This window comes from Streptomyces sp. WMMC500 (genome assembly GCF_027497195.1).
Lineage (GTDB): Bacteria > Actinomycetota > Actinomycetes > Streptomycetales > Streptomycetaceae > Streptomyces.
The window spans coordinates 5298087-5413429 of sequence record NZ_CP114905.1; the positions used below are offsets into that span (position 1 = coordinate 5298087).

96 protein-coding genes and 5 pseudogenes (1 of these 101 only partly in view) are annotated in these 115343 nt (G+C 70.7%); 42 read left to right on the forward strand and 59 right to left on the reverse strand.

The window, feature by feature from the left end; all coding sequences use genetic code 11:
* The 11 genes from O7599_RS22885 to O7599_RS22935 form a co-directional block, all read right to left on the reverse strand.
* Positions 1-305, reverse strand: partial view of a bifunctional DNA primase/polymerase gene (locus O7599_RS22885; RefSeq protein WP_281617478.1) — the 5' portion only. Its footprint begins 592 nt before the window's first position; 305 of the gene's 897 nt are visible here — the first part of the coding sequence; its start codon is at positions 303-305; the stop codon falls past the left edge of the window.
* Positions 306-392: 87 nt separating this feature from the next.
* Positions 393-836, reverse strand: coding sequence for a single-stranded DNA-binding protein (gene ssb / locus O7599_RS22890; RefSeq protein ID WP_281617479.1), 444 nt, complete (start codon positions 834-836; stop codon positions 393-395).
* Positions 837-904: 68 nt separating this feature from the next.
* A complete protein-coding gene (locus tag O7599_RS22895) occupies positions 905-1825 on the reverse strand; it encodes a hypothetical protein (RefSeq protein ID WP_281617480.1) in 921 nt (306 codons plus the stop codon).
* 14 nt (positions 1826-1839) lie between these two features.
* Complete coding sequence (locus O7599_RS22900) at positions 1840-2310, reverse strand: hypothetical protein (RefSeq protein WP_281617481.1); 471 nt, start codon at positions 2308-2310, stop codon at positions 1840-1842.
* A 13-nt stretch (positions 2311-2323) separates the two neighbouring features.
* On the reverse strand, positions 2324-2518 hold the full coding sequence (locus tag O7599_RS22905; RefSeq protein ID WP_281617482.1) for a hypothetical protein: 195 nt from the start codon (positions 2516-2518) through the stop codon (positions 2324-2326).
* Positions 2515-2790 (reverse strand): hypothetical protein, encoded by a 276-nt coding sequence (locus tag O7599_RS22910; protein ID WP_281617483.1) that lies wholly within the window; start codon positions 2788-2790, stop codon positions 2515-2517. Before O7599_RS22910 ends, O7599_RS22905 begins: the two co-directional genes overlap by 4 nt.
* A 141-nt stretch (positions 2791-2931) precedes the next feature.
* The gene (locus tag O7599_RS22915) at positions 2932-5163 is read right to left on the reverse strand and encodes a cell division protein FtsK (RefSeq protein WP_281617484.1); all 2232 of its coding nucleotides are present in this window, start codon (positions 5161-5163) and stop codon (positions 2932-2934) included.
* 227 nt (positions 5164-5390) lie between these two features.
* Complete coding sequence (locus tag O7599_RS22920; RefSeq protein ID WP_281617485.1) at positions 5391-5756, reverse strand: RRQRL motif-containing zinc-binding protein; 366 nt, start codon at positions 5754-5756, stop codon at positions 5391-5393.
* Positions 5753-6691, reverse strand: coding sequence for a DUF2637 domain-containing protein (locus tag O7599_RS22925; protein WP_281617486.1), 939 nt, complete (start codon positions 6689-6691; stop codon positions 5753-5755). Before O7599_RS22925 ends, O7599_RS22920 begins: the two co-directional genes overlap by 4 nt.
* Positions 6688-6978, reverse strand: a complete 291-nt coding sequence (locus O7599_RS22930; RefSeq protein ID WP_281617487.1) for a hypothetical protein — start codon at positions 6976-6978, stop codon at positions 6688-6690. Before O7599_RS22930 ends, O7599_RS22925 begins: the two co-directional genes overlap by 4 nt.
* Positions 6979-7142: 164 nt before the next feature.
* Complete coding sequence (locus O7599_RS22935) at positions 7143-7595, reverse strand: hypothetical protein (protein ID WP_281617488.1); 453 nt, start codon at positions 7593-7595, stop codon at positions 7143-7145.
* A gap of 339 nt (positions 7596-7934) precedes the next feature.
* On the opposite strand from O7599_RS22935, the gene O7599_RS22940 reads away from it, so the two are divergent.
* Positions 7935-8318, forward strand: coding sequence for a GntR family transcriptional regulator (locus O7599_RS22940; protein ID WP_281617489.1), 384 nt, complete (start codon positions 7935-7937; stop codon positions 8316-8318).
* A gap of 216 nt (positions 8319-8534) precedes the next feature.
* Here the strand turns inward: O7599_RS22940 and O7599_RS22945 are convergent, their stop codons facing one another.
* The 6 genes from O7599_RS22945 to O7599_RS22970 all read right to left on the reverse strand — a co-directional run bounded on the left by O7599_RS22945 (position 8535) and on the right by O7599_RS22970 (position 15153).
* Positions 8535-9113: a flavoprotein gene (locus O7599_RS22945; protein WP_348652560.1), complete on the reverse strand. Its 579-nt coding sequence runs from the start codon at positions 9111-9113 to the stop codon at positions 8535-8537.
* The gene (locus tag O7599_RS22950; protein WP_281617491.1) at positions 9095-10330 is read right to left on the reverse strand and encodes a helix-turn-helix domain-containing protein; all 1236 of its coding nucleotides are present in this window, start codon (positions 10328-10330) and stop codon (positions 9095-9097) included. The genes O7599_RS22945 and O7599_RS22950 overlap by 19 nt, the downstream gene beginning before the upstream one ends.
* A 244-nt stretch (positions 10331-10574) precedes the next feature.
* Positions 10575-11156: a hypothetical protein gene (locus O7599_RS22955; RefSeq protein WP_281617492.1), complete on the reverse strand. Its 582-nt coding sequence runs from the start codon at positions 11154-11156 to the stop codon at positions 10575-10577.
* A 389-nt stretch (positions 11157-11545) separates the two neighbouring features.
* Positions 11546-12313: a TIGR04255 family protein gene (locus tag O7599_RS22960; protein ID WP_281617493.1), complete on the reverse strand. Its 768-nt coding sequence runs from the start codon at positions 12311-12313 to the stop codon at positions 11546-11548.
* Positions 12314-13025: 712 nt separating this feature from the next.
* Entirely contained in the window at positions 13026-14237 is a 1212-nt protein-coding gene (locus O7599_RS22965; protein ID WP_281617494.1) for a cytochrome P450, read from the reverse strand.
* Positions 14238-14370: 133 nt separating this feature from the next.
* Positions 14371-15153 carry an alpha/beta hydrolase gene (locus O7599_RS22970; RefSeq protein WP_281617495.1) on the reverse strand — a complete coding sequence of 261 codons (783 nt, stop codon included), beginning with the start codon at positions 15151-15153 and terminating at the stop codon, positions 14371-14373.
* Positions 15154-16883: 1730 nt separating this feature from the next.
* Here O7599_RS22970 and O7599_RS22975 point away from each other — a divergent pair.
* Positions 16884-18107, forward strand: a complete 1224-nt coding sequence (locus O7599_RS22975; protein ID WP_281617496.1) for a molybdopterin-dependent oxidoreductase — start codon at positions 16884-16886, stop codon at positions 18105-18107.
* Positions 18104-18622, forward strand: a complete 519-nt coding sequence (locus tag O7599_RS22980; RefSeq protein ID WP_281617497.1) for a hypothetical protein — start codon at positions 18104-18106, stop codon at positions 18620-18622. The genes O7599_RS22975 and O7599_RS22980 overlap by 4 nt, the downstream gene beginning before the upstream one ends.
* A gap of 1034 nt (positions 18623-19656) precedes the next feature.
* Here the strand turns inward: O7599_RS22980 and O7599_RS22985 are convergent.
* Positions 19657-20145 carry a peroxiredoxin family protein gene (locus tag O7599_RS22985; RefSeq protein WP_281617498.1) on the reverse strand — a complete coding sequence of 163 codons (489 nt, stop codon included), beginning with the start codon at positions 20143-20145 and terminating at the stop codon, positions 19657-19659.
* 102 nt (positions 20146-20247) lie between these two features.
* On the opposite strand from O7599_RS22985, the gene O7599_RS22990 reads away from it, so the two are divergent.
* From O7599_RS22990 to O7599_RS23000, 3 genes are all read left to right on the forward strand, one after another.
* Positions 20248-20871 (forward strand): TetR/AcrR family transcriptional regulator, encoded by a 624-nt coding sequence (locus O7599_RS22990; RefSeq protein ID WP_281617499.1) that lies wholly within the window; start codon positions 20248-20250, stop codon positions 20869-20871.
* A 223-nt stretch (positions 20872-21094) separates the two neighbouring features.
* Positions 21095-23407, forward strand: a complete 2313-nt coding sequence (locus O7599_RS22995) for a helix-turn-helix domain-containing protein (RefSeq protein ID WP_281617500.1) — start codon at positions 21095-21097, stop codon at positions 23405-23407.
* 214 nt (positions 23408-23621) lie between these two features.
* Entirely contained in the window at positions 23622-24425 is an 804-nt protein-coding gene (locus tag O7599_RS23000; protein ID WP_281617501.1) for a nuclear transport factor 2 family protein, read from the forward strand.
* A 266-nt stretch (positions 24426-24691) separates the two neighbouring features.
* Here O7599_RS23000 and O7599_RS23005 read toward each other — a convergent pair whose 3' ends face one another.
* Positions 24692-26026, reverse strand: coding sequence for a tetratricopeptide repeat protein (locus O7599_RS23005; protein ID WP_281617502.1), 1335 nt, complete (start codon positions 26024-26026; stop codon positions 24692-24694).
* Between the two features lie 201 nt (positions 26027-26227).
* On the reverse strand, positions 26228-27427 hold the full coding sequence (locus O7599_RS23010) for a DMT family transporter (protein ID WP_281617503.1): 1200 nt from the start codon (positions 27425-27427) through the stop codon (positions 26228-26230).
* A gap of 272 nt (positions 27428-27699) precedes the next feature.
* Between O7599_RS23010 and O7599_RS23015 the strand changes: the two genes are divergently transcribed.
* Positions 27700-28830: a glycoside hydrolase family 19 protein gene (locus tag O7599_RS23015; RefSeq protein ID WP_281617504.1), complete on the forward strand. Its 1131-nt coding sequence runs from the start codon at positions 27700-27702 to the stop codon at positions 28828-28830.
* A gap of 251 nt (positions 28831-29081) precedes the next feature.
* Here O7599_RS23015 and O7599_RS23020 read toward each other — a convergent pair whose 3' ends face one another.
* Positions 29082-30026, reverse strand: a complete 945-nt coding sequence (locus tag O7599_RS23020; RefSeq protein ID WP_281617505.1) for a hypothetical protein — start codon at positions 30024-30026, stop codon at positions 29082-29084.
* 922 nt (positions 30027-30948) lie between these two features.
* On the opposite strand from O7599_RS23020, the gene O7599_RS23025 reads away from it, so the two are divergent.
* The 6 genes from O7599_RS23025 (at position 30949) to O7599_RS23050 (ending at position 40093) form a co-directional block, all read left to right on the forward strand.
* Positions 30949-32313, forward strand: coding sequence for an MFS transporter (locus O7599_RS23025; RefSeq protein ID WP_281617506.1), 1365 nt, complete (start codon positions 30949-30951; stop codon positions 32311-32313).
* 10 nt (positions 32314-32323) lie between these two features.
* Positions 32324-33268: a pyridoxamine 5'-phosphate oxidase family protein gene (locus O7599_RS23030; protein WP_281617507.1), complete on the forward strand. Its 945-nt coding sequence runs from the start codon at positions 32324-32326 to the stop codon at positions 33266-33268.
* 108 nt (positions 33269-33376) lie between these two features.
* Positions 33377-34864 (forward strand): FAD-binding oxidoreductase, encoded by a 1488-nt coding sequence (locus O7599_RS23035; RefSeq protein ID WP_281617508.1) that lies wholly within the window; start codon positions 33377-33379, stop codon positions 34862-34864.
* A gap of 1488 nt (positions 34865-36352) precedes the next feature.
* Positions 36353-36688 (forward strand): hypothetical protein, encoded by a 336-nt coding sequence (locus O7599_RS23040; RefSeq protein ID WP_281617509.1) that lies wholly within the window; start codon positions 36353-36355, stop codon positions 36686-36688.
* 491 nt (positions 36689-37179) lie between these two features.
* Positions 37180-38382 carry a DUF418 domain-containing protein gene (locus O7599_RS23045; protein WP_281617510.1) on the forward strand — a complete coding sequence of 401 codons (1203 nt, stop codon included), beginning with the start codon at positions 37180-37182 and terminating at the stop codon, positions 38380-38382.
* A gap of 214 nt (positions 38383-38596) precedes the next feature.
* Entirely contained in the window at positions 38597-40093 is a 1497-nt protein-coding gene (locus O7599_RS23050; RefSeq protein ID WP_281617511.1) for an RICIN domain-containing protein, read from the forward strand.
* A gap of 481 nt (positions 40094-40574) precedes the next feature.
* Here the strand turns inward: O7599_RS23050 and O7599_RS23055 are convergent, their stop codons facing one another.
* The 4 genes from O7599_RS23055 to O7599_RS23070 are packed head-to-tail and all read right to left on the reverse strand — an operon-like array spanning position 40575 to position 45653.
* Entirely contained in the window at positions 40575-42251 is a 1677-nt protein-coding gene (locus O7599_RS23055; protein ID WP_281617512.1) for an alpha-L-arabinofuranosidase C-terminal domain-containing protein, read from the reverse strand.
* Positions 42248-43180 carry a carbohydrate ABC transporter permease gene (locus O7599_RS23060; RefSeq protein WP_281617513.1) on the reverse strand — a complete coding sequence of 311 codons (933 nt, stop codon included), beginning with the start codon at positions 43178-43180 and terminating at the stop codon, positions 42248-42250. Before O7599_RS23060 ends, O7599_RS23055 begins: the two co-directional genes overlap by 4 nt.
* Positions 43177-44166, reverse strand: a complete 990-nt coding sequence (locus O7599_RS23065) for a sugar ABC transporter permease (RefSeq protein ID WP_281617514.1) — start codon at positions 44164-44166, stop codon at positions 43177-43179. The genes O7599_RS23060 and O7599_RS23065 overlap by 4 nt, the downstream gene beginning before the upstream one ends.
* The gene (locus O7599_RS23070) at positions 44163-45653 is read right to left on the reverse strand and encodes an extracellular solute-binding protein (RefSeq protein WP_281617515.1); all 1491 of its coding nucleotides are present in this window, start codon (positions 45651-45653) and stop codon (positions 44163-44165) included. Before O7599_RS23070 ends, O7599_RS23065 begins: the two co-directional genes overlap by 4 nt.
* 198 nt (positions 45654-45851) lie before the next feature.
* Between O7599_RS23070 and O7599_RS23075 the strand changes: the two genes are divergently transcribed.
* Positions 45852-46862: a LacI family DNA-binding transcriptional regulator gene (locus tag O7599_RS23075; protein WP_281617516.1), complete on the forward strand. Its 1011-nt coding sequence runs from the start codon at positions 45852-45854 to the stop codon at positions 46860-46862.
* Between the two features lie 126 nt (positions 46863-46988).
* On the opposite strand, the gene O7599_RS23080 is transcribed toward O7599_RS23075, so the two are convergent.
* Positions 46989-48434, reverse strand: a complete 1446-nt coding sequence (locus O7599_RS23080; protein WP_281617517.1) for a sulfatase-like hydrolase/transferase — start codon at positions 48432-48434, stop codon at positions 46989-46991.
* A gap of 570 nt (positions 48435-49004) precedes the next feature.
* Between O7599_RS23080 and O7599_RS23085 the strand changes: the two genes are divergently transcribed.
* Together O7599_RS23085 and O7599_RS23090 are read left to right on the forward strand one after the other, a co-directional pair.
* Entirely contained in the window at positions 49005-49868 is an 864-nt protein-coding gene (locus O7599_RS23085) for a hypothetical protein (RefSeq protein ID WP_281617518.1), read from the forward strand.
* Between the two features lie 606 nt (positions 49869-50474).
* The gene (locus O7599_RS23090; protein ID WP_281617519.1) at positions 50475-51479 is read left to right on the forward strand and encodes a hypothetical protein; all 1005 of its coding nucleotides are present in this window, start codon (positions 50475-50477) and stop codon (positions 51477-51479) included.
* Positions 51480-51961: 482 nt separating this feature from the next.
* Here O7599_RS23090 and O7599_RS23095 read toward each other — a convergent pair whose 3' ends face one another.
* Positions 51962-53566: a glycosyl hydrolase gene (locus O7599_RS23095; RefSeq protein WP_281617520.1), complete on the reverse strand. Its 1605-nt coding sequence runs from the start codon at positions 53564-53566 to the stop codon at positions 51962-51964.
* Positions 53567-54091: 525 nt separating this feature from the next.
* Here O7599_RS23095 and O7599_RS23100 point away from each other — a divergent pair.
* Complete coding sequence (locus O7599_RS23100) at positions 54092-54466, forward strand: DUF4913 domain-containing protein (protein ID WP_281623480.1); 375 nt, start codon at positions 54092-54094, stop codon at positions 54464-54466.
* A gap of 78 nt (positions 54467-54544) precedes the next feature.
* Here the strand turns inward: O7599_RS23100 and O7599_RS23105 are convergent, their stop codons facing one another.
* On the reverse strand, positions 54545-56086 hold the full coding sequence (locus O7599_RS23105) for an RICIN domain-containing protein (RefSeq protein ID WP_281617521.1): 1542 nt from the start codon (positions 56084-56086) through the stop codon (positions 54545-54547).
* Positions 56087-56432: 346 nt separating this feature from the next.
* A complete protein-coding gene (locus tag O7599_RS23110; RefSeq protein ID WP_281617522.1) occupies positions 56433-57482 on the reverse strand; it encodes an aldo/keto reductase in 1050 nt (349 codons plus the stop codon).
* A gap of 146 nt (positions 57483-57628) precedes the next feature.
* On the opposite strand from O7599_RS23110, the gene O7599_RS23115 reads away from it, so the two are divergent.
* Both O7599_RS23115 and O7599_RS23120 read left to right on the forward strand, forming a co-directional pair.
* Positions 57629-58204: a TetR/AcrR family transcriptional regulator gene (locus O7599_RS23115; protein ID WP_281617523.1), complete on the forward strand. Its 576-nt coding sequence runs from the start codon at positions 57629-57631 to the stop codon at positions 58202-58204.
* A gap of 243 nt (positions 58205-58447) precedes the next feature.
* Positions 58448-61576 (forward strand): BTAD domain-containing putative transcriptional regulator, encoded by a 3129-nt coding sequence (locus O7599_RS23120; RefSeq protein ID WP_281617524.1) that lies wholly within the window; start codon positions 58448-58450, stop codon positions 61574-61576.
* Positions 61577-61718: 142 nt separating this feature from the next.
* On the opposite strand, the gene O7599_RS23125 is transcribed toward O7599_RS23120, so the two are convergent.
* The 6 genes from O7599_RS23125 to O7599_RS23150 form a co-directional block, all read right to left on the reverse strand.
* Complete coding sequence (locus O7599_RS23125) at positions 61719-63179, reverse strand: ATP/GTP-binding protein (protein WP_281617525.1); 1461 nt, start codon at positions 63177-63179, stop codon at positions 61719-61721.
* A gap of 32 nt (positions 63180-63211) precedes the next feature.
* On the reverse strand, positions 63212-64708 hold the full coding sequence (locus O7599_RS23130; protein ID WP_281617526.1) for an SCO6880 family protein: 1497 nt from the start codon (positions 64706-64708) through the stop codon (positions 63212-63214).
* On the reverse strand, positions 64695-65966 hold the full coding sequence (locus tag O7599_RS23135) for a hypothetical protein (RefSeq protein WP_281617527.1): 1272 nt from the start codon (positions 65964-65966) through the stop codon (positions 64695-64697). The genes O7599_RS23130 and O7599_RS23135 overlap by 14 nt, the downstream gene beginning before the upstream one ends.
* Complete coding sequence (locus O7599_RS23140) at positions 65966-66724, reverse strand: hypothetical protein (RefSeq protein ID WP_281617528.1); 759 nt, start codon at positions 66722-66724, stop codon at positions 65966-65968. Before O7599_RS23140 ends, O7599_RS23135 begins: the two co-directional genes overlap by 1 nt.
* 93 nt (positions 66725-66817) lie before the next feature.
* Positions 66818-67150: a hypothetical protein gene (locus tag O7599_RS23145; RefSeq protein ID WP_281617529.1), complete on the reverse strand. Its 333-nt coding sequence runs from the start codon at positions 67148-67150 to the stop codon at positions 66818-66820.
* Between the two features lie 12 nt (positions 67151-67162).
* Entirely contained in the window at positions 67163-67681 is a 519-nt protein-coding gene (locus tag O7599_RS23150; protein ID WP_281617530.1) for a DUF6668 family protein, read from the reverse strand.
* A 206-nt stretch (positions 67682-67887) separates the two neighbouring features.
* Between O7599_RS23150 and O7599_RS23155 the strand changes: the two genes are divergently transcribed.
* The 3 genes from O7599_RS23155 to O7599_RS23165 are packed head-to-tail and all read left to right on the forward strand — an operon-like array spanning position 67888 to position 70631.
* On the forward strand, positions 67888-68943 hold the full coding sequence (locus O7599_RS23155; RefSeq protein WP_281617531.1) for an NlpC/P60 family protein: 1056 nt from the start codon (positions 67888-67890) through the stop codon (positions 68941-68943).
* Positions 68940-69599 carry a hypothetical protein gene (locus tag O7599_RS23160; RefSeq protein WP_281617532.1) on the forward strand — a complete coding sequence of 220 codons (660 nt, stop codon included), beginning with the start codon at positions 68940-68942 and terminating at the stop codon, positions 69597-69599. The genes O7599_RS23155 and O7599_RS23160 overlap by 4 nt, the downstream gene beginning before the upstream one ends.
* 60 nt (positions 69600-69659) lie before the next feature.
* A complete protein-coding gene (locus O7599_RS23165; protein WP_281617533.1) occupies positions 69660-70631 on the forward strand; it encodes a hypothetical protein in 972 nt (323 codons plus the stop codon).
* 22 nt (positions 70632-70653) lie between these two features.
* Here O7599_RS23165 and O7599_RS23170 read toward each other — a convergent pair whose 3' ends face one another.
* From O7599_RS23170 to O7599_RS23180, 3 genes are all read right to left on the reverse strand, one after another.
* Positions 70654-71241, reverse strand: a complete 588-nt coding sequence (locus O7599_RS23170) for a sigma-70 family RNA polymerase sigma factor (protein WP_281617534.1) — start codon at positions 71239-71241, stop codon at positions 70654-70656.
* A gap of 242 nt (positions 71242-71483) precedes the next feature.
* Positions 71484-72425 carry a hypothetical protein gene (locus O7599_RS23175; protein WP_281617535.1) on the reverse strand — a complete coding sequence of 314 codons (942 nt, stop codon included), beginning with the start codon at positions 72423-72425 and terminating at the stop codon, positions 71484-71486.
* A 50-nt stretch (positions 72426-72475) separates the two neighbouring features.
* Entirely contained in the window at positions 72476-73279 is an 804-nt protein-coding gene (locus O7599_RS23180) for a transglycosylase SLT domain-containing protein (protein ID WP_281617536.1), read from the reverse strand.
* Positions 73280-73487: 208 nt separating this feature from the next.
* On the opposite strand from O7599_RS23180, the gene O7599_RS23185 reads away from it, so the two are divergent.
* The 8 genes from O7599_RS23185 to O7599_RS23220 all read left to right on the forward strand — a co-directional run bounded on the left by O7599_RS23185 (position 73488) and on the right by O7599_RS23220 (position 81993).
* Positions 73488-74216 carry a DUF6668 family protein gene (locus O7599_RS23185; RefSeq protein ID WP_281617537.1) on the forward strand — a complete coding sequence of 243 codons (729 nt, stop codon included), beginning with the start codon at positions 73488-73490 and terminating at the stop codon, positions 74214-74216.
* On the forward strand, positions 74213-74551 hold the full coding sequence (locus O7599_RS23190; RefSeq protein ID WP_281617538.1) for a hypothetical protein: 339 nt from the start codon (positions 74213-74215) through the stop codon (positions 74549-74551). Before O7599_RS23185 ends, O7599_RS23190 begins: the two co-directional genes overlap by 4 nt.
* A 41-nt stretch (positions 74552-74592) precedes the next feature.
* On the forward strand, positions 74593-74925 hold the full coding sequence (locus tag O7599_RS23195; protein ID WP_281617539.1) for a hypothetical protein: 333 nt from the start codon (positions 74593-74595) through the stop codon (positions 74923-74925).
* A 27-nt stretch (positions 74926-74952) separates the two neighbouring features.
* Positions 74953-75741 (forward strand): hypothetical protein, encoded by a 789-nt coding sequence (locus O7599_RS23200; RefSeq protein ID WP_281617540.1) that lies wholly within the window; start codon positions 74953-74955, stop codon positions 75739-75741.
* Position 75742: 1 nt separating this feature from the next.
* A complete protein-coding gene (locus tag O7599_RS23205) occupies positions 75743-77044 on the forward strand; it encodes a hypothetical protein (protein WP_281617541.1) in 1302 nt (433 codons plus the stop codon).
* A 61-nt stretch (positions 77045-77105) separates the two neighbouring features.
* Entirely contained in the window at positions 77106-78602 is a 1497-nt protein-coding gene (locus O7599_RS23210; RefSeq protein ID WP_281617542.1) for an SCO6880 family protein, read from the forward strand.
* Between the two features lie 14 nt (positions 78603-78616).
* Positions 78617-80146 carry an ATP/GTP-binding protein gene (locus O7599_RS23215; protein WP_281623481.1) on the forward strand — a complete coding sequence of 510 codons (1530 nt, stop codon included), beginning with the start codon at positions 78617-78619 and terminating at the stop codon, positions 80144-80146.
* A 41-nt stretch (positions 80147-80187) separates the two neighbouring features.
* Complete coding sequence (locus O7599_RS23220; RefSeq protein WP_281623482.1) at positions 80188-81993, forward strand: type IV secretory system conjugative DNA transfer family protein; 1806 nt, start codon at positions 80188-80190, stop codon at positions 81991-81993.
* A 6-nt stretch (positions 81994-81999) separates the two neighbouring features.
* On the opposite strand, the gene O7599_RS23225 is transcribed toward O7599_RS23220, so the two are convergent.
* The 7 genes from O7599_RS23225 to O7599_RS23255 form a co-directional block, all read right to left on the reverse strand.
* Positions 82000-82662 carry a DUF998 domain-containing protein gene (locus tag O7599_RS23225; RefSeq protein WP_281617543.1) on the reverse strand — a complete coding sequence of 221 codons (663 nt, stop codon included), beginning with the start codon at positions 82660-82662 and terminating at the stop codon, positions 82000-82002.
* 23 nt (positions 82663-82685) lie between these two features.
* Positions 82686-83150 carry a hotdog domain-containing protein gene (locus O7599_RS23230; protein WP_281617544.1) on the reverse strand — a complete coding sequence of 155 codons (465 nt, stop codon included), beginning with the start codon at positions 83148-83150 and terminating at the stop codon, positions 82686-82688.
* Positions 83147-84940: a prolyl oligopeptidase family serine peptidase gene (locus tag O7599_RS23235; protein ID WP_281617545.1), complete on the reverse strand. Its 1794-nt coding sequence runs from the start codon at positions 84938-84940 to the stop codon at positions 83147-83149. The genes O7599_RS23230 and O7599_RS23235 overlap by 4 nt, the downstream gene beginning before the upstream one ends.
* A gap of 106 nt (positions 84941-85046) precedes the next feature.
* Positions 85047-86300 carry a hypothetical protein gene (locus O7599_RS23240; protein WP_281617546.1) on the reverse strand — a complete coding sequence of 418 codons (1254 nt, stop codon included), beginning with the start codon at positions 86298-86300 and terminating at the stop codon, positions 85047-85049.
* Complete coding sequence (locus O7599_RS23245; protein WP_281617547.1) at positions 86300-86959, reverse strand: hypothetical protein; 660 nt, start codon at positions 86957-86959, stop codon at positions 86300-86302. The genes O7599_RS23240 and O7599_RS23245 overlap by 1 nt, the downstream gene beginning before the upstream one ends.
* A gap of 179 nt (positions 86960-87138) precedes the next feature.
* A complete protein-coding gene (locus tag O7599_RS23250) occupies positions 87139-90120 on the reverse strand; it encodes an AfsR/SARP family transcriptional regulator (RefSeq protein WP_281617548.1) in 2982 nt (993 codons plus the stop codon).
* Between the two features lie 462 nt (positions 90121-90582).
* On the reverse strand, positions 90583-91095 hold the full coding sequence (locus O7599_RS23255; protein ID WP_281617549.1) for a cupin domain-containing protein: 513 nt from the start codon (positions 91093-91095) through the stop codon (positions 90583-90585).
* Positions 91096-91849: 754 nt separating this feature from the next.
* Here O7599_RS23255 and O7599_RS23260 point away from each other — a divergent pair.
* Together O7599_RS23260 and O7599_RS23265 are read left to right on the forward strand one after the other, a co-directional pair.
* Positions 91850-92506, forward strand: a complete 657-nt coding sequence (locus tag O7599_RS23260) for a sigma-70 family RNA polymerase sigma factor (protein ID WP_281617550.1) — start codon at positions 91850-91852, stop codon at positions 92504-92506.
* Positions 92503-92733: a zf-HC2 domain-containing protein gene (locus O7599_RS23265; RefSeq protein ID WP_281617551.1), complete on the forward strand. Its 231-nt coding sequence runs from the start codon at positions 92503-92505 to the stop codon at positions 92731-92733. Before O7599_RS23260 ends, O7599_RS23265 begins: the two co-directional genes overlap by 4 nt.
* Before the next feature lie 76 nt (positions 92734-92809).
* On the opposite strand, the gene O7599_RS23270 is transcribed toward O7599_RS23265, so the two are convergent.
* Both O7599_RS23270 and O7599_RS23275 read right to left on the reverse strand, forming a co-directional pair.
* Positions 92810-93907, reverse strand: coding sequence for a hypothetical protein (locus O7599_RS23270; protein ID WP_281617552.1), 1098 nt, complete (start codon positions 93905-93907; stop codon positions 92810-92812).
* 215 nt (positions 93908-94122) lie between these two features.
* Positions 94123-94986, reverse strand: a complete 864-nt coding sequence (locus tag O7599_RS23275) for an SDR family oxidoreductase (protein WP_281617553.1) — start codon at positions 94984-94986, stop codon at positions 94123-94125.
* 291 nt (positions 94987-95277) lie between these two features.
* Here O7599_RS23275 and O7599_RS23280 point away from each other — a divergent pair, with 291 nt between their 5' ends.
* Entirely contained in the window at positions 95278-96297 is a 1020-nt protein-coding gene (locus O7599_RS23280; RefSeq protein ID WP_281617554.1) for a helix-turn-helix transcriptional regulator, read from the forward strand.
* 48 nt (positions 96298-96345) lie between these two features.
* On the opposite strand, the gene O7599_RS23285 is transcribed toward O7599_RS23280, so the two are convergent.
* Positions 96346-97566, reverse strand: coding sequence for a DMT family transporter (locus O7599_RS23285; protein WP_281617555.1), 1221 nt, complete (start codon positions 97564-97566; stop codon positions 96346-96348).
* 422 nt (positions 97567-97988) lie between these two features.
* Here O7599_RS23285 and O7599_RS23290 point away from each other — a divergent pair, with 422 nt between their 5' ends.
* From O7599_RS23290 to O7599_RS23300, 3 genes are all read left to right on the forward strand, one after another.
* Positions 97989-98144: a hypothetical protein gene (locus O7599_RS23290; RefSeq protein ID WP_281617556.1), complete on the forward strand. Its 156-nt coding sequence runs from the start codon at positions 97989-97991 to the stop codon at positions 98142-98144.
* 573 nt (positions 98145-98717) lie between these two features.
* The gene (locus O7599_RS23295; protein WP_281617557.1) at positions 98718-99722 is read left to right on the forward strand and encodes a hypothetical protein; all 1005 of its coding nucleotides are present in this window, start codon (positions 98718-98720) and stop codon (positions 99720-99722) included.
* Positions 99723-100092: 370 nt separating this feature from the next.
* The gene (locus tag O7599_RS23300; RefSeq protein WP_281617558.1) at positions 100093-101628 is read left to right on the forward strand and encodes an MDR family MFS transporter; all 1536 of its coding nucleotides are present in this window, start codon (positions 100093-100095) and stop codon (positions 101626-101628) included.
* A gap of 297 nt (positions 101629-101925) precedes the next feature.
* Here the strand turns inward: O7599_RS23300 and O7599_RS23305 are convergent.
* Together O7599_RS23305 and O7599_RS23310 are read right to left on the reverse strand one after the other, a co-directional pair.
* Positions 101926-102553, reverse strand: a pseudogene (locus tag O7599_RS23305) (DUF6596 domain-containing protein); the annotation flags it as partial.
* Positions 102554-102563: 10 nt separating this feature from the next.
* Complete coding sequence (locus O7599_RS23310) at positions 102564-102971, reverse strand: YciI family protein (protein ID WP_281617559.1); 408 nt, start codon at positions 102969-102971, stop codon at positions 102564-102566.
* Between the two features lie 200 nt (positions 102972-103171).
* On the opposite strand from O7599_RS23310, the gene O7599_RS23315 reads away from it, so the two are divergent.
* A complete protein-coding gene (locus tag O7599_RS23315; RefSeq protein ID WP_281623483.1) occupies positions 103172-103603 on the forward strand; it encodes a hypothetical protein in 432 nt (143 codons plus the stop codon).
* A 167-nt stretch (positions 103604-103770) separates the two neighbouring features.
* Here O7599_RS23315 and O7599_RS23320 read toward each other — a convergent pair.
* The 5 genes and pseudogenes from O7599_RS23320 to O7599_RS23345 all read right to left on the reverse strand — a co-directional run.
* A pseudogene (locus O7599_RS23320) lies at positions 103771-103997 on the reverse strand (transposase); the annotation flags it as partial.
* A 149-nt stretch (positions 103998-104146) separates the two neighbouring features.
* On the reverse strand, positions 104147-105229 hold the full coding sequence (locus tag O7599_RS23325; RefSeq protein WP_281617560.1) for a hypothetical protein: 1083 nt from the start codon (positions 105227-105229) through the stop codon (positions 104147-104149).
* A 437-nt stretch (positions 105230-105666) separates the two neighbouring features.
* Positions 105667-106154: pseudogene (locus O7599_RS23330) on the reverse strand (protein kinase); the annotation flags it as partial.
* Between the two features lie 38 nt (positions 106155-106192).
* On the reverse strand, positions 106193-106444 hold the full coding sequence (locus O7599_RS23335; RefSeq protein ID WP_348652561.1) for a DUF397 domain-containing protein: 252 nt from the start codon (positions 106442-106444) through the stop codon (positions 106193-106195).
* Positions 106425-107276, reverse strand: a complete 852-nt coding sequence (locus O7599_RS23345; RefSeq protein ID WP_281617561.1) for a helix-turn-helix transcriptional regulator — start codon at positions 107274-107276, stop codon at positions 106425-106427. The genes O7599_RS23335 and O7599_RS23345 overlap by 20 nt, the downstream gene beginning before the upstream one ends.
* Before the next feature lie 153 nt (positions 107277-107429).
* Here O7599_RS23345 and O7599_RS23350 point away from each other — a divergent pair, with 153 nt between their 5' ends.
* A complete protein-coding gene (locus O7599_RS23350) occupies positions 107430-107885 on the forward strand; it encodes an ATP-binding protein (RefSeq protein ID WP_281617562.1) in 456 nt (151 codons plus the stop codon).
* Between the two features lie 92 nt (positions 107886-107977).
* Here the strand turns inward: O7599_RS23350 and O7599_RS23355 are convergent.
* Positions 107978-108091: pseudogene (locus O7599_RS23355) on the reverse strand (IS5/IS1182 family transposase); the annotation flags it as partial.
* A gap of 1300 nt (positions 108092-109391) precedes the next feature.
* Here O7599_RS23355 and O7599_RS23360 point away from each other — a divergent pair.
* Together O7599_RS23360 and O7599_RS23365 are read left to right on the forward strand one after the other, a co-directional pair.
* Positions 109392-110192, forward strand: coding sequence for a GNAT family N-acetyltransferase (locus tag O7599_RS23360; RefSeq protein WP_281617563.1), 801 nt, complete (start codon positions 109392-109394; stop codon positions 110190-110192).
* A 101-nt stretch (positions 110193-110293) separates the two neighbouring features.
* Positions 110294-110386: pseudogene (locus tag O7599_RS23365) on the forward strand (IS5/IS1182 family transposase); the annotation flags it as partial.
* Positions 110387-110425: 39 nt separating this feature from the next.
* On the opposite strand, the gene O7599_RS23370 reads toward O7599_RS23365, so the two are convergent.
* A complete protein-coding gene (locus O7599_RS23370; protein ID WP_281617564.1) occupies positions 110426-111070 on the reverse strand; it encodes an NAD(P)H-dependent oxidoreductase in 645 nt (214 codons plus the stop codon).
* A gap of 111 nt (positions 111071-111181) precedes the next feature.
* Here O7599_RS23370 and O7599_RS23375 point away from each other — a divergent pair, with 111 nt between their 5' ends.
* Positions 111182-111820 carry a TetR/AcrR family transcriptional regulator gene (locus O7599_RS23375; protein ID WP_281623485.1) on the forward strand — a complete coding sequence of 213 codons (639 nt, stop codon included), beginning with the start codon at positions 111182-111184 and terminating at the stop codon, positions 111818-111820.
* 206 nt (positions 111821-112026) lie between these two features.
* Here the strand turns inward: O7599_RS23375 and O7599_RS23380 are convergent, their stop codons facing one another.
* On the reverse strand, positions 112027-113358 hold the full coding sequence (locus O7599_RS23380; RefSeq protein ID WP_281617565.1) for a 6-phospho-beta-glucosidase: 1332 nt from the start codon (positions 113356-113358) through the stop codon (positions 112027-112029).
* Positions 113355-114113 carry a DeoR/GlpR family DNA-binding transcription regulator gene (locus tag O7599_RS23385; protein WP_281617566.1) on the reverse strand — a complete coding sequence of 253 codons (759 nt, stop codon included), beginning with the start codon at positions 114111-114113 and terminating at the stop codon, positions 113355-113357. The genes O7599_RS23380 and O7599_RS23385 overlap by 4 nt, the downstream gene beginning before the upstream one ends.
* 118 nt (positions 114114-114231) lie before the next feature.
* Between O7599_RS23385 and O7599_RS23390 the strand changes: the two genes are divergently transcribed.
* Positions 114232-115332, forward strand: a complete 1101-nt coding sequence (locus tag O7599_RS23390) for a carbohydrate kinase family protein (RefSeq protein WP_281617567.1) — start codon at positions 114232-114234, stop codon at positions 115330-115332.
* The last annotated feature ends 11 nt before the right edge of the window (positions 115333-115343 follow it).

The following is a 115343-nucleotide window of genomic DNA, read 5'->3' on the forward strand; positions in this document are numbered from 1 at the left end:
CCGTCAGGCGGGTCCCTCCTGTCCTTCGACACGTCCAGGTCGACCACGACGAGCCCGGCCGGGCCGGTGGCGATGCCGACGTTGAACGGGCCGCATGCCCATGCGACGCGGATGCGGTCGGGGTCGGTGGTGGCGCGCTGTTCCCACTTGCGGTGCCCGGCGGCGCACTGCCCCGCACGGGGGCACGCGCGCTCGCCGTGCAGCGCGGGCCGCTTCGCCTGGGGGCGGAGCGGGAAGACGGGCCAGCCGCGAGCGGCTGCGGCCAGTGCGGCGCGCAGCAGCGCGGGTGATGCCTCATGCGGCATGCTGGAGGTCTCCTGTTCTCTTGGAGGGACAGGCAGGGCCGGGGCGGGCGCAGGCTTGTGGTGAGACGGCGCCCGCCTCGGGCGTATCTAGAACGGCGGCTCGTCGCCGGACTTCCCGTCGGCGTTCGTGGCCCACGGGTCGTCGGTCGCGTTCGGCTTGACGACGTTCCTGCCGTTGATGGTGACGGTGGTGAAGCGCAGCGACGCGCCGATGTCGTCCACCTCGACCGCGAGCATGGAGCGCTTCTCGCCCTGGTCGGTCTCCCAGTTGTGCTGCCGGATCCGGCCGGACAGCACCACGCGCGTGCCCTTGGTCAGGCTGTCCGCGACGTGTTCGGCCAGCGAGCGCCAGGCGGCGCAGCGGAAGAAGGTGGCGGTGCCGTCCTTCCACTGGTTGCTCTCGCGGTCGAATACCCGCGGGGTAGAGGCCACGGTGAACTTCGCCAGCGCGTGCCCGTTGCCGGTGAACTTCACCTCAGGGTCGGCGGTCAGGTTGCCGGTGATGGTGATCGGGGTCTCTCCGAACGACATGCTTCCTCCTGGTTCGGAACGGGAAGTTCGGGTGCACATTGGGGCGGTCGCCCCCTCGGCGGATGTGGCTAGTCGTCGTCGACGGGGATGCGGGCGAGGATCGCGGCCCGCTCGCGCTCGCCCAGTTCGCGGGCGTCTTCGAGCGCGTCGAGGTCCAAGACCTCTTCGAGCGCGGCGCGGACTTCGTTGCTGAGCTGGGTGGGGCTCATCGCTTCGGCCTGGACGGTGTGGCGCATGTGCTCGCCGCGCCGGTCGGTGGCCTTCTGCGGTGCAGAGGGCAGCCGGTAGCGGGTGATCTGGTCTTCGGTCACGCCGAGCCGTGCGAACGTCGGCGGCTGGCCTCCCATGTCGTCCACGAACGCGCTGATGTCCTCGGCGGCGGAGTCCAGGATGGACAGCCCGGAGGGGTCGTGGTCGCCCAGGTGCAGCACGGTGGTGGGCGTCTGGCGGTAGGAGATGCGCCGCGCGGCGCCGTGCTTGAGCGTGAGGGAGTCGAAGCCGCCGGAGCTGTAGACCGACACCCCGAAGTCGCGGGCGATGCGGGCGACCATGGGCACCATGCCGGCTGCCTCCACCCACACCTCGACCGCGACCGGCTGGCCGTCGTCTAAGGCGTGGACGTAGCCCTCCGCGGAGCCCTTGACGGCCTGCCAGAACTGCTCCGGGGAGTCCCAACCGGGCCCGCCCATCTCGGTGCCGCCGTCGTCGCGGATGGCGTGCATCGGGATCAGCCGCGCGCGGCGGGCCCGGTTCAGGGTCTCCAGCAGCCGGGCGTATGCCTGCTCGGTCTTGTCGTAGCCGTGCGCGCCGACCAGGCGGTAGAAGACCTGTCGGGCGGTCATCGGCAGGAACGCGCGGTTCTCCTCCAGCACGCCGCGTACCTGGTCCACCAGGGCCTGTACGTGCGGGCGGGGGGTCCAGTCGGCGTAGCCGCGCGGCCGGGTGCGCTTGTAGGTACGGCCCGAGACGGTGCCGTTCGATCCGTTCATGCGATCTCCCTTGGTCAGCCGTGGAAGTGGTTGCGCTTGAACGTGGCCTTGCGGATGTGGACCGCGCTGCCGGGCCGTCCACCGCCGATCGCGCGGGCGGGCAGGCGCCAGGCGAGGACGGCCAGGGCGATCCACATGGCGGTGCCGGAGCCGAACCCGGCGGCGGCGCCGATGACTTCGCCGATGCCCCAGCCGACCCCGGCGGACAGGGCGCCGCCGCCGATGCCGGCGGCGACGAAGCGCTGTGCGATGGGGTCCAGCAGCGGCAGCGGGGTCAGGTCGCGGGGTTCGGGGCGGGCCATGGCGGGCGGTGTGAGGTGCTTGGGCATGGGGACCATGCGGCCGTAGGCGTCGGGCACCCAGACCACCGGCCCGCGTTCGGCGGGCAGTTCCACCCCGGCCGGTCCGGGCGCGTACAGGTCCAGCGGTGCCGGGTCGTACGCCGATGCGGTCGGCGGTCCCGGCCTCAGGACGGGTTCGTTCATGGCGGGTCTCCTGTCAGTTGGCCAGTGCGCTGACCGCGTCGGCGGTGGCTTGGACCAGGTCGCGGATGGGTTCGTACGCGCCGGTGCCGGCGGCGAAGAACCCGAAGAGGAACACCACGAGCGCGGCACCGGCGCCGGTGGCCTTGGTGCGCACGGCGAAGAAGGCGGCGATGCCGAACAGCAGCACGGCGGAGACGGTGAAGCTCATCGCCCCACCCCCGAGCGCGGCCGGTCGGTGCCCGCGCGGTGGATGCGGGCGGCGCGGTTGTAGAGCCAGCGTCCGGTGCGGATGCGGCGGCCGGTGGCGCGGCAGCGGCGGCAGTGCCGGCCGCGCTTGGGCCGCCCGCGGCGGTCGGTGGTGAGCGCGTAGCCGAATCCGCGGCACTTGCGGCAGGCTCCGAACGGAGAGGCCGCGCACACACCGAGGTAACCGAGAGTGACAGTGAGTAGGCAGGCGATAGCGAGCAGGGTAGGGGTCATGAAGGGCCCTCCCAGGCGGTTTCGTGGGGTTGTCGCAGGTGGGCCGCTATCCGCTAGCGGCCTGATCAGGGCAGGTTTGAGGTGCTAGCGGGGCCGCTAACGTTAGCGGGGTGTGCTGCTAGCGTTAGCGGCCCCGAGCGCTCAGCTCGCGTCCCGGTTTCCGTCACGCTCCGCAATCGCGGAGGTGAGGTGGGAGCGGTCGATGCCGCGCCGGTTGACCACCTTGCCGTCGACGCGGCGGCCGACCTGGATCGTGCTGACGCCGTGCGGCTTGAGCGCGGCGGCGAGCGCGTCGGGCTCCCAGCCGCCATACACGTCCGGCCGCAACTCCGCCAGCCGCGTCACGACCGTCTCCGACCACACCTTCGCCTCGCTCGCCGGGATCACGGCGAGGATGTCGGCGAGCAGGTCGTAGGCGGGCGCGGCAGGCTCCGGTGCTTCCCCCAGCGCGTGCCCCGACAGGGTGCCGGCCCGCTCGCGCGCGGCGCGGGCGCGGGCGGCGATGGCGTCGGCGGCCGGGGCGTCGACGAACACCGACGAGACGATGCGGGCATCGGCACCCTCACCGACGAAGTAGTGGATGCCCTTGTCTGCCCAGGCGAACATGGTCGCGCGCACCCCGCGCTTGTAGGCGGAAGTGCCCAACACCATGTCGTTTTCCAACTGGCCCATGACCTTCAGACACCACCGGGCGGAGGCGTTCGCGCTGATCCCGGTGGGCAGCGCCTTGGCGTCCGGTCGCTGGGTGGCCAGCAGCAGCACGATCCCGGTCGCGGGGCCGCGCTTGACCAGGTCGGTGGCGATCTCCTCGAACTCCTTGCCGTGTTCGGGGTGCTCGAAGAGGACCTGGCACTCATCCACCCCGACCACGATCGGGTGCAGGCCCAGCGACCGCTTCGAGGCGAGTTCGCTGGTCACCTTCGACTCCGGGCACATGTCCCGCGGCAGTGAGCGGATCACCTTGGTACGGCGCCGCAGTTCCTCGCGCAGCGCGCGGAAGTCGGCCAGCGCGTAGGCGATGGTCTCGTCGTCGTCGCCCGCGCCGTGCCGATGGGCCACGGCGTCGCCGACCGGGTCGAGGTCGCCGGTGCCCTTCATGTCGTAGGTGTGCAGCTCCGCCCGCGGATCGAGCGCGGCGATGAGCAGCAGCAGGCGCAGCAGGAAGGTCTTGCCCATGCGCGGGATGGCGCCGATCACGCCCGCGATGTACATCAGCGTCACCGCGACCCAGCGTCCGCGCTGGTCGGTGCCGTAGGGGATGGGCTTGAACAGGTCCACGGTGCCGGACTTGGCCAGCGGCCAGGCGGGCTTCTTGGCCTTGGACATGTCCTGATCGCCGACCCAGAGCACCAGGTGCCCGGTGTGCTCGTCGGGCACCGCGTCGGGCCATACGCAGCCCAGCGGACGCCGCAGGCCGGAGGCCAGCCGCTCGCGGCGCTCGATGATGTCGGTGACGGTCACGCCGTGCGGCAGGTCGCCTTCCGCGCGCCAGCCGGGCCCGTCCCGGGTGATCGGGGCACTGAACTCGAAGCCGTCGCGGCCCTTGGCTTGCGCCTGGTTGATCGGAGAGATGCCCAGCGAGCCAAGCGCGCGCAGCACGATGTCACTGGTGAGCTTGGTCGCCTTCGGCAGTTCCACGGCGCGGTGGATGACCGGGTCATCGGCCTTGCGGCCGGCGAAGCCGAGCGCGGCCACCACCGCGCCGGTGGAGATGGCTTGCAGCCAGGCGGGCGCGAGGACGTAGATGGCCAGCGCCGAGCCCAGGCCGACGAAGAACGCCAGCACGGTCACGAGGGTGCGCAGGCGGACGCGGTTGTCGCGCTGCCGGGACAGCTTGAGGTATTCGCCCGCGTCCTCCCGGCGCACCGCCGCGAGTCGGACCGGCTCCCCCTCACGGTCGGCCATCCACCGCAGCGTGCCGCCGACGAACCGAGCGGCGCCGGTCGGGGCCTGTAAGGCGAGTCGGCCGGCGTAGACCGGGCTCCGCAGCGCGTGATACCCGGCGGCGTGCGCGTAGTGCCGCGCCACCCACGAGGCGGCCGTCTTCAGCTCCGCCACCGACTTCAACCACGGCGGAACCACCGGGCGCCGCTTGGCACCCAACAGCCGACCCAGATAACCCGGACCGGCCGCAGCCGGGGTCGGTAGGTCCACGAGGGGGCGCTTCGTCGGGTCGCTCGGGTCGGCCGACTCGGCACCCGACCGGGTCGGGTCGGAGTCGGCCGACTCGTCGGCGTCGAGTCGGGTGGGCGAGTCGGCCGACCGCCCACGGGCGAAACGGGCCTTGCTCAGGTCGACCACGTCGCCCCCGGAGTCGGCTGCCATCTCCGCTTCGAGTCGGTTGAAAAGTTCGTTGTCGTCGTCGTGGTTCACTTCGAGGTGTTCCTTCCTCTGAAGGGATGCGTAGGGGCCCGGCCGCTGTCTTGGCGGGCAAGGGCCGGGCCCCGTTTGAGGGCGTAGGGAACCATTGCGCGGTGTCTCATCGAGCAGAAGGGACAAGGCGTCCGACCTTGGCGGCACTTCGGAGCCAACTCGGGTGGGACTAGGACGTGGCGTCCTAGTCGGCTTTAGATTCGGGCGCGCGAGTCGGGCCGGGTGGGTCAGTCGCGGGCACATTCGTTGCAGATGCCGAGCGAGCGCGGGATGCAGTACCAGCGCTCCACCCGGCAGCGCGGGCAGGTGCGGCGGGCGATCATCATGGCGTCGAACGCGGCCCACTTCGCCAGCGTCATCGTCCGAACCGGTTTGGCCCTGGCGATCTCGTACAGGTAGGCGATGCGCGGCTGTCCGGTGCGGCGGCTAAGGCACATCACCTGAGCGGCGATGTCCTGCCCGCCCGGCCGCAGCCCGCGGGCGCGCAACTGCCGGCGTGTGGCCAGCCCTTCCGGCGCCATGCGCCAGGGGAAGGTGGGGACGCCGTAGCGGGCGCCGGTCGGGTCGTAGCACTCGGCGTACGCGGTGGTCATGCTGCGACTGCCTCAGAAGTGCCGCGCCCGTTGCGTTCCGCGCGCAGTGCGTCGCGGAGCTTGCGGGCGTTGGCCTGCGAGACGTGCACCGCGCTACGGATGCGATCGGCGGTCAGCTCCGCTTCCGACCATGCTGCGGTGGTCTCGCGCGCGGCGGTCAGCAGCTCCTCGAAGGTGCGCTGCGCCTTGCCCGCAGCCTTGGCCTTGGCGGTCCGGCGGTGCGGGCGCGGAGCGGGCTCGATCGGGGGGACGGGCTTGGGCTCCTCCGCGGCGGGGGCGAGGCCTCCCATGCGTAGCAGCACGCGCTCACGGTGCGGCGTGTGCTTGCGCCAGCGTCGGCCGTGCCGCTCGCGCAGCTCCGCGCGGGCCAGCAGCCGCTTCTTCTCCAGCTCCAGCGCCTCGCGGTAGGAGGTGACTTCCCAGAGCGTCATCCGGCGCCACAGCGCGAACGTGGAAGGGAACGCCAGCAGCCACCGGGAGAATCGGATCTTCTCCATGCGTCGCCCGGTCGCCGCCCCGATCCGCACGGCGTAGATGTGCGCGCCGATCTCAGAGAACACCACCCACAGCAGCGGCATGGTGCCGTGCGCGACCTTCGCCGACAGCGTGTGCCCGGCCGCGATGTTCAGCCAGCAGGTGATCAGCGTGAGCAGCCAGGGCACGAACCGCACCCACGCCAGCGCCATGTCCAGCCGGATCAGCAGCAGATTGGCCACCGTGAACACCGGAATGGCGATGTCGATACCGACCGGCAGCATCCACGGCGAGTCGAACCCCCAGCGCTGCGCGGCAGCAGAGACCGCCTCGAACGAGGAGACCAGCCCCAGCAGCCCGACACCGGCCGCCGCCAGCGCGGCGGTGCCGGCAAGGCCCATCTCGGGGCGCGTCAACGGCGGAACCTTCGCCCGCTCGGGAGTCGTGGTCGTGGTGGTCATGCCGCCACCCCCGAACGGTCTGCGCGGCCACGCCCGGCAGGCCGTGACATCGGAGCGACGTGGAACAGCTCCGGGTGCGTCTCGATCACCTCAGCGGCGATACGCGCCACCTCGTCAACGAGGTGCGGGGAGTCGGCGAGGATGTCACGGGCCGCGTCCATACGGGCCGCGCGTTCCTCGTCGCTCTCCCCCTCGACCCCCAGCCACAGCTCAACCGGGGTACCGAGCGCCAGTTCAAGGAAGTCGTCAGCAGAAACAGCTTGCTGACAGCCGATATAGGCACGCATGGAGGACTCCTGAAGTGGAGGGACAGGGAGCCCGAAGCCGCGCAGGCGTGTGGTGAGACGGCGCCGCTCCGGGAGAAACCTCAAGCCGAGATCCGGCGAGGGTGAGCGCCCCGGCCGGGAGTCGAACCCGGCCTTGTACGACCGTCAGGGCTGATGCGTGCGGTTCAGGTGGAGAGGGCACGGGCACCGGCTTCCCGCAGCGCGGTGTGCGCCTGGCGGGCTCGCAGCCCAGCCGCGTCCACCTCGGATCCCGGGACGTCCCCGAGCGCCATCGCGGCGTCCACGGCTTCCTGTGCTGCCGCGAGAAGTTCCCGGTCCTGCGTGACCATGTACAGCGTGTCCATGGCGCTGGTGACCGCTGAACGCGCGGCGTACCGTGCCTGCCGCGCCTCGACGGTGTCATCCCGGCTCTCGCGCCGGGCTGCGATTTTCAGATACTGCTGCTCGCGATGGCGGACCACCGCGGCGAGCAGCGTAGGCACCGCTTCGGCGAGTGCCCTGCGCCGCTGTTCAGCAGTGGTCGTGCGAGCGGTACGAGTCGCCGTGAGGTGCTGCATGGCTCCGGCGACCACGGCCCCGGCGAGAGTGCCGAGTACAGCAACGAGTGTTGTGATCATGAAGACTCCAGGAAGCGAAGACATTCCGGCTCCCCTCGGCCCCGCCCGTACGACCGAAGCTGGTCGGACGGGCGGGGGAGGCAACCGGCCGCAGCGGAAGACGCTGCGGAAAGGTTGAAGAACGCGCGGCTTTGCCCGCGCCGACCGCCTTGTTGGGGCTGAGGACAGGCGGTGTAGATCCTCGGTCCACTGTTGAGTTGTGAATGATCAGACGCTTCCTTCGGATCCGTTTCACGGGACCCTCCGGACGTGGTTTCAGATTGACCCATGTCAATCTGAATGTCAACGGGTCACGCCCGCTGTCGTGAGATTGACCTAGGTCCGGCTACGCTCGGACGTATGGATGTGAGCCCCGACGCCCCTAAGCCGACCGCCAAGGAGATCGCTGCGCGGTACCGCAACGAGATCGTGCACGGCGACCGCGAGCCCGGCTCCCGGCTGCCGGCCGCGCGTCAGCTCGCCAGAGAGCTTGGCGTCCAGCTCATGACCGTGCAGAACGCCTACGGCCAGCTCCGCGAAGAGGGCCTGGTTCTCAGCCAACAGGGGAGAGGGACCTTCGTACGAGACCCCGCAACACCCCTCGGCACCGAGCCGGGGAGTAGCCCAGCCTTTGCCGCGCTGGCCGCGGAACTCAGCTCGATCCATGACGCACTCCGTCATCTCGATGAGCGGATGGAGCGTCTTGAGCAAGCTGTCGGTCGCGATGCTGTACCCGAGCAGTGAGTTCGTCCGCCCGTAACAGCAGGCGTTCAGCAGCCGCGCGAGCCTGACGCAAGCTCGCCTTGATGTAGGCGAACTCAGCGGGTGTGAGGGTGCCGCACTCGCCGCTTCGCTTCTCGATCCCTGGCATGCGATCGAGCATGTGGCCTGGAACAGTGGAGGACCCGGACAGACTGTCCGGGTCCTCTTTCCTTGCAGGTCAACGGAGTTGACGAGTCTTCAGCCCATGGCCTCGTCTGCCGCCGTCAGGATGCTGCCCCACGGGAGTCGCCTCCCCGGCGGAGCCTCGCGCGGCTCGTAGAGCGGCCACACGTCATCGCCGTACACGAGCTGTACGCCAGCCCTGCGCAACGCCTCAAGATGCCCCTGCCAAGCCGGATGGCGAGCGTGGGCGGCATTGACTCTCGGGAAGACGACAACAGGCAATCCTAGGGTGCCAATCGCCTCATTGACCTGTGTCAACGCCTGATTATCAGCCATGCCGAAGGCGAGCTTGGCCACGGTGTTCGCGCTTGCCGGGGCAACGACGTAGCAGTCGACAGGCGGATGCGGCCGAGCCTCCCCGGGTAGCCGTGGGGTGTCTCGCACCGGCAGCCCGGTCAGTGTTTCCAGCTTCCCGACTTCGCCTGCGTTGCGCAGCCACTCTCCGGCGGTCGGCGTGAGGGTGATGGCCACCTGCCAGCCTCGTTCAAGCGCTGGTTCTACGAGACCGATCCGCAGGGATTCCACACCACCGGCACCCGTGGCCACGACCCCGAGCACCCTGTGAGTTTTCGTACTCACTGCACCGCCTTGCACCGCTGAGCCATGACGAACACTTCAGACGAGCGGGCGCCACCGGTCACCGGCGACTGTTTGATCAGGTCCCGCAGCGTCTCACGCACACGAGGATTGTTGCGCACAAGCTGCGGTGACTTGCTCTCCGCCGTGCGCAGCTCGGAGAACGCATCGTCACCGCGGCCGGCGAGGGTGAGGGCACGGGCGTAGTCGATGCGGTGGGAGACACCGCGCTCCGGCGGGAGGTGGTCCACCTCGACCTGCCCGTGTTCCACGATGTACGAGACGTTCTCCAAGTCGAGTTCGGCGGACAGCTTGTGCAGCAACACGTTCGTGGGCCCGAAGCTGGTCTGCCAGTAGTTCTCATCGGAGCCGAGACGATCCGCCAGCGTGGAGGCACGACCCAGGAGATTCGTGGCCGTACCCCGGTCTTGGTGCCGCGCTGCCGCGATCGCGGCGCGGAGATAGATCATGCCAAGCAGACTCAACGCCTCAGGGTCGTCCTCTTCGATGCGCGAGGACAGCCATACCGCGGTCGTGTCGCCCAGTTCCATGGCGTCGTCGTACCGGCCGTTCGCGAGCAGGGCGTGCGTTCCTGAGCGCGCTGCGGACGCGAGAACGAGGGGGTCCCCAGACTCATCGGCGGCGCGCATCGCGCGCTCAGCGGCGAGCCACGAGATATCAGACTCCCCCACCTTCGCCAACGTCGTTGCCGCGAGGTGGTGGGCGCGCGCCGACACTGCCCAGCAGTTCCGCCGCTCATCGGGGGAGCGCGACGCACGATCTTCCAGCTCTTGCGCTGTCTGGAGAAGACCGGGCAAGGCGGCGACGACCTGTCCGAGTCTGCCAGCCTGGTAGTCGTCCCAGCTACGCTCCACCATCGGCACAACGGGCCCTGGCAGCGGAAGCTGCGCCTCAGCCTCCGGCCCGAACAGCAGCCGCGAGAGGCGGCGAGGGCTCATGAGCGCGTCCCGCACGGCCGGTACGTCGTCCTGCTGCTTCTCGTCTTCCATGAGCACGGGCTGTCCGATCAGATCCCCGAGCGGCACCCGAAGCACGCGCGCCAGCTCGGCGAGCATGTCGATCCGGGGCGGCTGCCGCCGCCCGGTCTCCGCCTTGGCGAGCCAATCCGTGCTACGCCCCACCAGCCCGGCCAGCACCTCTTGGGTGTAACCCCGGCGCTTCCGGTAGAAGGCGATCCGTTCCCCGATACTGAGGTGATCTCCCAGACCACGCATCTCGTGCTGCCTCCCGTTCGTAGGGGCCAACTTCACCGTACAGATGCGTTCGTGAGACGGAGCAGGACACCCTTTCCCACCCCGCAGTACAAGGGTGCACGGCTCAACGACTAGCGACCCGGACACAATGTCCGGGTGAGGGGCCCACCTGAGAGGGAATTTCGATGCACTTGGTCGCCCAGCGTAATCCTGACTGCGGCTGTACCGCTAATCACCCTTGCTGTCGCGTGAGCAGGCACCTGCGTCAATCGAGCTCATATTTCTCGAACTCTCTACCGTCCTTCGGCAAGGCGACACGCATAAAGTAGCGCGCAAAGGACTGCCCAAGGTGTTCTTTGTACGGAGAAGCTAGGCGAAGTCGCGTAGCGCCGTTGCGGGCATGAGCCTGGAGGTACGGCTTTGAGATTAGAAATAGGTGATGAAACTCCACCAACGACCACGGCATTTCTGGGTCACCGTCTTTGGCGTGCAACAGGAATTGGGCGGGCATGTTTCCATCCGCGCAAGCTTTCCTAAATTTGGAGCTGCGAACAAGCCCGTTGCCCCGGGCCCTTTCCTGTATCACCAATTCGTTGTACGCGAGCACCTTGGCCACTAAGACCTGATCGATCTTGTTGTTCTCCAGATCGCAGGTTTGACTCAGAATCACTACATCGGTGACCTGAGACTCCAGTTCGATCTCCTCTTCGGCTTCATCGGATGGGTCAGTCGAAAGTTGAGCCAGATCCTCAGGGACCACCGGACGAAGAATCGAACAATCGCGAAGTATGTCTCCCTGCGACAGTTCGCCGCCCTGTACTATCTCGTACCAAGATTCATCATTCATCTGGTTCCATCGAAATTACCGCGTCCAGCTCGGCGTCTGGAGTACCGAGTAGAGCTGGTGCACGCACGATGCGAACGACCTTACCCCGATACCTTCTTCTTCTCCGTGCTTCATTTGGCTGTGTTTGCAATCGATCGGAATGAGGACCTTCCTGTAGCTTCAACACGGCATCCACCTCCGCTATTAGGCGACGGATTTCTATGTCCCGTGCAGCTAGCTTGACAGCCTCCTTGGAATAGCCATTTTGGCTGAGCATGTCAGCATAATCATAAGGTACCGAATACTCGTCGATCAGACTTTCGATCGCGCTCGCATGTCGCGAGTATGGCGCCGTATAGTGGGATGACCGCGTGGAGGAAGTCAAACGAGTGGTGTCGTGGGCTGTACGGCTAACGCTCGGCATCAAAAACCTCCCGCAACTTGTCGCCAATAATCGATTCGAACGCTAGGGATTCGCGCTTCCGCAAGTCATCCAAACGCGCGGCCACGTCCTCAAACGGAACCTTTTCTGGATAGCGCAGGTCAAAATCCAAAACAAAAGCCGCACTCTCGTCTTCTTTGCTGTCATCGCTTGCCCAGGTGAAGACGATTCTGGTGGGGTCGTCCGTATATTTATACTCCATCCTATCGAAGAACGAGGTTATTGCGCCCGGAAATCCTGTATCTGGGAGCCCTTGAGTAATTGCGAAATAGTCGCCAAAGCGAAAGCTGGATTCAGGCACGACTACTCGATTCACGTATCGCAAGCCGATTGCCGTGAGCGATGTCGGTTCGGCTGTTTTCCTATAGTGATTTAGTGTTGACAGCGTTCGGGCTCTCAGCGATTCCCAACCCTCGTAAGGAACCAGACAGTGAATCGATAGGTAGTTTTCGGCTACCGTGAGGACGCGGTTTTCGTTCTTGTAAGTAACTTTAAGCGGTCGACGCACGCTCAAATTTGCTCCACCGGCAGCGTCAGGCTCGAAGCTGGCCTCTACTCCCTCTTTCGTTTCCGGAGGATCGGGGTATTCGGGCCGAATCGCTTCGTAAAAAATCCCGGGGATCGTGATATTCCACGGGCGTCCGGGCTCAAATGCGAAAGAACAGAGGGCTTCAACTACCGGAGGATTTCGATACCTGCGCCGCTCGTAACTGCCAGCCGGGCTGTCCGAGTTCACTGATTCCTCCAGGTCCGAGCGCCAACCGGTTCACCCTATGCATCGCTATGATGCCGCACTATCGTGCTCCTGTCGTCCCTCATGTCACACTTCCCCATGGGCAACGCAGTCGAACGCATGAGCGGTAGTGGATCACCCGGTGCAAGGGATCCACTCTTGAGGGCGGCTCTGCTGCGGAGGCTGCGGAAAGCGATCACGGCGGGGTGGAATTGATCACCGTCCTCTACTGATCACTAGCAAGTCTGCGCCCCAAGGCGATGTCAGCGGCTGCCGAAGCCCACGGACTGAACCCCAGCCCACAACGACTGAGTTGTACAGCTAGAAGGACGCCGTCGCTAGGGCCGAACGGGGTCCAACGGGACGCAGTCACCTTGGGCGGGGAGTAGCGGACGGCTGGTGGGGGCATGTCGCCGAACCCCTCGCCCCATTCTGGCCAGCGTCAACGGAAGGCCTCAGTGTCCTCTGCGGTCTCGGTTGTGGTCTCGGTTGTTCCTGTGTTCGACATCGTCCGCGGGCATCCGCTGAGAGCTGAAGCCTCGTGTGAACTCCGACACTCCACTCGCTTCAGACGTAGGTGGAAGCTAGTGGAACGGGTTCGGACAACTTGTAAAGCGTAGGTCGTCGGTTCGAATCCGACAGGGGGCTCCGACGAGCCCGGGTCAGAAGGCGTGACCTGCGCCTTTTCGTGCGCCTGGGGGAACGCCGGGCGCGCTCAGCTGACTGTGACCGGCAGGCTGGCGATGCCGTTCAGCAGCAGGCTGAGGAGCCGCTCCGGTTCGGTGTCCGGATCGGCCAACCGCAGCTCGGGAAACCGCCGCACCAGGCTGCCGACCGCGATGACGCCCTCCAGCCTGGCCAACGGCGCACCCAGGCAGTGATGCAGGCCGTGCCCGAAGGCCAGGTGCGGCGCGGCGGCCCGGGTGGCGTCGAACCGGTCCGGCTCGGCGAACCGCGCCGGGTCGCGGTTGACGGCCAGCAGCGCCGGCATCACGACGTCACCGGCGGGAATGGTGACCCCACCGACGGTGATCGGTGCGGTGGCGACCGAGGGGACGGGCACCTGCTTCGGCCCGTCGTGTCGCAACTGCTCCTCGATGACCGCGGGGAGCCGGTCGGGCTCAGCACGCACGAGCCGCATCTGTTCCGGGCGGGACAGCAGGGCGTACGCGGCGCCGCTGATCAGGTTGACCGTCGTCTCGTGCCCCGCCACGAGCAGCAGGAACACCATCGAACTGAGCTCGTCCTCGGACAACCGGTCGCCACCGTCGTGCACCTGTATCAGCGCCGACAACAGGTCGTCGGCGGGAGTGCGGCGCTTGTCCGAGATCAGGCCGCGCACGTAGGCGACCATGTCCTCGGCCGCGCGCAGGTAGGTGTCGGCAGGGCGCATCGAGGCGTTGACGATGACTGACGACCAGCCGCGGAACGCGTCGCGGTCGTCCACCGGGACTCCCAGCAGCTCGGCGATCACGGTGATCGGCAGCGGGTAGCCGAAGGCGGCGACGAGGTCGACCGGCGAACCGTCCGCGCCGGTGCGTTCCAGGTCGTCGAGCAGCCCGTCGGTGATCTCCTGGATGCCGGGGCGGAGTGTCTCGATGCGGCGGACGGTGAACGCCGCCGTCACCAGTTTGCGCAGCCGGGTGTGCTCCGGCGGGTTGGAAGTGAGCAGGTTCGTGTACATGGCGGCGCTCAGGTCGGCAGGCAAGACATCCCGGTGCGGTACGGCCTGCCGGCTCCTGGCCATCGCGGGGTGCGCGAACACTTCCCGGGCCTCGGCGTAACCGGTGACCAGCCACACGGGCTGGCCGGTGAACAACGTGAGGCGCTGCACCGGACCGGAGTCCGTGAGCGCTGCGAGGGCGGCGTGCCGGGCTGTCCCGGTGGTCTCGGTGAACGGCGAGGGAGCTGCGTTGTCAACGGTCATCAAAGTCTCCTACGGGGGGTGGGCATGCGATCTCCCGTACGGGCGCACTTGTGTGTCCCGGAGCGGGCCATGTGTGCACCGAACCCGGGCTTCTCGGTGCCGGGGGAGGCGGTACGTCAGGACGGGCGGTACGTCAGGACGGGGTGTCGAGGAAGTTGCGGATGCGGAGGACGAGTTCGGTCGGCTTCTCGAAGAGCACGAGATGTCCGCTCTCGATCTCGGTGTAGTCGCTGCCGGGGATCGCCTCGTGCACGGCGCGGGCGTTCTCGACCGGTATCAGTTGGTCGAGGGTGCACCCGATCACCAGCGTGGGGGCGGTGATGCGGGGGAGCTCGTCGCGTATGTCGATGCGCAGGTCGAGGGCGATCTGGCGACGGGTGCCGTGGGCGGGTTCGACCGAGCGGAGTCCGGTGAGCCCGTCGGGCCCCAGACCGCTGAGGAAGGCCGGGCTGAAGGCCAGCAGCGGGACGACCGCCGAGGTCAGCTCGGGCGAGGCGGCCATCACCTCGCCCCAGGTCTCCAGGCCGAGCCGGAGCCGGGGGTCCTCGCTGTGCGTCCAGCCGGCGATGAGCACGAGTCGCCGTACGAGATCGGGCCGGCGGGCCGCGATGCTCGCGGCCACCACGGCGCCGAGTGAGAAGCCCACCAGGTCGACCGGTCCGTTCGCGCCGTCCCGCGTCGCCGCGACGACCTGGTCCACCAGGAGGTCGAGCGTCAGGTCTCCGGCGGGTGCGGTGGTCTTGCCGCAGCCGGCGTAGTCAGGGGTGATGACGGTCCGGTCGCCGGTGAAGTGCTCCACGATGTGGCCGTAGTTCGTCGCGGCGTCCAGGCTGGTGCCGTGCACCAGGACCAGCCCTGGGCCGTTGCCGCTGATCGTGTAGTGCACTTCGGTGCCGGAGGCGTGGGCTACGGGCATGGGTGGGATTCCGTCCTTCGGTTGCATCGTCGGCCCTCGACGAGATCAGCGTGGCCGTCACGATCGCCACGACCGCCCGCCCGGGGTCAGCCTCGCCGTCGTCGACGGGCTTCGCGTGAAGAGTCGTCAAGTACCACGGCACCCGGGCCGAAAGGGTTCATGACCCGGCCGGGGTACGACACGGCGGGGGCCTTTACCGGGCGGTTGAACCGTTCCTCCGGCGCGCACGTTGTTTCCCGTGTGCCCTCTCCGGCCGCAAAGGGAGGCATGGATCTGTCGCACAGACGACCAGGCCGGTGGCATGGAAGATCACCGTGGCTCAGCAGCGAACGGAGAACGACGATGAGCAATCAAGGTGGGGGTCGTGGGAACGCGCCCCAGCCGTGGGATGACAGGCAGCCGCCGTCATTCGATGAGTGGCGGGCACGTGTGCCCGAACCCATCAGGGACATGCCAGCGGACAGGTCGCGGCGATATGCGGTGCCCGCCGGGACAAGCGCCGGGGCCGACCAGGGCATCGCACCGGAAGCGGGGTACCAAGGTAATCTAGGGGCGTGGGTGAATTCCCCGTACCCCAACAGCGCGCTCTACGCTGCCCAACAGCGATTCGCCCGACAACACGGCGACCCACAGCCTCAGGGGCAGACGGACGTTTCGCAGAGCTATCAGGCATATCCGACGTATGACCCGGCCCAGACTTGGACCTCGGCGCTGCCGGCCCCCGGCGCGCGGGATTCGATGTTGGATCCGATGGCGGCCGAGTACGCGCTCGGCGAGCGGCCGACGGTACCACCCCTGCAGACGAACTTCTCGTGGGCGAATCAGGCGTATCCGACGAATGCCCCACAGACTCCGTCTACTCTGCACAGCGCGCAGACCGGCTCGTCGTTTCCGGTTTCCCCCATGTCTCCCACCACGGGGCCGTCGGGCTACGGGTACGGGCAGCCGAGTTCGATATTCCCGGACCAAGTGGCGGCTCAGTCCGCGATCGGCCAACAGCCCGCATCAAGCCGTTCCGCACGAGGCGGTTACACACAGGCCGAGCTGCGCGAACACGCGCGCCGGGTGCCAGCTCGACGACCTGTTCCGGTCGAACAGTCCAGCGGAACCTCGAAGAAGAAGGCGCGGCGCTGAACGCCTCCCGTCGTGAGGACAGGGCGGTCTCGATGGCGGGCACCTCCGCCCCAGCGGCGTCACGCCGGGCCGCCGGGCGCCTCGGAGACCGGGAACTGAAGGTTCCTCATCCTGTGCCCCCGGGCTGAGTGCGGGAGCGTGACGTGGCAGGGCTCCTGGTCGTTGCGCTGGTGATCTCACTCATCAACGTTTCGGCACAGGAGCCCTGTTGGTTCCGTGTCGTGCCATGGCTCCAGAGTCCCGGCGGGTCTGCGGCCCGGTCCGGTGAACACGGTCAGCGGCGCTCGGGGTCAGGGAGGCCGAAGCGGGCACCCGCGGTCCCAGCCGGTGCCTGGTCGTCGTACGCCGGGATTCCCCCCGCGCGCTTGTCGTGGTCGACGGCGCGGATCAGTTCGGTGGTGACGCCGTTTTTCTCCCTTTCGGTGCGGCTCTTGTCGACGAGTTCTTCGGTGTACCTGATCTGGGGAAGGCCGGAATGAGTTCCACGACTCGGCGTGGTCGGTGAGGGGCTGGAGTTCGTGTGGGTGTGTGTTCGTCAGGGTTTCGTAAGGCCGGAGGGTCTGTGAATTCTCTTTCCGGGAGCGTCGGATGGGGGTATGCACTTGCGTATCCGTCCTCCGTCTTTTTCGGGGCGTCTGCACGATGCCCGTACCGCTACTGTCGTCGGGCGGCTGCTCGGGCTGGCGGTACTCGTTCTGTTCCTCACCGGGCTGGTCAGCCATCTGCTGCAGGAGCCGCCGGGGTGGCTGATCGGGCATCTGCCGACCAGGCCGGTGTCGGGGTACCGCGTCACCCAGGGGCTCCATGTCATCAGCGGGATCGCGACGATCCCGCTGCTGCTGGTGAAGCTGTGGACGGTGTATCCGCGGCTGTTCACCTGGCCTGCGGTGCGCGGGGTCGGGCACGCGCTGGAGCGCCTGTCGATCGCGGTGCTGGTCGGGGCGATGACCCTGGAGCTGTTCATAGGACTGCTCAACACCGCGAAGTGGTACCCCTGGCCGTTCTCCTTCCGGCCGGTGCACTACGCCCTGGCCTGGGTGATCGTCGGCGCGTTGCTGGTGCACGTGGCCGTCAAGGCGCCGCAGATCGCGGCCCACTGGCGCCGCCCCCGCACCCCGGCTCGCCCGCAGCCGGAAGCCGCACCCGCCGCACCCGCGAGAGCGGACGGGCCGGCCATGCCGGAGGCGCCGGGCGGGGCGGGTGGGGATGAAGAGGAGCGCGCTGTCCAGGCCGACCGCCGGTCCCTGCTGGTCGGCCTCGGCGTGGCGGTGGGCACGGTGACCGCCGTGACGGCGGGCCAGTCGGTGACCCCTCTGGCCCGCCTGAACCTGCTGGCCCCACGCCACCCCGACCACGGACAGCAGGGGCTGCCCGTCAACCGCACCGCCCGTGCCGCCGGCATCACCCGCCAGGCCGTCACGGACTGGCGGCTGAAAGTCGACGGGCCCACCGGCTACGAGCTGACCCTCGAACAGCTACGCGCTCTGCCGCAGCACTCCGCGACCCTGCCCATCGCCTGCGTCGAGGGCTGGTCGAAGTCGGCCCACTGGGAAGGCGTACGGATCAAAGACCTGCTGCACCGCGCCGGACTGCCCGACGGCGCCCGGCTGCGCGTCATATCACTGCAGACCCGCGGCGGATACGGCATCACCGAGATGGACCACACCTACACCCGCGACGACCTGACCCTGCTCGCACTGCGGCTCAACGGCGACGTCCTGACCCCCGACCACGGCTACCCCGCCCGCGTCATCGCCCCCAACCGCCCCGGCGTCATGCAGACCAAATGGGTCACCCGCCTGGAAGTGATCCCCGCATGAAACCCACCCCGATGACCACGATGACCGTGATCCGCCTGCTCCTGATCACCACCGGCCTCGTCCTGGCAGCAGTCGGCGTCGAACACCTCCTCACCGAGACCCGGGCGGGCACCGCCCGCGACGTACTGCTGTGGGCCACCGCCACCCTCGTCCTCCACGACGGAGCACTGGCACCGGCAACACTCGCCACCGGACTCCTCCTGGCCGGAACGAAACTACGCGGCGTGTGGCGCGCCGGACTGCTCACCGCCGGGGCGGTCACCCTCGTAGCACTACCCGTACTACTCCGCCCCGGCCGGCCCACCGACCCCTCCGTGCTCCCTCTCAACTACCCACTCGGCCTGGCCACCGTCCTCACCGTCATCGCGGTGGTCACCGCCGCAACAGCAGCCTGGCACCATCACCGACGCCACCGCCGACGGTCCCCTCAGCCCGAGCCGGAACGGGGCGCCCGCGGCGATGCCGGTGATGCCGAAGTGGGTGCGGCTGATCTCGGTGGTGGAAGAGAAGCGTGAACGCGGCCGGCGAGGTGCCGGACGACGACGGAGACCTCGGCGTGCATCGGGCCGGCCGTTCGGGTGCCGGCCCGGTAAGCGGGGATGATCTCGGTCTGCGTGGCAATGGGGAGTTTCTCGCGACAATGAAAACGGGCCTCCCGGTAGCTCGGCCGACTCGCGTCGCCGAGCTACCGGGAGGCCCTGCCTTTCGGCTATGCCGAAGCGCTGCCGTAAAGAGGTGAGCCTGACAAATTCAGCTTATCGGGAACCCCCGCTTCCTCGCTTCGGCTTGGAACTCGTCCTGGAGGAAGCGAGCCGGGAGACTGCGGAGTGATAGGTGCTCCTGCTGTCATCACTCCGGGCGGAACCCCGGGCGGAATAGTAGCTGGTGCTGGTGCTGGGCAGGGTCTCCCCGGCACTTCCGCCGATGCTGTTGTCCGCCTGGCTTCCGGCGGGACTCATCGACCGAGGGCTGTCGACGTATCCCTGTCCAAGCTGGCCGTACATGGCGGCAATGGTCGGCTGAGTGGGGTCCGGGCTGTCCCCTTGGCTCCAATGCCGAACCGGGGCGGGGTACCTGGGGGGCGGAGCGTCGCGATGGGAGTCCGCGCGTGCCGGGGCCCGGGGGGCGGGAGCCTGGCCGGGGTCGTGCGTGGCGTAGGCGGGCGGCTGCGCCATGTGTCCCTGCGGCTGGTAGTAGTCGGGCAGGCTTTGGTTGGAGGCGTCGCCGGAGCCGGGAACCGCAGCAACCTGCTGTGCGTACGCGCTGTAGTCATGGGCCGGTTGTGCGGGGCCTCCCCACTGGCTGGTGTGGGAGTTGTCGCCACTGCCGCCGCTGCCGGACCGAGGTGAGGGCATCCGGTGTCTCCTTTCGTGGGCTTGTCGAGGCGTCCGCCTCTCCAGGCACCACGTTCGGTCGCCACGAGCGGTTCACCGGTGGCCGCCGACGCCCGGGCGACCGCCGGCCGTGGTTCGGCTGCCGCTCGCCGCCCTTGCGCCGCGGGCCGCGGGCCGCGGCCCGTCCCGTACCTGAGCGGACGGACCCGCCGTCGTCAGCCGTGGTCGCGGAGGTAGCGGACCAGGCCGGCGACGTCGTCGGGGACCAGGCGTCCGATGGCGCCGCTGGAGTAGACCGCCGTGATCACCGTGCCGTCCGGGGCCAGCACGAACCCGGTGGACTGCAGGTACCGCCGCTCGCCGGGCGCGTCGTTGACGTAGGCACCCGTGGCTTCGGCCACTTCGCCGGCGTCGGCGCCGTACCCCACGGGGAAGTCCAGGCGGTGCTTCTCGACGAGCGCGCGAGTGGTCTCCTCGTCGTCGACGGAGAGCGCGGCGACCCGCACGTTGAGCCATAGCAGGGTGTCGGCGGCGCGCCGGAAGGCGGCAAGCTGGGCGTTGCAGTACGGGCACCAGGACCCGCGGTAGAGGAGAACGACTCCGAAGTGTCCGGCGAGGTCGTCCGGGAGGGACAGGGTCCCGCTGCCCCCGATCGCCGGAATCCGGAGTTCGGGGAAGTGCTGGCCGTTGCTGAGCCGCGTCATGGTGTGCGTCCCTGCTCTCAAGGTCTGTTGCCGGACTGATCCGTTCGACCGTAGGCAGCAGCAAACTGGACTATCAAGTCCAGTTTGGCTAGCGTAAGAATCATGAAAGGTGTGCGGCAGGAGCCGAGGCTGACCCGTCGGGGTGCGGCGACCAAGGGGCGCATCGTGGCGGCCGCCGCCGAGCTGGTGCGCGAGAGCGGGGCGGCCGGAACGAGCCTGGACGACGTGATGGCGGCCAGCGGCACCAGCAAGTCTCAGCTCTACCACTACTTCGCAGACAAGAGCGACCTGCTCCGGGCGATCGCCCGGCACCAGGTGGAGCAGGTGATGGAGGCCCAGCGCCCGGAACTGGAAGCGCTGGACACCCTGGCCGCCCTGCGCGGCTGGCGCGACAAGATCGTCGCCATCCAGAACGAGCTGGGTTACGTCGGCGGATGCCCGCTCGGCTCCCTCGCCAGCGAGCTCGCCGACGGCGACGCGCGGACGCGTGGCGTCCTGCAGGAGTGCTTCGCCGCCTGGGAGGCCCCGCTGCGCGCCGGTCTCACCGCCATGCGGGACCGCGGAGAGCTGCGGCCGGGTGCGGACCCGGAGGCCCTCGCCGAAGCCCTGATGGCCGCGCTGCAGGGCGGGCTGCTGCTGACCAAGACCCACCGCACGAGCCGTCCGCTCGCACGCGCCCTGGACATGGCCATCGAGCACGTGGCCCGGTCCGCGGAACCGGGGTGAGCGACGGCCCCGGCCCCGCCGGGCGGCGTGGGCGGGACCGGCGCTCCGCGGGGACGGGGGCCTCTGCCGGACCGTGGGCACCTCCGCCGGACCGGCCGGCACCCGGGCGCCCGCGCAGGCGTGGGACGTCATCCACGACATCGGTGGGTGAGCGGCCCGGCGTCGCCGAGCCGGCCCCTTGGGCGGCACGGACCGCAACGGCGGCCGGCCGTACGATCGCCACGTGACCCGGCCCAGCGACCCCCGGCGGACGCCCGTGACGGCCTTCGGAGCTCTGTTGCGGCAGCTCCGGACCGCGCGGTCCCTCACGCAGGACGAGCTCGCCCGGCGGGCCGGGATGACGGCGAAGGCGGTCGGCCTCCTGGAGCGCGGTGAACGGCGACGGCCTTACCCGCACTCCGTGCGCGCACTCGCCGACGCGCTCGCTCTCGACGACGCGCAGCGCGACGAGCTGATCGGCACCGTGCGGGACCGGGCGACGCCCGCACCCGTGCCTCGCGACCCGGCCCTCCCGGATTGGGCCCTCCCGGACCGGGTCGTCCCGGGTCCGGCCGTCCCGGTGTTCGGCCGGGACGAGGAAGAGGCCGCCGTCGCGGCTGCCCTGGAGGTGCCGTACCGCCGGATCGTCACGCTGACCGGGCCGGGGGGAGTCGGCAAGACGACCCTCGCGCTCGCCGTCGCGGACCGGGTCCGCGCACGCTTCCCCGGCGGCGTCGTGGTCGTCGAGCTGGCCGGCGTCACCGGACCGGAGGGCGTCCTGCCCGCCATCGCCACCGCACTCGACCTCCCTGAGCCCGACGCCGAGGAGACCGCTGAGTCGCTTGCCTCCGTCGTCGCCGGCCGCCGGATGCTGCTGGTCCTGGACAACCTCGAACACGTGCTGTCCTGCGCTCCCCGGCTGGCGGCCCTGGTCCGGTCCTGCCCGGAGCTCGTCGTGCTCGCCACCAGCCGGGCGCGGCTGCGGCTGCGGATCGAGCAGGAGGTACGCGTCGCCCCGCTCACGCCGCCCGCCGCCGCGCGCCTGTTCGCGGACCGGGCGTACGCCGCCGGGCTGGTGCTCGACGACGAGACGACCGCCGCGCCCGTGGCCGCTCTCGTGGAACGGGCCGACGGGCTGCCACTCGCGGTGGAGCTCGCCGCTTCGGCGGCGGCGCTGTTCGGTCCGGCCGCGCTGCTCGCGCGTCTCGACGCGCTCCCCGCGCCGGCCCCGCGAGAGCTCCCTGACCGCCAGCGGAGCATGTCCGCGACACTCGCCTGGAGCCATGACCTCCTCAGCGCCCCGGCCCGCGCGGTCCTGGCCTGCCTGTCGGTGTGCGCCGGGACGTTCTCGCTCGCCGTCGCCGAGGAGGTCGGAGGCGACGACCCCGATGTCGTGCTGCCCGCGCTGGGCGAGTTGCTGGAGCACTCCATGGTGGCCCGGGCACCGGAGGTCGAGGGTGTCGCGCGGTTCCGCCTCCTGGAGCCGATCCGCCGGGACGCGGCCACGCGGCTCGCGCCTGCCGACCGCGCCCGTGCACGGTTCGGGCTGGCCCGGGCGATGCTGGAACAGGGCCGCCGGCTGGTCGGTGACCTGCGTGGCGCGGGACAGGTGTCCGCGCTGCGGCACCTTGAGGCCGACCTCGGAAACCTCCGTGTCGCGTTCTCCGCGATGCTCGACGAGGCGCGCCACGAGGACGCGGCGGAACTGGTGTGGCTGGTCTGGCAGTTCCTCGTCATCCGCGGCCACGCCCGGGACGGCCGGGAGTGGACCTCAAGGCTCGCGTCCCGCCCGGTCGACGACGTCGGCCGGGCGCGGCTGCTGATCGCGCGGTCCGCGCTGCAGCACGGGGCCGACCGCCGACGGGCCTGCGATCTGGCCCGTGACGCACTGGTCGTCGCCCGGCGGATCGGAGCGGGCGGCCTGGCGGCCGAGGCCGCCACGCTGGCCATGACCCACGCCTACTTCGCGTCCGATCTCGGCGTCTGCGCCGAGTTGCTGGACGTGGCCGAGGCGGAGAACGCCGCGGCGGGCGTCTCATGGTGGAGCAGCTACCGGCCGGCGGTGCGCGGTCGCCTCGCCGAGGAGGCGGACGACACCGACGCCGCCGACCGCTTCCACCGCGAAGCTGAGGCCGTGGCCCGCCGGAGCGGCAACGCGCTGGAACTCACGACCGTGCTCGCCATCCGCGGGATCCGGGCGAGCCGGCTCGGCTTCGCGACGGAGGCGGCAACGCTGCTCCGGGAGGCGGTCGAGCTTGCGGTGGACTCCGGGAACACGTGGTCGATGACCTACGTCCTCTCCCCGCTCGTCGATGTGGCCGTGCGGCTGGGGGAACACGTCATCGCCGCGCGGCTGACGGGGGCTGCCTCCTCCTACGCCGTCGAGCGCGCCGCCGCCGAGGTTGCGGAGGCCCACCGGGTGCGCGACGCCACGGCCCTGGTCCGGGCCAGTCTCGGCGCGGCGGACTTCGAGCGCGCGTGGCGGCTCGGCTGTGCGGCTGCTCCCGCGGATGTCGCCGGCTGGGCCGGGGAGATGCACCGCCGGGCCGCGGCCTGAAGACCATCCGGCCACGCGACGACGATCGTCCGTGGGGGCCTGGGATGTGGGTCCGGTGTGGGTCCGGTGTGGGTGTCGTCCGCAGCGCGACGGGTGGAGGGTGGCAGGGGTCCGTGCGCGTCACGGGTCGAGGCGGAACCACTGCCACGCGGCGCGCGGACCACGACGCGGCCGGGCACCGACGTGCCCGGCCGGCCACGAGAGGACAAGCACCATGCCGGAGAGCGTCCTGGACGCGCTGTGTTCCGCCATCAACTCGCACGATCCCCGGCAGGTGGCCGCGTGCTTCACCGCGGACTTCAACTGCGAGCGGCCATTGCGGCCGTACGAGGGGTTCGTCGGCCACGACCGGGTACAGGAGAACTGGACCCGCATCTTCGCCGGCATCTCCGATCTGCGGGCCGAGATCCTGCGCCACGTCCGCGACGGCGACGAGATCTGGTCGGAGTGGGAGATGCGCGGCACCGGGCCGGGCGGCGGGACGGCGCTCCTGCGCGGGCCCGTCATCGTGACCGCGGCAGACGGCCGCATCGACTGGGCGCGGTTCTACCTCGACCCGGTGACCCACCGGGACGAGACGACGATCACCGTGTCCGGGGTGGTCGCCGCACCGGCCGAGCAGGTGTTCGCCGTGCTCGCCGACCCCCGCAGGCACCGCGCTCTCGACGCGAGCGGGACCATCCGGCACACCGAGGCGACCGGGTCCCTGACCGCCGTGGGGGACACCTTCATCATGGCCATGCACAACGACATGAACGGTGATTACGTCATCGAGAACCACGTGGTGGTCTACGAGGCCGGCCGCGCCATCGGCTGGGCCCCCGCCGCACCCGGGCAGCGGCCCCTCGGCCAGCGCTACACCTGGTGTCTCACGCCTCTTGAGGACGGCAGCACCGAGGTGACCCAGACCTACGACTGGTCCGGCATCACGCATCCCCCGGCGCTGCCCCACCTGCCGGTGCGGTCCGCCGACGAGCTCACCGAGTCGATCCAGCGCCTCAAGTCGGTCCTGACCTGAGCACCATGGAGCCCCTCGCCTCCGCGGGCGGCACGCGCCGTGGAAGGCGTGACGTCGTTCTCACGTCCAGGCCCTGAGCCGGTCCGCCGGCGACGTGCGGCCACCGTCTCTTCGTCAGTCCACACGACTCACGATGACCAACGGTGGCCGCATCCATGCGTGCACCCGCCCTGACCGGCAAGACCACGACCTGCAGCCGGAGTGCTCACGCACCCACATGGTCCAGGAGGGCCGACACCGGTCACCGCGCCCGGGCGCCGCCGGTGTCAGACCCGGTCACGGTCGTCGTCCGGGCTGTCGGTGGGCGCCTTGAGGCCGTCCAGGTGCCGGCGGAGGCGTTTGGCATCACGCGGGCTGCTCCTGCCGTACATCTCCAGGGCCTGGGCGTGGAACCGGGCGGCGTCTGCGAGGCGGTGTTGCTCCCGGGCGATGTCGCCGAGCATCTCCCGTACGCGGGCGATCCAGCGTGACGACCCGACGGCGACGAACTCGTCGTGGGCCAGGCGCAGATCGTACAGGGCGGTGGCGTAGTCGCCGTCATGTGCTTGGGCCCGGCCGAGCCAGGCCAGGGCACGAGCGGCGTCGAAGGCATGGCGCTCCGCGACGAGGGCGGCGCGCGCCTCGCTCAGGAGTGTGATCGCCTCGGTGGGGCGGTCGCGGACGAGGGCCACCCGCCCCAGGCAGACGTCGCAGAGCGCGACCCCGCGTACGTCGCCGAGCGTGCGGAGCAGCCCGCGGGCGCGGCGCAGGAACGGCTCCGACTGACGGGGGTGGTTCGCGTCCAGGTGGGTGCCGCCGAGTTCGTACAGGGCCCGGGCGACGCCGAGTTCGTCCCCGGCGGTCCTGGCCGCGGCGATGACCCGGGTGAAGGCGACGGTGGCCTGTGCATGCCGGCCGGCGTTGCGCAGGGCGACACCCCAGGTGCGAAGGATCTCGCGCTGCGCCGACGCGTGGCCGCACCGCTGGGCGGCGTCGTACGCCAGCTCGTGGGCTTCGAGCCATCCGGGGTAGTGGTGGAAGGCCGTCCAGCAGGGCCTCATGGCGTGCACCAGCCGCCAGGTGCTTCCGTGCAGCCCGGCGGCGTGGGCGGCGCGGACCGCGGCCATGAGAATGGTGTGCTGGGCATCCAGCCAGGCCAGGGCTTCGGAGGCGGTGGTGAAGGCCGGTGCGTCGGCGGGCGGGTGGTGGTGGTCGCGGTCCAGGTCCCGGTAGCCGCGGTCCAGGAGGTGCGCGGCGGCCGTGGCGGCGGCCAGGAGCCAGTCCAGCGCCCGGCGCAGCGGCTCCCCGGCGACGGGGTCGGGCTCCTCGTGATCGAGGCGGTCGAGCCGGCCGAGCTGGTCGACATGTGTACGGGGATGGGTACCGACTGCGCCGCGGAGTCCGTAGACCGGGCCGCGGACCGGGTGCCTGCCGTGCCGCTCCAGCAGTCCGGCGTCCGCCAGCGCCGCCAGCGCCTCGCCCGCGGCCCGGCCGCGCAGCGCGCAGGCGGCGGCGGTCAGCTCCACGTCCACGTCGGCGAAGGGCAGCCGCGCCAGGCACCGGTGGACGTGCGCCTCGGAGTCGTCAAGTGCGGCGTGGCCGGGGTGGGATGTGTCGGTCATCGTCACCTTCTGGTCGGCTGCGGGCGTGGCGCGCGCGTGTGCATCCGTCGGCGGCGTACAAGGCTGAGCGCGACACCCCGCGCAACGGCAGACCGGTGGGCGGGGCGGCCCCGGACCGGCGGGCCGGCCCGGACCTGCGGAGCAGGGGGTGGTGGGCCGAACCCGTGACGGCCCTCACCACGGGAGCGGCTGCGGAACGGTTCAATCCGGGGTGTGCGGAGGCGCCGTCGGGGACAGCCCGCGGTGAACTGCCCGTCCCGCGCAGAACCCGTGGGTGCGCCGGAGAACTCGGTTACCGGTCCGAGGCCCGCTCAACCGCACCGCGCCGAGCACATCGTCCGCAACCACCCGGCCTTTCTCAGCCTCTCCGCGGCTCGGTGGAGCCGCACGCGCCTCGTCCGCCGTACCACGTGGTGTCCGCGTTTCTCTGCCTGTTCGTTCGCTGCCGCCGCTCGTCACCACGATCGCGACACCGACGATGATCAGCAGGAGCCAGGGTGCGGCCGCCGGCTCGATGCTCTGGCTCATCAGCGACCAGGCGGCGAGAGCGGCGATGGGGCTCTCCAGCAGGAGGAGGACGCTGACCGTCGTCGCCGGTGCTCTGCCGAGCACGAAGTTCAGCGCGCCGAGCCCCAGGAGCTGGGGCAGGATGAGCAGCCCGAGCAGGGACAGGTGCGTGGATCCGTCGAAACCTGACAGCGGGATGCCGGCCAGCCAGCAGAGGGCGAGGAGTTCCAGACTGCAGACCAGTGCGGTGAACGTCGAATACACCGGTGTGCTCACGGCTGCGCGTGCCCGTTCGCTCAGCGAGGTGTATCCGGCCAGGGCGATGGCGCCCACGAGGGCGAGAAGATCGCCCAGCAACACCGTGCTCCCGGACTGCATGTCGAGACCGGCGGCGGCGGCCGCTCCCACCACGGCGAGCGTGAGACCTGCCCACGTCCTGCCGGACGCCCGGGCGCCTTGCGCCGCGGCGATGAGGGCCTGCCAGACGGGCTGGGTGGCGACGAGCGCGGTGGACATGGCGACCGACGTCAGCCGGGTGCTCGTCATGAAGGCCGCGAAGTGGCAGGCGAGCGCGGAGGCCGCGAGGAAGCCGCAGGCCAGGGGCCGCCACTGCGCCCGGCGCAGGAGGGGTCGCTTCCCGCGCACCACGAGCACCAGTTGGCGATGGCGCAGCACCAACAGGAGCGGCACGAGGACGGCCACCCCCAGGAAGTTGCGCCAGAAGGCCATGGCAATCGGCGAGGCGGAGGCCGCGGCGGTGAGCGGAGCGGTGGCCGCGAAGGCGGTGACAGTGACCAGGGTCGCCGCCGTGGACAGCGGATCCATTCCCCACTTCGGCCGTTGGATACGGCGAGTTGTGGGAATGGCGTCCGGCAGCAGAACTTTTTCTGTCATGAGCGGGGCCACACCTCTGATGTCGGATGCGTCGGTGAGTGCGTCGAATGGTCCCGATGCCGGACGATATTCGCTCGCGGTGGTCTACGGAGTCCGGGGAGGGCCTTCCCGCCCTGAATTCGCCCCTACTACGTGGGCGCGGTGACGTCAGTTCATTCCGGTTTGGTGCGGCAAAGTCACGCAAAGTTCGGGCTGAACCTTCATGAACCCTTCCGCCGCTCTCCCCGTTGCAGTCAGCAGACGGTTGGCAGACGACGATCAGGAGCAGACATATGGCATCGCGAAGAGAGGCCGGCCGGGTTGCGGTTCACGAGGAACCGGAGAACTCCTCCGTGCGGCACGGGAATCTCGGCGTCGTTCCCCCGGACTGGTACAGGGCCACCACGTCCGACGGCGTGCCCGGCGTGCGCGTAAAGCGGCCTGATGAGGTGCTGCGCGAGCGCGCGCCCGTGCGTCCGCACCGCCGGGGCGGCGGACGCGTCAGGGCGCTGGCCGGATCCCTCGCGGCGGCGGCCGTGCTCGTCGTCGCGGTCCCCGTGGTATCCGCCGGCCCGGCCAGCGCCGCCGACTGCGCGGCCGGGTGGAACAGCTCGGCGGTCTACTGGGGGGACGACGTGGTCTCCTACGAGGGCCGCAACTGGGTGGCCAAGTGGTGGACGCTGGGCGAGGTGCCCGGCACCACCGGGGAGTGGGGGGTCTGGGCCGACCAGGGCGCCTGCGGCGGCGGGGGCGCCCCGGCGCCTGACGACCCGCCGCCCGGCGACTCGGCGCCTGACGTCCCGTCGGGGGCCGTGGTGAGCGAGGCGCAGTTCAACGAGATGTTCCCGGACCGGAACCCCCTCTATACGTACCAGGGCCTGACCGAGGCCATGGGTTCGTACCCGGCCTTCGCCAACACCGGCGACGACAGGATGAAGAGGCTGGAGGCGGCCGCGTTCCTTGCCAACGTCAGCCACGAGACGGGCGGCCTCGTCCACGTCGTGGAGCAGAACCAGGCCAACTACCCCCACTACTGCGACGCGGCCCAGTCCTACGGCTGCCCGGCCGGGCAGGCCGCGTACTACGGTCGCGGGCCCATCCAGCTCAGTTGGAACTTCAACTACAAGGCCGCCGGCGACGCGCTGGGCATCGACCTGCTCAACGACCCCTGGCGGGTGGAGCGGGAGCCGGCCGTGGCCTGGCAGACCGGTCTGTGGTACTGGATGACCCAGAGCGGCCCCGGCACCATGCCCGGGCACACGGCCATGGTCACGGGTGCCGGCTTCGGTGAGTCGATCCGCTCGATCAACGGCGCCCTGGAGTGCGACGGGGCCAACCCCGCGCAGGTCCAGAGCCGCATCGGCAACTACCAGCGTTTCACCCAGATCCTGGGCGTCACGCACGGCAACCTTCTCACCTGCTGATCCACCGCCGCAGCCGCGCGACGAGCCCCAGGGCCGCTGCCCTGGGGCTTCGCCGTCTCCTGGCCGTGCGGGGCACGCTCTGGTCGAGGCTGGGTGTGCCGTGTGCTGGACGTGGCGGAGTCCGTCGGTACGTTGCTCGTTCGGCGCTAGGGCCGGGGCGGTTCAAACCGTTCGGACAAGCCGGCGGGCATCGAGGGTTGCGGGCCCTGCCGTCTTCGGTGCGGGGTACGGCTGGGGGTTGCATTTCTGCGTCACTTCGCCGGGCCATTCCCCGGCGACCGAGGACGGGAACTCCCGAAGCCGCCGTGGAACGGCTGGCTCGGCTCGTCGTACCGTTGGGTCTGGCCGCTGTAGCCGGAGGATGCCGGGGGTCCGTAGGCGTACGAGGCTTGGGGGTTGGACGGGCCTGCGGTGCCGGTGTACTGCTGGTTCGCCCAGTCGTACCCGGCGGTCGGATCCCCGTAGCCGGTGGGTGCCGGGGTTCCGTAGGCGTACGGCGCTTGGGGGTTGGAGGGGCCTGCGGTGCCGGTGTACTGCTGGCTCGGTATGTCGTACCCGTGGGCTTGGCCGCTGTAGCCGGAGGATGCCGGGAGTCCGTAGGCGTACGAGGCTTGGGGGTTGGACGGGCCTACGGTGCCGGTGTACTGCTGGCTCGTCCAGTCGTACCCGCCGGTCGGATCCCCGTAGCCGGTGGGTGCCGGGGTTCCGTAGGCGTACGGTGCTTGGGGGTTGGAGGGGCCTGCGGTGCCGGTGTACTGCTGGCTCGGTATGTCGTACCCGCCGGCCGGGCCGGTGGGTGCCGCGGATCCCCCAGCAGCCTGCTCTCTCAGCAGTCCTTCAGACCACTTCTTGAACTCTTCCTCCGCTTCCCTGTTCGACGCTATAGCCTGCGCAATACCGCTCTCGAATTTCGCGCGAGTCATTCCCCGTGCTGCAGCGAATTCCTCCTTGGACTGCCCGCTCTCTTTCCAGTCGAGAAAGAGTGCCATACTTCTGTTCGCACCGGACTGTTTTTCCCATTTGAGGTCTACGCCATACTTGAGGTGATTTTGTACCCAGTATCTGAAGGTTTCCCTTTTCTCCTTCAAGTCGTCTCGGGCGAAATCCGTTAGGTCCAGAGGGCTTTCATTGTAGCGTGCAAGGGCATCAGCAATAACTGCCCGATCATGGTTGGGTTTCCTTGGCTTTCCTGGCATTTATCATCTTTCCGGGTTCGGTGGTCGGTGAGGGGAGCGCCCGGCGCCCGTTCTCGCACCCTCTACTACGGCGCGCAGTGCCCGAACGGTTCAGCGGCGACGGCCTCTTCGCGTCCCCACGCGCCTGAGCGCGGTAGGGGTTCATGTGGACATCGATGTGATCAGCACGAAGGCGAAGGGATCCTTCACGCGGGCGGGCCGGCCGGCGGAGACATCGGCGGGATCCGCCGGCGATGCGGGGTCAGATGCGGGTAGGCGGCATCCGCGGTGTGGCAGATACCAGCACACCAGCCGGTCCGCCGCCCGCTCCCCCCTTGTCTCCCGCGCCTGCACCCGCGCGCCCGCGTAGACACGCGGCAGGTCGTGTCAGGGTGTAGCGCCCCGGCACGTGCTCGGTGAGCAGGTGGGCGCGGGTGAGCTCGGACGGTGAGCCGGGCACGCCGATGTCTTCGCCGGGGCAGGTCCGCGACCTCGACGGCACGCCGCTGGCGCATGCCGAGTCGGACCGACGGCCCGACCGGAAAGCCGCTCGACGCCGCCGGCCGGCACCCGTGACGCCCGGCGCACCTGCACGTCATCGTGCGAGCTGAGCGCCACCGCCAGGTCACGCCCCGGCTGTGTTTCACCGGTGGTGAGTGCCTCGACGACCGCGTCGCCCGGGCTGTGAAGGACGACCTGATCCTCGGGCCGAAGCCGGGCCCCGACGCTCGTCTGCGGGTCGAGTACGACTTCGTGCGCGAGCCGGCGCGCCGACCGGTGAACCACTCTGAGCCGCGACACGTGGTGCGGATGTCGATGAAGTGCCGCCGCAGTGGGCCGTGCAGTCCGCTGTGGCGTGCACGGCGAACTGGCGGATGCGGCCTCACCCGGCCATGACGGCCAGCGTGTCCCCCACTGGAACCCTCCGCACTAAGGAAGCGCTATGGCAACGGAGCAGCTCATCACGCCGCCGGTCGGCAGACCAAGCGACGGTGTCACTCCGCTGCGCCGGTTCGTGCCCGCGATCATGCTGTCTCAGTTCGGCTTCCACGTCGCGCTCACTACTCCGCTCCAACTGCTGCTCGCGTTGCACCTCAAGGACATCACGGGTGGCGAAGCGACCACCGCGTTCGGGATCGTCACAGGTTTCGGCGCGTTTGTCGCGATCGTGTTCACCCCCGTCGCCGGCCGGGTTTCGGACCGTACCCGTGTCCGGTTCGGCCGGCGCCGCCCCTGGCTCCTCACCGGCTCCCTGCTGGCCGCGCTTGCTTTGATCGGGGTGACTTTCACGACGCAGGTCTGGCAGGTCGTGCTGCTGTGGTGCGGAGTGCAGGCGGTCGCGAGCTTCCAGGACGCCGCGAACAGTGCCCTCGTCGCGGACCAGGTCGCCGAGCACCGCAGAGGAGGCGTATCCGGGTTCGTCGGCCTGGCCGCGGCCATGGGGCCGCTTATCGGCCTGTCACTTGCCAACGCGTTCCCGGAGGGAAGCGCCGGTCAGTGGTGGGCCATCGCGCTTTTCGCCATCGGGGCGAGCACCGTTGCCGTCCTCCTGCTGCGTGATCCGCGAAGCAGCACGCCGAAGCCACCGCTGAATCCGCGGGACGTTGCTTCGACGTTCTGGTTCGACCCGCGGAGCCACCCGGCGTTCGGATGGGCATGGCTCGTCCGCTTCCTGATCATGTGCGCTTTCGCATCCAGCACCTTCAGCACCTTCTTCCTCATGGAGCGCTTCGACGTAAGCGAGCAGGAGATCGGAGGTGTCGTGCTGAAACTTGCGGTGCTCACCATCGGATGCGTTGCCGTCTCCAGTGTGGTCGCCGGCTATCTCTCCGACATGTTTCGGCGGCAGAAGCCGTTTGTGGTCTTCGCCGGGGTGTTGGCGGCCGCAGCGCTCATCCTGATGGCGGGGGCCCGGGACATGGCGCTCATCTACGCGGGGGTGGCCGCCATCGGAGTCGGCCTGGGAACCTTTCTCGCCGTCGATCTGGCGGTGTGCGTACGGCTGCTGCCCAGCAAGGACGACGCGGGCAAGGACCTCGCGATCATCAACATCGCCGCTTCGCTGCCGCAGTCGTTCGTGCCGTTCGCCGCGCCCGCATTCCTGATGCTGGGCGGCTATCAGGCGCTTTTCACGGCTCTGGCCGCCATGGGTGTGCTCGGCGCTCTGGCCACCTTCAAGCTTCCCGAGATCGGACGCGAGCACGAGCCGAGCCGCTGGATCGCGCCGATCGCCGGCGGTGATCGGCTCCCGGAGCGGAAACACCACACCGAGCTTGCTCTCGTCCCCAGCACATCTGAAATAGAGTGAGGTTGCGCGCGTGATATCCCTCGAACCGGCGGTGGGCGAGACCGTCGACGCCCACCGGACCTGTGAGTTCGCTACTCTTGCCCGGGACGGCACCCCGATCGTCTGGCCGACGGTAACCCTTCGCCGCGACGACGGCACATTCCTCGTCACCACGTCGATCGGCTTGTCCCAGAAAGCGCTGAACGTTCGTCGTGACGGCCGGGTGGCCCTGCTCTTCTCCGATCCCACCGGCAGTGGGCTGGACGCCCCACAAGAGGTGTTCGTGCCGGGTACGGCGGTGTGTCCGGAGCAGATCGTGACCGCACCCTCGGGCGACGAGGCGTACTGGTCGATGCTCTTCGATCGTCAGCCCGACAGCCGACGCTCTATGGACCGGCCCGCCCGCTGGCTCATGGACTGGTACTACCTGCGGCTGAGCATCACCATCAGCCCCACCGAGGTGCGCACTCGCGCGCCTCTGACCACGCCGCCCGGTGACCGGGGCGACGCGGCAGGCCGGACGAGTTCCCTGCCCGGCGCCGGCATTCTCGCCCGCTTCCCCACCGCCGTGCTCGGCGCGCGGGACGCTCACGGTGCCCCGCTGCTCATGCGGACGCGGACCGTGGCGAGGCCCGACGGGTTCCTGGTCGAACCGGCCGCCGACTGCGACGTCGTACCCGGCCCGGCCAGCCTCCTCGTGCACCGCCACGATGACCGCCTCGCCGGCCTCTACTACGCACTGGTGCGGGGTGAGCTGCGGCAGTCCGATGACGGCGACTGGCTGCTGGTGCCACACCGGGTGATCGAGCCGATCGGCGACGGCGGCCCACGCACCCAGGTACGCACGCTGCGTACCGTTCGCCGGACGGCCACGGCCTATCTGCACGGGCGTGGTCTGCAGCGACCGCGTGTGGACTGGCAGGCTCTGAAGACTCTCGCCGCAGCGTCCGCGTCCCGGGCCGCCGCTGAAACCTGATCACCCGGGGTCCCGGCCGCAGCGAGGACACATCCGCGGCCCGGACAGCGAGAACAGCATGTCACCGGGGAGCCGTGGAGGCGCCTCCGCCGACTCGCGCGCCGCCGCGTGGCCCGCTTCACCTCGCCCCGGAAGCCGGCGGCATCAACTGGCCGCATGCCGCTGCCACCTGCTCACAGAAACAACGAAAGGCACTGCAAGATGACCGAGAACCAGGGGCGGATCCCCCTCGCAAAGGCTCACGTCACCGGGCTGGATCGCCGGATCGCCGGATCGGTGTTCACTCCGGATGACGCGGGCTACCCGGCGGCGGTGGCGGGGTTCAACCTGCTGTCGCAGCATCGGCCGAGCCTCGTCGTCGCCGCTTCTTCGGCCGGCGATGTGCAGACTGCGGTCGTTTTCGCCGCCGCGCATGACCTGCCCGTCGGGGTCATGGCCACCGGGCATCAGCCGTTCCCGCCGGCGGACGGCTTCCTGCTCATCACCACCGGCGACATGAACGCGGTGGAGATCGACGCCGACCGCTCCGTGGCCCGCGTGGGAGCCGGTGCGCGCGTATCGGACGTCGTGGAACTCGCCCAGACAGCCGGACTGGCGCCCCTGCACGGGTCGTCCCCGACCGTGGGAATCGTGGGCCTCACCCTCGGCGGTGGTCTGAGTCCGTTCCTGGGCCGGACTCACGGCTGGGCCGCCGATCACATCTTGTCCATCGAAGTGGTCACCCCGGACGGCGTGCTGCGCCGCGTCTCGGCGGAAACGGAACCGGAACTGTTCTGGGGCCTGCGTGGCGGACGCAGCAACTTCGGTGTCGTGACCGGGCTGGAGATCGAGCTCTTCCCGGTCACCTCCTTCTACGGCGGTGGAATCTACTACCCCGCCGGGGACGTAGAGGCCGTGCTGCGGGCTTTCCCCGAAGTCGTCCGCAACGCACCCGACGCGTTCACCTGCTCGGTGATGCTGCTGAACTTCCCGCCCGTCCCCGAGGTCCCCGAGATGTTGCGCGGTCGGTTCCTGGCGCACGTTCGGGTGGTCCACCTCGGCTCCGACGAGGAGGCCGAGAAGCTCATCGCGCCGTTCCGGGCCATCGGCCCCGCGGTTGTCGACACTGTGGGCCGCCACCCCTACAGCGAGTTCGGCGCCGTGCATTCCGACCCGGCCGATCCGATGCCGTACGAGGAGCACGGCACCGCCCTGACCGATCTTCCCGCCGAGGCCGTGGACCGGCTGGTGGAGAACGCCCAACTGATGGTGGGCAGTCCGGTCACGGCCCTGGAGATCCGCCACCTGGGCGGCGCGCTGGCGCAGCGGCCGCGTGCGGCGAGCCCTGTCGCCGCACGGGACGCCGTGTTCAACGTGTGGGGAATCACCGTCGGACCGCCGGAGGCGGTCGACGCCGGGATCTCCGCACTGCGCGAGATGGCCGAACGCCTGGAACCCTGGGCCGCGGCACGCATCCACACCAACTTCGCCGGCCGTGAGGACAGGGCCGAGCGGGTGTTCACCACCGCGGACCTCGACCGGCTGCGACGGCTGAAGCGGCAGTACGACCCGCGCAATCTCTTCCGGGTGAACAACCACAACATCACCCCGGAATAGGAACGCCGCGACACCCGCTCGTCCTGCCGGGGCGGCAAAGCGCGCCGGTTCCCGGGATGGTCACGGCGGGCAGCCTCTGCCGCCCGCGGCTGCCGCGGGTGAGTACCGGCAGGGCGGCTGGCTCCGATCCACGGCAGTACTCCCGGCCCCAGTACCGGCCATCGCATGTGGCGGCGCAAGACCTGCAGCATGGTCACCTTGGGAAACCAGGTCCTGCGAGCGACCGCGTCGCGGGGGACCACCGAGAAGGGCAACGATCTGTGGTACTCCGGCAAGGCCCGGCACTTCGCCGGGAACGTCCAGTTCCTCGCTGCCAACGCAACGCCGCCGAACTCAAACAACGCTGGCCACTCTGCAGCACGTCATCCTCAGCCCCAGCCGCATCGGCGCCATCGCCCAAGCCACCCTCACCTCAACGAGATCGCCGCTCAGGGGGGATGCGTCGGTTTCCTCGCCCCGCGGTGAACCGTTTCGGGTCTGGTTCCGTTGACACAGTTCAGAGGAACGCCGGGACGAGGTACAGGTGAGTCGCGTGTTGCCGGCGACGGCGGGTCTGGCTTCCAAGACCGAGGCAGCGGTGAAACGCATGCCTTCCCGAGATTCGATGGGGGTATCAGAACCATGCCCAATAGGCGTCAAACAACCAGTGGTCAGCAGGGCTCTCTGCGGAGGGGGCTTCGGGCTTTCCAGAACCCTTCAAACGCGGCCAGGGCGGTCATGCAGCAGTACGCAGAAAGTAGGCCGCGGCAGAGGCCGCAGCAGCAGGCGCCGCGTAGGGAACCGAGTCCTCCTCCTCCGTACGTTCCTCCGCCTTCGTACGAGGAGACTGCTGCGCAGGGGGAGGGTCCCCCCCATCCTGCGCGGGCGGGGGCTGGTCAGCAGCAAGGTGTGGCTGCCAGTTGGCCGTCGCAGCCTCAGGTGCCGGGGCAGTACGGGGGGTATCAAGATCCGGGGTTCCAGCCTCAGGTGCCGGGGCAGCAAGGTGTGGCTGCCAGTTGGCCGTCCCAGCCTCAGGTGCCGGGGCAGTACGGGGGGTATCAGGACCCGGGGTTCCAGCCTCAGACGCCGGGGCAGTACTGGGCGTATCAAGACCCGAGGTCCCAGGCTCAGGCACCGGGGCAGCAACAGGGGCGAACGCCGCAGGGCAACGGCCAGGGCAACGGCCAGGGCTACGGTCAAGGGACGCCCGTGTACCCAGGACAGGGGCAGCAACAGCAGGGGAGGGGCAGAGGCCACGCCAGGTGAGCACGCACCCGGTTCCCCACCACACATGGCTCAACGATCAAGTCGGTTCGGCAGGCTGGTCACCGCACCGCACCGCACCGCCCCGCGGCGTGAAGACGCGGGCCTGCTACGGGAGGACCGCGGGCCCTCGGGTCGCTGGTCGCGGCCGGATTGTCGCTGCCGATGCCTGGGGCGCATGGTGAACCGCCAAGACGCCGGAGCCGTAGAGAGATCGAGTCTGCCGATCCCTCATGGAGGTTCTCCGTGCCACGCTCTGCCGACGCCGAACACGCGGCCATACTCAACGCCCGGGACCCAGGCGGCCTGCCGGATGTGACGGACAAGGGCGGCAACATGCCGGACCCGTCCCAGGTGTCGAAGAGGAGTCCCGCGGTGCACGAGATCCAGGAACATCCCCGGTCCGCTGCGGAACATGGCGAAGAGAGCCAGGGCACGGGCCTTACCCTCAACGAGATCTTCTCGCCCGAAATGGAAGCACGGGTGCACGAGATGGTGGTCGGCGATCGCCGACACGGCCTGCTCCCTGTGAGCATCGCTCGGAACGATGAGGGAAGCGCGCCCACGCCCGGCCTCGTGTAGCGGGAAACCGACCGACGACTCCGGGGCTTCACCAGCGCTACCAGGACGGCATGGAGGACCAGATCGGCGCGCTCGGCCTGGTCCGCAACGCCGTCGTCCTCTGACGCCGGCGCCGCACCGCCCACCCGGCATCGCTGCGCGCCCCTGGGCATCGGCTTCCGGACCGCCGGCCGGGCCGACACCGTCCGCGCCCGCCGCGACCACGCCACCATCGATGCCGGACTGCGGCCGTGCGGGCCGCGGCGATCGGGACCGGCCCAGAAAAGATCGCTTCGCGCCGGGTTCCAGACCTGCCCCCGGGAGCAGCCGACCGGATGGCGTGCCGGCGCCGGGTGAACCGCTTGGAGCGGTGTCCCGTAGTGGCTTCCTGAGCCGCGGCCTTCAGGCACTGTGCGGGCCTGACGGCCGCGGCTCCCCTTTGTCCGTTGTCCCTGTCCTGCCGTCGTGCCCTGCGGCGGCCTGCCGGCGTCGCCCCGGCCCCGGAGACCGCCTTGCGCTTCCCACCCCGTGTACGGACACACTCCGGCGCCGAGCCGGCGCCGCGGCCCGAGGGCCGTGTCCGGGACGTCGACGTCCTGCGCGGGTTCGCGCTGCTGGGCATTCTCCTGGTCAACGCCCGCGCCATGGCCGGGCCGCACGTGGACCCGGCGGGCGTGCCGGTCGTGTCGTGGCCGGACGAGGTGGCCGGGTGGCTGGTCACGGCGCTGGTCAGCGGCAAGTTCTACCTGCTCTTCTCGTTCCTGTTCGGGTACAGCTTCACGCTGCAGCGGCTCTCGGCCGCGCGGGCCGGGGCTCCCTTCGCACCCCGGCACCTGCGCCGGTCGAGCTGCCTGTTCCTCCTGGGCCTCGCACACGGCTTCCTGCTGTTCGCCGGTGACGTACTGACGGTCTACGCGGTGCTGGGCCTCGTGCTGTTCGCGGTCCGCGACCTCGCGCCGCGCACGGCGCTGCGGGCGGCGGCCCTGCTCGTCGCCGCCGCGGCGGGAGCGCTGCTGGCCTGGGGCCTGCTCACAATCGCCCTCGCGGAACCCCAGCAGGGGCAGAACACCGCGGCCGCGGTGCACGAGGCGGTTGCCGCCTATCGGGGCGACCCTGCGTCGGTCGTCCGCACCAACGCGCGCTGGCTGCGCGACTCGCTCGGCTGGAACGTCGTCTACGGAGCCGACATGCTGGCCGCTTTCCTGGTGGGCCTGGCCGCCGGCCGCCGCGAGCTGCTCGCCGAGACCGCCGGCCGGTACCGCGCGTGGATGGTGCAGATCGTCATCAGCGGTCTGCCGGTCGGCCTGGCCGGAAGCATGTTCATGGCCTTCTGCCGCAACGGGCCGCTGGACGCGCGCTGGTACGACATCGGCTCGGCCGTCGGCGTGCTCACCGCCCCCGCGCTGACCGCGGCCTACGCGTGTGCCCTGCTGCTCCTGCTGTCCGCCCGGCCCTGCCGCCGGGTCGCCGCCGTCCTGGCCGGGGCAGGCCGCCTGTCCCTGACCCACTACCTCACCCAGTCCCTGGTGATGGCGCTGGTCTTCACCGGCTACGGACTGGGCTGGTACGGCCGCTACGGCACCGCGGCCGTCCTGCCGGGCTGCATCGCCCTGTACGCGGCGCAACTCGCCGCCGGCCGATGGCTGTTGCGCCGCTTCCGGTACGGCCCGGCCGAATGGCTGCTGCGTGCGGCCACGCTGGCGAAGAGGCCCTGAACCACCTGCCCGTCGTACGGCTTTCGCAGGACACCGCCGCCCGCCGCCACTTGTTCGCCGGAGGCGCTGAACTGTTTGCCGGTGGGGCCCGTTGCGGTGTGCGAGGACCGTGGTGACGTCGTGTCCGTGAGCGTTCCGCTTGAGGACCGCGGCGTGGCCCGGGCCGGGTTGCGCGGTCGGCAACGCCAGGTAGAGCGCGAGGAAAGGGGTGGTCATGAGCGTGAGTGAAGAGCCGGGCGGGCCCGGGGAGCCGGTGGGTCCGGGCAAGGCGGTGTCCGGTGGGGAGCCGTCTGAGGCGTCGCGTCCGATCGCCGTGATCATTTCCGGTGACGGGTCCGCCGAGATCGACGGGGTGCCCGTACCGGTGGTGGGGGAGGAGCCGGTCGACGTCGCGATCCTGGACACTCTGCACGGCTACGCCCATGCCCGGGACTCCGCGGTCATCGCGACCATTTCGGATCCGGCCGCGGGTTACGTCGCGGTTGTCGAGGTGGCGCCGGACGGTTCCAGCAGGCTGCTGGAGCAGCACGGGCAGGGGGCGGACGAGGACGGGGCATCCGGACCCGGCGGGTACTCCGCTCCCGCCGGCCTCGACGCCGAGGTCCCCGACTTCCCCGACGTGGGTTACGTGGGTGATGAGAAGGGCTTGCCGTCGCAGTCCGTACCGCCGGCGCTTGCGCCGCCTCCCGATCCCGGCCCGGGCCCGGACGAGGACTCCGGCCGGGGATTCGGCCGGGGGTCCGGTAGGGGGTTCGGCCGGGGATCCGGTGGAGGTTTCGGTGGGGGATTCGGTCGCCGGGGGCAGCAGAGCCAGTCCGACGACGAGTACCGGGCGCCCGGGCTGCTCAAGCGGCCCGTGTTCGTAGGGGCGGCGGGTGTCGCGGTGGCGGCCGTCATCCTCATACCGCTGATAGCGCTGGGCAGTTCGGGAGGCGGCGAGGAGCTGAACCAGTCCGCCGCCACCCAGGAGCCGGACGGGAGGCCGACGACGCAGCTCAACCCCGGAGTACCCGACCCCACGTTCCCGGGCACCTCATCGCCGAGCTCCTCGCCTTCGCCGTCGGACTCGCCGTCCGGCTCGAAGAAGCCGAAGCCGGAGGAAACAAAGAAGCCGAAGCCCAAGGGGACGAAGGACTCCCCGGAGACGGCGGGCCCGGAGAAGACGGAGGAGCCGGAGGAAACGGCGGAGCCAAGGTCGAAGCCGCCGGCGGGCCCGAGTACCGGGGCGGATCCCCGCGTCCCCAAGGACGAGATCGTGATCAGGAACAAGAAGTACGGCCTGTGCCTGGACCTCCCCGGCACCGGCAAGAGCACACCGGAGACCCGCACCCGGGACGCCGGCTGCAAGCCGTCTGGCGACGACAACCAGCGATGGGTCCTGGACCTGGTCGACAAGGGGGCCGGCACCCGCGGGGCCGACCTGTACGTGGTCCGCAACGCCGAGTCCGGCCTCTGCCTGGACCTGCCCGGCCGGGGCCCGGGGCAGGTGGGGTGGTCGATCCAGGTCTACGACTGCCTCGACAGCGCCAAGGACAACCAGCGCTGGTGGCTCCACCGGCGCCCGAACGGCACCTACTGGATCCGCAACCAGAAGAGCGGAGACATGTGTCTCGACGTGGCCAGGAAGAGCAAGAAGGATCCACACGCCAAGGTCACCCTCTACGGATGCAGCGACCTCGACGACCACCAGTGGAACTTCCTCACCAACTGAGCTCTTTCATCCTGGCCGTTGACCGGGTGAGGGGATGAATGCCCGCAACGCCCGGGGCTCCTGGTCCAGGCCCTCGACCGCGAATCGGTCTCTCTCCCGACGGCGTCACCTTCTGTCACTACGACTACCACGACGCCCGCGGTCACAACGATCGCCGGACTCGGCGACCACGTTCACCTGGGTGCGGACGGCCGTGGTGCGGCGCGCGCCGGGGGGCGGACTTCCGACAGCGCGGACAGGTCCCGGCCAGGTGATCGACGCGGATGTTGCCAGTCCGGGTGCGGATCTCCGCGGCGGTACGGGCGGTCTTGGTCAGGCCGCCTGTGGGCCGTCGCAGAAGCATGGGCGGATCGGCGGCAGGGAGCCGGTCGCGGCGGAACGGTGCGGTGCGGTGCGTCCACTGTGCCGATCTTCATGCGCCTTCGCTTCATTCGCGAAGGGGCCTGGCCCCGCTCGATCGGCGGTCCCTTGACCGGATCTCTCACCCGAGGTCGAAGGCCAGCACGGTGACGGAGTGCGCCGGGAAGGTGTAGCGGCCGTCGGGCGTCCGCACCGCCGGACGGTGGCGCACGGCGACCCGGTCCGGGGCGCTCAGGCTGTTGGCGGCCAGCACGTCGTCCGCGTCTGCGCCCAGGTCGCGGACCTCGGCCACGGCGGGAAGGCCGCCGGGGTCGTCGTCGCGGACGACGCGGGCCGGCAGCGCCCTGTCGCGGTGGCGGTTGACGACCGCGAGGTGGAGGCGGCGGCCGTCGGCCGACAGCGAGGCGCTCGCGTCGAGGTCGGCCACGACGCCGGGACGGGTGGCGAAGGTGCCGTCCGGCTCGCGGCTGTCGCCCTGGCGGACGGCCGCGGTGCGGGCCGGTCCCTCGACCGTGGTCGGCAGCGCCACCGGTCCTGTGTGGTTCTGGTACAGGTCCCACACGTGGTACGAGGCGGACTTCACCGCACCGCCCGGCCGGGCCACCACCAGCCCGTTCGCATTGACCAGGTTGACCGTGTCGGCCATCGTCACCGGCACGGGCAGCGCGCACGTGCGGTGCAGGGTGTGGAACACGCCCGCGTAGAAGAGGGCGTCTGCCAGCGTGCGGGGGCTGTACCGGTCGACGCGCAGCCGCTCGGGTCCGCTCGGTGCCGGACCGTCCGGCAGCTCGCGTGCGGCCGTACCGCCGTCGGCGCCGGGGCGGGGCTCGGGCCAGTCGGCGGGCTCCAGATGGCGGATGTTCCACTCGTCGAGGGCCAGCGCCGGCGGGCGCTCAAGACCGGCCTCGGCGGAGAGGTCCGCCACCAGGTGCGCGTAGTCCTGGATGCGCTGCTCGAAGTAGAGCGGCTGGGCGACGACCGCCTCGTAGTCGTCGTCGCCGTGCCGGGCGGTGTACGGGTGGGTGCTGGCGGCGTAGAGGTGCAGGGAGAGGTAGTCGATCAGCGGCCCGGCCTGTTGCAGTACGGGCCGTGTCCACTCCTCCTGCTGCCAGGGGCTGCCGCAGGCGATCAGCTTGATCGCCGGGTCCACCAGGCGCATGAAGCGGGCGTGCTCGCGGGCCGCGGCGGCGTACTCGCCGGCCGGGCGGTGGCCCATCTGCCACGGGCCGTAGGGCTCGTTGCCGAGGCCCCAGTAGCGCACGCCGTACGGCTCCGGGTGGCCGTTCTCCTTACGGAGACGGGTGTAGGCGGTGTCGCCGGCGTAGTTGGTGTACTCCACCCAGCGCACCGCGTCGTCCACGCTGCGGCAGCCGTGCACCAGGAACGGCTCGGCGCCCACGTCCGCGCACCAGGCGAGGAACTCGTCGGTGCCGAAGCGGTTCGACTCCTCGCCGCCCCAGGCCAGTTCCAGCCGCCGCGGGCGCGCGGCGCGGTCCCCGATGCCGTCCTCCCAGCGGTACGGGGAGGTGAAGTTGCCGCCGGGCCAGCGGACGTGGGGGATGCCCAGCTCGCGGCAGAGGGCGAGCACGTCCTCGCGGAAGCCGGCCCGCACGCCGGGACCCGGTGCGGACAGCGGCGAGTCTTCGTCGAAGACGCCGCCCTCGATGTTGCCGAAGAACGCCGACTCCAGGAAGTGGCCGTAGATGTCGCGCTCGATGCGGCCGGCGGGGTGCCGGGTGTCGATCCCGATCACCGCCTGCACGGCCACCGCGGCGCCTTCCTCGCGGCCGGTGGTCACGACTTCACCGCCCCCGCGACGCCGTCGATGAAGTGCCGCTGCAGCAGGATGAAGACGATCACGACGGGGAGCAGGGAGATGGTGCCCGCCGCGGCGAGTCCCGGCCAGTCGATGGAGTTCTCGCTGCGGAACGCCAGCATGCCGACCGAGAGGGTGCGCAGCTCGGGACGGCTGAGGGTGAAGACCAGCGGCAGGAAGAAGTTGCTCCACGCGAACAGGAAGGTCATGACCGCCACAGTGGCGGTGACCGGGCGCGCGATGGGCAGCATGACCTTGGTGAACGTGCGCACGAATCCGGCGCCGTCGAGCATGGCGGCCTCCTCCAGCTCGCGGGGCACGGACCTGAAGTAGCCCGCGTACAGCAGCACGCCGGCCACCTGGCCGGTGCCGCTGAGGGCGAGGATCAGCCCCCACCGGGAGTTGAGCAGTCCCAGGGAGTCGCTGAGTTCGGTGACGGGGATGACCGTCAGGCCCACCGGCACGAAGAGGGTGGCGACCAGCAGGACGACGAAGATGCGCTTGCCGGGGAAGTTGTACCGTGCGATCACGTAGCCCGCCATGGCGCAGCGCGCCACCACGAGGACCACCGTTCCCGCGGTGACGAGGAAGCTGTTGAGCAGGTAGTCGGAGAACCCGCCGACGTCCCACGCCCGTTCGTAGCTGTCCAGGCTCCAGCGGTCGGGGATCAGGGAGAGCCCTCCGGAGAACACCTCGGCCTGGTCCTTGAAGGACACCGAGACCACCCAGAGCAGCGGGTAGATCCAGGCCACGCAGATCACGGCGATGATCGCGACCTGTACCCAGAGCAGGACGCGGCGGCGGGTCCGGGCGGACGCGCTCCGGCGCTCGCGGCGGTGAGGGCGGCGGGGGAGGAGGCTGAGGCGGCGGCCGGCCGGGCGCGCCGCCGGACGGTTCGCGGAGTGGCTCATGCTTCCTTCCTCCCGTTGCGGCGGGCCAGCCGGACACCGAGCACCTGCACCGCCGCCAGGACCACGGTGACCGCGCCGAAGAGCACCGCGACGGCGGAGGCGTAGCCGAGCCGCGGCGTGGTGGAGGCGTAGGCGAGCCGGTAGATGTAGACCTCGACGACCTCGGTGGAGAAGAACGGGCCGCCGTTGGTCAGGGTGAGCACCAGGTCGAAGACCTGGAGCGTCTCCACCGCGCTCAGCAGCGTGATGATGACGAGGAAGGGCTTCAGCACCGGCAGCGTGACGTGGCGGAAGCGCTGCCACGGCCCCGCGCCGTCGACCTCCGCGGCCTCCAGCAGTTCTCTGGGCACGGTCTGCAGGGCGGCGAGCCAGTAGACCAGGGTGATGCCGAACCACTTCCAGACGTGCACGCCCATCGCCGTCCACGGCGCGAGGCCGGCGTCGCCGAGGAAGTTCACCGGGGTGTCGACGATGCCCAGCGACAGCAGCACGTGGTTGACCGGGCCGCCGACGGGGTCCAGCACGAAGCCGAGCACGATGCCGACGATGGCGGTGGTCGTCACCACCGGCAGGAACAGCGCGGTGCGGAAGAGCCTGGCGAACGGCAGCTTGGGGTTGTTCAGTACGAGGGCAGCGCCGAGCGCGAGGCCGACCCGCACCGGTACCGACACCAGCATGAACAGCAGGGTGATCCACAGGGCGTTCCAGAAGAACGGGTCGGAGAACGCCTCGGCGTAGTTGGCGCCGCCCACGAACTCGCCGTCAGCGGTCAGCCCGTCCCAGTCCAGCAGCGAATACCAGACGCTGGCGGCGATCGGCCAGAGCGTGTACATCCCGTACAGCACGATCGTGGGGAGCAGGAATGCGTAGACCCACTTGTTGCGCCGGATGCGCGTGCCGACGGAATGGTCGCCGTGCGGGTCCGGCCGCCGAGGCGCCCGGGTGGTGGTGGCGCGCGGCGTGCGCGCCGGCTTGGTGAGGCTCACTCGTCGCCCTCCTCGCCGGGTACGTAGTCGTGCCCTCGCCGCCAGTCCGGGAACACCCAGTCGTCGGGGGAGGCGTCGAGGCCGTCGGTGCGGGAGAGCCGGATGGCGCGGTCCCGCTCGGCGCTCATGTCGCTCCGGTACGTGCGCAGCGCCGCGGCCGGGTCGTCGAGCGCGCCGACCAGCACTCCCTGGACGATCTGGCCCAGGTCCGGTGTGACCGGCCGCATCCGGGCAGTGACGTCGCCGATGCGGGGGTTGTTCATGGTGGGGTCGGGCAGCAGGCGGACCGTTTCGGCGTACATCCGCACCGCCCGTCGGTAGACGCCGGGCACGTCGGCGTCCGCCACGGCGCCCAGGTCGAGCGGGGGCAGGTCCATGCCCTCGGCGAGACCGCGGTAGTAGTCCGGCCCGGTGAGCTCGCCGAGGAGCTCGGCCGCGAGTTCGGGCCGCTTGCTGTCGGCGGTGACGAAAAGCTGGGTGGATCCGTGCGCGACGTGCACCAGGGGAGCGGTGCCGGCGTCGGGCACGGGGATCTGGCCGACCCGCATCCTCGGCATGAAATCGGGGAAGCTGCCGAGTACGACGCCGGCGTTCCACGGGCCGTCGAGGAACATCGCGGCTGCCCCGGACGCCCAGCGGGAGCGGGCGGTGCGCACGTCGAGCGAGGTGGAGGAGGGGAAGAGCACCTTGTCGTCGCGCAGGGCCTTGAAGAACTCCAGGGCGCGCACGAAGGGCTCGTCGGCGTAGGCGTACTCCCCGGTTGCCGGGTCCCACTCGCCGGCGGCCCCGGCGACGTTCGCGAGGTTGATCAGGCGCTGCCCCAGGCGGTCGGTGAACTGCACGCCCTCGATCCAGCCCCAGACCCGGTTGTCGCCGGCGCGCGTGATGCGGCGGGCGAGGGCGCGGAACTCGTCCCAGGTCGCCGGGCCGGAGTCCGGGTCGCCGCCGGCCTGCTCGACGAGCCTGCTGTCGAACCAGTTGAGGGTGGAGTGGGACCGGTCGCTGAAGAGCGGCATCCCGTAGATCTCGCCGTCGAACACGTTCAGCCCCTCCACCAGCCCGGCGCGGGGGATACGGGCACGGGCCTCGGCGGAGAGGCGCAGCGGCTGGAACCAGCCGTCGCGCTTCAGCCGGGCGACCCCCGCGGCGGGTGTGCCGCCGGGCGCCTCCAGGCCGGCGAGGCTGGTGATGTCGGGGAGCTGGTGGCTCTTGCGGGCCAGTTGCAGGGCCTGGCCCATCTGGTCGGGGTTGTAGACCTGCCGGGCGACCGCGGTGCCGGGGTGCTGCTTCTCGAAGGACCGGGCGAAGCGGTCGTGCACCTCCGCCACCGGCTCGTACTGGTCCCACCAGGTCAGGGCGCCCGCCTGGCGGCCGTCGGCCGTCACCTCGCCGGAACCGGAGGAGCAGCCTGACAGCAGTCCGCCGCCGATCGGCAGGGCGGCCAGGGCGGTGCCGTGTCCCAGCAGCATGCGCCGGCTGATCGCCATCTCTCCTCCTGGTGTCGTCCCGGCCCGTACACGACCCGGCGTGTCGGTGCGGGGCGTGACGCCCGACGAGTGACATCCGGGTGGCGCGAACGTTCGCTCATCGTGGCCACCGCGCCCGCGGTGCGTCAACACCTCGGACGGATGTCCGTCGGCCGGCAGCCGATCGACGGCCGATTCGCCGGTCGTTATGATCCGACCGTGCCGAATGTCTCCTTGAAGGACGTAGCCGCCCGGGCCGGAGTGAGCTTCCAGACCGTGAGCAAGGCGCTCAACGACTCCGGCCGGGTCTCCGCCGAGACCCGGCGCCGGGTGCGGGAGGCCGCGGACGAACTGGGCTACGTGCCGAACGTTCTCGCACGCGGCCTGCAGACCCGGGTGACGGGCACCATCGGCGTGCTCAACTCCGACTTCAGCAACACGGTCCTCGCGCAGCACCTGGTCGGCATCGAGCGCGAGGCCCGCAGGCGCGGCCTCGGCGTGCTCATCAGCAGCGTCGATGCCACCGGCTCCGACGCCGAGCGGGCACTGCGCGTGCTCACGGAACGGCGCGTCGACGGCATCATCTGCAACGCCCCCGCCGTCGAGGACGACCCGCGCACGGGCACCCTCCTGCGCTCCGGCCGCATCCCGGCCGTGTCGCTGCACCACATCGACGGTGGCGGCATTCCCGTGGTGCACGGTGACAACCGCGAGTCCGCCCGGCTGCCGATGCGCCACCTGCTGACGCTGGGGCACCGGCGCATCGGCGTCATCGCGGGGCTGCGCGCGCGCCGCGTCACCCGCGAGCGCCTCGACACGTACGCGGAGGTCCTCCGCGAACACGGCATGGACCTGCCGCCCGAGCTGGTGGAGGAGGGCGACTGGGAGGTCGAGGGCGGGCACCGTGCGGCACACCGGCTGCTGGACCGTATACCCGGACTCACGGCGCTCGTCGCGCAGAACGACACGATGGCGGTCGGCGCGCTCAACGCCCTGCACGAACGCGGCCTGCGGGTGCCCGAGGACTGCTCGGTCGTCGGCTGCGACGACCTGCACTTCGCGGCGCGCACGATCCCGCCGCTGACCACGGTGCGGCTGCCCTTCCACCGCGCGGGGGAGACCGCGCTGGGGCTGCTCGCCGAACAGATGGAGACGGGCGCGGCGGCCGACCGGACCATGCCCGTGGTCATGGTGTACCGCGCGTCGTCGCGGGCCGTCGTCCCGGTCTGAACGCTCACCCCGCGCCGGCCTGAACGCCCGTGCTCCGGCCACGCCTTGCGGCCCCGGACGACGTGCCGGGCCCGGGGGCCTTCCCCCGCCCGGCGGGTGACGGGGACGGGAGTACGGCTCACCGGCTCACCAGTGGCCGTCCCGGGGCTGGGTGCGGTCTTGCACGGCGACGAGGACGTCCATCAGATACGCCTCCAGACCGGCGCGCAGTTCGCGGGAGCCGGCGTCGTGCCAGAGATTCGTCATCTCGCGCGGGTCGGCGGCAAGGTCGTACAGCTCACCGTCGCGGGCCCGCCCGGAGACGGGGGCGCCGTGGTGCACGACCAGTTTGTGCACGCCGGTGCGCAGCATGGTGGCGTGGCACGGGTCCGCGTAGGGATGACCGGAGTCCCGGTACTCGCACAGGGCCCAGTCGCGCACGCCGTCCGCCTCGCCCCTGGCCGTCGGCAGCAGGCTGGTGCCCTGGGCGCGTGGCAGCGGCGGGACGCCGGCGGCGTCGGTGAGGGTCGCGTTGAGGTCGATCCACTGGACGAGCCCGGCGCGGCGCTCGCCGGCCGGCAGCCCGGCGGGCCAGCGCATGACGAGCGGGACGCGGACGGCGCCCTCGTAGAACATCGGGCCCTTGAGCAGCAGCCCGTGGTCGCCGAGGTTCTCGCCGTGGTCGCTGGTGAAGACGACCAGGGTGTCATCGGCGAGCCCGGCCTCGTCGAGGGCGGCGAGGATGCGGCCGACCTCGTCGTCGATCAGGGCGACCATCGCGTAGTAGTTGTGGACGATGTCGCGGATGCCGGCTTCGTCGTAGTCCTGGAAGCCGGGCAGGTGGCCCGCGTAGCTCTTGACCGACGCCTCGGTGAGCACGGCCGGGCGGTCGGCCAGGTCGGCGGGCGAGCCGACGGGGGAGGGGAGCGCGGCGGGGTCGAAGCGGTCCAGGTACTCCGGCGGCGCGACGAAGTCGTGGTGCGGGTCGTAGAAGTTGACCCAGGCGAAGAAGGGCTTGTCCGGCTCGCGGCCGGCGCGCACGTAGTCGATGGCCTCCTCGGCGACCCAGTGGCTGTAATGGGCCTCGGTCGGCATGTCGTCGAAGCTGCCGGTGCCCTCCTCGGCCGCCGCGTAGAGGGCGGGGTGCTCGCGCCGCAGCCACTGGTGGTAGGCGTTCTCGGGTGAGGGGTGGCGGGGGTCGTGGGAGTGCCGGTAGACGCGGTAGCCGTCGTCCTGGCGTATCTCGTCGCGGCCGCCGAAGCAGGACGACAGGTGCTGCTTGCCGAACAGAGCGCAGTCGTACCCGGCGTCCGCGAGGTTCTTCATGAACAGCCGGTTGCCCTCGGGCAGCGCGACCCCGTTGGCGTGCAGGCCGTGGGCGGCGACGTAGCGGCCGGTCATGAGGGAGGCGCGGGACGGCGCGCAGACCGGGTTCTGCACGTAGCAGTTGTCGAACACCACCCCGTTCTCGGCGAGGGCGTCCAGCACCGGGGTGCGGGCGTGCTCGTTGCCGTAGGCGCCGAGGGTGTCGTAGCGCTGCTGATCGGTGCAGATGAAGAGGATGTGGGGGCGACGCTGGGGCGTGCCGTGCATGCGGTTCCGACCTCCGGGATCTGGCGAGCGCGAACGTTCGCCCACTGTTGATCGCAGTGGACACCCCTGTCAAGGGTCGTGGTGTCTGCGGCAGGAGTGGGCGTCTGGCCGTCGCCGACTGCTGCACGTGTCCACCTGGCGCAGCGGAAGACGGTCACGTCAGAAGGGGTGGGAATCCTGACGGCGGAGGGCCGGGTGGTGTGGCCGTGTTCGGCCGGTAGCGGCTGGACAATGCCGGCAAACACCGGGCAGCGCTGATCCGCTGCCGCGACAGGGACGCGCCACGAGGGCACCCGGAATGGCCCGGCCGCCTCTCGTCGCCTCGCGAGGCCGACGGGCGGTACACCCGCCATCTTGAGTTCGGCGTGATGTCGTCTCCGATTGCCTCAGAATTCACGAGACCAGCGATGTGTCTGGTGTGCGCCACAGGAATTCATGGCGGAGAGATAACGGAACGGACAGGAGTGGAAAATGCCTATAGTGCCGGCCGGACCCTCAGGAGAATCCACAGAACCGCAGAACTCGCCCATACTTCCGTTCGGTCCCCTGATACTCAGCTCGGCCTCCGGTGTGCCTGATCGCATCAAAAAGCAGGAGTATGACGACGGAGGCCCGGCGGTGGAGGGTGAGACGGAGGAGGAGAAGGCGGCGAGGGAGGAGAAAGGTCGACGCATCCGCGTCAACCCCTTGTTGATATCACTCGACGATATTCCTCTCGACTGGATTCTCAAGGGGCGAGAAGGTGCGGTCTGGCATTACTCGGCCGTATTCCGCCCCGAAGACCCGGAAAAGCCGGAAACCGCCCGCTGGCAGATCATGCTGGGCAGCGACAAGCCCCTCACGATCATCCCCGAGGAATATTGGGACTACATGCTGTCGCAGTCGGCGGAAGACGCCGCCGAGAAGCGGTTGGCAGACCCGGAGCATGAAGTGCGGATACTGTGGCCGAAGGACATCGATGACCTGAAGCGGGGGATCAGTAAACTAGGCCATCCCACCATAACGGTGGACTGGGAAAGGGGGACCGGCAAGACGGTGGAGGGGGAAGCCGCAGCAAGTGGTGAGTTCCTGTTCTTTCCGAATGCGCAAAAGGGCAAGGTGACCGATAAGTCGGGGCGGTACATGAGTGCGAAGGTCAGGGAAAATCTCGGCCTGCCCGTAGATCCCGAGGATGCCTTGAAATGGGGCCAGGAAGTTGCGGCTGCCTTCAGTAAGAAGCTGGGGGGAATCCCCGTCGAGTTCGAGCAGGTGAGGACAGCGCCGAAACAGGTGAATGAACCAGTTGCGGCCCACGCCACCCTCCTGCCGACGGGCGGCGCGCAGACCACGGAGGCTCCCGGCCAGCCCGCCTCCGCCTCGGCACCTGCTGCCGCCGGCGCCTCCCACAAGCGACCGGCGGCACACACCGGCGAGCAGGCCAAACGCCGACGATGACGCGACTTCCACCACCGGCGGCTGGGCCGGCTCGCGGCACAACGCCGTTCTCGTCGAGCCCGAGGAACGCGCCGACGGGGCTCCGATGCCGGTCCTGTCGGACACCCTCCGCCCTGATCTCTCCCGCTCCCCATGCCTGGTGGGACCTGGTCGTGTCGGCGCAGGCTCCGGTATGTCGCGGTGACATGGGCAGCGCGTCAACTCCGGTGCGGGTACCGCCAGTTGTGTCGTCGCGTCCGATCTGGTTCTCGCCGCCGTCGACGTACAGGTTGCCGCCTCACCGGAGCAAGAAGGGGTTCACCTCGTAGCGGGCTGCGAGACGTTGCCCTCTGGTTCCCGGCACCTGGGCCGGGAACCGGCTGTCCACCAGTGGCCGGGCAACCGCGCACACGCGAAGCTGCGCAGCCCGGTCGTGCCGGCCTTCGCCCGGCTCCCACGGCGGCGGATCTCCCGTACAGGCCAGAGGCCCTTGCCTCCACGCGGCTGCACCGTGGCGGCGGCAGCGGGCTCGGGAACCGGCCGGCGCCTGTGGTGAACCGTCCGGATCCCGGCACCGTTGTGTTTTCCTGCAAGCCAACTACCTGTCTGCGAAGGGATCACCCCGGTATGACAGATATACCCCTCCACGAACTTGAGCTCCTTGAGGAAGGGCGACAAGTCGTGGTCTCCGAAGAACCTGTGGGAAGCATCTCCGACGGCCCCTCCAGCCCTCGCTCCGACCGATCCGCCCTGAGCTTCCAGCAGGGCGAAAACCGCCACACCGCCCTACCCGCCGGATCCAGCGACTGGACGGTGTACGTCATGCGCGGGGGTAGGTGGGTGCTTGAGCACGATTGGCAGATCACGTTGGCTGTGAAGCTCGCCGCCCACGGGCTCCAGTCGGCGGGCAAGCTCACCCAGGCCCTGTCGGACCAAGAGGCGCTGGGGAAGGGGATGGAGACGGCAGGCGCATGTCTGGGCATTCTCGTGAAAGTGCCGGACGTGGCCAGGTACATGAGGTCCTTCGCCGAGACTCGTAGCACGAGCGACATGTTGTTCGCGGGGGCCCAGATGCTTACCGGCATGACGCAAGTCGGGACAACCGGGAGCGCATACTGGCCGATGTCCAAGGAAACGAGGGATGCGGTTCAGGGGTCCTTGTGGACCTTGAACGCCACCCTCGACATGCTGGGGCAGGGACCTTCGACCCTTGAGGCTCAGCAGGCTCACGCAGATGCTCGCAGACTCTTCTTCCCCGCATCCGGAAACCCCAACATCGAGACCTTGCGGCGAACGGAAAATCCCGTCTTCAGCGCCATGAGCCCCTTCCAGCCGCCCTCGTCCGGAGAGTGGGTCTCGGAAGGCACGCAGCAGGCGTCCGCTTCGCCCACGGAAACGGCCGGTGGGCTGCAGCGGGCATGGACGGCGACCTCGACGTCGGTCGCCGAGCATGCGACGCTGCATCGAAGGCAGACCGGGATGGGGGCGGGTGACCGGGCGCCGGCGCCGCGTGGCGGGAACGGCGGCGGCAGCGCCGGAAACGGAACGGACGCCCGTGGATACGGGTCGCCTGCCGCTTCAAGTGGCAGTGACTCGCCCAGTTCACGCAGGGGAAGGCGTGGAAGGCGCTGATCCGGACGGCGAAGCGACCGCCCCGATGAACGCTCCGCCCGGATATCCACTCGGGTAGGGAAGCGCGTACGTCGGCCTGTCGCCGACCGGCCGGCGTACGCGCCGACCGGGCACCCGCCCGGCCGCACTCACGGTGCCATCGACCGCGCAGGGAACCCGGGGCGTCTGAACCGTCCGTCCCGGCGGCCCGTTGTCACCTCGCGTCGCCACCCCGACCTCGTGTGCCGCGACGCAGTCTGCGGACCTGCGCGCCTACTGCGCCAAGCCCACCTCCGCTCCCGGTGCCGGTCACCCGGCCCAGAGCGCGAGAGTAGCCGGATCTCGCGGACCACCGTCACGGACCAGGCGTGTTATCGCCGGCGGTGATCGGCCGCGTCGTCACACAGGACTCGCCGTGACCCCGGTGTGGGCCACGGCGAGTCCGCTTTCGGCACGGGTCCCGGGCGCAGACGGTTCTGCTCCCGGGGCCGGCTGGGGGCGGGTCAGCCCGCGTTGCGGTAGATGGTGCCGCTGGCGTTCGGGGTGGTGCCGTCGTACAGGCCGGTCGGGTGGTCTTCCGTGGAGAAGAGCGCGAACCATGCGTAGCGCTTCACGAAGGGCAGGACCCCCAGCGACTCGGTCGACGTCTTGATGAACTGGGTCTGCTCCTCCTCGCTCGGGTAGCGGGGGGTGCCCTCGGTGAAGTCGGTGAGGGCGTACTCGGTCAGCCAGATCGGCTTCTTGTACCGGTCGTGGATGCGCTGCAGATAGTCGGCCAACTGGTAGGTGGCGGCGTAGCTGAAGTCGGAGCCGTACCAGTGCACCGGGATGAAGTCGACACGCAGACCGCGCTTCTCGGCTCCCTTCATGAAACGGTCCAGCCAGCCACGGGGCTTGTCAGCGTTGGCGGCGACTGCCGGGGCTCCCAGGCGAAGGCCGGTCTTCTCCAGTTGGGGCCACAGGTCGAGCGCCTGCTCCACCGTCATGTTGGCCTGCCCGCGCAGGTCGGGCTCGTTGAAGGTGAGGAGGTTCTTGCCCTCCCGGGCGGCATTGTTCAGCTCGGTTTCGTTGACCGAGCCGGGGCCCCAGATCGTCGGAACGTACTCGACACCCTCGGGCCTCACGACCCCACCGCTGGAGGAGGTCCAGTTGTGGTACCAGGACACGCCGGAATCGGTGAGTGCCGCGCTCTGGTGAGTGCCGTCGACGGGGTTGAGGGCGGCGCCCTTGAGGGGCGCGGTCCGGCCCTTCGGAGCATCGGGGCGCTCGGGGGCACGGGGCTTGGTCTTGTCAGCGGGCTCGGAGTCGTCACCGGTGCCGGAGCCCTCGCCGGTGCCGGATCCGTGGAAGGCGACGGTCATGCCGGTGCAGTTGCTGCACTGCCGCATGACCTGGTTGCCCCTCTGGTGGTCGAGCTTGGACCACGAGTACGCCATGGGGCACCGTTCAACGAGCGCGTCGCTGTAGGCGGTCGGCCTGTCCTTGTCCTCGTGCGGGTTGATGCACACCAGCGGCTTGCCCGCCGCGTCCCTGGTGAGGTTCTCGGGCGGGCAGGCGGAGAGGAGGTCGACGTTGCAGCCCACCTGGGCGCACTCGCCGCCGTCCGCGGGCGGCGGCACGCCGTCCGGGGTAATGGTGATGGGCACCGAGACGGCGTCGACGTAGCTGACGTTGTACCAGGGCGCCGAAGGGTCGGCTGTGTCGAAGTTGAACTCGGCGAGGCTGACGGGCTGTGCCCCGCGGTCGCAGCGGTCGGCGTACGGACCGCAGTCGCCGACAGCGCAGTGGAACGTGCTGCCCTCCTCGCCGGTGCAGCCCTGGCGGGCGAAGAACCTGCCGCGCCAGTGCCCGGCGCCGGAGCGCTCGGGGACGGTGACGGTGGCGGACCGGCCTGGGTCCAGCGTCGGCAATCCGGTGAGCGGAATCGAACCGTCGTCGGTGCTGGCCACGCTGCCGACCCAGATGCGCTCGCCTGTGTCGTTCACGAAGGTGACGGTGTGCTCGGCGTCACCGGTGGCCGCGGCGCCGGTGATCTGGTCCTCGCGGTTGCCGGGAGGGCCTTGCAACCCCGCCGCGGCCACGGCCGATACGGCGACGACGACCAGCAAGAATGCGAACAGAAGTGATCGAGATGGTCGAGGTGCTCTCACGCGCATGGAACATGCCTCTCAAGTGGGGGGCTGCGTCGGATAGGTGATCGGAGATCGCCTGCGCACCCACGACGTACGCGTGCAGCGGACGGTTCAACAGACGTGCCTGTTTTCCGCTTTGATCATTCGCGCAGCCCACGGCAGAGACGCCGCATGTTTTTCGCCGGGTGAATGGGGGGTCTGACTCCGGTAACGAGGCGTCGGATGAAACGGCGCGCAAGCAGGCGTTACCGGAAAGGGTTTTACCTCGTCCTTTTCGGTGCTCGGGCCACCGCCGGTCAGTGAACCGTATGCGGGGTGGGGACGTGGTGCTCATGCACCAAGCGGAAGCTGCCGAGAGAAAGCAGGAGGGCCATGTCCACCGAGACCTCCGAGGTGTCCGCATCGAAGGGGGACGCCGTTCCCCCTGAGGAGGCAAGTGCCGAGTCGGAAAGCACCGCTCCGCGGGAGCTTCCTCTCGCCCCACCGCACTTCATCCTCTACATGACGGGTGCCGAGTACGCGCAGAACCTCCGACGGCTGACCCAGTGGACCCACCATGTGCTGCTGCCGGTCTACGGCAGGGAGGTGACCTCCACGGCCCCGTGGTGCTCCCGCTGGTGGGAGCACCCGGAAGCGATCGCTCAGCTCCACGGGCTGTGGCTCGCCTGGGGCGAGCTGACCGGACCCGGTTCCGGGATGGCCGGGCCCGCGAACTGGCACCGCGACTACCTGGGCCCCGTGATGACCACACTGCGGGACCCGCTGGGCCCCTTCGCCGGCTGCAAGCCAGGAGCCCACCGCGGCAAGGAGATTCCCAAGGTCGACGCCGTCGACCCGTTCGCCCCGCCGCCGGGGGCGCAGCCCCCCTCGGCCTGACGGAGGCATCACGGCAGCGGAGAGCGGGATGTGCGTGCCGGGCGCACATCCCGCTCTCGGGCGCTGTTGCTTCTGAACTCAGCTCGCGACGAAGTTCCATTGGTGGTCGTTGAGGTCGTCGCATCCGTAGAGGGTGACCTTGGCGTGCGGGTCCTCCTTGCTCTTCCTGGTCGTGTCGACGCACATGTCTCCGCTCTTCTGGTTGCGGATCCAGTAGGTGCCGTTCGGGCGGCGGTGGAGCCACCAGCGCTGGTTGTCCTTGGCGCTGTCGATGCAGTCGTAGACCTGGATCGCCCAGCCCACCTGCCCCGGGCCCTCGCCGGGTACGTCCAGGCAGCGGCCGGACTTGACGTTGCGGATCACGTACAGGTCGGCCCCGCGGGTGCCGTCCCCCTTGCCGACCAGGTCCAGGACCCACTGCTGGTTGTCGTCACCCGACGGCTCACAGCCGGCGTCCCGGGTCCTGCTCTCCGGTGCACTCTTGCCGGTGCCGGGCAGGTCCACGCACAGGCCGTACTTCTTGTTCCTGATCACGATCTCGCCCTTGGGGACACGGGGATCCACCCCCGTACTCGGGCCCGCCGGAGGCTTCGAACTCTCCGGCTCCTCCGGGGCGTGGGAGTCCTTTGTCTTCTCCGGCTTCGGCTTCTTCGGGCCGGAAGGCGAGTCCGACGGGGAGGGCGAGGAACCGGACGGTGAGGTGCTCGGGAACGTGGGGTCGGGTATTCCGGGGTTGAGTTGCGTCGTCGGCCTTCCGTCCGCGTCCTGGGTGGCGGCGGACTGGTTCAGCTCCTCGCCGCCTCCCGAACTGCCCAGCGCTATCAGCGGTATGAGGATGACGGCCGCCACCGCGACACCCGCCGCTCCTATGAACGCGGGCCGCTTGAGCAGCCCGGGCGCCCGGTACTCGTCGTCGGACTGGCTCTGCTGCCCCCGGCGGCCGAATCCTCCACCGGATCCCCGGCCGAATCCTCCGCCGAACCCCCGGCCGAACCCCCTACCGGATCCCCGGCCGGAGTCCTCGTCCGGGCCCGGGTCGGGAGCGGGAGGCGGCGCAAGCGCCGGCGGTACGGGCTGCTGCAAACCCCGCTCATCACCCACGCCCACGTTGCGCACGTCGCCCACGTCGGGGACGTCGGGAAAGTCGGGGACTTCGGGGAAGTCGGGGGCTTCGGGGAAGTCGGGGGCTTCGGCGTCAAGGCCGGGAGGAGTAACGGATCCGCCGGATCCGGCGGGCTCGGGTCCCCCGTCCTCGTCCGCCCCCTGCCCGTGCTGCTCCAGCAGCCTGCTCGAACCGTCCGGCGCCACCTCGACAACCGCGACGTAACCCGCGGCCGGATCCGAAATGGTCGCGATCACCGCGGAGTCCCGGTTACGGGCGTAGCCGTGCAGGGTGTCGAGGATCGCGACGTCGACCGGCTCCTCCCCCACCACCGGCACCGGCACCCCGTCGATCGCGGCGGACCCGTCACCGGAAATGATCACGGCGATCGGAGACGACGGCTCACCCGGCTCCCCACCGGACACCGCCTTGCCCAGACCCACCGGCTCCCCGGGCTCGGCACGCCCGGCCTCCGCGCCCAGCTCACCCGGCTCGCCCGGCTCTCCACCCACGCTCATGACCACCCCTTTCCTCGCGCCCTTCCCAGCGGTGCCGACCACACGACCCCGGCCCGAATCCCGGGACGGTCCGCATGCGGCCCGGCCACGGACACGACGTCACCACGGTCCGCGCACACCGCAACGGCCCTCACCGGCAAACGGTTCAGAGCCACCGGCGAACAGCGGTGAACCGTCTCCCCACACCAGCCGTTGTCCACTGCGACGGCGGTACCCGCGCTTCCCTCGAGCCTCGCGGTGACCGTCCGGCCCTGTCGGCCACATGACGGCGTATGCGGTCGGCAGGGCGCCCCCTCTTCGAGGCGATGCCGGAGCGGTTGAGGCAGGCGAGCCCGGGCGGCTCGGTTTACCGCGCGGGGGCGCGGCGGCGGTGCCCGGGGTCGGCCAGGATGTGCGCGCTGTAGCCGGCGTCTTCGGGGTTGAGGTCGGTGCCCGGCGTCACGATGCGGTCGATGCGGTCCAGCACGGCGGGTTCCAGGGTGATGTCCGCGGCGCTGAGTTGGTCGTGCAGGTGCTCGGCGGTGCGGGGGCCGATGATCGCCGCGGTGACCGCGGGGTGCGTCGTGACGAACGCCAGCGCCAACTGGATGAGTGTCAGCCCGGCTTCGTCGGCGATGCCGGCGAGTTCGGTGGCGGCGTCGAGCTTGGCCTGGTTGGCGGGGATGTCCATGTCGTAGTGCGAGAGCGTGGTGGGGAAGGGCATCGTCCGGGTGCGGTGGCTGGACAGGCCGGCTGCGTCGCGGTGCCAGCGGCCGGACAGCCAGCCCCCGGCCAGGGGGCTCCAGGCGAGTACCCCCATCCGGTACGTCTCGCAGGTGGGCAGCACGTCAGCCTCGATGCCCCGTGCCAGGAGGGAGTAGGGCGGCTGTTCGCAGACGAAGCGCTCGCGCTGCCGCCGCTCGGCGGTCCACTGCGCCTGCACGATCGCCGAGGGGGCGAACGTCGAGGATCCCGCGTAGCGGATCTTTCCCGCGCGTACGAGATCGGAGAGCGCGGCCAGGGTCTCGTCGACGTCGGTCGTGGGATCGGGCCGGTGGACCTGGTACAGGTCGATGTAGTCGGTGCCCAGGCGGCGCAGGCTCTCTTCGCAGGCGCGGACGATCCAGCGTCGCGAGGCGCCGCGTTCGTTGGGGCCGGGGCCCATGGGGCTCGACACCTTGGTTGCCAGGACGACGTCGTCGCGCCGTTCGGCGATCGCCTTGCCGACGATGACTTCGGACTCGCCGCCCGAATACACGTCGGCCGTGTCGATGATGTTGACGCCCGCGTCGAGCGCGGTGTGGATGATGCCGATCGCGTCGTCGTGATCGGGGTTCCCCCACTTCCCGAACATCATCGCGCCCAGGCACAGCGAGCTGACCTGGACCCCTGTACTGCCCAGCGTGCGGTACCGCATGGTGTGGACGGCCTTTCTGTGAGCGCGGCGGTGCGGGTGAACGGCCGGCGGTGGCCTGGTACCGTCCCCATAAGCGGAGCAGGGTCCGCTTGGTCGTCACGCTAACCGGACCCGGCTCCACATAGCAAGCCGAGAGGAAGATCCGCATGCCTGCTCCGTCCGGCCGGCCGATCCGGGCCGACGCACGGGCCAACGAGGACAAACTCCTCACCGCAGCCGCCGCGGCCTTCGCCCGGGACGGCGCCGCCGCGACCCTGAAGCAGATCGCCAGGGATGCGGGTGTCGGGATCGGCACCCTGTACCGTCGCTTCCCGACCCGCGAGCAGCTTGTCGACGCCACCTACCGCTACGAGACGGCCCGGCTGGCCGCCCAGGCCGCGGACCTCCTCGGCGAACTGCCCGCCGACCGGGCCCTGAGGGCGTGGATGTCCCGAGTTCTGGACCACCTCGCCACCAAGTACGGTATGGCCGACACGCTCAAGACCCTCCTGCAGAACGACGAGCAGCTCAGCTCGCAGACACGTGAGCAACTGACCGGCGCGGTCGAGGAACTCCGTCACGCCGGAGTCACCCAGGGGGTCGTCCGGGGGGACGTGCCCTCGTCCGACATCCTCATGGCCCTGGCCGGCATCACCCTCATAGCCGGCACCGCCCACCAGCGCGCGCAGGCCGAGCGGCTGCTCGACCTCCTGATGGACGGCATCACCCGCCCGGACCGCTGAGCCCCCTCTGACACGGCGAAGCCGTTCATCGCGCATGCGGTAATCTCAGCCCAGCCTCCCAGCCGTCCCCGTGAGCGCGCGACGCAAGCCACCGAGGGGCCCCACAGACCGATCTCTCGGCTGCACCACACTGCCCGGACACAGCCGTAGCAGCTCGGATCCCCCTTGCATGCGGATGACGATTCACGAACGTGCGAGGGGGTGCGCCGCCGAGGGCACTCGGTCGGCGGGAGTCTGGCGGGTATGGATGCTGTCTTCGAGGCCGCCGGAGCAGGGCGGCACCCCACTTCGGGTGTTCATACCGGCCGTCTGCGCGGCACTGATGCCGGTCCGTTCCCTGTTCGCGGCCGGCAGGGACATGACGGTCAGTACGGGGATCGCGCTGAAGGGCGCCTGGGCGGGATCATGAATGCAGGGTATGAGGGGTCTTTGCGGTTCTCGGTGCTGGGGCCGGTGCGCGCGTGGTGCGGTGAGCGTGAGGTGGCACTGGGTTCGCCGCAGCAGCGTGTGGTGCTGGCGGCGTTGTTGCTGCGGCGTGGGCGGCCGGTGACCGTCGCGGAGCTTGTTGGTGCGGTATGGGGTGATGAGCCGCCGTCTGCGGCGGTGTCGGTGCTGCGTACCTATGCTTCGCGGTTGCGTAAGGCGCTGGAGCCCGGGCGTGATGCCGGCGGGCCGTATCGGGTGATCGTCTCGGCGGCTGACGGGTATGCGGTGCGTGTTCCGGAACGCGCTGTGGATCTGGGCGTGTTCGAGCAGCGGGTGGCTGAGGCGAGGGGGCTGCGCGCCGCGGGTGAGGTGCGGGCCGCTGCGGAGTTGCTGCGGGCCGCGCTCGACGGGTGGGAGGGCACGCCGCTGGCCGGCCTTCCGGGGCCGCTGGCGGAGGCGGAGCGTTCGCGGCTGGCCGAGCAGCGGCTCGCTGTGCTGGAGACCCGGCTGGAGGTCGACGTCGAGTTGGGGCGGCACAGTGAGGTGGTTGCCGAGTTGGGTGTGCTGTCGGGTGAGCATCCGTTGCGTGAGCAGTTGTGTCAGTTGTTGATGCTGGCGTTGTACCGGTCGGGGCGGCGGGCTGAGGCGCTGGCGGCGTACCGCAGAACGCGCGGCATCCTGGTGGCCGAGCTGGGTATCGAGCCCGGTGCGTCGCTGCAGGAGTTGCATCACCGCATCCTGACCGCGGACATCTCCCTGCACCCTCCCCCCGCAGAGCAAGAGGCCGGTGGAGGAGGAGAGAGGGACGCTGAGACCGGGGCGGGGGTGTCTCCGGCCGCCGGGCACCTGGCCCGTCCGGCGCAGTTGCCCGCCGATCTGGTCACGTTCACCGGCCGGGAGGCCGAACTGCAGCGGGCCGAGGCCCTGCTGCCGGACGACGGTACGCAGCCGGCCGCGGTGCTGATCACGGCGATCGGTGGTATGGCGGGCGTGGGGAAGACTGCTCTTGCCGTGCACTGGGCGCACCGGGTTGCTCATCGGTATCCGGACGGGCAGTTGTATATCAACCTGCGTGGTTTCGATCCGGCGGGGTCCGCGGTGCCGCCGGCGGAGGCGGTGCGTATCTTCCTCGACGCGCTGGGGGTTGCTCCGCAGCGCATCCCGGCGGCTGTGGAGGCGCAGGCGGCGTTGTACCGCAGCCTGCTCGCCACCCGGCGGATGCTGATCGTGCTGGACAACGCCCGTGACAGTGAGCAGGTTCTGCCGCTGTTGCCGGGTGCCCCCGGCTGCCTGGTGATCATCACCAGCCGCAGCCGGCTCACCGGCCTGATCGAGAACGGCGAGGCGTGTTCGCTGGCGCTGGATCCGTTGTCGCAGTTGGAGGCGTACGGTTTTCTGGTGCGCCGCCTCGGTGCCGGGCGGCTGGCTGCGGAGCCCGGGGCGGTGGAGGAGATCATCGCGTGCTGTGCCCGGCTGCCGCTGGCTCTGGCTATCGCCGCTGCGCGGGCGGCCACCCATCCTGGGTTTCCGCTGAGTGCGGTTGCGGAGGAGCTGCGGGACGGCCGGGGGAGTCTGGATGCCTTCGTCGGCGGGGATCTCAACACGGATCTGCGGGCGGTCTTCTCCACGTCCCACGCGGCGGTGTCGGTGCCGGCCGCCCGGCTGTTCCGATTGCTGGGTCTGCATGCGGGGCCTGACGTCTCGGCGCCTGCCGCGGCGGCTCTTGCCGGGCTTCCCGTTCGCGAGACCCGCGCTCTGCTGACCGAACTGACCCGTGCGCACTTGCTGATCGAGCATGTGCCGGGGCGTTACTCCCTGCATGATCTGCTGCGGGTCTACGCCGCCGAGCGCGTGCGCTCTCAGGAGTCGGAGGGGGAGCGGGAGCGGGCGGTGGAGCGGTTGCTGTCCTGGCATCTGCACACCGCGGACGCCTCCTATCCGCATCTGACCCCGCGCCGCCGCCGGGTGCCGATCGCCCCGCCGCCGCCGGGCTGTCGTCCGCTGGCCTTCACCGCGTACGACCAGGCCCTGAAGTGGTGCGAGACCGAACGCCCCAACCTGGTCGCCGCGGTCCACCAGGCCGCAGCGACCGGCCGGCCGGACATGGCCTGGCGGCTGACCGCCGCACTGTGGGGGTTCTTCTATCTCCGCAGCCACCTCCACGACTGGCTCGACATCGTCACGATCTCCCTCGACGCCGTCCGCGGCGGCGACGACCGGGTGGGCCAGGCGTCGAGCCACGGCGACATGGCCGCCGCCCTGTGCTCGATGCACAGGTTCGACGAGGCCGTCGTCCACCTCCGCCGGTCGATGACCCTCTGGCGGGAACTGGGGGACACCCGGGGCGAAACCCGCGCTCTGTCCAACCTGGGCCACACCTACCTCCAGGCGGGCCGGCCCGGCGAGGCCGTCGAATACTGCCGCCGGGCCCTGGCACACCACCGGGCCAGCGGCGACTCCTGGGGCCAGGGCATCGCCCTGGCCAACCTGGGCGACGCCTACCAGCGGCTCGACCGGTTCGACGAGGCCGTCGACTGCCTGGAGCAGGCGCTGACCGTCCTGCGCGCCAGCAGCAACCGCTGGGTCGAAGGCGTCACGCTCGATGCGCTCGGCACCCTTCAGTACCGGCTCCGCCGCCGCGACGACGCGATCGAGTACTACCACCAGGCGCTCGACGCGCACCGGGACGTCGGCAACCGCTCGGGCGAGGGGGAGACCCTGTACCACCTCGGCGACCTCCAACTGGCCGCGGACGACCCGGAGGCGGCCCGTACCAGTTGGCGGCAGGCTCTTGCGATCTTAGAGGAGTTCGGCCATCCGGACGCCGAGGAGGTCCGGGGGAGGCTCCGCGGTCCGGACGAACGTGAGCCGGGCGCAGGGCCGCATGCCGCCGCCGGCCCGGAGGGGGCTCCGCGCCCCACGGACACGACCACGACCCGGCCGTGACGCCCTCGGTGAGGGACCGGACCCGGCAATGCGGGGGGCGGCCAGGTCCGGTCCCGGCCGGCAGGGCCGTCGGTGGAGGACGGCCTTGCCGACTCCACGGAAAATGACGCCAAGCGGTTCAACCGGCATGGGAACAGGTCCCCTACTTGTTCCACCGCTTGTTGGTGTCGTTGATCTCCAGCTCCGCCGCCGTCAGGTCGACGTGCAGGGGGATTCCGGGGCGGCTGCCCACCTTGATCAGGAAGTTGCCGAGACCCGGTGGGTCGGCACGGCGACTGCTCGTGCCGTCCCACGCGGGTGGGGTGGACCAGTCGACCAGGAGGCGCTTCTCCGCCTCCGTCAGCTCCACGACCTGCCCGAGCTGCGGCATCTCCGCCGGCGGCAGGCCCGCGCAGATCACCATGCCCGCTCGTTCCACGAAGCCCTTCGCCTTGGTGCGGTCCTCCGCCGTGGGCAGGGCGAGGAGGTCGTCGATGCTGTGGGTGATCATGGCCAGGCCCACGCCGCGCTGCCGGTCCAGACGGGTGAGGGCGTTGACGCGGTCGACCAGGCCCCGGCCCGCCTGGAGGACGCGCCACAGCTCGTCCATGACCAGGAAGTAGTTGCGCTGCGGTTCCAGACCGGCGTCCGCGAGCGCGTGTGCCGTGGAGACCGCGCCGAAGCCGTACGACCAGCAGGACAGCAGCGCCGCCGCCTGGAGCAGGACCTCGCTGTCGTCGATGCCGCTGACGTCGAAGCAGACCGGGCGGTCCAGCTTCATCGCCTCCGTCGTCGGGCGGGCGAACGTGCCGCCCAGGCGGCCGTCGCCGAGCAGAGCGGTGAGCGACGCCTCCAGGTTCTCGGTGATGTCCCGGTAGCGGGTGAGGTCGCCCCGGTCCAGCGCGACGGAACGCACCGCTTCCGGCGCGTCCTTGATGACCTGCACAAGGTCGCCGAGTACGGGGGCGGGTCCCCCCGCGTGCCGGTCGTCCAGGACGTTCAGCGCCGCCGAGAGGATCGTCTCCTCGCGGTCGGTCGGCGGTTCCGTGCGCAGGATGGTCACCAGCGCGGAGACCATGTGCAGGCGGCGGCCGTGGATGTCGGCGAGGAGACGGTGGCGCGCGTCGCCGGTCAGGCGGGCCGCGGCCTGGACCGACTCGCCGGGGTCGAGGACGTTGAGGTTGCCCCGGCCGCGGCCGAGGCTGATGACCTGGCCGCCGATCGCGCGGATCAGGTCGACGTAGTCGGGCTTGAGGTCGCCGAAGATCAGCGGGTGGACGCCGTAGCCGGACAGGCCGAGGGCCATGCGCCGTACGGCGGTCGACTTGCCGAGGCCCGGGCGGCCCAGCACGAACATCGAGGGGTTGGCCAGCAGGTTCGTGCGGGTGAACCACGACACGGGGTCGCAGCACACCGTGGCCCCCGAGTCGAGGTCACGGCCCAGCGGCACCCCGACCATCGGGGTACCGGCTCCGGCGCCGAACGGCCAGAGGCCGCAGACCTGTACGGAGGTGCCGCGCCACTCGGGTGCGGGATCGACGTAGCCGACCGTGCCGCCGCCGGGTCCCGGCCAGCCCCGGGCGGTGGGGCGCGGCTCGCGGGGTTCCTTGGTCGTACGTGCCATGGAAACTCTTCCTCTGCTTCTTCCTCGTCCCACTACACCGCGTCGCGTACGGTCTGCGGCACCGCCGTGTGCAGCGGCAGCACCAGCCCCAGCGGCAGCGCCGCCGCGAACGCCGCCGCCTGGGAGCCGTAGACGGGCCGCACCGCGATGCGGGCGGCGGGTGCCAGGTTGTCCACGGCCGCGGCCGCGTTCGCCAGTTCCCCGGCGGAGCTGACCGTCGCGGTGATCAGCAGGCCGAAGCGGATCACCCCGTGCCCCTGGGCCTGTTCCTCGGTGGTCCGGCGCGCCGAGGTGACCTCGGCGTCGTCGCGGGCCTGCCCGACCTGTGACTGCTGGGCGTTGAACAGGGCGTTCTTGTAGTCCTGTTGGACGACGCGGGCGCCCTCGGCGCGGGTGTGCGGGCGGTAGAGGAGGGTGACCCGCTTGCGGGCTATGTCGCGGTTGGGCTGGACCAGTCCGGTCAGGACGTTGGAGAACACCTCGCCCTGCGGGGCCTCGGTCATGGCCCAGGTCACGCTGAACGCCCCGTCGTGCCGGTAGTGGTCCCAGGCCTCCTGGGCCGCCATGGGGCCGGCCTGATCCCAGGTCAGTCCCGTGCCGCCGGTGGCCCGTGCCTCCTCCACCAGAGGCGCCACGGTCGGGTCGTAGGCGACGCGCACCGACTCGGCGAGCTCGGTCGCGGTCATCGGTACGGCCGCACCGGCGCCGGTCATGGACAGCCCGGCGGTCAGGCCGGGCAGCCGGGTGCCGATGTGCACCGCCATGTCCTCGGCGGTGCGGCGGGGAGTGCCGGGGCGGGCCGCGCCGGAGTACGTCAGGGCGATGCGCGTGGTGATCTGCGCAGAGCCGGCGGGGTAGGCGGACAGGACTTCACTCAGCATCGCCCTGGCGAGGCGGGGGGCGTCGTCGACGGCGGCGTCGATCTCGTGCTGGAGCCGGATCCCGGAGTCGGGGGCGCTCTCCACGGTGACGCTCGCGGCGACGAGGCCCGGCTCGGCGCCCAGGGCGGACAGCCACTGGCCCCAGTGGGCCACCCAGGTGTCGACCTGCTGCTCGTCGACGAGGGCGCCGCCGTCCGCGTCGCAGGCGATGACGGCGGTGTGGTGTCCGGTCGCCGGGATCGTGATCACGGCGAACGGGCGGCCGTAGCCGTCCTGCGCCTCCGTCAGCGTGGACTCGGCGGCCAGGCCGGGCAGTCGGCAGGTGCCGTAGCCGGCCCGGCCGAGCGGGCCCGAGCGGTAGTGGTGGCCACCGGAGGAGGAGGTACGCCACCAGGCCAGCCGCACCGCGCCGCGCTGCATCAGCGTGCGGCCGTGCCGGTCCTTCACCGCGAGCGGGGCCATGAGAAGCACCAGACCGACCGCCACGGCCAGCGCGATCCAGATGGAGATCAGCGTGAGCAGCACCACGACGGCCAGCCCGGAGAACAGCAGCAAGGTCGCCCCCAGGGACAGACCGCGCAGGCCGGAGGTGCGGGGTTTGCGGAAGTTGCCGTAGGTGCGGGGGGTGGGCGCTTCAGTGGCTGCCACGGTGCTCCTCCTGCTGGTCGTCGGTGGGCCGGCGGGACGGCACGGGCACGGGCTCCGGCTCCTCCCGCTCGTACGGGTGCGTCTGCTCGGTGTCCTCCGGATCCCCGGGACGGGCGGGACCCTTCGCGGTGCGCTCGGCGTCCGGCGCCCCGGCCGGCCCCTCCGCGCCGCGGGCGGCGGCGCCCGCCCTTGCGGCGTTGCGCGCCCCGGTGCCGCTCGACCCGGCGGCCCCGACGGCGGCGCCCGGCACCGACCGGCCGGCGGCCAGGCTCCGCAGGTGCGGTACGGACAGCGCCCCGGTGACCGCGGCCGCTCCACCGCCTGCGGCGGACGCCCCGGCGGCCCGGCCCGTTCCCGAGATCGCCGCCTGTGCGACCGGGGCGGCGAACCGCATCAGCGCGGGCAGGGTGAGGCAGGCGAGGACGATCAGCACCACTCCGGAGACCATGGAGACGACCTCGTTCTCCTGCCGCCGGCCGGTCATCGCGAACGCCGCGGCGTAGATCACGGCAGCGGCCGGTTTGTACAGCACGAAGGCGACCAGCCAGCCGGCGAACCTGCGGAACATGACCCGGCCGCCGGCGGTGCCGCTGACCGCCGCCGCCAGGGGCAGCGTGCCGGTGAGGATCACCAGCATGGCCAGGCGCACGATCATCAGCGCGATCTGCGCGACGCTGGCGGCGAGCACCAGGATGGCCATGGTCAGGACGAGGAACGAGGAGTCCGTGCCCCCGAGCGCCAGCATGGCCGAGGTGCGTTTGTCGAACTCCGCGACGCACTCGGCCACCGGCTCCCCGGCGGCGCTGATCTGCCGGCAGCCGGTGGACCTGTCGATGATCCAGACGCTGAACTTGTCTCCCGCCGCGGTCAGCAGATTGACGGTGGCGACCCCGGCCGAGGAGACCACCACCAGGTTGAGCACCCCCTGCAGCGCCTGCCGGGCGGGCTCGCCGCGACGCTGCCAGGCGAGGTGCCCCGCGGCGACCAGCAGACACAGCACGGCCGCGAACGAGGTGAGCCACAGCGTGGAGCCGCGCAGGAACGCGACCGGGCCGCTGTCGTCGCTCAGGTCGGGACCGCCCAGGTCCAACCAGGCGCTGCCGAGCGCCTTGACCGTGGTACTCGCCGCCTGTGCGGCGCTCTCGGCGATGTCGTCGAACGCGCTGCCACCGAGATCCTCCGGTGCCGTACCCGCCCCGTCGCCGACGCAGTAGCCGCCGACCGTCGGGGACACGAAGCCGAAGTCACAGCCCGCCATCACACACCTCCCCATGCGGTGTAGCCGGCGAGGGAGTCGACCGGCGTGGGGGCCGCGGGCTCTGCCGGGTACTCCAGCTTCCAGTCGCCGTCCTGCCACAGCATCGTCGTGGTGGCGGCCTGCATGCGGCCGTCCGGGAACCGCCAGACGGTCTGGATCACCGCCGCGGTGTCGCTGTAGGTGACGAACCTGAACCCGGCGATCTGCCCGTGGGCGCCGTCCTCCGCGTCCGGGGGCGCGGTCTCCTCCGCCGCGGCCCGGTCCTCGATGTAGGCGTCGCGGCCCGCGCCGACGGTCTGGGCGCGAGTCACCTCCATCCAGTCGTCGGCGGCCAGGTAGCGGACGCTGATCTGGCTGCTGGCCAGCAGGGCGCCGACGGGGGTGCGCGCGTAGCAGCGGGCCACGTCCCCGCCGGCCACGGCCGGGCCGGCGGCCTCCGAGGAGGGGAGGGCGACGGCGCGATACAGGGTCCAAGTCACCCCGTCGGGAGCGGCGGTGGGTGTGTCCTGCTGCTCGTCGGCCAACTCGGGGCAGGGGGAGCCGTCGCCGGCGGGCGTGGACCCCGGCGGACGGGCCGTTCCGGCACCGGACGTCTGGGCGGCGGCGGGGTCGTCGGTGCCGGAGTCGTCCGGGCTGACGGCGACCACGGCGCCGATGACGGCGACGAAGCCGATGAACGCGGCGGCGAGGACGAAGCCGGTGCGCAGCCACGGACTGCGCGGCTCGTCGGCCGCGGCGCGGCTGCCTGGCTCTGTCATGGTCGCTTCCTCATGCTCGGTGGGCTCCCCTCAGGTGATGGGTGGTCGGTTGGCCGGTGCCGCAGGTCCGATGGCCGTCTCCTCACCCGCTTGTCACACGAGTGCGCCGACGATGCCGGAGGCGGAGCCGACGAGCACGCACGCACCCAGGACGAAGCCGAGTCCCCTGGCGTGCTCGCGGCCACCTCCCCGGGAGTGGTCGACCGCCATCCGGGCGGCGACGCCGAAGATGCCCGCGACGCACAGAGCGGTGACGGACCAGGCCACCCACTTGAGCACCTTCAGCAGGTCGTCTGCTCCGGGCGGCGGCTCTCCCTCGCCCACGTCCGGCACGCCCGAGGGCTGCGGCGAGGCCGCGGCGAGGTGACCAACATGAGTGACGTACGTGGGGACGTCCGACAGGACGGCCGCCAGCAGACTGGACAACGCGGTTCCCCTCTACACGGGTCGGGTAAGTCGGGTCAGGTCGCGCGCCAGCGGCGCGCACTCCTTGGGCAGGTGCGACAGGGGCGGCTCGCCGAGCCGCCAGTGCTCCACCCACGGGATCTCCCACATCCGGGGCACCGCGCCGGAGACCAGCCGCACCAGGTTCTGGAGGATCTTGGGGCGTCGGCCGGGAACGTCGGCGACGACGACGAGGCCGAGCAGGTCGATGCCGGTGACCATGCCCGAGGCCCACTGCTGCGCGGCGTTCTGCGCGGCCTCGAGGCCGTGCGCGCTGGAGCGGGCGACCAGCACGACCGGTTCGGTCCGCGCGGACGCGGGCCAGGCGCGGCCCGCGTCCCGGCCGCCGGGCACGGCCCGCTCCAGCGTGCTGACACCCGCACCGCCGTGTACGCCCAGCCACCACCAGGCGCGATTGTCGCCAAGTCGCGGCGGAGCGACGGGCAGCGCCTGCTCGGGCGGCGGCACTCCGGCCCCCTGGGGCGCCGCCGGGCCGGTGAGTTCCACCGGCACGCTCTGAACCGATCGACGCGGATGCCCGTTTGTGCTCCCGGAAGTGCGCGGTTGCGGCAGCCAGGGATTGACGACCGGTCCATCCCTTGTCACGAGATCACCCTCTCCTGCCGACACAACGGGTTGAGTATATACATAAGTTACGAATGTAGCGCAAGCGATTATTTCTCTTAAGTACGACATATAGGGCGAGTTGGGGGTTGGGGATGAGCGGCGACACCGCTCGCGCGAGATCGGCGCTGCTGCTGGCGGGCGGGGCCGTCCTGGGGCTGCTCGGCTCGGTGGTCGGCCTGTCGGTGGTGGGGGGAGCCGTGGAGCGGCGGGAGGACTCCGCGCCCGTGGGGTTCGCCACCGCGCTCGACGCCGGCCGCGTCCCGGACGAGTTCGTGCCGTGGATCGAACGCGCCGGCCGGCAGTGCGCGGAGGTCAGTGCTCCGCTGCTGGCCGCGCAGATCCAGGCGGAGTCCGGCTGGAATCCCGACGCGGTCAGCCCCGCCAGTGCCCAGGGGCTGAGCCAGTTCATCCCCGGTACCTGGGAGACGTGGGGGGTGGACGCGGCGGGCAAGGACGGCAGTCCCCGACCGGACGGCGTCGCCGACCCGTTCACTCCGGGCGACGCCATCATGACCCAGGCCCGCTACGACTGCTGGCTCGCCGGCAAGGTCGAGGATCTGGGCCTCGGCGGCGACACCACACGGCTGCTGCTCGCCGCGTACAACGCCGGCCCCGGTGCGGTCGAGGAGTACGGCGGCGTGCCGCCGTACCCGGAGACCCAGGCCTACGTCGCCACGATCATCGAGTCGATGGCCGACTTCACCGGCGGCGCGCCGGCCGAGGAGGACGGCGGCGCGTTCGGCGACCGGGTGGTGGCCCACGCGAAGGAATGGCTCGGCACCCCGTACTCGTGGGGCGGCGGAGGCCCCGAGGGCCCTTCCCGCGGGTTCGCGCAGGGCGCGGACACGGTCGGGTTCGACTGCTCCAGCTTCGTCCAGTACGCGGTCTACCACGCCAGCGGCGGTCGCGTACTGCTGCCGCGGGTCTCCCAGCTCCAGGTCACCGAGGGCGTGCCGGTGCCGCGCGAGGACATGCGCCCCGGTGACGTCATCGGGTTCAACCAGCACGGCAGCTATGACCACATCGGCATCTACCTCGGCGGCGGGCAGCTCATCCACGCGCCGAAGACCGGTGACGTGGTCAAGATCAGCGACCTCGACGAGCCCTACTACGACGGCATGCCCCAGATTGTGAGGCGCTTCGGATGACTCCCTCCCGCACGCGCGGTGCCACCGCGGCGGCCGCGACGGCACTCGCGGCCGTCCTCGCCGCGGCGGGGTGCGGTTCCGGCACCGACGGCGGGCGGCAGGGGCCCGCGACGCCCTCGGCTCCCGCCGCGACCGGCACCGGCCCGTACCCGGTCCCGTCCGACGCCGCCGAGGCCGCGCCGCTGCCCGCGGGCTCGGGGGGTGGTACGCCCAAGGGAGGCGTCCCCCGGCCGGACGACGTCGACCAGACCGACGCCGACGCGGTCAGCAAGGGCGCCCTCACGGTGATGAGGACGTTCGACACCGCCGTCGACCGCGGCCCGTCCGACGCCGAGGCGCGGGCCGCGAGCGCGGGCTGGCTGACCCACGCGTACGCGACGAGCCTGAGCGAGCACCGGTCCCGCTCGGCCCCCGGCGCCCAGTGGCGGGAGTGGGCCGGCCACCGTGCCTACACCACCGCCGCGTTGGAGAAGACCGAGGACGCCGCCAAGCCCGCCGACACCGACACCGATGCCTGGCGCCAGTGGGCCGTCACCACCACCCCCCGCGGGCGCGACGGATGGACGGGCGAGCCCGCCACCGTCCCGGCGTACGTGCACCTCACGCGCAAGGCAGCCGGCGAAGCGTGGCGGGTTGACGACGTCCTCTTCCAGTAGCCGGACCCCATGGCCCCGGATCCCGAAGCCCGCACAGCCACACCGCCGGAGGAATCCCTCATGCAAACGACACGCGAGTCCACCGAGTTCACGGAGTCCACGGACGTGCCCTCGTGGCCGGTCTACGCCCTCACCGTGCACGACGACGGACGGATCACCGCCTCTGGTCCGCTGGTGCCGGTCGCCGGGCACCCCACCCGCGCCGCGGCCGTCGCCGAGGTGGCCGCCGCGGCCGCCCGGCTCGGCCGTGCGGTGCGGGCCGAGGCCACCGAGGCGGACGGCACCGTGTGGCACCTGGTCATCTCGCCCGACGGAGCGGTGGGGGAGCTCCCGGGCGGTGCACAACGCGGCAAGGCACCGAGCGGACGGCGTGCCAGGGCACCCAGGAGACGCGACGACCGGCCTCCTGCCGGCGCGCAGCCCGAGTCCGGCGCGTACGCCGAGTCCCTGGCCCAGGTCACGGAACACCTGAAGGCGGGCCGTATCGACGAGGCCGCCACGCTCGCCGCGCGGCTTGACGAGCAGGCTTCCGGCAGCCTCGGGGTATCCGACTCCGACGCCCTGCGCATCCGCGAGGTCCGCGCCCGCGTCACCGCGGTGGCCGGGGACGCCGTCGGCAGCCTGAAGCTGTTCCGCGACATCGCCGAGCGATGGCACTACCGGGGGGAGGGTGAGCGGGCCGAGGCCGCGGCGACCCGCGCGGAAACCCTCTGGATGGGGATCACGGACGTGGACACCGCGTTGTCCGCCGGGGACGCCATGATCCGCCTGCGCAACCAGCTTCCGGGCGAGACGGGAGAGGCGCTCGCCGCCGTACTGGAACACCAGGCGCGGCTGACCGCGGCCCGCGACGAGGGCGGACCGCAGCCGCAGCGCCGGCCGGCCGCACCGGCATCCTCTCCACCCGCGCCCTCCGCGGTGGACCTTCCCGCCGCGACGTCAGCCACGGTGGATCCGGCCGGCGCGGTGCAGCCGCGGCGTCCGATGCGTTCCTGGGAGCGGCCGGCGCAGGACATCCCGGCGGCGACATGACACGCCCCGGGGCGGGCACGGGTCACGCCGCGGACGAGTGCGCCCAGGCCGGCTTCCCGTCGGTCTCCCCGGCGGCCGTCTCCACGATGCCCAGGGCCATGCGCATCGCCCGCACCGCGTGGTACAGGCGCGACTTGACGGTGCCCGGCGGGATGCCGAGCACGAGGGCCACCTCGCGCGTCGACCTGCCGGTGTAGTAGGTCTCGTACAGCACCTCCCGGTGCTTGGGCGACAGCGTCCGGAACGCGTCCTTGAGGATCATCGAGGACAGCACTCGGTCGATGTCGTCGCTCTTCGCCAGCAGATCGTCCAGCCAGGCGGTGCCGTCGACCTCCCGGGGCCGGGCCATGCGCAGCCGGTAGTCGTCGACGACGAGATTGCGGGCCACCCGGAACAGCCACGGCCGCAAGGGCTCGTCGCCCTCCAGGTCCTGAGTCCGCCAGCAGCGCAGCAGAGCCTCCTGCACCACGTCCTCGGCTTTGTGGCGATCGCCTCCCAGCAGTCGCAGCACGTAGCTGTGCAGCGGGCCGGCCTGTTCTTCGTACAGCGTGCGCAGCGCTCGTTCCCGGGCGGGGACAGATCCCGTGGAACCGATGACGGTCCAGCTCAAGGTCGCACTCCTTCACTCCACGGCCTCGTGGGCGGAGGCCAGGCTCGGGGACCGTGGTCAGTGGCCCCGCTGTGCCGGAGTTTTGCGACCGGTGTTCCACACCGCCTTGACGACCGGTTTACGACGCGGCCGGCCCGCACGCGGCACAGCCCGCCGGAGCCAGGTAACGCACCCCGGCACAGCGCCGGACCTCCACCGCGGCACCCCCGCGGTCGCCGACCGTTGACCTGCGCCTTTCGCTCTCAGGCCGCTCCGGTCCCGCGGGTGGACGCCACGGCGCCGAGGGCGTGCATACGGCGATTGACGACGTGCAGCACGTCGGTGTCCTGCGCTGTCGGACCGCCCTGTGCGGCGAGCGTGGACCACACGTCGAGCAGCGCCCGGCCCTGGTCGACGGCGGACGGCACGTCGTCGATCTGCTGCCACGCGGCAACCGCACGCCTCAGCTCCTCGTGGGCCCGGGGGTCGCCCAACCGGTGGCGGATCCGGGTGAGTTCGAGGCCGGTGGCCGTGGCGAAGCGATGGTTCCCGCTCCGGTGGGCGACGAATGCCTCCAGGGCGCGCGCTTCGACGGTGTAAGGGTGCTCGGCGCCGAAGGTGCGCACGGTGTGCTGCCGCAGCCGGAAGGCGATCGCCGCCGCCCGCTCCGGCCTGCCGGTGTCCAGGGAGTCGGTGACGAGTCCGGCGAGTTCGGCGAGTTCGGCGGGGACGTGTGCCGGGAGCGGCATGGTGGCGCCGGCGGGCGGCGGTACGTCGGCGGTCCGCGGCCCGGCGGCGGACGGGGGCTCGGGAGACGGCCGTTCGGCCGCCGGCGTGCCGGGCGGGGAATCCGCGGCGGGCGGCCGGGGTTCGGGCTTGTGCGCTTCGCCGTGTTCTTCCTGGCCCAGGATCCGGCTGGAACCGTCAGGGGCGACCTCGACATGGGTGATCGCGCCCTCGTTCCGGTCGAGGATCGCCGCCTCGACCGGCTCGCCCCGGTCCTGTGCGCGGCGCTGCATCGCGTCGAGCACTGCGGCGTGGACCGGTTCGCCGGGGGGAACGCGGAGGGGCTGGCCGTCGACGAGCGCGCTACCGTCGCGGCGGATGAGCACCGCGAGGGGGGACGGCGGCCACGGCAGCGTGTCGTCGTATGCGTCGTGTACGTCCTGGTCCTGCTGGTTCTGGCGGCTCCGTCTGCCGAACACGTGGTGGCTCCTCGCTGTGCGGGTCAGGGTCCTTCCGGTTGCTGTGCGGGTCACAGGTCGTCCGGGATGTCCTCGGGCCCGGAGGGGAACGGCGACGGGGAGGGGTATGTCTCTCCATCCGGGGGTTTCTCGACGCCGGCGTAGAAGGGGAACGAGGCCCTGACGCCGAAGACGTAACCGTTCGTCTCGGAGCCCTTCGGGATCCCCTTCGCATCCTTGATCACATCGAGGCCCGCGTCGTACGCGGCCAGGGTCAGGTCGAGGGGGTCCCCCTCGACCTGACCGTTGTTGAGCAGCACGCGGATCTCCTCGGCCAGTGAGCACATGTACTTGCCCTGCGCCACGATCGAGTCCTCGGGGTCCATGGCCGAGGTCTCGTCGTTGTCGTCCTCGTCCTCGCCGAACTCGTCGAACTTGTCCGGTGGTAGCTGGGAGATGCCCTCTTCCCCGTTGGGGCCGACCAGCTTCTCGTTCCACCCGGACTCGGTCTGGATCTGCGCGGCGATGACGACGGGGCCGATCTCGGTGCACTCCCGTCCGGCCTTCCGGACCGCCGCCAGCAAGTCGGCGGGCACGGACGGGGCGTACAGCTCCTGCTTGCCGTTGCCCTCGACGACCTCCTGGACCCTGTCGTCGCCTCCGCCTCCGCCTCCGCCTCCGGCGTCGCAGATGGGGATGACCTTGCAGAAGATCACAAGGGGCCAAAAGGTCTTTGCAATTCCAAGCAGAACAAATGTCGTGATAGGGACCATGGTGACGAAAATGATGGCAAAGACGCAGCCCAGGGCCTTCGTGGCGCCGACGGCGATCAGCAGGATGTTCACCGGGTTGGGGCCTGACTCCTCCTCGGCCATGGCGGTCACCTCCCCTTCGCTCGATGTTCGACCGGCCGCACGACACGGATCCCGGCTGCCTTGAACCGCGCCGCCACTTTTCCCGTGGTGGGCGGTGCGACGGATCAACGCGAGCCCGCATGCCGCAACGGACACGGCGGCTGATCAGTTCAAAGCCGATCCGCGCAGTACGCGAAGCGAACGAAGAAGCCAGGGAAGGGGGAGGCACATGGGTGTCCCTTCGGCGCCGTCCGCCGGCTCCCAGATGTGGGTCCGCGGACCGACCACGCAACCGGACGAGCCGCTCCCGGCCGGGCACACGCCGACGCCGACCACGCGGACTCCGGCGTCGGTTCCGCAAGCGTCGGCGCCGACCGCGCCGATTCCGCAGGTCCCCGCGCCGACCGCGCCGATCCCGCGGGTCCCGGCGCGGACCGCGCCCGCCGCGTCACCGGGGCGCTCGGCGCCGGACACCGCGTTCTGGCCCGCGGAACCGGCCGAACGCACGCCGCCGCGGCCCCAGAACCATCAGGTCACCTGGGTCAGCGCGCACGGCGGCGCCGGCGCGAGCACGCTCGCGCGCGCGCTCGGCGGCGCGGACGTGGGCCGCCGGTGGCCCGACCGGGCCGAGGGCGAGCCCGGGCGGATACTGCTCGTCGCGCGCACCCACGCCGCGGGCATCCGGGCGGCGTCCCAGACGCTGAACGCGCTGCGCATGGCCGAGCACCCGGCGGGGGTGGAACTCCTCGCCGTCGTGCTCGTCGCCGACGCGCCGGGGCGGCTTCCGCGCGAGCTCGGCCGGCGGGTGCGCGTGCTGCGCTCGGCGGCGGAGGTCCGCCGCATTCCGTGGATCCCGGCCTGGCGCGTCGGCCGGGAGACCGAGGGGCTGCCGCGGGAAGTGCGCGCGCTGGCCGCGCTCGTCTCGGCCCCGGCCGGGCGTGCGGGGAGACCGCGATGAACCTGCTGGACGCCGGCACCCTCGCGAGCCCGATCGATCCCGACGAGTTCAAGCCGGGCGCGGACTGCGAGGTCAACCCGAACTGTCAGTTCGACCCCGTCGCCAGCGGAGCGGGGGACCTGCTGGGCCTCCTCGCGTGGGTCGTGACGGCCTGTGCCGTGGGGGGGCTGCTCATCCTCGGCATCCAACTGGCCTTTCAGTTCCGCCGCGGCGAACCGGGCGAGGGTGCGCACATTTACCGAGGGGGCGTCATTGTGATGGGCGCCTGCATCCTCGGAGCCACCGCGGGGCCGCTCGTCGAATACCTGGTGGATCCCTATCTCGTCAACAAATAGCAGTACTTCGTCCCCGACTCATCCTCACACCGGAGAAACCCATGAAGACCATCCTGTCCTCTGTCTACAAGAACGGCCACCGCTACCTCGCCCAAGAGGGCACCGGGGACGTCCCCACGGTGGAGCGGGAAGCCCCGACGGAGCTCACCGACGCGGTCGGCACGGTGCTGGGCATCGCCGCCTGGGCCGGCACCGCCGCCGGCGTGGTGGGCATCATCATCACCGGAGTCATGATGGCCGTGTCGATGAAGCGAGGTGAGGGCTCCGAGCACATGAGCCGTCTGGGCATGGTTCTGGGCGGCTGCATCCTGGTAGCCACGGCCGGGCCTATCGTCACGTTCTTCTTCGGTGACCAGGAGGGGGGCGAAGGCTAGGCGCTGAGTGCGGGATAAGGCATCGACATGTTCGGCCCCTGGAAACGCAAAAAGGCTCCGCCGGACGGGCCCTTCTACAAGCAGCGCGGCTGGATCAACGCCGCCGCTTTCCTGGGCTTTATGGTGGTCATTTCGATCGTGGGCATTCTGACGAGCGACCCGAGCGACCCGAGCGGGCGGGACGCCGATGCCGCAGCCGAAGACCAGGGGGCGTTGGACGGGGTCGTCGGGCCGCTGTCCCCCGGCGATCCGCTGCAGGTCCGAGAGGGTCCCGGCGGGCGACCGGAAGGCTGCGCCACCGACGACCGGGACACCGCCCAGCCGACCGCCGCTCCGGAGGACGTCGAGTGGAAGAAGCTCGGCGACCCCACGGTGCCCGTCTCGCGGTCGGCCGGGCCCCTTCGGTTCGACGCGGGGGTGTGGTGGTGCTTTGCCCGCACGCCCGTGGGAGCGGTGATGGCGGCGCACGTCATTCCGGTCGAGTTGAACGGCACCGCCTGGCGGACCGTGGCCGAACAGCAGGTCGTGCCCGGCGAGCCACGTGACACGTTCGTCCGCGAACGGGAGGCGACCGAGGGGACGGATCCGGGGAACAGCACCGTCCCGCGGTTCGCGGGCTTCTCCCTGACGTCGTACTCGGTGGACGCCGCGACCGTGCGGCTGCTCGTCGCGGACGGCGTCGGCGGCCACGTGTCGATGTCGGTGACCGTGCGCTGGCGAGACGGTGACTGGAAGGTGGCGCCCCAGGCCGACGGGGACGCCTATTCGCCGGGGACCCAGGCGACGCCTGAAGGTTTCGTCAGTTGGGGAGCGTGACATGGCACAACATGACCTCGAGTACCTCGCGCAGGACGAATATGACATCGGCGACAAGTGCACAGGTGGCCTCGACTTCTTCAAGCTGATCTTCGGTGACCCCGTCGACGAGATCATGAAGGAGATCGGCAGGATCGCGATGCGCGGTGCGCTGGAGATCTTCCAGGGAATCGGCAACCCCTCGACGGTGGACGCGGATTCGTCGGAAACGATCACCAGCGAAATACGGTGGCTGATCATCTATCTCGCGATCGGATCACTCCTTTTCTCCGCCGCCAAGATGGCTCTGGACCGCCGCGCCGAAGCGGGCCAGACGGCGATCAAGGGCCTGCTGCGCGTCGTCGTGGTCAGTGCTGCGGCGACCACCGTGATCGTCATGTTCGCCGACCTCATGAGCTCGTACTCCGATTACCTGTTCGCCAAGGCTCTCTCACAGCTCCTGCGAGGCATCAACTGCTCGGGTGTCCACCCCATGCTGCTGCTGATCATCGGGTGTCTCCTGATCATCGCCGGCATCATCCACACGATCCTGCTGTACATCCGGCTCGGCGTGATGATCATCCTGATGGGCACGCTCCCCCTCGCCGCCGCCGCGTCCATGACGGAATGGGGCGGCACGTGGTGGCGCAAGCACCTCGGCTGGATGGTCGCCTGGCTGCTGTACAAGCCCCTGATCGGTCTCATCTTCTACTCGGGCGCCGTCATGATCTACAGCTCGAACGAGGAACGACAGGAAGACGTGCAGATCGCGGGCATGGGCGTGCTGCTGCTCTCGGCCATCGCCCTGCCGGCGCTGATGAGGGTGATCGTCCCGGCGACGGCCGCCCTCGGCGGCGACTCGGTCGGCCAGCAGACCATGGGCGTCGTCGGCGGCGCCGCCTCCGGCGCGAAGTCGCTCGCCGAGGCGGGTGGCAAGGCCGCCACCGGTGCCATCGCCGGCGGCCCGGCCGGAGCCGCGGCCGGAGCCGCAGGCGGAGCTGCCAAGGCCGCCGCCGGCGCCGCAGCCGGCGGCGCGGGCGGCGGTGAAGGCGGCGGCGAAGGCGGTGGCTCCAAGGGCGGCTCCGGAGGCGGTGGCCCCAAGGGCGGTTCCCAAGGCGGCGGTTCCGAAGGCGGTTCCGGAGGCGGTTCCGGAGGCGGCGGCGGAGGCGGAGGCGGGTCAGGTCGCCAGATGGCCGCCAAGGGCGTCGGCGCCGGCATCACCGCCGCGATCGGCGTGGCGTCCTTCGTGGCGCAGCGGGCCAAGGGCTCCGCGGACGTCGCCAGGAGCGGGATCGAGGGCGCCAACCAGGACGACGGGCGCTGAACCGCTGCCCTGCTGGACTTCCGCCCACGATCCCCTGACCTCAAGGGAGAACAGGTACCCCATGTCCACCGAAGCCGCCCACGTCGACCCCACCTACGGCAACTGGCGCCGGCCCAGGCGACCCGGCCTGGGGCCGTTCGGGCTCCTCGGCACCGTCGGGCTGTTCGGCGGGATCATCATCGATCTGATGGCCTCGCTGATCTCGCTGACGTTCACGCTGGCGCTCGTCGTACTCCAGGCGTTCATCCTCCTGCCGCTCGCCGTGCGCACCCAGGACGGGCGCAACGCCTACCAGCTCGTCGCCATGCGCATCGGCTGGTTCCAGCGCAAGGCCAAGGGCGTGACCACCTACGTCTCCGGCCCGCTGTCGCCGCGGCCGGGCGGCAAGTTCCGCCCGCCGGGGCTGCTCAGCCGGGTCAACGTCCTGGAGGGCAGGGACGCCTACGACCAGCCCTTCGGCGTGCTGCACCACCGCAGCCGCAACCTGTACACCGTCGTACTGGGCTGCGACCCGGACGGCGGCTCCCTCGTCGACCCCGACCAGATCGACAACTGGGTGGCGGCCTGGGGCCACTGGCTGGCCCGGCTCTCCAGTGAACCGGGTCTGCGCGGAGCCTCCGTGGTGGTGGAGACCGCTCCGGACACGGGGACCCGGCTGGCCGCCGAGGTGCTGCCGCGCATCAGCCCGGACGCCCCGCCGGCGGCACGGGCCGTGATGGAGGAGGTCGTCGAGCGCTACCCGACCGCCTCGTCGGAGATGCACACCTACCTCGCACTGACCTACGGCGCGCCCCCCGGGCAGCGGCGCGGTGCCGAGGACATCATCGCCGACCTCGCCACCCGCATCCCCGGCCTGCTCGCGGGCGTGGTCGGCGCGGGTGGCGGGCCCGCCGTCCCGCTGTCGGCCGAGCGCATCGCCGAGGTCGTCCGGGTGGCGTACGACCCGGCCGTGGCGGGGGACGTCCTGGAGGCCCGCGCCTTCCATGGCGGCACCGGCCTGGAGTGGGAGGACGCCGGTCCCGCGGCGGCCGTCGAAACGGCCACCGCCTACCAGCACGACTCGGGGGTGTCGCGGACCTGGATGCTCACCCTCGCGCCGCGGGGCACCGTGCGCGCCCAGGTGCTGCGCGGACTGCTGGAGGACGCGCCCGGCACCCGGCGCAAGCGGGTGGCGCTGCTGTACCGGCCGATCGACCCGGCGACCTCGGCCCGCATCGTCGAGGCCGACCGGCGCGCCGCGCAGTTCATGGCCACCTCCAAGCGCGGCCTGGTGCAGGCGCGCGCGGCCAACGAGGTACGCGCCGCCGAGCAGACGGCGGTGGAGGAGGCGACCGGGGCCGGCCTGGTGGAGTTCTCACTGATGGTCACGGTCACGGTGGACAGCGAAGCCGAGGTGGCGGACGCGACCACGACCGTGCGCAACCTGCTGGCCGGGGCACGGCTGTCGATGCGCCCGGCCGACCGGATGCAGGCGGCGGCGTTCAGTTGCACGCTGCCGACCGGGATCCTGCCCTGGGAGTACACGCTGGTGCCGCGCGAGATGAAGGAAGCGCTGTGAAGTCCGAGACGAAGATGCCCGCCGGACCCCGCACCGACCCGCCCAGCCCGCGCGGCTGGCCCGGACCCGGCGGCGGCCAGGTCGCCAACATGGACCCGCCGACGATGTGGCGCGCCACCACCGTGCAGGCATGCGGGCTCTGGCCGTTCGCGGCGGGCTCCGGCGCGCCCATGACCGGAGTCCCGCTGGGCCAGCACCTGTTCACCGGCGCCACCGTGTGCGGCGACCCGCTGTCGTGGTTCACCCGCGCCCAGTACATCTCCAACCCCTCGCTGTTCATGCTCGGCATGCCGGGCCTGGGCAAATCCACCCTGGTCAACCGCATGCTCATCGGGCTGGCCGCGACCGGAGTGGTCCCGCTGGTGCTCGGCGACCTGAAGCCCGACTACGCCGACACCGTGCGCGCCCTGGGCGGCCAGGTCCTGTCCATCGGGCGCGGGGTGGGCGGCATCAACGTCCTCGACCCCGGCGCCATGGGCGCCGCCGCGAAGCGCATCGGCGGCGAGGCCGGGCGGACGCTGGCCGTCGAAACGCACGGCCGCGTCCTGAACATGGTCGCCGCGCTCATCACCATCGTGCGCGACCGCGCCATCGACGACCACGAGCAGTCGGTGCTTTCCGCGGCGCTGCACCACCTGCGCGAGCGCACGCCGCCGGACCGCCAGCCCCTGCTGCCGGACCTGCTGCGGATCCTCGCCGAAGGCCCCGACCGGGTACGGGCGGTGACCCTGGACCGCGGCGACGAGAGCCGCTACCGCGACGCCGTGGACCCGCTGCACCGTTCGCTGCTGGGCGTGCTGGACGGGCCCCTCGGGGACACGTTCGGCTCGGAGACCTCCACCCGTATCGACCTGGACGCCCCGGCGGTGTGCGTGGACATCTCCCGGATCGGCGAGGCGGACACGCAGCTCACCGCGGCGGCGATGCTCGCGGCCTGGTCCGACGGCCTGGGCACGGTGGCCGCCTCGCACGCCCTGGCGGACGCCGGGCTGCGGCCGCGGCGCTGGTTCTTCACCGTGCTCGACGAGCTGTGGCGGCCGCTGCGCGCCGCCTCCGGCATCGTGGACCGCATCGACGCCCTGACCAGGCTGAACCGCACCCTCGGCCTGGGCGACGCCAAGATCACCCACACGCTCAAGGACGCCGAGGCGCTGGGCACCGACGCCGACCGCGTCAAGGCACGCGGCTTCGTCGAACGCGCCGGCATGGTGGTGTGCGCGGGGCTGCCGCGCCAGGAGATGGAGGAGCTGGGCCGGGTCGTCGGCCTGTCCCGGCGGGAGATCGACCTGGTCTCCTCCTGGTCCTCGCCCCCGGGCTGGGCGGCGTACGGGGAGCGTGAGGCGCCCCCCGGCCGGGGCCGGTTCCTGATCAAGGTCGGTGGCCGGCCCGGCATCCCGATCCAGGTCGCCATCACCGACACCGAGCGGCACCTGCACGACACCAACAAGCGCTGGGCACCGAACAAGCCGGTCGCCGAGAGCGCGTCGGGACGCGTCCCCGACCTCTCCAAACAGCCGGCGGCGGCCGGGAGGCGAAACCCGTGAGCGGCAGCGCGGCCGGCGGCCGGACGTACGGCAGCGAGCTGATGCCCTGGGCCGTCGTCATGGTGACGGGCGTGGGCGCGGTGGTGTTCGGCGGCACGTGGCTCGGCGGGTCCCTGGGCGCCGTGCTGACCGGGGCGGGCTGGGACCCTCCGCCGTTCACCATGTCGACGTTCACCACCCTGCTCACCGACGGTCCTGCGACGCTCTGGCCGGACGCGTCACCGGCCGCCGTGACCGCCGGCATCGTCCTGGTCTTCGGCTCGGCCGGCGCCGTCGGCGTACTGGCCGTGCACCGGGTGATCCGGTTCACGAACCGGTCCAAGGGCCTGGCCGGGAAGCGGGAGCTGGCGGCGCTGTGCCCGGACGGCATCGCGAAGCGCGCCCGCGACCTGCGCCCCTCGCTCAAGGGCTCGCAGCACCTCCACCCGGACGAGACGGGCAACCTGCTCGGCGACCTCGATCCGAGCGGCCCGGAGCTCCGCTCCTCGTTCGAGGACGTGGAGCTGGACCTGATGGCTCCGCGCGCCGGCAAGTCCACCGGCATCGCCGTCCCGCGGGTACTCCGTGCCCAGGGTGCGGTACTGCTGACCTCCAACAAGTCAGACGTGTACGCCGTCACGCGGGCCGAACGCGAGAAGGCCGGCCGGGTGTGGACGTTCGACCCGCAGGCCATCGCGCACGCCCCGCGCGCGATGTGGTGGGACATCCTCGCCGACTGTCACACCATGGAAGGCGCCCGCCGCCTGGCGGGCCACTTCGTCGCCTCCGTCAACGACGACCAGTCCAAGAAGGACTTCTGGATCTCCGCGGCGCAGAACACCCTCACCGCCCTCTTCCTCGCCGCCGCCCGCGGCCGGGCCTCCCTGCACGACCTGCTGGCCTGGCTCGCCGACCCCGCCGACCGCACGCCGATCGACCTGCTGCGGGACGCCGGCCTGCCCGCCATGGCGGAGCAGTTGCAAGGAACGGTCCGGGGTGCGGTGGAGACCCGTGACGGCATCTACGAAACCGCGCGGCAGTGCGTGGCCTGCCTGCTCGATCCGGAGATCGCAGCCTGGGTGATGCCCGATCCACGGCTCCCGCGGTTCAATCCGCACGAGCACGCACTGGGCCGGGACACCCTGTACCTGCTGTCGAAGGACGGCGGCGGCTCGGCCGCGGGCGTGATCGCGGGCCTGGCCGACGCGACGATGCGGGCGGGCGTGATCGCCGCGGAGCGGATGGGCGGGCGGCTCGACCCGCCGATGACGGCGGTCCTCGACGAGGCCGCCAACGTCTGCCGCATCTCCGACCTGCCCGACCTGTACAGCCACCTCGGCTCCCGCGGCATCAACGTCGTCACCCTGCTGCAGAGTTACCGGCAGGGGAGCCGGGTGTGGGGCGAGGCGGGCATGGACGCGATGTGGAGCGCGGCCACGATCAAGCTCCTCGGCGCGGGCCTGGACGACGCCGACTTCGTGGAGAAGGTCTCCAAGCTCGTCGGCAATGCCGACGTGCGCACCGCGTCGGTCTCCAAGAGCAAGGACGGCACCTCCCGCTCCTACTCCTACCGCCTGGACCCGGTGCTGCCCGCGGACCGTATCCGCGCCCTGCCCAAGGGCACCGCGCTGCTGCTGGCCACCGGCGTACGGCCTGCCCTGATCCGCCTGCGCCCCTGGTACAAGGAGCCCAACGCGGGCGCCATCTCGGCGGCGGCCAACGCCGAGACCGCCGCCATCACCCAACGGGCCGCGCGGTCCTGGTACGGCAGCGCAGAAGCGGGCGCCGCCGGCGCCGCGAGCAGGTGGAACCGGGAGGCTGCGCCGTTGCGAGACGCGGTGCGCCTGGACAAGGACACGACCCGGTGAGGTACTTCAGGAGCGTGATGCCGCTCCATCGGGTACAGAGGTCACGTCGACACCTCGTCCGTGAACACGCTCGCCGGCCGCCGATGCGCGCATCGCGCGCAGTGCCAGAACGATCAGCCAGGTCCACCCGATCACATTGGTCAGGCGCTGCCAGATGCCGAGAGTCTCGGTCGCCCCGGTGGCGACAACGAAGGTCACAGGCATGGCGACGCCGGCCACGAGGGAGTACCAGCGCCAGCGCGGGGTGGCCTGCCATCGCGCGGCCACGAAACAGGCGGCTATGAGGGCTGCGGAGCTGATCGTCCCCACCACGTTGTGGATCATTCCGTGCCAGGTCGCATGGTCGGTCGGTACCGGATCGGACACGAAGACCCCGGCGAGCGCCAGCCCGGCCCCGACCAGGCCGACCAGCACGCCCGTCCAGCGGTTCACCGCCTGCGATATCGCCACGGAGGAGGCGGTGATGAGCAGCCCGGACACGATGAAGTTGACGCTCTGCAACCAGCCGCCGCTGCCGATCTGGGCCTCGCTGACGGCGTCGCGAACGGGGTCGTAATCCGGCTTGACCACATCATTGATGAGGAAGAGCAGGATGAACGATGCGGATCCTGCCACACCGCACCAGAGCAGCCATCGCCGCTCTCCCCCCACATCCGGATTCGTTGACACGGGGATCTCCTTCTCGATCCGGCTCAAGCTGCGCCGTGCGGCGCCTCAAGAGCCTGGGCAGCCTTTCGGACCCGGTCGGACCACGGCGTCGGCGTGAGCGTGGCGGCGTCGATGCAGACGATCGTGCGACTGCCGTGCGCGTACGTGGTGTCCCCGTCGGCCGAGCACACCCGGTAGCCCGCGGTGGACGAGGTGTTACCCACGCGCTCCATCCACAGGTGCACGGCGAACTCACCGAACTTCCTTACGGGGAGGTCGAAGGTGATGGTGAACGTCTTGACGAAATTGAAGGCATCTCCTACGAGACCCGACTCGCCGATGAAGCCACGGTCACCCCAATAGGTCACCCACGCTCGCTCAACCAGCGGCATATAACGGCTGTTGTGCAGCATGCCCATCGAATCCAGATCGTCATAGTTCACGGTGACCGGCACGAGGGTACCGACGTCGGTGCTCGGCAGGTGTGTGTTCTTGTCAGCGTGCGTCATTGTCTTTCTCCTTCTTCTTGGCAGGGGGACGTAGGGAATTCGATGGTGTTCTCCGGATTCCCGAAGCGCCGGCTCTCGTCGTCGTTGACCATGTACTCGACCTCGACCTCGACGCCGCGGGCGCGCAGTGCCTCGACGATCTGGTCGGACTCGGTCTTGGCGACGCGGGCGTCGTTCGTGCCCTGCATCACCATCAGCGGTGTACGAATCCGGTCCACCGCGGACTCCGGCACCGTCCGCAGGTAGGTGGCGAGATTCGGGATACCGCAGAAGTCGATCGCGGCGGCGAAGACGTCGGGGGTGAACGTGACCCCGGCCAGGATGGCGTAACCGCCGTACGAGCCGCCGAGGATGGCGACTCGCTCCCGGTCCGCGTAACCCCGCTCCACCACCCAGTCGACGGCGTCGACGAGGTCGTCGTGCATCTTCCCCGCCAGCGCTCCCGTCCCGGCCTCGGTGAACGCCTTGCCGAAGCCGGACGAGCCGCGGAAGTTGACCTGGAGGACCGCGTAGCCGCGGTTGGCCAGGAGCTGCTCGAAGGGGGCGAAGCCCCAGGTGTCGCGGTGCCACGGCCCCGGGTGGACCAGCAGGACCAGCGGCAGCCCGGCCGGGTCCGCACCCAGGGGCAGCGTCAGGTACGAGGGCAGGGCGAGCCCGTCGCGCGAGTAGACCGTGAGCGGGGTCTTCGGAGCCAGCGCTCCGGGGTCCAGGTGCGGATACGGCCGGAAGAGCAGCCGGCTCTCGCCGGTGGAGTGATCGTAGAAGAAGGTGACACCGGGATCGCGGTCGTGCGTGAAACTGACGACCCAGCGCTGTCCGTCTTCGTCGCCGGAAACGACGGCCAGGTCGCCGTCCGACAGCTTCTCCAGGTTCTCCAGCACGGCGGCGAAGTGCGGGTCGAGCGCGCGGATCACCTGCCGCTCGCCGAGGTAACGCACCCCGGCCAACTCCCCCGTGCGCCGGTCGAGGATGAGCGGCGAAGGGAGGGACGGGAAGGCGGTGTGCCGCGGGTCGAGGTCGAGGACCGGGTGGTCGTCGACCTCGCTCTCCTCCCCGGTGGCAAGGTCGAGCCTGACCAGGCGGGTGCGGTCGCTGCCTCGGTGGGAGCCGATCCACACGCCGGTTCCGTCCGGGGTGACCTGGAACGGCCGGATGCCCAGCGGGTAGTCGGAGCCGTCGAACGTCACGACGGGGTCCCACGTGTCCCTCTCGGCGTCCCACCTCGACAGCTCGATGTCGCCGTCGTCCGTCAGGCCGTGGGCGTACAGATCTCCGCCGGGGGTGTACAGCCAGCCCCCGGCCCGGCCGGGGTTCTGTGCCAGCATCGTCAGCTCACCGGCGGCGATGTCGAGTTCGTAGAGGTCGAACTCCGTGCGCTCCCTGTGATTCAGGTGCAGGAGCGCCTTGCCGGGGCGGGAGGGAGTCGTCTCGAAGCCCGTGGCCCCGGCGCCGGGGAAGGGGGTGAGATCGACCGCCGCGCCGTCCGGGTTCTCCAGATCGACCCGGAAGACGTGGCGGTTCCCGTCATCGTCACCCTCCTGCTCGTAGAGCAGCCACCGCGGGTCGTCCGTCCAGTGGTAGGCCCGCACGCCGCGGTTGTCGCCGGCGGTGACGCAGCGCGCCTCCTCGGGCGCGTCGACGCTCTCCACCCACACGTTCATCCGTCCCCGCCAGGGCGCCAGATAGGTGATCCTGGTGCCGTCGGGCGAGATCGATGCGGCGGTGCGGACGGGTGCGCGGAACAAGTCCTCGACGGCGAGGTGCGGGACCTTGTGCGAAGCGGCGAACATGCGATCACCTCTTCGGGTTCAGGGCTCTGCCGTTGACAAGCACCACGTGGCCGGCGGAGTTTCGGTTCACCGCTTCCGTACGGACCGATGGTGCCCGGGGCTCTGTTCATTTCCTGCCGGGAGAAGACTGGAGGGCGCGGAAGTCGTCGAAGAATGCGGGGTTGCGGGCCAACTCGCCTTCCGGTGACGGCTTGGCGACACGGTTGGCATGAAGGCTGTTCAGCAGCCACGGCATCTTCTTCGGCCCGATTCCGCGTACCATGGCGGGCCCCTGGAGCCCGCCGTAGGTCGCCACCGCCAGCCGGCCGGTGGCACGGAACCGCCGCACCTGGTCGGTCAGGTAGTCCTGGCGTGAAGTGAACCACGGGCTGTTCATCAGCAGGTCGTGCCATCGTTGCTGCGGTACGGGACGCGCGGCGGCGTTCCGCACCTCTTTCCATACCGGGGTGCCGGCCGGTACCCCGTAGCGGTTGGCGTAGACGGCGGGGACCGGATCGCGCCAGTGCTGCCTCCACCAGTGCACCAGGGAGAACTCGGTGGCCAGGAAGAGCTGATCGGAGCGGATCCGGGGCAGCACGTGATTCGTGAACGCCTCGGCCTCCTCGATGCCGCTGACGTGCGGGTGGATGTCCACGCCCTCGATCTCGGGGGTGGCCTTGACATAGGCCAGCCAGCCGTTGACGGCGGGGGTGCGCCAAGCGGGGTCGTCGAGGCGGTTGAGGGCGCCCATGTACAGGCGGGTACGGCAGTCGGACCCGAAGCGCTTCTTGCGCTCGGCGATCACATGCGCGGCAACACCTTCGTAAAAAGGGTTCAGGAGGGTGGCGCGGTCCTGCGCGCGCGTCTCAAGGAACGGCTCGTTGCCGACGACCAGAATGTCGACCTTGCCCAGTGCGGCGTCCAGCACCTTGTCGAGGCGCGTGAGTTCAGCATCCATCGCGCCGGTGCCCGGCTGCGGGAGAGGCGTGTTCTGGTGGGGGAACTTCAGTGAGAGCACGGTGCCGTAGCCCTTGCCGGCGAAGGACAGCAGAGTGCTGATCACAGGCTGGCGGACCGCCGGCATGGTGTCCAGGTCGGTCAGCGGAACGAAGCCGCGCACCCACTTCGCGTGCAGGTCGTCCAGTACCGCGGGGGTGGTCCCGCCCGGTTGCTCGTTGAAGTTCACGCCCAGCACGTCCCGAGGGGCCCCACCGGGGTCTTCCGCCCCGGGGCCGTCGCCCGGCGTGCCTCCGGCAGAGCCCCCGCCGCCGTCGGCGGGGCCGGCGTCTCCGCCCGAATCGCACCCCGCGAGCACCAGGCCGGCACCGCCGGCGAAGCCGAGGAACCTCCGGCGGGTCAGCCTCCGGCGATCAGGCGCCATCAGGAAGGTCCGTGAGAGGACTGCCGCAGGACGTGGTACCGGTGTTCGTGACCGCGGGTGCCACCGGTGCGCACCTGAATGTTGTAGTACACGTCAAATTCCTGGTTCTCCCCGTGGAACAGGTCGGCCCGGGTGCCCGACCTGCCGATGTTGGCCATAATCCGCCGATGGAACCGTATGTTGCTGAACTCCAGGCTCGCCATCGCGCGTGCGTGGTAACCCGCGGGTGTGATTCCTTCGGTTGCGGCCAGTTCTTCGGTATGGCCGAGAGAGGCGTGCGTTTCGATGTGTTCGCGCGTGGGCTCCGTGGCGGCGTGGATGATCTCGAACACCGCGCTTCCCATCAGGCGGCTGCTACCGCGCTCCCGCACGCTCTTGTGATAGGGGTTCAGAAGGACCGTCCGGCTTCGCGGATGCCACTCGCCAACGCTTCGATCCAGGGTGCGGCCAAAGCGTACGGTGACGGGGCCGGCGCCTGTTCGGGCGGTCTGGAAATCTGCGTCGGGGAGGTTGGCGACGTACCGGGCGACCCGACTCATCAAACGCCAGTTGGTACCTTCCTCGAAAAGGGTCTGGCCAATTACGGCTCGATAGCCGGTTTTGCGGGGAACGGCAGGACTCGACACACGATAGATATCCGGTTCGTGGTGTTCAGCCATGGACATCCGTTTCCGGTCGGGTGGGTGAGTGCACGCTCTGCCGGCAGCGCCGCCTGTAGGGGGCAACGGCTCGTCTCGGTCAGCGGTTCACCCACGCCTCGCCGAGCCCGCCGGCGGGCAGGCGCGGGCGGGCGAAGAAGCCCGACCGGTCACCCGGAGGGAGGGGCGTGCCGCACGGGTCACCGCGCTTGCCTGTCCCCCACTCGTTCGTCCAGGTCACGGAGTTTCCGGCGGATCTCCTCGGCGTCCGGATGGTCGATCGCCTCGAAGGCCGCGAGCGCCTGCCGCCAGGTGGTGTGGGCGCCCTCCGGGTCACCGGTGTCGAGGAGGACGTCGCCGAGGTGGTCGAGGGTGCCGCCCTCGACCCAGCGGTTGCCGACGTCCCGGTGCACGTCGAGCGCCTGGCGGTAGTGCTCGATCGCGTCGTCGTGGCGGTGGAGCCGGTACCGGACCGTGCCGAGGATGTCGAGCGTGATGCCCTCGACCCAGCGGTCGCCGATGGCGCGCAGGACGGTCAGCGCCTCCTGGAGGTGGTCGGTGGCCTCGTCGTACCGGCCGAGCCGCTGGTAGGCGTCGCCGAGGTTGACCAGGACGACGCCCGTCCCCCAGGGGTTGCCGCTGGCCCGGTGCAGTGCCAGCGCGCGGCGGCCGTACTCGACGGCCTTGTCGTACCGGCCGGCCTCGAGGAACGTGTGGCCCAGGTTGGTCAGGGCCCGCGACCTGCCCCGGATGTCACCGAGTTCCCGCCACAGGATCATCGACCGGCGGAGGTGGACGACGGCCTCGTCGAACTGGCGCATCGATGTCAGCGCGGCGGCCACGTCGCCGTGGCTCCACGCCTGCCCGACCGGGTCGCGGTCCTCGCGGGCGGCGCGGAGGGAGGTGCTGGCGACGTCGAGCCAGTCGTGGAGGTGGCTGCGGATGGAGAAGAATCCCCACAGTGCGGCGGTCAGCCGCCACGCCATGTCCGGGCGGCCGGTCGCTGCGGCCTGGTGGACCGCGGCGACCAGGTTGGGGCGTTCGGTCTCGCACCACTTCAGGGCCTGGTCGTACGCGGTGAACGCCAGCGGACGACAGCCCGGCGGCGGCGGGGCGATCGGCACCCGGCGGCGGTGCGGGGCGAGGTGGGGATAGGAGGCGTCCGCGGTGTGCAGGTACCAGGACAGCAACCGCTCCACCGCCCGCTCCCGCTCCCCCTCCGACTCCTGTGAGCGCACGCGCTCGGCGGCGTAGACCCGCAGCAGGTCGTGCAGGGTGTAGCGGCCCGGTGTGTGCTCGGTGAGCAGGTGGGCGCGGGTGAGTTCGCTGAGCAGGCCGCGGGTCTCGCGCGGCGGCAGCCCGGCCAGGGCGGCCGCCGCGGGCACGGAGATGTCGCGCCCCGGGTGCAGGCCCAGCAGCCGGAACAGCCGGGCGGCGGGGACCGGCAGCGCCTCGTACGACGTGGCGAAGACGGCCCGTACGTCCGTGCCGAGGTCTCCACCGGTGAAGGCGTCGAGACTGTCCCGGCTGTCACGCAGCTCCCCGGCGATGGCCTTCAGCGGGAACCCGGGGTAGGTGGCCGCCCGGGCGGCGACGATGGCCAGGGCCAAAGGCAGCCGGGCGCAGCGCGCGATGATCTCCTTCGTCGCCTGGGGTTCCGCCATCAGCCGTGTGGCACCGATGCGCCGCACCAGAAAGCCGTGCGCCTCGGTGGCCGTCAGTGGACTCAGCGTCAGCGGCTGCGCCCCGTAGCCGGCGATCAGGTGGGTGAGCTGGCTGCGGCTGGTGACGATGACCAGGCAGCCGGAGGCACCCGGCAGCAGCGGCAGGACCTGCTCGCTGTCGCGGGCGTTGTCCAGGACGATGAGCATCCGCCGGGTCGTGAGCAGGCTGCGGTACAGTGCCGCCTGCGCCTCCAGGTCAGCGGGGATACGCCGTGAGGGAACCCCCAGCGCGTCGAGAAAGACACGGACGGCCTCCGCCGGCGGCACCGCGGACCCGGCCGCGTCGAAGCCCCGCAGATCGATGTAGAGCTGCCCGTCCGGATAGCGGTGGGCAATCCGATGCGCCCAGTGCACGGCAAGAGCCGTCTTCCCGATACCCGCCATACCACCGATGGTGCTGATCAGCACGGTGGCCGGCTCCGTACCGTCGTCCGGCAGCAGGGCCTCGGCCCGCTGCAGTTCGGCCTCCCGGCCGGTGAAGGCGGCCAGGTCGGCGGGCAGTTGCGCAGGGCGGAGTGGAATCCTGGCGGTCGCAGACGTCCCGTCCTCGGACTCCGGGCCAGGGGAGGACCGGTCGGGGGGGAGATGTGCCGGCCGGGGCGCCTGCCCGGTGGCCGCGGGCCCGGTCGGATCGGCCTCCTCTCCCGGCGCGGAGGGGGCGAGTGACTCGTCGGCCGACAGAATGCGGTGATGCAGCTCCTTCAGCGACACGCCGGGCTCGATGCCCAGCTCCGTTACCAGGGTGCGGCGCGTCCTGCGGTACGCGGCCAGCGCCTCGGCCTGCCGCCCGGACCGGTACAGCGCCAGCATGAGCAGCCAGCACAGCCGTTCCCGTAGCGGGTGCTCACCGGTCAGCGCGGTCAGCTCGGCGATCAGTTCGCTGTGGCGGCCGAGCTGGAGATCGACCTCCAGACGGGTCTCCAGCGCGGCGAGCCGCTGCTCCGCCAGCCGGGAGCGCTCGGCCTGCGCCAGTGGCCCGGGCAGGCCGGCCAGCGCCACACCCTGCCACCCGTCGAGCGCGGCGCGCAGTAGCTCCGCAGCACCCTGCACCGCATCAGCGGCGCGCAGCTTCTTCGCCTCGGCGACCCGCCGCTCGAACACGCCCAGATCCAGGGCGCGTTCCGGAACGCGCGCCAGATATCCGTCCGCGGCCGAGACGATCACCTGGTACGACCCGCCGGCGTCGTGTCCGGGTTCCAGTACCTTGCGCAGCCGCGAGGCATAGGTGCGCAGCACGGACACGGCCGCGGGAGGTGGCCCGTCACCCCATACGGCGTCCACGAGTTCGGCGACGGTGACGGGCCGCCCACGCCGCAGCAACAGGGCCGCCAGCACCGCTCGTTGCTGTGGGGAGCCCAGCTCCACTTCGCGATCACCGCGCCATGCCCTGACCGGCCCCAGTACGGCGAAACGCAGCGATTCCCCGTAGGCTCCCGGCCCTTCCCGGTGATCTGTCACCCGCGGGGCTTCTGGGCCGATCGCGTCCGCTGGACCACGTGTCGTCTTCATGATGATGATCACTTTCTGCCGGGCGTACCGGTACATAAAGGAGAAGTGGGGGACAGAGTTTTCTCATTCGGGCAGCCGGAATCGACCGCGATGGCGGCGTCCGTGAGGGGGGGCAGTGCGGTCGGGGTGGCCACCGCCCGGCGCTACGCCCCAGAAGCGATCACCCTGCGGTGCTCACACCGCGGGTGTCAGGCGCGCGGGCGGTCGTGTGTCCGATGGCCGGCGGGATGAGCCGGGCGGGTTGACGCGGCCCTGGCCGATCCCGGCGATGTCGGTACGACGCCCGTAGGCGTCCGGTGGCAGCGGCGGAGATGGGCGGCAGCAGTGCACGCGCCGTGGTGGTCAGCCTGATCGTGCCGGCCGATGCCGCCCATCTCGTCCTCCTGGCTGTGGGGCCGGGTGTGGTGGGGGTCAGGGGTTTGTCTGAAGGAGGTGTGGGGGGATCGTCTCGGTGGCGGCGAGTGGGGGGCCGAGGACGATCTGTCCGTTGGCGGCGGCTGCTTTGCCGAGGGCTTGGGGGGTGACGGTCCAGTCGGCGGGCTTGGGGTGGGATCGGTTCCAGCCGGCGTCGCGGAAGAAGCCCTCCATGCCCGAGGGGGTGGCGAGGGCGAGCATGTCGACGTTGTCGGTGGTGAAGCGGTAGGCGTGGGGGATGTTGCGGGGGAGGAAGGCGATGCCGCCGGCGTGGAGTTCGTGCCGGCGGTCGCCGATCCAGACCAGGCCGCTGCCGCTGAGCATCACGAAGATCTCGTCCTCGTGGGGGTGGACGTGTACCGGTGACGCGGTGGGGGTCGGCACGGTCGAGCGGAACATGCTGACGTGGCCGCCGGTGTGCTTCGCGTCGAGCAGGATCTCCATGATCCCGCCACCGATCCACTCCAGTTGCTCATGCTCGCCGGCTTGGGCCACATAGGGAGTACTCACTGCGTTCCTTCCTCGATCTGACTGACGATCACTGAACGGATGCTAGGCGCGCCGCTCCGGCACCCGGTATCCCAGAAATCTGGGGACCTTCATCGAGCGGATGTACCGGCTCAGTCAGTCCGGACTCGCGGACGTTACAGATCGCATCCGGTCGGACTGCTGACGTGGCGCTGAGCCCTGAAGAGACAGGCGCGACCCGGTCCCCCACCCGCAGGAGAGGGACGGGCCGCGGCGTGTGTACGGTCGTCGGTTCGGCTCGGCAGACGCCGGGGCACGGGCGCCGGCGGGCTACGGCCCGTGCTGTGGGCGCGGCCGGGCTCCGACCCGTCAGCGTCACCTCGACGGTGGTCTCGCCGCCTGTCGGGCCTGCGGGGCGGGGTGGCTCGGGCCTCCGTACGGAGACTCCTGAGCAGAGGGCCGGCGTGAGTAGGCCGGAGGGGGAGTCGGTGGAGGAGCCGTGCGCCAGTGCTCCATTGATGGCATTTGCTCTCCTGTCGATCGTGCAGACGCCCGATGGGACGGTCCGCCCCGGGACTCCCCCTGTACGACTACACGGGACCAAGGCGAGAAGAGTTCACTCGTGCCGGCCGGGCTGTCGACGCCGGGCGGTGCCGGCAGCCTTACCCGGTCCGCGCACCGGCCGGGAGGGTGAGACCGCGCTGGCCTATGCTGGCCGCGGGGGAAGGGCGCCACGGCGCCAACGCCGACAGAGGGAGCAGTTGTGGGGGCGCGTGCGGGCCTCCCGCCTGACGAGGTGCTGGTAGCGCGCCTGCGGGCGGGCGACGAGGAAGCCTTCGCGCTGGTGCTGGACGCCTGGTCGGCGCGGATGGTGCGACTGGCCATGTCCTTTGTCTCGACGCGGGATTCGGCCGAGGAAGTCGTCCAGGAGACCTGGCTGGCAGTGATCAGAGGGATCGACCGCTTCGAGGGCAGGTCGGCGCTGAAGACCTGGGTCTACCGCATCCTGGTCAACACCGCCAAGGCGCGCGGGGTTCGCGAGCACCGGACGGTGCCGTTCACGAGTCTGCTGCCGGAGGACGAGGGACCGACCGTCGATCCGTCGAGGTTCCAGTCGTCCCGGGATCCGGACCCGGGCCACTGGACGTCCGCCGAGAAGCCGCAGCCATGGCAGACCCCCGAGGGACAGGCGCTGCGCGGTGAGGCCCGGGCGGTGATCACAGCGGCGCTCGCCGATCTGCCGGCTCGGCTGCGGACCGTCATCACCCTGCGGGACGTCGAGGGATACGGGTCGCAAGAGGTGTGCTCGCTGCTGGAGATCTCGCCCGGAAACCAGCGGGTGCTCCTGCACCGCGCGCGGGCCGCTGTCCGCGCCCGGCTGGAGCAGTACTTCACGGGCGCGCAGCCGTCGGCGTTGCGCAGCGCCGGCAGCGGAAGGGATTTGAGCTCATGACCTGTGCCGAGTTCGTCGATCTGGTCACGGAGTTCCTCGACGGCGCGCTTCCGCCGCAGGAAGAGATGCGCTTCGTCGAGCACATCGCCTTGTGCGACGGGTGCGAGACGTACCTCGGCCAGTTCCGCCAGACCATCGCCACGCTGGGCGAGCTTCCCGCCGAGTCGATCCCGGGGGAGGCGCGGGAGCAACTGCTGACCGCGTTCAAGGACTGGCGGCAGGGCTGAGCCGTCCGCGGGACATGCCGCCGGGCCTGCCGCATTCGCAGCGACAGACCCGGAGTCGGCAGAGTCGGAGACCCGGCTACCGGATGACCGCCAGACCGGATGTGCTCGCAGGCAGGCCGGAGACCGGGACGACCGGGCTGCCGATCCTGCCGCCGTCCTTGAGCGGGATGGCGCTGACGTGACCCTGGCTGTTGTCCAGGACCCACAGGACGCGGCCGCCGACCTCGGCGTCGATCGGGGCGCCGCCCGGGGTGGCGGCGGCGCCGTCGATCAGCTTGAGCGATCCGTCCGGCCGCACGGCGAGGGACGACATCGTGCCGGAACCGGCGTTGGCCACGTATGCGTACCGCCCGGTTTCGTCCACGGCCACCCAGCAGGCGGCGCTCTGCCCGGTCGGGATCGCGGGCGTGGTGTTGCGCACGCGGTTGTGCTCCACCTCGTACCCCGTCACGGTGCTGCCGCGCGCCTCGCCCGCCGAGGCGTTGGACACCACCGCGACCCCGCCGCGTCCGAAGGCGAAGCCGAACGGGGTGACGCCGGTGGCCGCGGTGGCCCTGGCCGGGCCGGGTCGGCCGAAGATGTCCAGCGGCAGGACGTCGATGGTGTGGGTGTTCCGCTCGGTCACGATGAGCGCCCGGCCGTCCGGGACGACCCCGATCTGCGCGGGGTTCGAACCCTGGGACGACAGCGGGCGGCTGCCCACGGCCACCAGGCGACCGCCCAGCAGCCGGAACGCCGTGACCTCGTCTTCGCCCACGACGTACACGGCGCTGCCGCGGGTGGCGACGCTCACCGGGTTCTCTCCGGTCTCGGCGGTGCTGAGCAGCCGCAGCCGCCCGTCCGGGCGGACCGCGAAAGCCGACACGCTCGCCGAGGCCCGGTTGACCGCGTAGAGCTCGTCGCCGTCGGCACTGGCGGTCACCGCTCCCTGGGAACCGAGCCCGGCGCCGCTCCCCCTGCCGCCGGTGGCGAACGACCCGATCGGCGACCCGTCGGACCGGAACCCGAGCACGGCGTTGCCGTCCGCCGCGTTGCTCTGGACGTAGACGTTCGCTCCGCCGTTCCCGTGCTGCGGATGACCTTGGCCGTGCTCACCGGCGTGCACCGGCGCCGTGAACCCGGCCGCCCCGGCGACCGAGGCGGCAGCCGCCACGGTGACGGTCAGGGTGCGCAAGGCACTTCGTCTGGAGATCACTGTGCTCCTCAGTTGGTTGTGGGCCGTTGATCGGCCCCCGCATAGCCGACGGGTGGCTGGTCTGCCGCCCGGTGCTCGGACACGGCGCCGACCCGGCGCTTGTCCTGGCGACAGCGGATTCAGTGTCCGCATGCCGCCTGGCGTTACAGGTGCGTCGTGCGGCCGGGGAGGGCCGAACCGCCGCCGTCCCCGGATCAGTTGTCGGACAGTTGCTCGCGCAGCGCCGCGCCCAGGGCGACGGGTTCGCGGCCGAGCAGGGTGGCCAGTGCCGGGTCGACGGTGGCGCACTCGCCGGCACGGCTGGCGACGAAGAAGCCCAACAGGTTGTACGCCCTCTCTGCGGGAACGCCGTAGCCCGTCATCTCCCGCACAAACTGTTCGTCGGGTGCGGTGGTCCTCGTCATCGTGCGGCCCGTGATCTCGGTGGCGATACCGGCGATGTCGTCGAAGGTGTGCGCCCGTCCCGCGGTGAGCGGCGGCGTCGGGCCGTCGAAGCAGCCTTCGTCGGCCAGGATGGCGGCGGTCGCGTCGGCGAGGTCGGCGTGTGTGGTCCAGCAGACCGGCCCGTCCGCGGGGAGCACGAGCTGGCCGGACTCCAGCGCGTTGCCGAGGAACTGCACCGCGCTGGTGACGTAGAAGCCGTTGCGCAGCGCGGTGAACGGCACGCCGCAGGCGCGCAGCGCTTCCTCGGTGGCGGCGTGGTCGCGGCAGGCCTGGAAGCGTGCCGAGGCGGCGGCCCCCACCTGGCTGGTGTAGAGGATGCGACGGGCGCCCGCCGCGACGGCCCCTTCGATCGCGGCGCGGTGCAGCTTGACGCACTCGTCGCCCATTTTGTCGACGGAGATGATGAGCACCTGGGAGGCACCCTCGAAGGCGTGGGCGAGGCTGGCGGCGTCGGAGAAGTCACCCCGTCGTACACGGACCCCCCGGTCGGCGAACGACTGTGCCTTCTGCGGGTCGCGGACGCTGATGCCGACCTGGTCTGCCGGCACGCGCGTGAGCAGCCTCTCGACGGTCTGACGCCCCAACTGTCCGGTGGCTCCGGTCACGATGATCATGATGTGCTCCAGTGTTACGGCGAACGGAGTTCGCCTTCAGCTTCTGCTTCTGTCAACGGCTCGGGAACGAGCGGACTGCGTGACTACCGACGTGACCGCCGGCCGTTGCCGGCGGCGCGCTGCCCCCCGGCGCTGCCTGCCCCGCTTGTGTCCCGCACGACGGGACCGGAGACGGGCTGGTTCAATGCGCGTTGCCTTCCTCGGTCCGACTGGTCACCGGGGATGCTAGGTACGCCGCTCTGACATGCGGTATCCCAGAAATCTGGGGAACTCCGGGGATAGGCTGGGCGGGTGCGGAGGCTACAGAGCGACATCGAGCGGATATGCCAGCTCAGCCTGGACTCGCGGACGCTGCGCTCCCGCGTGGTCGCCCGGCTGGGCCAGGACGTCGCCTACGACGCGTTCTGCTTCGGCACCATCGATCCGTGGACGCTGCTGCTCACCGACGACGTCTCCGACGGCATTCCGCCCGGCAACGCGGAGCTCGCGTCGCACAACGAGTACCTCGTCCCGGACGTCGACAAGTTCGCGGACCTGGCGCGGACCGGCCGCACAGTCGGCATTCTCGGCGTCAGCTCCGGCGGTGACCTGAGTGTGAGCGAACGCCTGCGCACCGTCCTGCCGGCCATCGACGTCCAGCACGAGTTGCGTGCCGTGTTCCTGGCAGACGGTGAGTGCTGGGGCGCGCTGTCCCTGTTCCGGCGCGGCGACCGGGCGGACTTCACACCCCGGGAGGCGGAGCTGGTGCACGCGCTGTCACGGCCGGTCGCGGTCGCGCTGCGCTGGGCCTGCGCCAGCGCCGCGCCGGTCGCCCCGGCCGGTCCTGCCGGGCCCGGCGTCCTGGTGCTCGACGGCGAGGGCCGTACCGTGGTCGCCAACGAGACGGCGCGTCACTGGCTGGACGAACTGGGCACGATGGCCCCGTTCGAGGTATCGGCGGCGGCCCGGGCCGGACGGGGCGAGGAGGCGTATCTGCGGGTACGGTCCCGCGCCGGGCGGTGGCTGTCGCTGTGGGGCTCGCCGCTCGACGCTGATCCGCACAGCGGCGCGTCGGTCGTCATCCAGCCCACCCCGGCCTCCGACATCACCGAGACGCTGGCCCTCGCGTATGAGCTGACGGTGCGGGAGCGGGAGATTCTGGAGCAGGTGATCTCCGGCCGGTCATCGACGGGGATCGCCTCCGCGCTGACCATGTCCCAGTACACCGTGCAAGACCATTTGAAGTCCATCTTCGCCAAGTTCGGCGTGCGCAGCCGCGGGCAGTTGGTCGCGCGCGCCCTGGGTATCCCCGTGGACGCTGCGCCTCAGTAAGCCTCTTCAGTCCCGGACGGCCCGCGGCATCCGTGAAGCCTGGAATGGTCAGGGGCTGTGGTAAACGCGGCTGGGCTGCCGGTACATGAGGTCGAAGGCGCCGGCAGCGTGATGGTAGGCGAGGATCATCGTCGGCGTGTCGTCCTCGCCGACATCCCTCCAGACCGTCTCGGGGCCCGGTTCGGCATGATGCGCGTACGGTCCGGCCGCCTGTGGTGTCGACCAGGCGGCCACGGAAGGTCCGACCGGCACGCTCTGGCCTCGCTCACCGATGAGGGAGGGGCTGCGTACCGTATGCGGGGCGTCGTTGGGGAACATCAGCGTGCCCTTGCGATGTCTGCCCTGCCGGCGCGGGGCGGGCTGTTCTGCGTCGCCGATTCTCACGACGGCCGTGACTCCGACGAGGATCAGCAGGAGTCCGGGCCCGGCAGCGGGTTCGATGCTCTGCCCCATCAGCAACCATGCGGCGACCGCGGCCACCGGGGTTTCCAGCAGGAGGACGACGCTCATCGTCGTCGCGGACGTCCTGCCGAGGGCGAAGTTCATCAATCCCAGCCCCAGGAGCTGGGGCAGGAGGAGCAACCCGAGCAACGAGAGCTGCGTGGACCTGTCGAAGCCGGTGAGTGGTATGCCGGCCAGCCAGCAGACGAGCAGGAGTTCCAGCCCGCAGACCAGCGAGGTGACCGTCGAGTACAGCGGGGTGCTCAAATCCGTGCGCGCCTTCTGGCTCAGGGCGGTATAACCGGCCCCCGCCACGGCCCCGGCAAGAGCGAGCAGATCGCCCATCAGCGCCGTGCCGCCCGACTCGATATCGGGGCCGGCGGCCGCGGCCGCTCCCAGTACCGCGAGACTCAGGCCCGCCCAGGTGGCGCCGCCGAACCGAACGCCCTGGCCCGCGGCGATGAGTGCCTGCCAGACCGGCTGGGTGGCTACGAGCGCCGTGGAAATGGCGACCGTGGTCATCCGCGTGCTCGTCATGAAGGCCGCGAAGTGAAGGGCGAGCGAAGTGGCCGCGAGGAAGCCGAAGACCAGGGACCGCCGTTGCTCCCGGCGCAGCAGGCCGCGCTCTCCGCGCGCGACACGCACGACTTCACGGCGGCGCAGCATCAGCAGGAGCAGTCCGAGCGTGGCGAAGCCCAGGGCGTTGCGCCAGAAGGCCATGGCGAGAGGTGACGCGGACGCGGCAGCGGTGAGAGGGGCGGTGGCCGAAATGGAGACCACCGCGACCGCTATCGCCGCGGCGGTCAGCGGATCGAATCTGGGTTTCATGCGTGCGCACCGCCGTCTGCGGTCAGTCGAGAGCTGACGCGGCTGCACCCGCCCTCGCGATCGACCACCAACCGCGAGGGCGTGACGCCGCACGTCGTCTGCGCGCCGTAGAAGACCCTGCTTCCGCCTGGCGGCCGAACAGCAGTGTCCAAGTGAGGGTAAATGGGCATGATGAGACCATTTGTGTAGGAAGCCGGGGGGCTCGGGAGACAGGAAAGGCGGCGACGACGGACTGGCGTCGACGCGTCTCGGCGATCCGGCCACCTGTGGGTGGCAGCAGCACGGCGAGCCGGCGCAGAGAGCGTTGCGCGGCGGAACGAGAGGGTGCGTCCTCCGTGTCGCCCCTCCAACGTGGCTGAGCATGGAACGGTTCATCCGTAGCCGTGCTCTGCCGGGATGGCCCGCGAACGGCGGGCCTCGGCATGCGTGTTCGCGACCGTGGTGACCTGCTGGACGGGGCCGATCCGCGCGGCCCGCTGCACCGGCGCGTCGATGCCCTCGTGGAGACAGCGGTAACCGAGTGGCTCGACGAAGAGGCGGGGGACATCGAGCGTTGCGGGACGCGGGCCTCCGGGTGAACCGCCGGCGCTGCGGGGCCGTTGTTGCCTGCCGGAGTGCCGGGCCGGGTCCGACCTCACTCGGCGGTAAGGCGCCGAGACGTGCCGGAGCTGAACGACGTCGGTCGGTTCCTGGCCGGCAGCGGAAACCCTGACCGGGCAAGAGGTCCTGCTGCCGGCCGTTCCCAGGATTCCAGGTCGCACGGCGCCGGTCACCACAGCCGCAGCGTTGGCCGCAGGTCTGGACACGGGTCTGGACGTTAGAGGTCGTCTCCGTTGCTGCATCGGCGGTAGCGGAAGGAGAGCGCCGACGTGGCCACGGAGGCGAAGGGTGTTTGCAGGCTCCGGGGTTGTCACGGCGGCTGTGGCGCCGGCGTCGGCGCCGGCAGGCGTCTTGCCGATGTGGGTGCGGGCGTGAGGGCGGGCCAGGAGGTGGTGCTGGCAGCGAACGAGAGGGGCGATGGAAGGGCGTGCGCTGCCGGCCGTGCCCACGACGAGTACCTCACGCGGGGCGGCGAGTCCGGTGTCGAATCCCAGACCTTCCCGCAGACTCAGCAAATCATCACGGCTTGACCTCAACCCCAAGGAGAACGCATGCCAAGGAACCAAGCGCGCTTCAGTATTCAACAAAAGACGGACCTGGTGAACGAGTGGGTGGGGTCCGGCCTGAGCCAGCGCGAGTTCGTGCAGCAGTACATACCGAGATACCCCGGCGGGCAAATCGCTCTACACGACCTCAAGCGCTGGGCAAGAGAAGCGAAAAATAACCCGGAACGATTTTCCGGGGTGGACCCGGAAACGCTGCGAGCGGCATACAATCGCACTAGTCGCAGCCGGGAGGAGAGGGCGGACGTGCTGAATGAATTCCGGGCATCCCGCCTGAGTCAAGAAAAGTTCGTGAAGAAGTATAACGGAGAAAACCCCGACAGGAAGATATCCCAACCACGCCTCAGTGAGTGGCTGAAGGAGGCGCGAGAACAGGAGAACTGGGAGGACCATGCACCCCACTCATCGTTGCAGTCGTTCGACAACCGCCCCGCACAACCGTCACAACAGCCGAGTCAGCCACAGGCCGCCCCGTACGACTACGACTACGGGGATGAGGCGCGGGTCGCTGCGACGACGCGGCAGTTCGGCGCGTTGTCCGTCACCGCACCCACAGACCCGTCAGCGCCCTGGCGACACGACCCCTGGTTCGGAGCCGGGCCAGAGCCAGGGGAGGAGGAGTTGGCTGCCAACCCGGCCGACTTCCTTTACACCGGGCACGACCAGCCGTCTGCCCACGCCGACAGCAGCAGGTATCGGCAGGTTCCCTACAGCTTCCACACACAGAGCCCGCCGATCACCGTGAACCCGAACGACGTCCTTTACGAGCGGCGCGACCAGACCGTCTACAGCACGAGCTTCGCCGACACGCCCCACACCGTCGGCTACACCCAGCACAACCCGACCGCTTTCAGCCCGAGCTTCGATGCGTACGGCGCTGCCGACCACGCCTTCCGCGAGCCCACGCAGGGAGGCGAGTCCAGCGCGCCTCAACCCCCGCCCCCGGCCCACGGGCGTGCCGGGAGGCGGAAGGCGCAGAAGCACAGTAAGTGATCCGAACGCGGCCGCAACTCGGCGATGGTGCCGCGGGACCGGCCGAACTCCTGGTGGAGGGGGTCGGTCAGCAGGCCGGGGAGGGCGACGAAGGACGCGGCACGACGACGGTGGGGAAGGTCACGGCGACGACGAACCGTCGGTTCGCATCCGGCAGGGGGCTCCACCTGCGGCCCCGCCCGCGTCCTCGCGGACGCTCCCTGACCTGCGCGAAATGCGGAGGCGAGCCGCGCCGCGACGTGGCAGGCTCGGATCGACCGATGAGTTCCGGTGCGCTCGCCGGTCTGTGTCGGTGAAGCAACCGACCATCCAGTCCGGCGGCCCTCGGCTGCGAGGTGACTGTGATCAGGAACCCCGGCGAGGAGCTGACATGCGAGCCGAACGAGCTGCGATAGCGAAGCGATCCGCGGTGGCGGAGGAGGAGGACGGTCGGACGCCGACCGTCGTGCGGCTGCTGGTCCTGGCGACGTTCGTGGTGATCCTCAACGAGACCATCATGATCAACGCCATCCCGCGGCTGATGGAGTCCATGCACGTCACCGAGCAGTCCGCGCAGTGGGTGTCCACCGCGTTCATGCTCACCATGGCCGCGGTGATCCCCGTCACCGGCTGGTTCCTGCAACGGGTCACCACCCGCCGGGCCTACGCGCTCGCCATGGGCACGTTCCTCGTGGGCACCCTCGTGTCGGCCGTCGCGCCGACGTTCGCGGTGCTGCTGGCGGGCCGCATCGTGCAGGCCGCCGGCACGGCGGTGATGCTGCCGTTGCTGATGACCACGCTGATGACGGTGGTGCCCGAGCAGCACCGCGGCAAGGTGATGGGCCAGGTCACGCTGGCGATGTCGGTGGCGCCCGCGCTCGGCCCGACCGTGTCCGGGATCATCCTCCAGGTCGGCTCCTGGCGGCTGCTGTTCGTGGTCGTGCTGCCGATCGCGGCGGCGGTGACCGTGTTCGGGCTGCGCAGGCTGGAGAACATCGGCGAGCGCCAGGTCAGCTCCATCGACTGGTTCAGCGTCGCGGTGGCGGCGCTCGGCTTCGGCGGTCTGGTGTACGGGCTGAGCCTGATCGGCGAGAGCGACCGCCGGGCGCTCGGCATCGGCATCGCCGCCGGCGGGATCGCGGCCATCGCCGTCTTCGCCTTCCGCCAGCTCCGGCTGCAGCGCTCCGGTACGCCGCTGATGGACCTGCGCACCCTGCGGTACGGCGCGTTCACCCGGTCCCTGGCCGTGATGGCCATCGGCTTCCTGGCGATGATGGGTTCGATGATCCTGCTGCCGCTGTACCTGCAGAACGTACGCGGCCTCAGCCCGCTGGAGACCGGCCTGCTGGTCATGCCCGGCGGCCTGGCGATGGGCCTGCTGGGGCCGACGGTCGGCCGGATCTTCGACCGGTTCGGCAGCCGCCGGCTGGTGGTGCCCGGCTCGGCCGGCGTCATGGCCGGCCTCGCCGGCTACACGCAGATCTCGACGACCATGCCGTACTGGCAGATCCTCGGCCTGCACGTGCTGCTGATGGTGAGCCTGGCGGCGACGTTCACCCCGGTCTTCACCCTCGGCATGGGCGCGCTGCCCCCGCACCTGTACTCCCACGGCAGCTCCATCCTCGGCACGCTGCAGCAGGTCGCGGCGGCACTGGGGACCGCGCTGGTGGTGACCGTGATGTCGGCGCGCGCCACGGGCCTGGTCGACGACGGCGTCGCCCCCCTGCCCGCCCAGGTCAGCGGGATGAAGCTGGCCTTCGGCGCCGCGGCGGTGCTGGCCGCGCTGATGGTCGTCCTGGCGACGACGCTGCCGCGGCGGGTGGAGAGCGCGGGCGACGACGGCCACGGCGCCGCCGCGGACGGGGCCGCGGACGGGGATGTGCCCGTGAAGGCGGACGTTTCCGCCGACGATCGAGTCACCGTGTAGGTACGACGCGAACCCGCACCCCCCGTCGCGAGCCGCGGCGGGGGGTGCGGGCGTAGCAGAGCGGCACCGCCGGTGCGCTCGGATTGCGGGGTTTGCCGCGCAGTCGCCCACCGGTTCACCGTCCGCCCGCAACCGGACCGCCGCAGGGCCGGCCCCCCGCCGGCCGGTCCGCCGTGCCGGCGTGTGCCAAACCGGGTAACCGCGTCACCCCGCCGCCGCGCCGCCTGGCCCGCCGCGTAGCCGGGCGTTGATCCGGGCGGCCGCGCGGGAGGAGGTCGCGTTCGGAGATGGTGGGGCCGGGGCGTCGGCGTGCAGCGCGGCGACGGCCGCCTGCGCCTGGAACTCGCCCAGCCGGTCGCGGGCCAGGGCAGTCTGCAGGATCTCGACGCCCTCGGCGATCAGCCCGGTGTCCCACCGGCCGCGGTCCTGCCCGGCGAGCGGCACCAGCCGGCCGTCGGCGCCGGTCCGCGCCGCGCGCTGGGCGCGCATGGGCGGTACCCCCAGCCACGGTCACCTCCGGCACCAGGTAGGCCCGCGCGATCTGCCGCGTGGTGAGGCCGCCGACCGCGCGCAGCGTCAGCGCGACGGCCGATGCGGGTGTCAGGAACGGGTGCGCGCACAGGAAGTACGGCTGCAGCGCGTCGTCCGCCGCCGTGCCGGAGCCGGGCGTGGGCTCGGCCTCGACCAGCTTCTCGAGGCGCCGCCGGGAGGTGTCGGCCCGTACGGCGTCGAGGAACGTGCGCCACGCCATCGTGATCAGCCACCCCTGGGGGTCCCGCGGCGCCTCACCGTCCGGCCACCCGCGCCGTACGGCCTCGACCAGGCCTTCCTGTACGGCGTCCTCGGCCGCCGCGAAGTCGGCTCCGGGGCGGACGAGCACGCCTATCGCCTCGGGGGCCAGCTCCCGGAGCAGCGATTCGTTCACGGCACCTCGTTCATGCGGTGGCTGAGGGCTGCACGCCGTAGGCCGGGCGCACCTCCAGCCACTCGTGGATCGGCTTCCCGCCGGCCCCCGGGGCGGCGGACAGCTCGCCGGCCAGCTCGATCGCGCGGTCGTACGTCTCGACGTCGATCAGCATCCAGCCGGCGATGAGGTCCTTCGTCTCGGCGAACGGCCCGTCGGTGACCGGCGCGCGGCCCTCGCCGTCGTAGCGGACGAAGGTGCCCTCCGGGGCGAGCGCCTGCTCGCCGACGAACTCGCCGGTGGCCTCCAGACGGGCGGCGAAGTCACGCATGTACTGGATGTGGGCCGTGACCTCCTCCGGCTTCCACTGGTCCATCGGTACGTCGTTGACCGCTGCCGGGGCGCCGCGGTAGTGCTTGAGCAGCAGGTACTTGGCCATGATCTTCTCCTCGCTGAGGCACGGCCCCATGGTGGTCCGTGTTCGCTCCTGGGACGGAGCCGCGCGCGGGTTCTCGACATCGCGGCGCGAGTTCTTTTCGCGCAGCGCCGTGCACCGCTCAGGAACCCGGCGAGGGCGTCGGGTCGTCCCTCAGGTTGCGGGTACGGGTACGGGTACGGGCGGAGGAGGGGGTGGTCCGGGTGGATCCGGTGTCGGTGGGGTTACTGGTGGCGCTGGCCGGTGGGGCGGGCGGGGAGATCGGGCGGCAGGGGTGGGAGGGGCTGACGCGGCTGGTGCGCCGGCCGTTCCGGCGGGACGGCGGTGACGCCGGGGCCGGCTCTGAAGTCGGCTCCGGGGAGGCGGAGCTGGAGCGGCTGGCGGCGGAGCCGGGCGACGAGGCGCGGGCGCAGGCGCTGAGTACGGCGCTGGCGGTACGGGCCGCGCTGGACGGAGAGTTCCGCGCCGGGCTGCGGGCGTGGCAGGACGCACTGCCGCCGCTGCCGGACGACGGGGCGGGCACGGTGACGAACATCGTCAGCGGGGGCACGCAGTACGGGCCCGTCGTGCAGGGCCGCGACTTCTCGGATATCACCTTCAACACCCCGCCCCCGCCCCCGGCGTCTTCGGATTGACGCTCCGGGGGCGGGTGGGTGACGGTGGTGGAAACCGAGCATGGCCTGGGCCACGGTCTTTACTTTGTAGTCTGTTTTCATGTCGCATCGCGGTCCGCGTGCTGCCGAGGGCAGCGGCTGCACGATGTGCTGCGGTGTGCGGAAGGCGGGGGACGGACTGACAGTTTCCAGTCCCGCAGCCGCCGCCAGCAGGTCATGCCCGAGCCGAAGCCCAGCTTCTTCGGCAGGTACTCCCACTGAATCCCGGTGTGCAGCACGTACAGGTTCCCGCACCGCACCCCCGGTCCGGCAACGGCTTGCGGCCCGGGTACCGGAAGCGCCGCTCGCGCAGCGGCAGCAGCGGCTCGATGCGGTCCCACAGCTCATCTGACACGATCCACGGCGGTGTCTCCACACCGGACCGAACGCTCGACTCCCGCGTCGGGAACGGCCACCAGGGCCGATCCACCTCATTGTGTCAGCCGCTGTTAGCCGGCATGAACGTGCCGGGCTGCTCATGCGAACGGACCGGCTCAGCCAAGTTCCGGTCACGTCCGGATCACCTTACCGGCCTCTTCCCTTTCCGCCCGTGCCCGGTCCCGTGGTCCTGGGGGGCGGTTGAGGCGCACCAGACCCGCTCTCCTGCCCGGGATACCCGCCGTGGGCATGGCCGGCAGCACCCGACGGGTCGAAGCTCTGGCTGAAGGCGGTCGGACCGTACTGGGTGTAGCTGACGGAGTAAGGCGTGCCGGCGAAACTCTGACCGTAGCCGGTCTGGCCGTGCTGGGCGTAGTCGGCGGTCTGGGATGTACCGGTGAACCCCCCGCTGTAGCCGGTCTGGTCGTGCGGCCGGTAAAGGAGGTCGGCCGCGTTCCCGGTGATCGGCGGGCTCTGTGGTGCGCTGGGCTGCCAGGGCATCGCACCAGGTTGTGTGTGATGGTCGTAGCCGGGTTCGAGGAAGAGGCCACGGATGATTTGGTTGTTGAGGTCGTTCAATTCGGCGTCTGTCAGGTCTGGCAGGTCTGGCAGTTGTGGGGGCGGGGCGCCGGGCTCCCATTGCATCGCACCGTAGCTGAGTTCAGGGAAGAGGCCACGGGCGGCTTGGTCGGCGTAGTCGTTCGATTCGGCGTCTGTCGGGCTGCGGGGCTCGGAAGGTCCCGCAACAACCGGCGTAGCCTTGCCGAGAGCAGCAGACGCAGCACCCTGACCACGTGACCAATAGATATGGTCGCGCTGAGCAGCGCGAGCGGCTTTCAATGCCTCGGGGTCCACGCCGTAAGCAGCCGGATATTTCTCCACCTCGTGGACATTTCTACTCAACTGGTATTCATCGATTTTTCTCGTTACGGACTCCCTCTGGTTGTAGTCAGCCAAGAATCTCTTGTAGCTCGTTTCGGATTTTATCCATTCATTTACCGCTTCCCCCTTCTCTTCCATCGTTTGCGGGCGAGTGAGATGGTATACCTTTTCTAGTTTCGTTCTGTCGATGCCGGGGAACCGTCCCGGACCGCTCTTCAGCACTCTATCTTTCCAGCGCCGAATGGAAGAGGCGTCCGCGAATGGATACTCGCCCCCGTTCAGGACGTGGTCGATGTACTCGTTCAGTGTGTTAGTGATTTCCTCATCGGACGCGCCGCGACGGGGCATGTGTTTTCCTCGGGGTCAGGCTGTGATGGTTTGCTGGGTCGGTGGGCCGCTCCGGGGTTTGTTGCCGGCCTGGTGTGCTCCGGGCTGGGGGTGGTTTTGTGGTGGCGGCGGCCGTGCCCGGGGCGATGGGGTTCTTGCTGACCGTGGTGTGGTGAACCGCTCTGGCGCTGTTCCACGGTCTGGGCCGCCGGGGGGCCAGCGGGGCCCTGCCGCTTCTCGCCTGGTGGAGCATCGCTGTCACGTCCTGTCCGGAACCCGTCGACGGCCGGGGGCCGCAGCAGCGGCCCGCGTCCACCACAACGCATCCCGCTTCCGTTGGGTTCACCCTCGGTCCTCCAGCGGTGACCGCGCACTGCAGGACACCAGTTGCAGATCCCTACCGCTACTGCTACCGGGCAAGGCTGGAAGTTCGACCTCAAGCCGCATCTCAGGATGCCTTCAAGCTCCCGGGCGATCCCGAAGTCGATCACCCACGGTCCGTCCGGCGCCAGCAGCACGTTCGATGGCTTCAGGTCGCGGTGGAGCGGGTCGCCTGATGGATGGCCCGTAGCGCCTTGACCAGCCCCGCAGCCAGCGGCCATAACGACCCCTCCGGCAGCGGACCGGTTTCGGCCACGGCGTCGGCCAGGGAGGCCCGGACGCGTAGACCGTCGCGATCCACGGCAGGTCGTCCTCGGGCCCGGCCCGGCGCTCACCACGGGCGCCGTGAAGGCGCCGCTGACCGCCCGTACGGCGGCACCTCCTGCCGGAACCGGCGCCGGAACTGGTCCTGCGCCGCCAGGTGCCGGCGCACCACCTTCACCACCACCGCACGCCCAACGGGCGACCGGCCGTAGTACACCTCGCCCATACCGCCGGCGCCGGGCCGCCACCGAAGGACGAACTCGCCCACCTGCGTCGGATCCCCGTCTGCCAGCGGTCTCACGACACCCCCATCCCGCCGCGTGACGCGCCTGTGGCGCTTTAACCGGCCTGGAACTCCTCGCGCTTGACGGCGGCGACGAAGGCGGCCCAGGCGGTGGGGGTGAAGGCCAGGTGGGGGCCGTTGGGGTCTTTGGAGTCGCGCACGGGGACGGTGGTGGGGGTGGTGGCCACCTCGATGCAGTCGCCGCCGTTGTCGCCGCTGTAGCTGCTCTTACGCCAGTCCGCGGCCACTTCGATGCAGTTGCCGCCGTTGTCGCCGCTGTAGCTGCTCTTACGCCACGTCATGGCCATGCTGCCCGTATCCCTCCATGAACTCACCGATCAGAGCGGCGGATTCGCGAGCCGACAGAGCGTCAGCCCTGAGCAAATCATAGGTCCGTAAATGGCGTTCGTAGACCGCTGGATCCTCGCCGAAGTGACCGCGGTCGAGGGACTCGGAGTAGACGCACCTGTGGTCGTCGGGCAAGGTGATCAGCGACATCGAGGTGTTGGGGCGGATGAGTTCCGGCCGGTCGGCGGGGGCGACCTGGATCTGGATGTTGGTCCGCTGGCTTGCGGACAGCAGGTGCGCGCACTGCTCGCGCATGACCTCTGGCCCGCCAACGATGTTGCGCAGACAGCTCTCGTCCAGCACGACCACGTACATCGGACCTTCGGACGAGAGGAACCGCTGCTGGCGGCTTAGCCTGGCCCGTACTCGCTCCTCGGCTTTCTCCTCGTCAGGCGTGACTCGGGCGAACAGGGCGCGTGCGTACTGCTCGTTCTGCAGGAGCCCCGTGACGACTCGCTCCTGGTACTCGCGCAACGACACGCACTCCGCGTCCATCTGCGCTCGTCGTTCGAACCAGTTCGGGTGTGCGACGTCCGGGTACCAGTCGACCTTCAGCCACAGCCGCGCTAACAGTCCGTTACCGCCGAGGGCTTCGTCGGACTTCGCCGCGAAGGTGTCCGGTGGCACGCTCGTGCCGGTCTCGATTCTCGCGACGTACGACCGGTCGCAGGGGATCTGCTTCGCCAGTTCCGCCTGTGTCATGCCTGCTGCCTCGCGCAAGTGCCTCAGTACGTCGCCGAACATCTCGGCTGTTGTGCCGGTCGCGCGGTGGGTGGCGTTGCGTGGGGTCATGTCTGCCTCCCCGTTCTGGTCACATCTGTCACGTGCCTGGCCTTGCCCTCGGCCGCTTCGCTCCGAAAGCCTTTCACCACGCAGCGTAACCGAGCGCTACGACGATACAGCGGTAAATACCAAAGTGTCACTGTAATTCTGGAGTTGATGTGGATGGCCGAGCATGGAGCGTGCGGTTCGGAGGGGATGGCGCGCGAGTGGTCGATGGGGTACGTGATGGCGCACCGGTCCGTGCCGCTGGTCCGGGTGCACGTGCGGCGGCAGTTGGCGCTGTGGGGGTGGGGTGGGGACGCGCAGGACGCGGCGGTCGTCGTGTCGGAGCTGGTGACGAACGCGATCCAGTACGGGCGGCGGATCGGGCGGCGGGTGTGGGTGCGGTTGGCCGTGCGGGAGGACGGGTCGCTGGTGATCGACGTGTCCGACCCGCAGGCGACGCTGCCGCCACGCGTGCTCGACCCGTCGCCGCCGGGGCCGGAGGACGAGCGGGGGAGGGGGCTGTTCCTGGCGCGGGGGCTGGGGGCGGAGCTGTCGTGGTTCCCGCGCGAGTTCGTCGGCAAGACCGTACGGGCGACGCTGGAGCCGACGCCGGTGGAAGTCGGGAAACCCTGAGACTTCCGTAGGGGGCGGACCGTGGCCGCGGCTCCGCGGCAGGGGCGGTCGGGGGCCTGCTCGGCCAGCACTTCGACGGGTCTCGGCGACCTCAAGGAGTCGTGCGTGCGCAGGCGTACCGGGCCGGCCGGGGCCCGCTGATGCCGCGGGAGTCTGCGGCGGTGGTCACCCTCGCGGGTGACGATGAGCGTGGTGACCCCCTCGATGAGCGCATCTCGACGGCCGGCCTGAACGAGCTCAGTTCCCCTACTTCCTCTTCGCCGGGGGTGTGGGGAGCTTTTGCGCCCCTCCGGCCGGGCTGGTGGCTGACCCTGACGTCCTTGCCGCGGCAGAAGCCGGGGCAGGTGGCGGGGAGTACCTCGCCGCCGGTGAAGCGTCGTTTGCCGGGGCCGAAGGGCGGGAGCCACCGGGAGGGGAGCCGGGAGTGGTGAGCAGAGCGTTCCGAGCGTTCGCGTCGATGGGGTGCACGGGTGGTCCCACCGGTTGCCTCACGGCTGGTCCAATGGGGGCACTCATTCTGTGGCGTGGGCGTGGCAACTGCGAATTCTCACGGCCGTGGCCCTCCGGCCGTCGGGGCTGCGCACCCCGTCGCCCCTGCCGGGGCTCCGAACCAGTGGGGGCGGTGCGGGCGTTCTCCCGAGCATTGCCGACGACTTTCGCCGCATTGGGCAGATATCCGCGCTCATACGCTTGCTTGTGCGGGCCCTCCCTGCTGAGCAAGGCGAACATGGCCTTCTCGACCTGTGCCCGGCCCTCTGGTCCGAGCTTCGTGTACACGTCGTAAGCCCTCTCACCGGCCTGAGGCCCCATCGGATGCTGTCGGGCATCCGGCTGTTGCGGAGGACGTGAGGAGACGGGCCCCTGAGGTGGCTGCGGGTATCCGCGCCCCCCGGAGGACCGCTGCAACCGGTCTCGTGCGAATCGAAACGCCTGTTCCAGGACATCACGGAGCAATCCGCTCGCAGAGTCGCTTGTGCCGTATCGGTACTGGTCCTGCGGTTCTGCGTGCTGCGGTTCCGCCCGGTGGTGTCTCTCCCCCCGGGCCTGAGCCGTCCCCCTCTGCCGGAGGTCGAGCATGTCTTCGTCGATGATGGCCGCGGCCAGGGTCATGGCCGCTTGGCTGCGCCGCTCGGAGTCGGCGGACTGCTGTGCAGGCATGGGAAGCCCTCTTCCGTGTCGCAAAGGCGGCCAACTCTCTAAGAAGACACGGATCCTTCCTGCGATCGGTTCACGGGAATCTCCCCCGTCCTGATTCCTGCTGGTCAGCGGCATCGCTTGCGTTCACACAGGGGGCGGCGACGGCGATCGGGGCGCTGAGCGCTGGGCGCGGTCGCGGATGCCGGGCAGCGGCGCGTGGTGAGAAGGGGAGCTCCGCGGCGGCGCGGTCGCCGCCGTTCACGCCATCAAGATCGCCTGGCGAACAGGACGAGAAACCTTCAATGAACCACGGAGACGCAAGGGCCGTGTATTGCACAGCACAGTTCGTCAGTGATCTATGGAGGTGCGATGAGTGACCTTGCGGAGTCCCTCGAATCGATGCAGCAGCTCGCTGTGGGCTGGCGGGCCATGGTGCTCGATCGGGATGCAGGCGCGGACGTGCGCGACGTCCCCGGCCTGGCAGTCCGCTGGGCCGACTGCCGGTTCGCCTTCTGGAACGCCCTCACCTTGACCGATGCGGGCACGGACGCCGAGCTCCTCGGGCAACGCCTGAGCCAGGCAGCGGAGATCATGCGCTCGAAGGAGCACCCGGGCCTGCTGTGGCTTTTCGAAGATCTTCTCGATGACGAGGCCCGTTCCATGCTTGAGGCAGCGGCAGAGCAGGCAGGTCTTCAGCACGCCTTCGGCGGTACGGGCATGTCCGGAGACCTGCTACCCATCCCCGAACCGGTCCACCGCGACCTGACTTTCGTGCGCGTGAGCACGGACGAGCAGTTGCGAGCCTATGCGGACCTCAACGCACGTGCCTACGGGTTTCCGTTGGAAGAGGGCCGCGACGGACTCGTCGGCTCCACGTTGTGGAAGAACGGGGTGTACGCCTATCTGGCCATGCGAGGCGACGTCCCCGTAGCGTGCGCGGGCGCAGTCGCAGCAGACGGCCGCCTCTTCGTCGTGCTCGTCGCCACGGACCCGGAGTGGCAGCGCAGAGGCTACGGCGAGGCGGTCACCCGCAAGGCGCTCCACGAAGGCGCCCGGGCCACCGGACTGACCCGGGCCACGTTGCACGCCACCGAGGCCGGGGCTCCCGTATACACACGGATCGGCTTCAAGCCGAACTCCCCGATCTGCTACTGCGGGCTGAAAGGCTGACCTGACGACACCGGGCCGGTACTCCACCGGTCAGGCCATGGGTGCACCCATACGATGTCGAGCGGCCTCGATGGCGGCGGGGACCTTGGCGGCGGTACCGCCGGGCCGTGCTGGTGCTGCGCTGGTTCCGGCAGCGGGCCTGCGTGCACCGCCTGGCCGAAGATGCCGGAATCTCGCAGGCCACCGGCTACCGCGGGACGGCCGTCACCGTGCGCCCGCCCCGCGTCCGCCCGTCACACCCGGGTCGCCGAAGCCGCCAGGGTGCGGCCCGCGTCGCGGGCGGCGTCGAGCGCGTTCGCGTGGATGCGCGCCGCCTCCTCGCGCAGGCTCTCCATCGCCGGGGTGGTGGCGGCCTTGGTCAGCTCCCGCTCGATCACCGTGAGTTCGGCCTGCCACATGTCGACCAGGACCCGGCGCAGGTAGGGCGTCGAGTGGTCCCAGCCCTCCCGCGGCGCCCCGGGCTGGTAGCCGCCGCCCTTGGTGGACACCAGCACCGTCGGCTTCGCCTTGAGTACGGGGGTGGTGGCGCCCGCGCCGCTGATGACCAGGTCCGCCCAGGCCTTGAAGTGCTGCGAGACGCCGTAGTTGTAGAGCGGTACGGCCAGCAGGACCGCGTCGGCGCGGTCGAGTTCGCCGGCCAGTTCCTCGGCCAGCGCCAGAGCCTGGAGCTGCTCGTCGGTGCGCTCCGGGGCGGGGGTGAATCCCGCGGTCGTGGCCAGCGCCCAGGCGTCGGCGGGGAGGGGCCGGGTGCCCAGGTGGCGGCGCTGCACCGTGGCGCCGGGGTGCGCGGCGGCCCATTCGGCCTGGACCGCGTCGGCGATCTCGGCGGAGGCCGAGTTCCCGGGGAGGATGCTGGCATCGATGCGGAAGAGGTTCACGTTCGTCTCCGTATGCAGGTGGGGGTGGGTGCGCGCGCTCACACAGGCCGCGCGTCGGACTCTCACGCCAGCCTAAACGGACTTTACCCCGCTTATATTCCTGGCGGTACCGTGGCCTCTGTGGACGGTGACCTGATCCCCCTGGAGAAACCCCGCCCGGAGCGGGCCGACGCGGCGCGTAACCGCAGGCTGCTGCTGTGTACGGCCCGTGAGATGATCGAGGAGGAGGGCGCCGAGAACGTCACCATGGACGGCCTGGCGGAGCGCGCCGGCGTGGGCAAGGGCACGGTCTACCGCCGCTTCCGTACGCGGTCGGGAATCTTCGTCGCCCTCCTGAACGAGGTGGAGAGCGCCTTCCAGCAGCGCGTGCTGTCCGGCCCGCCGCCGCTGGGCCCGGGCGCCGCCCCGATGGACCGGCTGATCGCCTACGGCCGGGGCCGCATCGCGTTCCTGCGCGAGCACCACGCGGTCGCCCGCGCGGCACTGGGCCCCAACCAGCCCATAGCCCTCGACGGCTCGGGCATCACGCGCCCGCACATCCGCTTCCTGCTGGACCGGGCCGGTGTGGGCGCCGAGAGCCTCGACGCGCTGACCCTCCAGCTCACCGCCGCGCTGCAGGGCTCGGCGATGCTCTACCTCGCCATTCCGGACCAGCCGTCGGACCCGGCGGCGGACAGCGCCGGCGCCCGCTATCTCGACGCGCTGGCGGAGGGGTGGGAGGTCCTGGTCGCGCGGATCTGCCGCGCCTGAGCGGGGTCACCCGCCGCATGGGCGCCGGCTCCCGGCCGGCGCCTGCGTATCCCGGCTGACGCCCTCGTATCCCGGCTGACGCCCTCGTATCCCGGCTGACGCCCTCGTACGGTCGTCGCCGCAGGGTGCGTAGGAACTGACGGGAGCGCCGATCCCGCCCCCCGCAACGAGTGACCGACCGGCGCCCCCCGGTGACTCCCCCGTCCTCAGATCCCCCGCGCCGTCAGGATGCGGTTCGCCGCGTTCACCGAGTCCACCAGCGGGTGCAGCGCCACCGCCCGCAGGGCCTTCGCCCGGCTGCCCGTGTCCGCCGCCGCGATCGTCGTGCGCTCCACGTCCTTCAGCGTCAGCATCAGCCCCAACTGGTCCGCCGCCGCCGGGCGCGTCGGGATCGGGTGGGCGCCGCGGGCGTCGACGCGGCACGGGACCTCGATGACCGCGTCCGCGTCCAGGCCCGGGATCGTGGTGCGGTTGGGGACGTTGAGGATGAGGGTGGCGTGCTCGTCGCGGGCGATGGCGCGCATCAGGGCCAGGGCCACGCGGTCGTAGCCGCCCCCGTCCAGGTCGCACGTGTCGCGCTGCCAGCCGCCCGTGCTCTCCCGGCTCTCCGCCATGTACGTCGCCTCGCGCTCCTTGCGCGTGCGCTCCCACACCGCCGCCGCCTCGCCCGGGTCCGCCGCCGCCGCGGCGTAGAACGCCGCCTGCTGCTCGCGCAGGAACTCGCCGCGGGTCGCCGGGGCGTCGCGCAGGGCGGCGACGGCCTCGCGGTTGAAGTAGTAGTAGTGCAGGTACTCGTTGGGCAGCGAGCCCAGCGCCTGCAGCCACTCGGCGCCGAAGAGCTTGCCCTCCTCGAAGGACTCCAGCGTCGCCGGGTCGGCGAGCAGCGCGGGCAGGCGGTCCTCGCCGTCGACGAGGATGCGGCGCAGCCAGCCGAGGTGGTTGAGGCCCACGTAGTCCAGCTCGGTGCGGTCCGGGTCCACGCCCAGGGCGCGGGCGGCGCGGCGGGCCATGCCGACGGGGGAGTCGCAGATGCCGATGACGCGGTCGCCCAGGAGGCGCTGCATGGCCTCGGTGACCATGCCCGCCGGGTTGGTGAAGTTGATGACCCAGGCGTTCGGCGCGACCGCGGCGACCCGCTCGGCGATGTGCATGGCGGCGGGTACGGAGCGCAGCCCGTACAGGACGCCGCCGGCGCCGACGGTCTCCTGGCCGAGCAGGCCCTCGGTCAGCGCCGCGCGCTCGTCGCGGCTGCGGCCTTCGAGGCCGCCGGCGCGGATGGCGGAGAAGACGAAGTCCGTGTCGCGCAGGGCGTCGTCGAGGTCGGTGGTGGTACGGACCGCCGGCGGCCGGGCGCCTCTCGCCGCCCCGTCCGCCGCGTGCTGCGCGAGGACGGCGCCGATGGCCTCCAGGCGCCGCGGCTCCGTGTCGTAGAGCACCAGCTCGGTGCACCGGCCGGACTCCTCGCCGCTGTCTTCGAGCAGGGCCCGGAACACCAGCGGCACGCGGAACCCGCCGCCGCCCAGCACTGTCAGCCTCATACTGTGATTACCTCCACACCGGCCTCGCCGAAGGCGGCGAGGGTCGCCGGGTCCGACGACGTGTTCGTGATGAGCATGTGCACGTCCTCGGGGCCGCAGATGCGGACGAGCCCCGAGTCGCCGGGGAACTTGCCCGCGCTGGCGAGCAGCACCACCTGCCGGGACGCCCTGATCATGGCGCGCTTGACGGGTACCTCGACGTGGGTGCTGTCCAGCACGCTGCCGTCGGGGAGGATCCCGCTGGCGCCGAGGAAGAGGCGGCCGACGTACAGCTCACGGAGGTTGGACTCGGTGAGTACGCCGACGACCGAGCGGTAGTTCCGCCGGACCTCGCCGCCGAGCAGTATCAGGGTGACCGCGTGGTCGTCGCGCAGTTCCTCGTAGACCGCGAGATTGCTGGTGACGATCGTCACAGGGCGGCCCCGCAGCCGCTGGGCCAGCGCCAGCGTCGTGGTGCCGATGTCGAGCAGCACCACGTCGCCGTCCTCGACCAGCTCCGCGGCGCGGGCCGCGACCGACTCCCGGCCGCCGGGGTCGTCGTCCGCGACCTCGGCGAAGGGTCTCTCGTCGTCCGCGCGGGCGGCTACGGCGCCGCCGTAGACCCGTGTGAGGCGGCCGGCGCGGCCCAGTTCCGTGAGGTCACGGCGGGCCGTGGCCTCGCTGACGCCGAGCCGCGTGGCGATCTCCCGGACGGGCAGTACGCCCTCGTCGCCGAGGATGCTGAGCAGCTTCTCGTGGCGCGTCTCTCGCAGCATGGACCGCAATGTACTCCACGTGAGCGAGTTTGCGCGAGTGTGAGTGACCTCTTGCAAAATCCGTCGCGGAGGTGCAAGGTGTCGCTCAATGTGAACCACGAGCAGGAAGGACACGCCGTTGAGCACTCCCTCGGCGGTCCGCACAGCGATCGACCCGCTGGCGGGCACACGGGCTCCCGGCGATCCGGAGCACGACGTTCTCCTCACCGGCACCGTGTTCATGGACATCGTCTTCACCGGTCTCGAAGGCGCGCCCGTGCGCGGCAGCGAGAACTGGGCCCGCGGCATGGGCTCCAGCCCGGGCGGCATCGCGAACATGGCCACCGCGCTCGCCCGCCTCGGGTTGCGCACCACCCTCGCCGCCAGCTTCGGCACCGACCTCTACGGCGACTACTGCTGGGAGAGCCTCTCGGAGAGCGAGGGCGTCGACCTCAGCCCGTCGCGGCGGCTGGCCGGCTGGCACTCGCCGGTCACGGTCTCCATGGCGTACGAGGGCGAGCGCACCATGGTGACGCACGAGCACCCCGCGCCCCCGCCCGTCTGCGCCACGCTCCCGCGCGCCCGCTCCGTCGTGGCGTCGCTGGAGCCGGGCCGGGACGAGGAGTGGGTGCGGCAGGCGCACGAGCGGGGCTCGCAGGTCTTCTCCGACGTCGGCTGGGACGAGACCGGCCGCTGGGACCTGAACGCGCTGACCGGGCTGCGCTCCAGCCACGCCTTCCTGCCCAACGCCGCCGAGGCGCAGCAGTACACCCGCACCGACTCCCCGGAGCAGGCCGTACGCGCCCTCGCCGAGCTGGTGCCGATCGCCGTGGTGACCAAGGGCCCCGACGGCGCCGTCGCCGTGGACGGGGTCACCGGTGAGAGCGCCGACGTCCCCGGCCTGCTCGTGGACGCCCTCGACCCGACCGGCGCCGGCGACGTGTTCGTCGCCGGCTTCATGACCGGAACCCTGGCGGGCTGGCCGCTCGCCGACCGGCTCGCCTTCGCCAACCTCACCGCCGCGCTGTCCGTGCAGCACTTCGGCGGCTCGCTGTCCGCGCCGGACTGGACGGAGGTGGCCGCGTGGTGGATCGAGGCCGCCGCCCGCGCCAAGGCCGGCGACGCGGACGCCGCCGAGGTGGCCCGGCGGTACGACTTCCTGGACGGCCTGGTCCCGGCCCTGGTGCGGAGCCGTCCGCGCCGGCGGGCGATTCCGACCATCGGCTTCCGGGACGAGTAGAACGAAGGAGT

Bases quoted from the DNA above. Each gene is read 5' to 3' on its own strand.
- O7599_RS23050 (WP_281617511.1), top strand. From the start codon at position 38,597: ATGAGCGTGAGTGAAGAGCCGGGCGGGCCCGGGGAGCCGGTGGGTCCG.
- O7599_RS23180 (WP_281617536.1), bottom strand. From the start codon at position 73,279: ATGGCCGAGGAGGAGTCAGGCCCCAACCCGGTGAACATCCTGCTGATC.
- O7599_RS22970 (WP_281617495.1), bottom strand. From the start codon at position 15,153: ATGCCCGTAGCCCACGCCTCCGGCACCGAAGTGCACTACACGATCAGC.
- O7599_RS23210 (WP_281617542.1), top strand. From the start codon at position 77,106: ATGTCCACCGAAGCCGCCCACGTCGACCCCACCTACGGCAACTGGCGC.
- O7599_RS22930 (WP_281617487.1), bottom strand. From the start codon at position 6,978: ATGCGTGCCTATATCGGCTGTCAGCAAGCTGTTTCTGCTGACGACTTC.
- O7599_RS23300 (WP_281617558.1), top strand. From the start codon at position 100,093: ATGCGAGCCGAACGAGCTGCGATAGCGAAGCGATCCGCGGTGGCGGAG.
- O7599_RS23190 (WP_281617538.1), top strand. From the start codon at position 74,213: ATGAACCTGCTGGACGCCGGCACCCTCGCGAGCCCGATCGATCCCGAC.
- O7599_RS22910 (WP_281617483.1), bottom strand. From the start codon at position 2,790: ATGACCCCTACCCTGCTCGCTATCGCCTGCCTACTCACTGTCACTCTC.
- O7599_RS22990 (WP_281617499.1), top strand. From the start codon at position 20,248: ATGAAAGGTGTGCGGCAGGAGCCGAGGCTGACCCGTCGGGGTGCGGCG.
- O7599_RS23115 (WP_281617523.1), top strand. From the start codon at position 57,629: ATGCCTGCTCCGTCCGGCCGGCCGATCCGGGCCGACGCACGGGCCAAC.
- O7599_RS23275 (WP_281617553.1), bottom strand. From the start codon at position 94,986: ATGATCATCGTGACCGGAGCCACCGGACAGTTGGGGCGTCAGACCGTC.
- O7599_RS22950 (WP_281617491.1), bottom strand. From the start codon at position 10,330: ATGCGTGGTCTGGGAGATCACCTCAGTATCGGGGAACGGATCGCCTTC.
- O7599_RS23235 (WP_281617545.1), bottom strand. From the start codon at position 84,940: ATGTTCGCCGCTTCGCACAAGGTCCCGCACCTCGCCGTCGAGGACTTG.
- O7599_RS23325 (WP_281617560.1), bottom strand. From the start codon at position 105,229: ATGCCCCGTCGCGGCGCGTCCGATGAGGAAATCACTAACACACTGAAC.
- O7599_RS22940 (WP_281617489.1), top strand. From the start codon at position 7,935: ATGGATGTGAGCCCCGACGCCCCTAAGCCGACCGCCAAGGAGATCGCT.
- ssb (WP_281617479.1), bottom strand. From the start codon at position 836: ATGTCGTTCGGAGAGACCCCGATCACCATCACCGGCAACCTGACCGCC.
- O7599_RS23290 (WP_281617556.1), top strand. From the start codon at position 97,989: ATGCGTGTTCGCGACCGTGGTGACCTGCTGGACGGGGCCGATCCGCGC.
- O7599_RS23100 (WP_281623480.1), top strand. From the start codon at position 54,092: ATGACGGGTGCCGAGTACGCGCAGAACCTCCGACGGCTGACCCAGTGG.
- O7599_RS22980 (WP_281617497.1), top strand. From the start codon at position 18,104: ATGAAACCCACCCCGATGACCACGATGACCGTGATCCGCCTGCTCCTG.
- O7599_RS23265 (WP_281617551.1), top strand. From the start codon at position 92,503: ATGACCTGTGCCGAGTTCGTCGATCTGGTCACGGAGTTCCTCGACGGC.
- O7599_RS23205 (WP_281617541.1), top strand. From the start codon at position 75,743: ATGGCACAACATGACCTCGAGTACCTCGCGCAGGACGAATATGACATC.
- O7599_RS23060 (WP_281617513.1), bottom strand. From the start codon at position 43,180: ATGAGCCACTCCGCGAACCGTCCGGCGGCGCGCCCGGCCGGCCGCCGC.
- O7599_RS22975 (WP_281617496.1), top strand. From the start codon at position 16,884: ATGCACTTGCGTATCCGTCCTCCGTCTTTTTCGGGGCGTCTGCACGAT.
- O7599_RS23120 (WP_281617524.1), top strand. From the start codon at position 58,448: ATGGATGCTGTCTTCGAGGCCGCCGGAGCAGGGCGGCACCCCACTTCG.
- O7599_RS23110 (WP_281617522.1), bottom strand. From the start codon at position 57,482: ATGCGGTACCGCACGCTGGGCAGTACAGGGGTCCAGGTCAGCTCGCTG.
- O7599_RS23230 (WP_281617544.1), bottom strand. From the start codon at position 83,150: ATGACGCACGCTGACAAGAACACACACCTGCCGAGCACCGACGTCGGT.
- O7599_RS23020 (WP_281617505.1), bottom strand. From the start codon at position 30,026: ATGCCAGGAAAGCCAAGGAAACCCAACCATGATCGGGCAGTTATTGCT.
- O7599_RS23350 (WP_281617562.1), top strand. From the start codon at position 107,430: ATGGCCGAGCATGGAGCGTGCGGTTCGGAGGGGATGGCGCGCGAGTGG.
- O7599_RS23160 (WP_281617532.1), top strand. From the start codon at position 68,940: ATGACTCCCTCCCGCACGCGCGGTGCCACCGCGGCGGCCGCGACGGCA.
- O7599_RS23185 (WP_281617537.1), top strand. From the start codon at position 73,488: ATGGGTGTCCCTTCGGCGCCGTCCGCCGGCTCCCAGATGTGGGTCCGC.
- O7599_RS23285 (WP_281617555.1), bottom strand. From the start codon at position 97,566: ATGAAACCCAGATTCGATCCGCTGACCGCCGCGGCGATAGCGGTCGCG.
- O7599_RS23385 (WP_281617566.1), bottom strand. From the start codon at position 114,113: ATGCTGCGAGAGACGCGCCACGAGAAGCTGCTCAGCATCCTCGGCGAC.
- O7599_RS23070 (WP_281617515.1), bottom strand. From the start codon at position 45,653: ATGGCGATCAGCCGGCGCATGCTGCTGGGACACGGCACCGCCCTGGCC.
- O7599_RS23200 (WP_281617540.1), top strand. From the start codon at position 74,953: ATGTTCGGCCCCTGGAAACGCAAAAAGGCTCCGCCGGACGGGCCCTTC.
- O7599_RS23165 (WP_281617533.1), top strand. From the start codon at position 69,660: ATGCAAACGACACGCGAGTCCACCGAGTTCACGGAGTCCACGGACGTG.
- O7599_RS23000 (WP_281617501.1), top strand. From the start codon at position 23,622: ATGCCGGAGAGCGTCCTGGACGCGCTGTGTTCCGCCATCAACTCGCAC.
- O7599_RS22955 (WP_281617492.1), bottom strand. From the start codon at position 11,156: ATGAATGATGAATCTTGGTACGAGATAGTACAGGGCGGCGAACTGTCG.
- O7599_RS23090 (WP_281617519.1), top strand. From the start codon at position 50,475: ATGACAGATATACCCCTCCACGAACTTGAGCTCCTTGAGGAAGGGCGA.
- O7599_RS23220 (WP_281623482.1), top strand. From the start codon at position 80,188: ATGCCCTGGGCCGTCGTCATGGTGACGGGCGTGGGCGCGGTGGTGTTC.
- O7599_RS23125 (WP_281617525.1), bottom strand. From the start codon at position 63,179: ATGGCACGTACGACCAAGGAACCCCGCGAGCCGCGCCCCACCGCCCGG.
- O7599_RS22965 (WP_281617494.1), bottom strand. From the start codon at position 14,237: ATGACCGTTGACAACGCAGCTCCCTCGCCGTTCACCGAGACCACCGGG.
- O7599_RS22900 (WP_281617481.1), bottom strand. From the start codon at position 2,310: ATGAACGAACCCGTCCTGAGGCCGGGACCGCCGACCGCATCGGCGTAC.
- O7599_RS23240 (WP_281617546.1), bottom strand. From the start codon at position 86,300: ATGGCGCCTGATCGCCGGAGGCTGACCCGCCGGAGGTTCCTCGGCTTC.
- O7599_RS23245 (WP_281617547.1), bottom strand. From the start codon at position 86,959: ATGGCTGAACACCACGAACCGGATATCTATCGTGTGTCGAGTCCTGCC.
- O7599_RS23380 (WP_281617565.1), bottom strand. From the start codon at position 113,358: ATGAGGCTGACAGTGCTGGGCGGCGGCGGGTTCCGCGTGCCGCTGGTG.
- O7599_RS23140 (WP_281617528.1), bottom strand. From the start codon at position 66,724: ATGACAGAGCCAGGCAGCCGCGCCGCGGCCGACGAGCCGCGCAGTCCG.
- O7599_RS23360 (WP_281617563.1), top strand. From the start codon at position 109,392: ATGAGTGACCTTGCGGAGTCCCTCGAATCGATGCAGCAGCTCGCTGTG.
- O7599_RS23310 (WP_281617559.1), bottom strand. From the start codon at position 102,971: ATGGCCAAGTACCTGCTGCTCAAGCACTACCGCGGCGCCCCGGCAGCG.
- O7599_RS23025 (WP_281617506.1), top strand. From the start codon at position 30,949: ATGGCAACGGAGCAGCTCATCACGCCGCCGGTCGGCAGACCAAGCGAC.
- O7599_RS23005 (WP_281617502.1), bottom strand. From the start codon at position 26,026: ATGACCGACACATCCCACCCCGGCCACGCCGCACTTGACGACTCCGAG.
- O7599_RS23195 (WP_281617539.1), top strand. From the start codon at position 74,593: ATGAAGACCATCCTGTCCTCTGTCTACAAGAACGGCCACCGCTACCTC.
- O7599_RS23335 (WP_348652561.1), bottom strand. From the start codon at position 106,444: ATGGCCATGACGTGGCGTAAGAGCAGCTACAGCGGCGACAACGGCGGC.
- O7599_RS23155 (WP_281617531.1), top strand. From the start codon at position 67,888: ATGAGCGGCGACACCGCTCGCGCGAGATCGGCGCTGCTGCTGGCGGGC.
- O7599_RS23010 (WP_281617503.1), bottom strand. From the start codon at position 27,427: ATGACAGAAAAAGTTCTGCTGCCGGACGCCATTCCCACAACTCGCCGT.
- O7599_RS23015 (WP_281617504.1), top strand. From the start codon at position 27,700: ATGGCATCGCGAAGAGAGGCCGGCCGGGTTGCGGTTCACGAGGAACCG.
- O7599_RS22935 (WP_281617488.1), bottom strand. From the start codon at position 7,595: ATGATCACAACACTCGTTGCTGTACTCGGCACTCTCGCCGGGGCCGTG.
- O7599_RS23105 (WP_281617521.1), bottom strand. From the start codon at position 56,086: ATGAGCGTGGGTGGAGAGCCGGGCGAGCCGGGTGAGCTGGGCGCGGAG.
- O7599_RS22985 (WP_281617498.1), bottom strand. From the start codon at position 20,145: ATGACGCGGCTCAGCAACGGCCAGCACTTCCCCGAACTCCGGATTCCG.
- O7599_RS22920 (WP_281617485.1), bottom strand. From the start codon at position 5,756: ATGACCACCGCGTACGCCGAGTGCTACGACCCGACCGGCGCCCGCTAC.
- O7599_RS23345 (WP_281617561.1), bottom strand. From the start codon at position 107,276: ATGACCCCACGCAACGCCACCCACCGCGCGACCGGCACAACAGCCGAG.
- O7599_RS22905 (WP_281617482.1), bottom strand. From the start codon at position 2,518: ATGAGCTTCACCGTCTCCGCCGTGCTGCTGTTCGGCATCGCCGCCTTC.
- O7599_RS22895 (WP_281617480.1), bottom strand. From the start codon at position 1,825: ATGAACGGATCGAACGGCACCGTCTCGGGCCGTACCTACAAGCGCACC.
- O7599_RS23080 (WP_281617517.1), bottom strand. From the start codon at position 48,434: ATGCACGGCACGCCCCAGCGTCGCCCCCACATCCTCTTCATCTGCACC.
- O7599_RS23135 (WP_281617527.1), bottom strand. From the start codon at position 65,966: ATGGCGGGCTGTGACTTCGGCTTCGTGTCCCCGACGGTCGGCGGCTAC.
- O7599_RS23215 (WP_281623481.1), top strand. From the start codon at position 78,617: ATGCCCGCCGGACCCCGCACCGACCCGCCCAGCCCGCGCGGCTGGCCC.
- O7599_RS22925 (WP_281617486.1), bottom strand. From the start codon at position 6,691: ATGACCACCACGACCACGACTCCCGAGCGGGCGAAGGTTCCGCCGTTG.
- O7599_RS23295 (WP_281617557.1), top strand. From the start codon at position 98,718: ATGCCAAGGAACCAAGCGCGCTTCAGTATTCAACAAAAGACGGACCTG.